Origin of the sequence: Streptomyces sp. NPDC127114, from assembly GCF_042677525.1 — a bacterium.
Taxonomy (GTDB): domain Bacteria; phylum Actinomycetota; class Actinomycetes; order Streptomycetales; family Streptomycetaceae; genus Streptomyces.
In genome coordinates this window covers 282,459-372,002 of record NZ_JBHXTJ010000002.1, presented here as the reverse complement: position 1 = coordinate 372,002, position 89,544 = coordinate 282,459, and the positions used below count along the sequence as shown (strand labels likewise).

The following is an 89,544-nucleotide window of genomic DNA, read 5'->3' as shown; positions in this document are numbered from 1 at the left end:
CGGATGTGGAAGCCCAGTAATGGGTGGAGCTGACCGGTACTAATAGGCCGAGGGCTTGTCCTCAGTTGCTCGCGTCCACTGTGTTAGTTCTGAAGTAACGAACACGCCCCCCTTCGGGGTGCGCGGCGGTTCAACTTCATAGTGTTTCGGTGGTCATAGCGTTAGGGAAACGCCCGGTTACATTCCGAACCCGGAAGCTAAGCCTTTCAGCGCCGATGGTACTGCAGGGGGGACCCTGTGGGAGAGTAGGACGCCGCCGAACAAATTGTGACCTCAACCCCCGGACCTTGTCCGGGGGTTGAGGCATTTCTGCGTTCAGGAGACCCCTGTGCCGCCGGCCGTCGGGGCTGAAGGTAAGGTCATGGGGCCATCGTCAGCTCGTTCCCACAGGAGGCCCCCGGGTGGAGGTCCAGGAGACCCGCGTTCAGACGGACCGGGTACTCACCATCCCCAACATCCTCAGCATGGCTCGCCTCGTCGGCGTACCCCTGTTCCTGTGGTTGATCCTGCGGCCCGTCTTCGGCGGACCCAACAGTGACGGCTGGGCGCTGCTCGTGCTGGCGCTCAGTGGTGTCAGCGACTATCTCGACGGGAAGCTCGCGCGGCGCTGGAACCAGATCAGCAGCCTCGGTCGACTGCTCGATCCGGCCGCGGACCGGCTCTACATCCTTTCCACCCTTCTGGGCCTTACCTGGCGGGAGATCCTTCCGCTCTGGCTGACCCTCGCGCTTTTGGCCCGTGAGCTGATGCTCCTGGTGATGGTGGGCATCCTCCGCCGGCACGGCTATCCGCCGCCGCAGGTGAACTTCCTCGGCAAAGCTGCCACTTTCAACTTGATGTACGCGTTCCCGTTGCTGCTCCTCAGTGACGGAGAGGGATGGCTTGCGTCACTCGCCGAAGTTTTCGGGTGGGCCTTCGCCGGATGGGGTACAACTCTGTATTGGTGGGCAGGGATCCTCTACGTGGTCCAGGTCCGTCGACTCGTGAAGGCGGATACCGCGGCCGATTGAGCCCGTCCGTCCTGTGCCTGGCAACGACGCCGGCCGGATGAAGACGCCCGAGGGCCATTGAGCGGACAGGTGAAGTCGGCAGGACCGTCGTCTCTTCAAGGAGGACGCTTCCGACATGAAGGCCGTCGTGATGGCCGGTGGCGAAGGCACGCGCCTTCGCCCCATGACCTCGAGCATGCCCAAGCCTCTTCTGCCGGTAGTGAACCGGCCGATCATGGAGCACGTCCTGCGACTGCTCAAGAGGCACGGTCTCAACGAGACCGTCGTCACCGTACAGTTCCTCGCCTCTCTCGTCAGGAATTACTTCGGGGACGGCGAAGAGCTCGGAATGGAGCTCACCTATGCCAACGAGGAGAAGCCGCTCGGCACCGCGGGGAGCGTGAAGAATGCCGAGGAGGCGTTGAAGGACGACGCCTTTCTCGTCATCTCGGGGGACGCCCTCACCGACTTCGACCTCACCGATCTGATCCGCTTCCACAAGGAAAAGGGCGCGCTCGTCACGGTCTGCCTGACCCGGGTGCCCAATCCCCTGGAATTCGGCATCACGATCGTCGACGAGGAAGGCAAGGTCGAACGATTCCTGGAGAAGCCGACCTGGGGCCAGGTCTTCTCCGACACGGTGAACACGGGCATCTACGTCATGGAGCCCGAGGTCTTCGACTACGTCGAGGCGGACGTTCCGGTCGACTGGTCGGGTGATGTCTTCCCGCAGCTGATGAAGGAAGGCAAGCCGATCTACGGCTATGTCGCCGAGGGCTACTGGGAGGACGTGGGCACCCACGAGAGCTACGTGAAGGCCCAGGCGGACGTCCTGGAGGGCAAGGTCGACGTCGACATCGACGGCTTCGAGATCTCGCCCGGCGTGTGGGTCGCCGAAGGCGCCGAGGTGCACCCCGACGCCGTGCTGCGCGGACCGCTGTACATCGGCGACTACGCCCAGGTGGAGGCCGGCGCGGAGGTGCGCGAGCACACCGTCATCGGGTCCAACGTCGTCGTCAAGAGCGGCGCCTTCCTGCACAAGGCCGTCATCCACGACAACGTCTACATCGGGCAGCAGAGCAATCTGCGCGGCTGTGTCGTCGGCAAGAACACCGATGTGATGCGGGCCGCCCGGATCGAGGACGGGGCCGTCATCGGGGACGAGTGCCTGATCGGTGAGGAATCGATCGTGCAGGGCAACGTCCGGGTCTACCCGTTCAAGACGATCGAGGCCGGCGCCTTCGTCAACACGTCCGTCATCTGGGAGTCCCGCGGTCAGGCGCACCTCTTCGGGGCCCGCGGTGTGTCCGGCATCATCAACGTGGAGATCACGCCCGAGCTGGCCGTACGGCTCGCCGGCGCGTACGCCACCACGCTGAAGAAGGGCGCGACCGTCACGACCGCGCGCGACCACTCCCGTGGCGCCCGGGCGCTGAAACGGGCGGTGATCTCGGCACTGCAGGCCGCCGCCATCGACGTACGCGACCTGGAGAACGTGCCGCTGCCGGTGGCGCGGCAGCAGACGGCGCGAGGCTCGGCCGGCGGGATCATGGTGCGCACCTCGCCGGGTGCGCCGGACTCCGTGGACATCATGTTCTTCGACGAGCGGGGCGCGGATCTGTCGCAGGCGGGCCAGCGCAAGCTCGACCGGGTGTTCGCGCGCCAGGAGTACCGGCGGGCGTTCCCCGGAGAGATCGGCGACCTGTCGTTCCCGGCCAGCGTGTTCGACTCGTACACCGGCTCGCTGCTGCGGAACGTGGACACCTCCGGCATCGCGGAGGCGGGTCTGAAGGTGGTCGTCGACGCCGCCAACGGAAGCGCGGGTCTCGTGCTGCCGAGCCTCCTCGGCCGGCTCCAGGTGGATTCGCTGACGATCAACCCGGGTCTCGACGAGTCGCGGCCCACGGAGTCGGCGGAGAGCCGGCGGGCCGGACTCGTACGGCTCGGTGAGATCGTGGCCTCGGCGCGTGCCGCGTTCGGGGTGCGCTTCGACCCCGTCGGCGAGCGGCTCTCGCTGGTCGACGAGCGGGGCCGGATCATCGAGGACGACCGGGCGCTCCTGGTGATGCTGGACCTGGTGGCGGCCGAGCGGCGGTCGGGCCGGGTCGCGCTGCCGGTGACGACCACGAGGATCGCCGAGCAGGTCGCCGCGTACCACGGCACACAGGTGGAGTGGACGACGACCTCGCCGGACGACCTTACCCGGGTCGGCCGTGAGGAGTCGACGATCTTCGGCGGTGACGGCCGTGGCGGGTTCATCGTGCCGGAGTTCAGCAGCGTCTTCGACGGTGCGGCGTCGTTCGTACGGCTCATCGGTCTGGTGGCCCGTACGCAGCTCACGCTCAGCCAGATCGACGCCCGCATTCCGCGCGCTCATGTGCTCAAGCGGGACATCGCCACCCCGTGGGCGGTGAAGGGCCTGGTGATGCGCCGGGTGGTGGAGGCGGCCGGTGACCGGTCCGTGGACACCACCGACGGCGTGCGGGTGGTGGAGGCCGACGGGCGCTGGGTGATGGTGCTGCCCGACCCGGCGGAGGCCGTCACCCATCTGTGGGCGGAGGGGCCGGACGACGGCTCCGCGCAGGCGCTGCTGGACGAGTGGTCGGCCGTCGTCGACAGCGCAGGTCACTGAGCCGCGGCGGACGGACGAGGCGTCCGAGCCGGGAGGTACCCGTCGGTACCTCCCGGCTCTTCGGTGGGGCCATTCGGCGGTAGGGCGTGCGACGTGCGACGATGTGCGGCATGTCGCAGCAGCCCCCCGTTCGGAGCACAGGAACGCCACCTCCGCGTCCGGACGCGTCGATGTCGCTGCTGAACAACGTGATCGACCACGCTCTGGACGACGGTTACGCGGAGGCCTCGGCCCGGCGCGCCGCCGAGGGCGGTGGGCTGCCCCGTACGATTCGGGCCAAGCTCGGGCTCGCGGCGGGCCTGGTGCTGGCGGCGGCCGTCGTGACGCTGGGTGCCGCCGAGGCGCGGGTGTCCGCGCCGGTGGTCGCCAAGGAGCGGCAGGAGCTGATCGACCGGATCGAGTCGGAGACCTCGGCGGCGGACGGGCTGGAGCAGGACGTCGAGCGGATCCGCGACGAGGTCGGCGAGCGGCAGCGCAAGGCGCTGGAGCAGCACGGCGGTGACCAGGCGGAGCTGGTGGCGCTGCTGTCCGGGGCGACGCCGGTGCACGGGCCCGGCGTGAAGCTGGTCGTGGACGACGCCAAGGGCACCGACACGGGTGGCGGCGGTCCGCGCGAGAGCAGTGGTTTCTCGGACACCGGGCGGGTGCGCGACCGTGACATGCAGCGGGTCGTGAACGGTCTGTGGGAGTCGGGTGCCGAGGCGGTCGCGATCAACGGTCAGCGGCTGACGGCGCTGTCGGCGATCCGGGCGGCGGGCGACGCCATACTGGTCGACAACAGGCCGCTGGTGCCGCCGTACACGATCCTCGCCGTCGGCGACGGACAGCGGCTGAGCACGGCGTTCCAGGACAGCGCCGACGGCCAGTACCTGCACGCGCTGCAGGAGAACTTCGGGATCCGTACGAGCATCTCGGCGGAGGGCGACGTGCGTCTGCCGGCCGCGTCGAGCCTGATCGTACGCACAGCAGAGCCGAGGGGAGCCGGGTCGGCGAAGGCCACCGGGCAGGCCACGGCCGACACAGGGAAGGGCACATCTTGATCGCCGTACTGGGCCTGATCGTGGGAGTCGTGGTCGGACTGTTGGTCCGGCCCGAGGTTCCGGCGGTGGTCGAGCCCTATCTTCCGATCGCCGTGGTCGCCGCCCTCGACGCGGTCTTCGGCGGACTGCGCGCCATGCTCGACGGGATCTTCGTCGACAAGGTCTTCGTGGTGTCGTTCCTGTCGAACGTGGTGGTGGCGGCGCTGATCGTCTTCCTCGGTGACAAGCTGGGCGTCGGAGCGCAGTTGTCGACCGGTGTGGTCGTCGTGCTGGGCATCCGGATCTTCTCGAACGCCGCCGCCATCCGTCGGCACGTGTTCCGGGCGTGAGGCCGATGAGCGAGAACGAGCACGAGAACGAGAACGCGAACGGGCGGGACGGGCAGCCGGCGCGGGAGCCGGGCGAGGCCGGCGCGCCGCAGCCGCGACCGCAGTCGCAGCCCGGACGCCAGCCGCAGCCGGGTCCGCAGCCGAAGCCGCAGCCGGGCGCGCACCCGCAGCCGCGACCGCAGTCGCAGCCCGGACGCCAGCCGCAGCCGGGTCCGCAGCCCAAGCCGCAGCCGGGCGCTCAGCCACGGCCGCTGCCCGGCGCCCAGCCGCAGCCGGGACCGCAGCCCCGGCCTCGGCCCGTACCCCCGTCCCAGCCTCCGTCCGGGTCCGTCCCCCCGTCCCAGCCCGCACCTCAGCCCCCGGCGGCGCCCGTGCCCCGGTCCGAGCCGTCGATGAGCGGGCGGCAGCGGCTGGCCGCCAGTCTGTGGCCGCCGCGGGTGACGCGGGCCCAACTCGTCGTCGCCCTGCTGTTGTTCGTCCTCGGCCTCGGTCTGGCCATCCAGGTCCGGTCGACGAGCGACAACAGCGCGCTGCGCGGCGCCCGCCAGGAGGACCTGGTGCGGATCCTCGACGAGCTCGACGACCGCACCCAGCGCCTGGAGGACGAGAAGACCCGTCTGGAGAGCCAGCGCAACGAGCTGGAGTCCAGCTCGGACCAGGCCGAGGAGGCCCGCAAGCAGACCCAGGAGAAGGAGCGGCAGCTCGGCATCCTGGCCGGTACGGTCGCCGCCGAGGGCCCCGGGATCACGCTGACGATCACGGACTCCGCCGGTGCCGTCGAGTCGGACATGCTGCTCGACGCCATCCAGGAGCTGCGCGCGGCGGGCGCGGAGGCGATCCAGGTCAACGACGTGCGCGTGGTGGCCGACAGTTACTTCTCGGGCAGCGGACGAGACATGTCGATCGATGGAACGCAGGTGGCCGCTCCGTACGTCTTCAAGGTCATCGGCAAGCCGGAGGATCTCGAGCCCGCGCTCAACATCCCCGGCGGCATCGTCCAGACGTTGGAGAAGGAGCAGGCCACGGCCAGGGTGGAGCGTTCCGGGAAGATCGTCGTCGACGCCTTGCGACCTGCGAAGCGGCCTGACTACGCTCAGTCGTCCTCGCAGTGAGGCGGGGCTCGATGACGGTCGCGCGGCAAGGGCATGACCTTGCGGGGGGTCGCCGCACCACATGGGTGGTGCGTGGTGGAAACTGTCGAGTGGATACGGACGTTGTGAAGATGTCCGGGTCGGCAGGTGTGTTCAGTCAGGGTTCGTCCTGCCCCACGGGCGGGTCTGTTTCGGTCAAGGGGAATCGCCCGTGAAGTTGTTTGCGAAGTTGTTCGGCAAGAGCGGACGCGAGGACGGCGGCGACGCCAGGCATCGCGCGCCGCGTCACGCCCAGAGCGAGGAACAGGGCGCCGAGCGCCCGCTCTTCCGTGACGAGGTCGGTGGCCACGGTGGGAACATTCCGGGCACACAGGGCGCGTCTTCTGTTGACCCTGCCGGTGCCGGGCGCATAGGTTTCGGAGAACCATCAACCTCAAGTACGGGTGGAGGGTTTGCCCCCGATCCGTACGCGACCCAGACCTCCGCGGGGCAGCCGCGGCAGGAGGACGCGTCCATGCCGGTGTGTACGAGGTGCGGTCACCGTAATACGGCGGACAGCCGTTTCTGCTCCCACTGCGGAACGCCGCTGCGTGGCGGAGTCGCGCCGGAGCGTGCTTCCGAGACGACCTCGACGATCTCCATCTCGGGGCTCGAGGCCTACGACTCGGAGGTCACCGGCCAGACCGCGCTCCCGGCGCTCTCGGCCGAGGCGCTGGCGGCGGTGGAGGCCCTGCCGACCGGCTCGGCGCTGTTGATCGTGCGCCGCGGTCCGAACTCCGGCAGCCGCTTCCTGCTCGACGGCGAGCTGACCACGGCCGGCCGTCACCCGCAGAGCGACATCTTCCTGGACGACGTGACCGTGTCGCGCCGTCACGTGGAGTTCCGGCGCCAGCCCGACGGCACCTTCACGGTGTCGGACGTCGGCAGCCTCAACGGCACCTACGTCAACCGCGAGCCGATCGACTCGGTCGTGCTCTCCAACGGTGACGAGGTGCAGATCGGCAAGTACCGGCTCGTGTTCTTCGCGAGCCAGCGGGGCGTGTGACGCCCCGGAGAACCTTCAGGGAAGGTCCATGCTGCGTACACCGACGGGCGGTGCCGGTCTCGGCGCCGCCGCCGCGGGCGAACGACTGGTGAGCATCGGCACGGTGCTGAGCCAGTTGCGCGACGAGTTTCCCGAAGTGACCATCTCCAAGATCCGGTTCCTGGAGGCCGAAGGGCTCGTCGAGCCCCGACGGACGGCCTCCGGGTACCGGAAGTTCAGCCCGCAGGACGTGGAGCGGCTCGCCCAGATCCTGCGGATGCAGCGGGACCACTACCTCCCGCTCAAGGTCATCCGCGAGCACCTGGACGCCCTCGCCCGGGGTGAGCAGGTCAGGCTGCCCTCGCCCGCGGGCCCCTCGCGCGACCTGCTCGACGGGGCCTGGGACGGGGAGGCCGAGCGTCCCACCGCTGCCCGGGTCGGCCGGGCCGAGCTGCTCGCCGCCGCCGAGGTGACCGAGGCCGAGCTGGCCGACTGGGAGTCGTACGGACTGATCGCCCAGGCCGAGGGCGGGGGCTACGACGCCGAGACCGTCACCGTCGCCAAGCTCGTGGCGGATCTGGGGAGATTCGGTCTGGAACCCCGGCACCTGCGGGCCGTGAAGGCCGCCGCCGACCGGGAGGCCGGTCTCGTCGAACAGGTCGTCGCGCCGCTGCGCCGGCACCGCAATCCGCAGACCAGGGCCCATGCGGAGGCCACCGCGAAGGAGCTCGCGGGCCTCTCCGTACGGCTGCACGCGGCACTGGTCCAGACCGCTCTCGGGCTCCGGCTGCAGTGAACCGGGGACGGCCTTCGGGCGGCCCGACTACCCAAACCGGGCGGGCACGTCCTAGGGTTGCTGTGTGAACGAGCTCGACGTTGTGGGTGTCCGGGTGGAAATGCCCTCCAACCAGCCGATCGTGCTCCTGCGTGAAGTGGGAGGCGACCGGTACCTCCCCATCTGGATCGGACCGGGGGAGGCGACCGCGATCGCCTTCGCCCAGCAGGGCATGGCCCCGGCCAGGCCGCTGACGCACGACCTCTTCAAGGACGTGCTCGAGGCCGTGGGGCAGGAGCTCACCGAGGTCCGCATCACGGACCTGCGCGACGGCGTCTTCTACGCCGAGCTGGTCTTCGCCAGCGGTGTCGAGGTGAGTGCCCGGCCGTCCGACGCGATAGCGCTCGCCCTGCGCACCGGGACGCCGATCTACGGCAGCGACGGGGTGCTCGACGACGCGGGGATCGCGATTCCGGACGAGCAGGAGGACGAGGTGGAGAAGTTCCGCGAGTTCCTCGACCAGATCTCGCCCGAGGACTTCGGGACGAGCAACCAGTAGCCCGCCGGACTCGCCCGCGGCCCGTCCGGCCGCGGCCGGGGAGCGGCCCCGAGGCATTCGAGTAGCCTTTCCCCGACACGGGGCACGGGAAACCACTCTTCGGGTGATTATCACTCGGCGTGCCGAGTGTGGCGATCGTTGACGCACCCCGAGTGACTGCCTACCTTCGTGTGGGCAGGTCAAGGACGGAGGGTCGGCGTGATGAGCAGCGGCGACGGTACGGCAGGGGGCTTCCTGGGGCGCGCCCCCGGGGAGAAGGGCCCGTATCCGCTTCACGGCAGTGTGGGCGACCTCGGTACGGACGCCGGCGCGCCCCCGACGGCCCCGGGCGAGGTCCAGGAGACCGTCGGCTACCGCGGTCCCACGGCCTGCGCGGCGGCCGGCATCACCTACCGGCAGCTGGACTACTGGGCGCGCACCGGCCTCGTCGAGCCGAGCGTGCGGCCCGCCTACGGCTCCGGCACCCAGCGGCTCTACAGCTTCCGTGACGTCGTCGTCCTGAAGATCGTCAAGCGATTCCTGGACACGGGGGTCGCGCTGCAGAACATCCGGGCGGCGGTGCAGCACCTGCGGGCCCGCGGATTCCGCGATCTGGAGCGGATGACCCTGATGAGTGACGGCGCGACGGTCTACGAGTGTTCCTCGCCGGACGAGGTGGTCGACCTGCTGCAGGGCGGTCAGGGCGTCTTCGGCATCGCCGTGGGAGTGGTCTGGCGGGACGTGGAGGCGGCGCTGTCGCAGCTCCACGGCGAGCGCGTGGACACCGGCGAGACCCTGATCGGGCACAACCCGGCGGACGAGCTGGCGCGGCGGCGCCGGGACCGGGCCGTCTGACCCGGCGGCTCCGCGCCCGGCGGAACCGGTCCGTACGCGCGTGCGGGCCGGTTGTCAGTGGTGTGGGGCAGCATCGGAACCGTGAGAGCCGCGCCCACCATCCTGCATCTCGACATGGATGCCTTCTTCGCCGCCGCCGAGCAGGCGTCGAAGCCCAGCCTGCGCGGAAAGCCCGTGATCGTGGGCGGGCTCGGGCCGCGTGGTGTGGTCGCGACCGCGTCGTACGAGGCACGGCGCTTCGGCGTGCACTCGGCGATGCCGATGGCGCAGGCGCGGCGGCTCGCGCCGAACGCGGCCTACCTCGTGCCGCGCTTCGCCTTCTACCGGGCGATCAGCGGCCAGGTGATGGAGCTGCTCGGGCGGCTCTCGCCGCTCGTCGAGCCGCTCAGCCTGGACGAGGCCTTCGTCGACCTGGAGGCCGGGGGCGTCGCCGACGACGGCGCGAGCGCCCGGGCGGCGGGGGAGCGGCTGCGGCGGGACATCCTCGTCACCACCGGTCTCACCGGGTCGGTGGGTCTGGCCGGCTCGAAGATGCTGGCGAAGATCGCCTCGGAGGAGGCCAAGCCGGACGGGCTGGTGCTGATCGAGCCGGGTACGGAGCGGGAGCTGCTCGGGCCGCGTTCGGTGCGGATCATCCCGGGCGTCGGGCCGGCGACCGGGGAGCATCTGCGGCGGGCCGGGATCACGACGGTGGCCGAGGTGGTGGAGGCGGGCGAGGACGAGCTCGTACGGCTGCTGGGGAAGGCGCACGGGTCCTCGCTGTACCTGATGGCCCTCGGGTACGACGACCGGCCCGTGGTGGCCGAGCGGGACGCGAAGTCGGTGTCCGTGGAGGACACCTTCGACGTGGACCTGCACGACCGGCTGCGGATCCGGCTTGAGGTGGAGCGGCTCGCGGAGCGGTGTGTGGCGCGGCTGCGGGGATCCGGGCACTCGGGGCGGACGATCGTCCTGAAGGTGCGGCGTTACGACTTCTCGACGCTGACCAGGTCCGAGACGCTGCGCGGGCCGACGGACGACCCGGTGGTGGTGCGGGAGGCGGCGGCGCGGCTGCTGGACCTGGTGGACACGACCGGTGGTGTGCGGCTGCTCGGCGTCGGGGTCAGCGGGCTCGCGGACTACACGCAGGAGGACCTGTTCGCCCAGGCGGAGGCGGAGGCGGAGGTGCGGGCGGAGGCCGGTGCCGCGGAGGGGGCGGGAGACGCGGAGCGGGCCGAGGAGGGCGTGGGCGCCTCCTCGGCCGTGGCGCCCGCGCCTCCGACGGCCACGGAGCGCGTCGAGCGGCGCTGGGCTCCCGGGCTCGACGTGCGGCACGCCGTGCACGGGCCCGGCTGGGTGCAGGGCAGTGGCGTCGGCCGGGTCACCGTCCGCTTCGAGGAGCCGACCTCGGCGCCCGGCCGGGTGCGCACCTTCTCGGTCGACGATCCCGAGCTCGAGCCCTCGGACCCGCTGCCGCTGGTCCCCGGCGGCGCGACGGGTGCGGCGGCGTAGCCCTGGCGGGTCGCGCGGGGCGGGAAGGGCGGTTCAGGACTCCTCCTGGCCCGCCAGACGGCCGAAGTCGCGGGGGTCGGTGTCCTGGGGCGGGGGCGGCAGGGCGAGGCTGTAGTGGCGGTAGAGCTGGAGTTCCTGCTCGGGGGAGAGGTGGCGGCCGACGCCGAAGTCGGGGGCGTCCTTGATGAGCGCGCGCTCGTACGGGATGTGGAGACCGTCGCCCGCCAGTTCGCTCGGCTCCAGGGGGACGAACGCGTCCCGGCTGAACAGGCCGGTGCGGACGGCGGCCCACTCGGGGACGCCCGTCGCGTCGTCCAGGTACACCTCGTCCACGGTGCCGATCTTGTGTCCGTTCCGGTCGAACGCCTTGCGGCCGATCAGGCTGCGCGGATCGATGTCGGTCTGCACGGTCCCTCCAACTGGTCGCAACTGCTCTACAAGCACTACGAAAGTGCACATCTGGGATGTCGGCCACTTGAGCGATGGGAGAAGGAACGGCGCTGGTAGGCTGGCTGTGGCTGTGGACCCCGCGCGGGAGAGTCCTCCGGAGAAGGCTTCCGGAGGCGCCGAAGGAGCAAATCCTCCCCGGAATCTCTCAGGCACCCGTACCGCGCGGACGAGGTCACTCTGGAAAGCAGGGCGGGCGTCGCGGCATCCGCTCTCACCGACGGTGAAAGCCGGCCTGCCCGCAGGGCGCGCCGGTGAAGCTCTCAGGTTGAGATGACAGAGGGGGAGGCCGTCCGGGCACCCGCGCCGAGGTGCCCCTCGCAGGTCGTGACGACCAGGAGGCCCCCGTACATGACCGCCAACCGCATTCCGCTCTCCGAGCTCGAGCAGGGAATCCCCTTCGAGCAGCGGCACATCGGGCCCGACGCCGAGGCGCGGGCCAAGATGCTCGCCCAGGTCGGTTACGGCTCCCTCGACGAGCTCACGGCCGCCGCCGTGCCGGACGTCATCAAGAACGCCGAGGCCCTGGCCCTGCCGGGAGCCCGCACCGAGGCCGAGGTGCTGGCCGAGCTGCGCTCCCTCGCCGACCGCAACCAGGTCCTCGCCCCGATGATCGGTCTGGGCTACTACGGGACCTTCACCCCGCCGGTCATCCTGCGCAACGTCATGGAGAACCCGGCCTGGTACACGGCGTACACGCCGTACCAGCCGGAGATCTCCCAGGGCCGTCTGGAGGCCCTGCTCAACTTCCAGACCGTGGTCGCCGACCTCACCGGTCTGCCCACCTCCGGCGCCTCGCTGCTCGACGAGGGCACCGCCGCCGCCGAGGCGATGGCGCTGTCCCGCCGGGTCGGCAAGGTCAAGAACGGCGTCTTCCTGGTCGACGCGGACGCCCTGCCGCAGACCATCGCCGTCATCGAGACCCGCGCCGAGCCCACCGGCGTCGAGGTCGTCGTCGCCGACCTGTCCGCCGGCATCCCGGCCGAGATCGCGGAGCGCGGTGTCTTCGGCGTCCTGATCCAGTACCCGGGCGCCTCCGGTGCCATCCGCGACATCAAGCCGGTCATCGACCAGGCCCACGAGCTCGGCGCGATCGTCACCGTGGCCGCCGACCTGCTCGCCCTGACGCTGCTGGCCTCGCCCGGCTCGCTCGGCGCGGACATCGCCGTCGGCACCACCCAGCGCTTCGGCGTCCCGATGGGCTTCGGCGGTCCGCACGCCGGCTACATGGCCGTCCAGGACAAGCACGCGCGCTCGCTGCCCGGCCGCCTCGTCGGCGTCTCCGTCGACGCCGACGGCAACAGGGCCTACCGTCTGGCCCTGCAGACCCGCGAGCAGCACATCCGCCGCGAGAAGGCCACCAGCAACATCTGTACGGCGCAGGTCCTGCTCGCCGTGATGGCCGGCATGTACGCCGTCTACCACGGCCCCGAGGGCCTCAAGGGCATCGCCCGGCGCACCCACCGCTACGCCGCGATCCTGGCCGCCGGTCTGCGGGCCGGAGGCGTCGAGCTCACCCAGGGCGCGTTCTTCGACACCCTCACCGCCCGTGTCCCGGGCCGCGCCGACGCCGTCGTCGCCGCCGCCCGCGAGGGCGGCGTGAACCTGTACCGCGTCGACGCCGACCGGGTCTCCGTGTCCTGCGACGAGACCACCACGCGGGCGAACCTCGCCGCCGTCTGGGCCGCCTTCGGCGTCGAGGCCGACATCGAGGCCCTGGACGCCGTCACCGAGGACGCGCTGCCGGTCGACGCGCTGCGCACCGACGCGTACCTGACCCACCCGGTGTTCCACGCCCACCGCTCCGAGACCGCGATGCTGCGCTACCTGCGCAAGCTGGCCGACCGCGACTACGCGCTCGACCGCGGCATGATCCCGCTCGGCTCCTGCACCATGAAGCTGAACGCGACCACCGAGATGGAGCCGGTGACCTGGCCCGAGTTCGGCCAGATCCACCCCTTCGCCCCGGTCGAGCAGGCGCAGGGCTACGTCACCCTCATCACCGAGCTCGAGGAGCGCCTGGCCGAGGCCACCGGCTACGACAAGGTGTCGATCCAGCCGAACGCCGGATCGCAGGGCGAGCTGGCCGGTCTGCTCGCGGTCCGCGCCTACCACCGCGCGAACGGCGACACCCAGCGCACGGTCTGCCTCATCCCGTCCTCCGCGCACGGCACCAACGCCGCCTCCGCGGTGATGGCCGGCATGAAGGTCGTCGTCGTGAAGACCGCCGAGGACGGCGAGGTCGACGTCGAGGACCTGCGCGCCAAGATCGAGCAGCACCGCGACGAGCTCGCCGTGCTGATGATCACCTACCCGTCCACGCACGGTGTGTTCGAGGAGCACGTCTCCGAGATCTGCGGCCTGGTGCACGAGGCCGGCGGCCAGGTGTACGTCGACGGCGCCAACCTCAACGCCCTGGTCGGCCTGGCCAAGCCGGGTCACTTCGGCGGCGACGTCTCGCACCTGAACCTGCACAAGACCTTCTGCATCCCGCACGGCGGCGGCGGCCCGGGCGTCGGTCCGGTCGCGGTGCGCGCGCACCTCGCGCCGTACCTGCCGAACCACCCGCTGCAGCCCACCGCGGGCCCGGAGACCGGCGTCGGCCCGATCTCCGCCGCTCCGTGGGGCTCCGCGGGCATCCTGCCCATCTCCTGGTCGTACGTCCGCCTGATGGGCGGCGAGGGCCTCAAGCGCGCGACCCAGGTCGCGGTGCTCGCGGCGAACTACATCGCCAAGCGCCTGGAGCCGCACTACCCGGTGCTCTACACCGGTCCGGCCGGACTGGTCGCGCACGAGTGCATCATCGACCTCCGCCCGCTGTCGAAGAGCACCGGCGTCAGCGTCGACGACATCGCCAAGCGTCTGATCGACTACGGCTTCCACGCGCCGACCATGTCGTTCCCGGTGGCCGGCACGCTGATGATCGAGCCCACCGAGTCCGAGGACCTCACCGAGATCGACCGCTTCTGCGACACGATGATCGCGATCCGGGCCGAGATCGAGAAGGTCGGCTCCGGCGAGTGGCCGGCCGAGGACAACCCGCTGCGCAACGCCCCGCACACCGCGGCGGCGCTGGGCGGCGAGTGGGACCACGCGTACACCCGCGAGGAGGCGGTGTTCCCGGCCGGCGTCTCGGCCGCGGACAAGTACTGGCCGCCGGTCCGCCGGATCGACGGGGCGTTCGGCGACCGCAACCTGGTCTGCTCCTGCCCGCCGCTGGACGAGTACGACAACTGAGCATGACGAGAGGGCCGGTTCGGAGCGTGTCTCCGGGCCGGCCCTCGGCTTTTCCCGTCCCCGTACGGAGCGGTCGGACGGCCGTCAGGCCGCCGTCGTCACCCCGGACGCCGTCAGCGGGCGGTGCGGGGCGATGATCTGCCCGTCCGGCAGCAGCTCACCGGTGTCCTCGAAGAGGAGGACGCCGTTGCACAGCAGGCTCCAGCCCTGTTCCGGGTGGTGCGCCACAGGGCGGGCGGCCTCCCGGTCGGCGGAGTCGGCGGTGGGACAGGCGGGCTGGTGCTGGCACATGGAGGGATTCTTTCGCTGCGTCGTGGTGGATGTCCTGCGGCTCTTCGTCGGCATGGCCGCCCCCGTCGGTCGGTTCGGTTCCGGTCCCCAGTCTTGCCCTACGGACGGCATTCCGCAGGGATTTCGCGGCAGCTCGTCCTCTCCTGGGAAGACGCATCACCCTCAGGGGCGGTTCAGGTCAACCGCCCCGTCACTTAGGAGGGTTCGGGGTGGTCCCAGTGGGCTAGTCCGAACGGGACCCGTCTCGGACAGCAGTGCGCCCCGGGACCACACGGGTCCCGGGGCGCACTGCTGCCGGTCGGGGCGCGCGGTCAGGCCGTCGCGCTGGCGGCGGAGCCGAGCAGCGGCGGCGGCGTCAGCCGCAGGCCGATCACCGGGAGCAGATCGGCCACCGCGTAGGGGCGGTTGGCGGCGATCCCGGGCGGCGCGGGTGCGAGCGGGACGAGCAGGTCGGCCGGTCCCGGCTCGGTGGTGGAGCCGTCCGCCTCGGTGTCGGCGTGCAGCCACAGCGTCAGCATGTAGAGCTCCGGCACGGAGAGCAGCCGCGGCTGGTACGGGGTGACCAGCGCCTCGGCCTGGATCAGGGCCCGCTCGGTGGCCGCTACGTAGGGACCCTCGAAGAAGTGCGAGAAGGACCAGCCGTCGGGGGTGAGCATGGTGTCGGCGGCGGCGATCGCCCGGTCCCCGTTCCTGATGAGGAAGCGCCAGCCGGCCAGCCGGGTGCGCGGTGGCCGCTGCCCGGCCGTGCCGGCGGCCGCGGGGGCGTCGACCCCACCGGGCGCGCCGAGCACGTGGACGGGCAGGGGCAGTTCGGGGCTCAGCGGTCCCTGTGCGGTCCGCAGGGCCGGTGTACGCGGTTCTCGTACCGCCGAGGGCGAGCCGAGGGCCGCGAGGACACTGCGGAGGGCCGGCGCGGGGGCCGGGGAGGGTCGGAGCATGATGGGTCGCCTCTCACTCAGGAGACACGGTGAAGCGTGGGCAGGTAACGACGGCGCTGTCAGCGACGGGGCCAGAGAGGGGGGCCATGGGTGCATGGCCGTGCGCCAACACTCTGCCTCGTGCGCGGAGTTTATACGACACGTGTTCACACAGTGTTTCCGCTAGGCGCCGCGGATATTCCTGACAAGGCGTCATTCAGACGTATTCCCCGGGCGATTCGGTGGAATGCATGGCTCCGGGGATCCGCTGCCTGCGTTTTCCGTGCCGGGCCGGTCGGCCGAATCATGACCCCCGATGCGCCGGTGCGGTGCGGACAATATGACATTGGTATATGTCGATTGCTCTTTGCCCGCGGAGACTGCCTCCGGAGAAAGCCCGCCAAGAGTAACGGATCACACCTGCGTTCCGCAGGCGTTGTCGATCAGCCGACGGGGCATCATCGTCCGTGACGCTCGCGGCCGTCGCGGCGGCCGCCCACTCGGGAGGGACGCTCGATGGGGGAGAAGGTCGTGGCCGACGGGTTCGGCCCGTCCGACCGGCAGCGCTACCGTCGAAAGCTCCAGCAATGCCTGGCGGCGCTCGCGCGGCTGCTCGCGGAGAAGCGGTTCGACCGGCCCCGCAATCTCATGGGCCTGGAGATCGAACTCAATCTCGCGGGCGAGGACGGGCTGCCCAGGATGCTGAACGCGCCGGTGCTCGACCGGATCGCCAGTCCCGATTTCCAGACCGAACTCGGAATGTTCAACCTGGAAGTGAACATCGCCCCGCACCGGCTCGACGGTCATGTATTCGACCGGCTCGCGGAAGAACTCCGCACCGGACTCGGATACGCCGACCGCAAGGCCAAGGAGCTGGACGCGGGCGTCGTGATGATCGGCATACTCCCGACCCTCACCCAGGAGGACGCGGTCCACGCCAACCTCTCCGCTGCCGACCGCTACGCGCTCCTCAACGACCAGATCCTCGCCGCCAGGGGCGAGGACTTCACGCTCGACATCCAGGGGGTGGAGCGACTGCACTGCACCGCGGCCTCGATCGTGCCCGAGGCCGCCTGCACATCGGTCCAGCTGCACCTCCAGGTGACCCCGCCCCGCTTCGCCGCCCTGTGGAACGCGGCCCAGGCGATCGCCGGAGTGCAGATAGCGGTGGGCGCCAACGCGCCCTTCCTCTTCGGGCACGAGCTGTGGCGGGAGTCCAGGCCGCCGCTGTTCACCCAGGCCACCGACACCCGGCCGCCCGAGCTGCAGGCGCAGGGCGTCCGCCCGCGCACCTGGTTCGGGGAGCGCTGGGTGGACTCGGTCTACGACCTGTTCGAGGAGAACCTGCGGTACTTCCCCGCCCTGCTGCCGATCTGCGAGGACGAGGACCCGCTGCGCGTCCTGGACGAGGGCGGGGTACCCAGGCTCCAGGAGCTGGTCCTGCACAACGGCACCGTCTACCGCTGGAACCGGCCCGTCTACGGCTGGGTCGACGGCGTCCCCCACCTGAGGGTGGAGAACCGGGTGCTCCCGGCCGGGCCGACGGTCACCGACGTCGTCGCCAACGCGGCCTTCTACTACGGACTCGTCCGCTCGCTCGCCGAGGAGTCCCGGCCGGTCTGGAAGCGGATGGACTTCGCCGACGCGGGCCACAACTTCGACACCGCGTGCCGCCACGGCATCGAGGCGGAGCTGCGCTGGCCCCGCCCGGGCCGCGCCGGCGGCGTGTCGACGGTGCCCGCGGTGCGACTGGTCCTCGACGAGCTGCTGCCGCTGGCCGCGGCCGGTCTCGACGCCTGGCACGTGGAGCCGCGTGACCGCGACTTCTACCTCGGCGTGATCGAGGAGCGCTGCCGGCGGCGGGTGAACGGCGCCTCGTGGCAGGCGGACACCTTCCACCGGTTCCTGGAGTCGGGCCTCGACCGTCCGGCGGCCCTCGCGGCCACCACCCGGCGCTACCGCGAGCTGATGCTCACCGGGGAGCCGGTGCACACCTGGCCGGTGGGGGTCGAGGGCGCTTCTCCGGCCCCGTAGGTAGGGTTCCCGTGACCCGGAGAACGATGGGGAATGGGAGAACAGGTGTGGTGTCGGAGCAACGAGTGGTAGCCGCTTCCCTGCCCCCCGACGGGCTGCCGCGCCGGATCCTGCGCTCCGAGACGCTCATCGTGCTCGCGCTGTCGCTCGGCGCGAGCGCGCTCTCCTCGCTCATCAGCTTCATCGGCTCGCTGACCAAGCCCGGCGCGCTCAAGGAGCAGGCCGCGACGCTCAACGGCTCGTACGCGCCCGGGCGGCCCTGGCTCGACCTGGCCTGGCAGCTGTTCGGCATCGCCACCGCGCTCGTCCCGGTCGTCCTCGTGGCCCATCTGCTGCTGCGCGAGGGCGCCGGAGTGCGCGGACTGCGCGCGATCGGCTTCGACCGCACCCGGCCGTGGCCGGACCTCGGCCGAGGGGCGCTCGTCGCGGCCGGCATCGGCAGCGCGGGCCTCGCCTTCTACCTCGCGGCGCGCGCGTCCGGGTTCAACCTGACCGTGGTGCCCGAGTCGCTGCCCGAGGTGTGGTGGAAGTACCCGGTCCTGATCCTCTCGGCGATCCAGAACTCCGTCCTGGAGGAGGTGATCGTCGTCGGCTATCTGCTGCGCAGGCTCGACCAGTTGGGCTGGTCCCCGAAGGCCTCGCTCGCCGCGAGCGCGGTGCTCCGCGGCTCGTACCACCTGTACCAGGGCATCGGCGGCTTCGTCGGCAACATGGTGATGGGCGTGGTCTTCGTGTGGCTGTACCGCCGCTGGGGCCGGGTGGGCCCGCTGGTGGTCGCGCACGCGCTGCTCGACATCGTGGCCTTCGTCGGCTACGGGCTGCTCGCCGGGAAGGTGGGCTGGCTGCCCACGCCGTGAGCCGGCGATGACGGCGGAGGGGCGTACGGCTGGTGCCGTACGCCCCTTCTTCGTGTGCCCGTGTGCCCGTGTGCCCGGTTGCCCGGGGGCTCAGGCGTGGAGCTCGCCGTCGATGACGGTGACCGCGTGGCCGTTGAGGTGGGTGCGCTCGCCGCGCAGGCGGGTGCGGACGAGGCCGGTGCGCGCACCGCCCTGGAAGCCGGTCAGCTCGTCGCGGCCGAAGCGGGCCGACCAGTAGGGCGCGAGCGCCGTGTGGGCGCTGCCGGTGACCGGGTCCTCGTCGATGCCGACGGCCGGGAAGAAGCCGCGCGAGACGAACTGGTACGCGCCCTCGGGCGCGTCGGCCACGGCCGTCGCGATGATCCCGCGGTCGGACAGGGTGCTCAGGAGCGCGAAGTCCGGGGCGAGGGTGCGGACGGTCGTCTCGTCGGCCAGCTCCACGACCAGGTCGCCGATGTGGGCGGCGGTGTCGTGGACGGCGACGGGCTCCGCGCCGAGTGCCTTGGCCAGGCCGTCGGGCGCGGCGACCGGGGTGAGCGAGGAGGTCGGGAAGTCCAGGGTGATCGTGCCGTCCGGCTCGGCCGTGGCGGTCAGCACGCCGCAGCGGGCGGCGAAGCGGACGGTGCCGGTGGCGGTTCCGGTGCTGTGCAGGACGTGGGCGGTGGCCAGGGTGGCGTGACCGCACATGTCCACCTCGGTGGTGGGCGTGAACCAGCGCAGCGCCCAGTCCGCCTCGCCGCCCGGCGGCAGCGGGTGGGCGAAGGCGGTCTCCGAGAGGTTGACCTCGGCGGCCACCTTCTGGAGCCAGGCGTCCTCGGGGAAGGAGTCCAGGAGCAGGACTCCGGCCGGGTTGCCGGAGAAGGGCCGGTCGGTGAAGGCGTCGACGATTCGAATCCGCATGGGACGGGACCGTACAGGAGCGGCAAATCCGCGGACCAAGGCCAATTCGTGACGTCTGGACCGGTCGGAGGCGGTCCGAGGGCGCCCGCCTCCCGCCCGACTCCCTTCCGCCAACCCGACCGGCACCCCGACCGGCCCCCCGCCTGGGACCTCACCCCTCCTGCCGGAGCGTCGGTCGGGTGTTGCCGAACGAACTGTTCCGATATATCGTTGAAGCATCGCGACAGTTCAACGATGAGTCTCGACGGAAGGAGCGTTGCGATGCGTACCTACGGACACGAATTCGGACACGGAAACGGCCCCGGTGCCGGACGCGGGCACTGCGGTCCTGGCCCTCGCGGTGACTTCGAGGGGCGGCGCGCGGCCTTCGGGCAGTTCGGCCCCGGCTTCGGCGGACCCTGGGGCGGAGGCCCCTGGGGCGGTCGGGGCCGCGGCGGCGGTCGCGGCCGGGCGCGGCGCGGCGATGTGCGCGCCTCGATCCTGGCCCTTCTGAAGGACCGCCCGATGCACGGCTACGAGATGATCCAGGAGATCGTCGAGCGCAGTGGCGGGGCCTGGAAGCCCAGCCCCGGCTCGGTCTACCCGACCCTCCAGATGCTGGAGGACGAGGGGCTGATCGCCAGCGAGAGCGAGGGCGGCAAGAAGCTGTTCACGCTCACCGACGCCGGGCGCACCGAGGCCGAGGCGGGGCCGGAGGCCCCGTGGGAGGAGGTCGGGCGCGGCGTCGACTGGGACGCCGTGAACGAGATCCGGCAGGCCGGCTTCGGTCTGATGGAGGCCTTCGGGCAGGTCTGGAAGACGGGTGACGCCCAGCAGCGGCAGAAGGCCGTGGAGGTCATCAACGAGGCCCGCAAGAAGCTGTACCTGATCCTGGCCGACGAGCACTGAGGGCCCGGACGGCGGCGAGGGGCCCCGCGGCGACGTGCCGCGGGGCCCCTTCGCGTACGGAGCGCGCCGGTCAGGCGACCAGGCCGGCGAGCTTGCGCAGCGACTCGGTCAGCGCCGCCGTCGCCGAGTCCTTGAGCTTGCCCGCCATCAGGGACACGGCCGCACCCGTGAACTCCCCGTCGATCCGTACGGTGGTGGCGTCCCCTTCGGCGGTGAGGGAGTAGCGCGTGCCGACGTTGACGCCCATCGGGCCCTTGCCGCGGATCGCGAACACGCGGGCGGTCTCCAGCTCCTCCACCGTCCAGGTCACCTCGGCGGGAAAGCCCATCAGCTTCATGTTCTCGGCGAAGGTCGCGCCGGTCTCCAGGGTGGCCGGGCCGCCGTCCGGGAAGTTCGTGTGGGTGGCGTTCCACTCCCCGTACGAGCCCCAGTCGGTGAGCTGCGCCCACACCTTCTCGGCCGGTGCCTCGATGCGTGCCTCCGCGCTGACTTCGGCCATGGGACCACCCCTTCACGCGTGTCTGCCGGCAGTTCGGTGTCGCGGAACGTAGCCGTCGGGGCGTGAACATTCAATACTGATGAACCGTCAGTTCTGCGGTCTCGCCGCCGGTCCACCACATCTGCGCGGAGTCGAACCAGTCGGACGCGCGGGGCCCGTCGCCCTCGTCGTGGCAGTGGAACGCGGCCCAGAAGAGATCGGCCGGCAGTGCCTCCCGCGGTGCGTAGACGCGGTAGACGTACTGCCGCCCGTCTTGCGCGAGCAGGGCCACCATCCAGAACATGCCTGGAGGACGTTACGGTACGGGCCTGTGGTTGCGCAGAGGGCGCATGGCAAGGCGGCGCGCGCCCCTTGCGGAGAACTCGTCGGATCTCATCCGCAAGGAGGAGGAACCGCTCGCCCGTGCCCGACTCCGGTGGGATGCGCACATGCTCCTCGCCGGGGATGTCCGGGCCCGCGCGGGCTGATGAGGTGGAAGGGTGCATGCTCCTGTCCCTCCGGTCCCGCCCTCGGTCCCTTCCGTATCCTCCTCACGGCCTCCCGCGGCGTCCGCGTGCCGCCGCGCGCCCGCGCCCCGGGCCCCCAGGCCGCTGCCCGCCACCGTTCGCGCCGAAGCCGAGGACGGGCTGACGGCGGAGCTGATGACGGCGGTCACCGGCGCGCGGCGCCGGGCCCTGCGGGACGGTGACCGGCAGATCGACACCGCCCACCTGCTCCACTCCCTCGTCGAGGCCGACCCCGAGACCGCCGCCGCCCTCGGCGAGGGCGACCGGCTCGCCCGGGTCCTCGGCTACCTCGTCCAGCGCTCGATCGGCTACGGGCTGCGCTGGCAGCGCGCCGTCGAGGACACCGGCTCCGCCCTGCCCGTCGTGCGTGGCGGCGAGAACGGCGCCGCCGGCTGGTCGCCGGCCGCCGCCACGGCCCTCGCGGGCGCCTTCGAGCGTGCCGCGCGCCGCGGTGACCGGCGGGTCCGCGGGCTCGACCTGCTCGCCGCCCTCGCCGCCGACCCCGACAGCCGGGCCGCCGAGGTGCTGCGCCGGGCGGGGGTCGACCTCCTCGCCCTGGCCGCCCGGATCGAGGAGCCGTCTCAACAGGTGTAACGGCACTTACGCTGCTGACCGGCTCCTGTCATGATGGCCCGATGCACGCGTCTCAGGGGAGAAGCGCCGGCCTGGGAATCGCCCTGGCCTCGGCCTTCGCATTCGGTGGTTCGGGAGTGGCGGCCAAGCCGCTGATCGAGGCGGGACTCGATCCGCTCCATGTGGTGTGGCTGCGGGTGGCCGGTGCCGCCCTCGTCATGCTGCCCGTGGCCTGGCGCCACCGGGACCTCGTGCGCCGCAAGCCCGCGCTCCTCGCGGGCTTCGGCCTGCTCGCCGTCGCCGGCGTCCAGGCGTTCTACTTCGCGTCGATCTCCCGGATACCCGTCGGCGTCGCCCTGCTCGTCGAGTACCTGGCGCCCGCCCTCGTCCTCGGCTGGGTCCGCTTCGTCCAGCAGCGGCCGGTGACCCGCGCCGCCGCGCTCGGCGTCGTCCTCGCCGTCGGCGGCCTCGCCTGCGTCGTCCAGGTCTGGTCCGGGCTCGGCTTCGACCTCCTCGGACTGCTCCTCGCGCTGGCCGCCGCCTGCTGCCAGGTCGGCTACTTCGTCCTGTCCGACCACGGCGGCGACGGGGCCGACTCCGCCGACCCGCTCGGCGTCATCGCGTACGGGCTGCTCGGCGGCGCCCTCGTGCTCACCGTCGTCGCCCGCCCGTGGGGCATGGACTGGTCGGTCCTCGGCGGCACCGCCGACCTGAACGGCACCGCGACCCCCGCCTGGCTGCTGCTCGGCTGGATCGTGCTGATCGCCACCGTCCTCGCGTACGTCACCGGCGTCGTCTCGGTGCGCAGGCTCTCGCCGCAGGTCGCCGGAGTCGTGGCCTGCCTGGAGGCGGTCGTCGCGACCGTCCTCGCCTGGGTGCTGCTCGGCGAGCACCTGGCGGCGCCGCAGATCGCCGGCGGCGTCCTGGTCCTCGTCGGCGCCTTCATCGCGCAGTCCTCGACGCCCAAGGCGGCCCCGGTCGAGCCGGTGGCCGCCTCGGCGGAGCCGGCCGCCGAAGGCGCCGGGTTGTCGGGCGGGCGGGTCTCCTCGTAAGGTCCTGATCATGCACGCGACCGTTCTTCCGCCTCCCGCCGCCTAGGCCGTTTCTTTCGGATCAGGGCCGGATAGGCCGCGGCGTCTGGTGCATGGGGTCTCCCCAGGCCCGCCAGGGCCGAGGGAAAGCATCGCAAGGCGCCGGAGTGTCGCGAATGGGGTCTCCCCTGCTCGAGCGAAGCCGAGAGCTTGGGGAAGGAGCTATCGGGGCGTTTCGGCAACGCGGCGAGGTGCCGTGCCAGGCGTCGGGGACCCGGCCACGATCCGGATGGGACGGCCTGGCGCGGGCGGCACCTTCCGCTGAACGAAGACCGGGCTCGGGCGCGCCGTACAGGCCCCCGAGCGGTTCGTCGCCGCCCGCCCGCGGAGCCGAGCGACCACCCACCCTGTCTTCCCACGGAGAACGCACGTGTCGAACACCGTCGGTTCCGCCCTGTCCACCGGGCGGAGCCTCACCTATCTGATCGTCGCCGGAATCGCCTGGGGCACGGCGGGAGCCGCCGCCTCACTGGTCTTCCGGGCCGGCGACATGGGCCCCCTGACCCTCTCCTTCTGGCGCTGCGTGGGCGGCCTCGTCCTGCTGCTCGGCGTGCTCGCGCTGCGCCGCGGCCCTCGGGCCGGGGCAGGCACCGCCGCTCCCGAACCGCGTCGGCGCAGGCTCGTCCGGATCCTCGGCACGGGCATCGGACTCACCGTCTTCCAGAGCGCGTACTTCGCCGCCGTGCAGGCCACCGGCCTCGCCGTCGGCACCGTCGTCACCCTCGGTGCCGGGCCCGTGCTCATCGCGGTCGGCGCCCGCGTCCTGATGGGCGAGCGCATCGGGGCCGGCGGCGTCGTCGCCGTCGGCGGGGCTCTCGCCGGGCTCGGCGTCCTCGTCCTCGGCGGCGGCGGAGCCGCGGTCCGGCCGCTCGGCGTCCTCCTCGCCGTCCTTTCCGCCGCCGGTTACGCGGCGATCACCCTGCTCACCCGGTGGCTCGGCCGCACCGGCGCGGGCGGGGACGCGCTGTCCACCACGACCTGGTCCTTCGCCGTCGGCGCCGTCGGGCTGCTGCCGATGGCCGCCGCGGAAGGACTCCTTCCGCACACCGACGCGCCGCTGCGGACGCTCGCCCTGCTGCTGTACGTCGCGGCCGTCCCGACGGCCCTCGCCTACGCCCTGTACTTCGCCGGGGCGGCCGTGGTCCGCGCCGCGACCGTCTCGGTGATCATGCTCCTGGAACCGGTCAGTGCCGCGCTCATCGCCGTCACCCTCCTCGGCGAACAACTGACCGCCGCCACGGTCACGGGCACCCTGCTCCTGCTGCTCGCCGTGACGGGCCTCGCCCTGGCGGAGGCCCGGGCGGCGGTGGCCGCGGCCTGAGAGATCAGGCCGGGTCAGGCCCGTCGTGGCGGCGTGGTGGCGTCGCGGCGGGTCTTGTGGGACAGGGCCGCCGTGTCGCCGGGGGTGCCGCGGTCGGCGAGGAGAGTCGTGACGCGGTCGCGGATCTCCGCCGGCTTGTTGCCGCCGTACTTGAACTTCGCGCGGACCTCGGTCACTTCGAGCCGGAGGACCCTGATGCCGGGCAGCATCCGGCCGAACGGCGCCTCGCCCGGGGCCGCCAGGGCCGTGCCGCCCTCCGGCTGGAAGTGGGCGACCTGGCGGTTCAGCAGGGCCGCCTTCTCCTCCGGGTCGTCCACGACGTGGGCCGTGCAGCGGAGTTGCACCGCCGCGTAGAAGGAGGTGGGCGTGCCGTGCTCGGCGGGCGCGCCCTCCGGCGCGGTCCAGTGGCCGGGCACGTACACGTAGTCGTCGACCACGCTCAGGAGCACGGTGGGGTGGTCCTCCAGGTCGCGCCAGAGCGGGTTGGGTCGGGCGAGGTGGGCGATCACCTGACCGTACGGGCCGGGTTCGGGCTCGTAGCGGAAGTGCATCGGCTGCACCCACGGCGGTTCGCCGGCGGAGCCGTTGACCGCCAGCTGCCCGAAGTCGTGGGCGGCCAGCCAGTCACGCCACTCGCCCTCGTCGTGGGCGGCGTCCCAGGGATGGATCAGCACGGCGGTGCTCCCTACAGCGCGGCGAGGTAGTCGGGCAGCGGCGTGCTCGCGGGCTGGTCCGCGGCCGGGACCGGGGTGCCGTAGCCCCGCCGTACGGGGACCACGCCGGCCCAGTGGGGCAGCGCCGCGTCCTCGGGGTCGTCGTTGGGGCCGCCGGTGCGGACCTTCGCGGAGACCTCGCGCAGGTCGAGGCGGAGCACGGCGGTGGCGGCGAGCTCCTTGGCGTTGGCCGGGCGGGAGTCGTAGGAGCGGCCGGGGACGACGTGGTCGACGAGCGCGTCGAGCGCGGTGCGCAGCTCCTCCGGGTCGGTGACCTGGTGCGCGACGCCGTGCACGACCACCGAGCGGTAGTTGATCGAGTGGTGGAAGGCGGACTTGGCGAGGACCAGGCCGTCCACATGGGTCACGGTCAGGCAGACCGGCAGGCCCGGTGCGCCCTCGCCCTTCCCGGCCGACCGCAGCGGACGGGAGCCGGTCGAGCCGTGGACGTAGAGCGCCTCGCCTATCCGGCCGTAGAGGGTCGGCAGGACGACCGGCGCGCCGTCGCGGACGAATCCCAGGTGGCAGAGGTAGGTCTCGTCGAGGATCGCGTGCACGAGCTCGCGGTCGTACGAGGCGCGCTCGCGGGAGCGGGTGGGGACGGTCCGCTCCGTGGGCTCGTAGGACCCGGGCAGCGCGGAGGCGTCGGCGACCTCGGTGACCTCGGACGAGCGGGAGGCGTCGGAAGGGGAACCCGGCGTCTGCTCCCTCTGCTCCGTCTGCTGGGTCTTCACCGTCATTGCGGACTCCATTGCACTAGTGCATAATCGACTTTGTGCTAGGAGAGTATCGGATCGAAGGTCGTCGCGCATCGGAGATCGCCGCCAGCGTCGAACGCGGGGTCGGCGCCGGGCAGCTCAAGCCGGGACAACTGCTGCCTCCCATGCGGGAGTTGGCCGCCGCGCTCGGAGTGAACCCGAACACCGTGGCCGCCGCCTACCGCACCCTGCGCGAGCGAGGGGTCATCGAGACCGACGGGCGGCGCGGCAGCCGCGTGCGCTCCGCGCCCGCGACGACGGCGCGCGGCTCCCTCCGCGTCGAGGCCCCGGAGGGCGTGCGGGACGTGAGCAACGGCAGTCCCGATCCGGCGCTGCTGCCACCGCTCGACGCCGTGCTCGCGGCGGTCGCAGGTGAATACGCCGAGCGGCCGCCGATGTACGGCGAAGCGCCGGTGGACGAGGAGTTCGCCAGGCTCGCCAGGGCCTCCTTCGACGAGGGCGGAGTGCCGGACGGGCCCGTCGGCGTCGCCTCCGGTTCGCTCGACGCGATCGAGCGGGTGCTCGCCGCGCATCTGCGGCCGGGCGACGCCGTCGCCGTCGAGGACCCCGGCTGGGGCAGCCTGCTCGACCTCGTGCCGGCACTCGGGCTGCGGCCCGTACCGGTCGCCGTCGACGACGAGGGGCCGCTGCCCGGGGCGGTGGCCCGCGCGCTGCGCGGTGGCGCCCGCGCGGTGATCGTCACCGACCGCGCGCAGAACCCGACCGGGGCGAGCGTCACCGCCGAACGGGCCGCCGCGCTGCGGGCGGTCCTCGACGCGCACCCCGACGTGCTGCTCGTCGAGGACGACCACGGGCACGGGATCGTCGCGCAGCCGCTGCACCCGCTCGCGACCGGCGACGGCAGATGGGTGTTCGTGCGCTCGGTGGCCAAGGCGTGGGGGCCGGACCTGCGGATCGCCGCCTTCACCGGCGACGCCGAGACCGTCGACCGGGTGCTCGGCCGCCAGCGGCTCGGACCCGGCTGGGTCAGCCGGCTGCTCCAGCGGGCCGTCGTGCACCTGTGGCGGACGGGAGCGGTCGACCCGGCGGCCGTGGCGGCCTCCTACGGGGCGCGGCGCGACGGTCTCGTCCGCGCGCTCGCCCGGCGTGGCGTGGAGGCGCACGGGCGCAGCGGCATGAACGTCTGGGTACCGGTCGCCGACGAGACCGGCGCCGTCGCCCGGCTCCTCGCGGCGGGCTGGGCGGTCGCGCCCGGCGCCCGCTTCCGCATGGAGGCCGGCCCGGCCGTCCGGCTGACCGTCTCCGGACTCACCCGCACCGACCTGGAGCCGCTCGCCGACGCGGTCGCGTACGCGGCCGGCCCGGCGCCCGCCCGCAGTTACGGCTGAGCGGGGCGCCGGGCTTCCCGTGGCGGTCTACCGGGTGGAGGCCTTCTCGCCGCGGGCCGCCTCCGCCGGGGTCCGGTGCTCGGGCTGCGCTTCCGCCCGGGTCTCCGTCGGCGCCGGGTTCCGGTGCTCGGGCTGTTCCTGTGTCCGGGGCCCCGTCGGTGCCTGTGCCGAGGTCCCGGCCTGAGTCCGCACCGGGGCGGGCGGGGGAGTGCGGCGCGGGCCTCGGGTCTGCGTGAGGGCCGCGCCCGCGAGGACCACGATCGCGCCGACCGGGGTGTTCCAGGTGAGCTGTTCGCCGAGCACGGCGACGCCGGCCGCGGTCGCGATGACCGGGATGAAGTACGTGACCATGGCCGCCGTCGTCGGCCCGACCTCGGCCACCACCCCGTACTGCAGCAGCATCGCCCAGCCCGTGCCCAGCGCGCCCAGCGCGATCACCGAGAGCAGCGGCAGGATCTCGACCGAGTCCGGCAGGCTGGTGAACAGCGGTGTCACGAGCACCAGTTGCACGGTGGCGACGCCGACCTGGCCGGTGGCCAGGGAGAGGTTCGACGCGCCCGTGCCGGAGAGCGTGCGGCGGACGTAGATCCAGCCGACCGCGTAGCTGAACGAGGCGAGCAGCGCCAGCGCCGTGCCCGTGACGTCCAGGCCCGAGAAGCCCTGCCACGCGCCGAGCACCGTCAGGACTCCGACGAAGCCGATGCCGAGCCCCGCCGCCCGCACCCGCGTCGGCCGGTCCTCGGAGAGGGCGACGAGCGACAGGACCATGCCCCACAGCGGGGTCGTCGCGTTGCAGATGCCCGCGAGGGTCGAGGGGATCGTCAGCTCCGCGTAGGAGAAGAGCGAGAACGGCAGGGCGTTGAGCAGGAAGGCCGCGACCGTCAGATGGCCCCAGGTGCGGGCTCCGCGCGGCAGCCGGTCACGCCTGACGACCAGGGCGACGGCCAGCACGGCCGTGCCGAAGAGGAGGCGGCCGAAGGTCACCTGGAACGGGGCGAAGCCCTCCGTGCCGACCTTGATGAACAGGAAGCTGAAGCCCCAGATCAGGGCGAGGACGCCGAAGCGGACCCGCCAGTCGACGGAGCGGGACGCGCGCGACGGGCGCGTGCGGCGGAGCGGGGGCGCGGAGGGCGGGACGGGCGGCGACGAGGCGGCGGGGCTGCTCATGGTGCTCAGGGTGGCCGAGCCCACCTCGTAGTACAAGCGAGAATTCCTGGAGCCGATCTCTTAGAATCGCTTACATGTTGAATCTGGAGCGCCTGCGGACCCTGGACGCCGTCGCGCGGCACGGATCGGTGAGCGGCGCCGCCGACGGGCTGCACGTCACCACCTCCGCCGTCTCGCAGCAGCTCGCCAAGCTGGAGCGCGAGATCGGCCAGCAGCTCCTGGCGAAGAGCGGGCGCGGGATCCGGCTCACCGACGCCGGGCTGCTGCTCGCGGAGCACGCCGCCCGGATCCTCTCCCAGGTACAGCTCGCCCAGGCCGACATCGAGGCGCAGCGCGGCCAGGTGGTCGGCGAGGTGCGCATCGCGGCCTTCCCCACCGCCATGCGCGGACTCTTCCCGGCGGCCATCCGGGCGCTGCGCGCGGCCCACCCCGAGCTGCGGGTGCACACGGCGGAGCTGGAGCCGGACTTCGGCGTGCGCGACGTGCTCCGAGGGGACAGCGACCTCGCCGTGGTCCTGGACTGGAACAACAAGCGGGCGCCGGTCCCGGCGGGTCTCGAGCGGGCGCATCTGCTGGACGACTCCGCAGACGTCGCGCTGCCCGCCGACCATCCGCTGGCGGACCGCGCCACGGTCGACCTGGAGGACTTCGCGGACGAGGAGTGGGTCTCCTGGCCCGCCGGCGAGTTCTGCCACGACTGGCTGATGTTCACCCTCCGCTCCAAGGGCGTCGAGCCCCGGATCGCGCACGTCGCCGGCGACCACCACACCCAGCTCGCCCTGGTCGCCGCGGGCCTCGGCATCTGTGTCGCGCCCCGGCTCGGCCGTCCGGCGACCATGGACGGGGTGGCCTTCGTGCCCGTACGGCAGCCGGTGCGCCGGCACATCTACGCGACCTGGCGCAGTGATGCGGGCCGCAGGCCCTCCATCCGCGCGGTCGTCGAGGCGCTGCGCACGGCGGGCGAGCCGCTGGACTCCTGAACGCCGTCCGCCTCAGAGCGCGGCGAGCTTGCGGAAGTCCCAGGAGGCGACGGCGTCGGGAGTGAGCCGCAGCCAGGCGTGGCGGCCGTCGTGCGGCATGGAGTCGAGGCCGAAGTTCTTGGCGGCGAACAGCCGCTCGGGCACCTCCAGTTCGGGGCAGGGCTCGCCGGTGCGCGGGGCCTCGCCGACGAACTCCACGCTGCCCGAGAGCTCCACGCCGCGCAGCTCCCCGTACTCCTCGCCGTCGTCGATCACGACCGCGATCCTGGGGCGGGACCGCAGCTCGGTCCAGCGCCGGCTGCGTGTGAGGGAGTAGAGCCAGAGCGAGGTGCCGTCCCAGGCGAACCAGAGCGCGCTGACGTGCGGGCGGCCGTCGGCCGACACCGTCGCCACCCGGCAGGTCCGCTGTTCGGTGAGGAAGGCGTCGAGCTCCGCCGGAGTCATCATGATCCGGCGTCCGTGGCGCTGTGCGACGGTCATCGTCCGCACCCTTCTGGATTTCTGATGAGGTGTCAGAAATCATGGGGCCTGTATCCCGGAGGTGCAAGGAGGAGGACACCGTGAGGCGGTCGGACCAGCTCAGGGAACTGCTCGCGCCCGACGGCGCCGCGCTGCTCACCGTCGAGTGCCAGGAGGGCGTCGTCGGACGGGACAGCGCCCTGCCCGAACTCGCCGCCGTGGCCCGGGCGTCCGGAGCCCTGCGCAACGTCGCCCGGCTCGTCGGCGCCGCCCACGAGGCCGACGTCCAGGTCCTGCACGCGGTCGCCGAACGGCGCCCCGACGGGCGCGGCGCCAACCGCAACGCCCGGCTCTTCCGCGCCGCCGCCCGGCTTCCCGTGCAGCAGCACGCCGGCAGCACCGCCGTACGGATCGCCGAGCCCATCGAGGTGGCCGAACAGGACCTGGTGGTACGGCGGTTGCACGGGCTCTCGCCGATCGCCGGCACCGACGTCGACGCCCTGCTGCGCAACCTGGGCTGCCGTACCCTCGTGGTCACCGGCGTCTCCGCGAACGTGGCGATACCCAACGCCGTCTTCGACGCCGTCAACCTCGGCTACACGGTCGTCGTCCCGGGCGACGCCATCGCGGGAGTGCCGGCCGACTACACACCCGCGATGATCCGCCACACCCTCGCCCTGGTCGCCACGGTCGTGACGACCGACGACGTCCTCGGCTGCTGGAAGGCGCCGCGGCGGGTCAGCCGAGCCTGATCGCCTCGCCGACCACCTCGATCGGCGTCGGCTCCAGCGGCTTCGTCGCGGGGCCCTGCTTCACGCTGCCGTCGTTGGCGTCGAAGCGGCTCTGGTGGCAGGGGCAGACGATCACGCCGTCGGCCACGCTGCCCACGTGGCAGCCCTGGTGCGTGCAGCGCGAGGAATAGGCCTTGAACTCGCCCTTCCTGGGCTGGGTGACGACCACGCCCTTGTCGGCGATCACCTTTCCGCCGCCGACCGGGATGTCGGCGGTCATCGCGAGCGGCGCGCTCTCCTCGACGACCTCCGTGCCGCCGTCCGTGCCGCCCGCGCCGTTCTTCCCGCCGCCGCCCTCGCTGCCGCACGCGGCGAGGGCCGCCGTCAGACCCGCACCGCCCGCCGCCGCCACGACCGTCCTGCGTGCCACACCGCTCATACCGCTCCCTTTCGACCCGAGACGGTCACGATCACCGTCGTCCGTACGTGCGCCATCGTGTCGGATCCGACGGCGCGGCGCCACGGTTCGCGGACGGCGGAAGACCGGCTCCCTCAGTGGGCCGTCCGCTCGCGGACCGTCGTCGTCCAGGCCGGCTGGGCCTCGGCCGGCTCGGGCCCGGCCTCCGTGCGGCGGCCGCCGTGGGCGAAGAAGTCGGCGAGCGGGAGGATCGCGGCGCCGATGGTGACGGCCTCCGGGCCCAGGGTGCCCAGGCCGATGGTGACGCGGTCGGCGGGATAGCGCAGGGCGTAGTCCCGCGCGTGGCCGCGGACCAGGTCGAGGAAGCGCTCGCCGAGCTGGAGTCCGGCCCAGCCGCCGACGAGGATCCGCTCCGGCTGGAAGAGGTTGACGAGGTCGGCGAAGCCGGCGCCGAGGTACTCGGCCGTCTCCTCCAGGACGGCGAGCGCCGTGGCGTCGGGCTCGCGTCCGGAGCCCGGCTCCGGGTACGCGGCGGCCAGCAGCGCGGTGAGCGCGGTCTCCTCGTCCGCGCCGGCCGGTGGCCGGCCGCCCGCCTCGCGCCAGCGTTCGAGCAGTGCCTCGGCGCCCGCGTACGCCTCCAGGCAGCCCAGGGCGCCGCAGCGGCAGCGCCGGCCCCGCACCCGTACCGTCAGGTGACCCCATTCCAGCGCGCGGCCGGGGCCCAGCGGGTCGGTGGCGACACAGGCCCCGACGCCGGAGCCGAAGAGGACGAAGACGGCGCTGTGGGCGCCGCGGCCCGCGCCGAACCACAGCTCGGCCTGGCCGAGCGTGCGGGCGCCGTTGTCGATCCGGTACGGGACGGTCGCCGGCAGGTCCACGCTCTCGCGGAGCAGCCGCTCCAGCGGCACGGCGTCCCAGCCGATGGTCTGGCCGTGGACGACGGCGCCCTCGGGGCCGCCGTGGGCGACGATGCCGGGCACGCCCACGCCGACGCCGAGCAGCCGGCCGGGGTCCGTGCCGGCGGTGCGCAGCACCTCGGCGATGCCGTCGCGGATGTGGCCGACGACGAGACCGACCTCGTAACGGTCGTGTCGCTCGTCACCGTCGACGGCCAACGGCCTTTCCGTGCGCGCCAGTTCGGTGAGGGTGAGGTCGAAGAGCTCGATCCTGATCCGGGTCTCGCCGACGTCCACGCCGATCATGCAGCCGCTGCCGGGGCGGACCCGCAGCAGGGTACGGGGCCGCCCGCCCGCCGAGTCGACGCTGCCGGCCTCCTCGACCAGGCCCTCGGCGGCCAGTTCGGCGACCACGTTGCTGACCGAACCGGAGCTGAGTCCGGTCGCGGGACCGAGCGAGAACCGGCTCATCGGACCGTCGAACCAGAGCCGGCGCAGCACCGCGGTGCGGTTCTCCCGTCGCAGGTCGCGCACCGTACGGCCGTTCGTTGCTCGCACCTCAACCCCCGCTTCCTCAAAGCCTGTTCCGCAACATACACCCGGCGCGAAGCCTTGACGCGCCCTTCCCTTGGAGTTTAACTCACGTCCTAAATTAAGCCTCCCTCGAAAGGGTTCCGAGGAGTCATGCGCAGAATCAGAGCCGCGCTCACCGGCGTCGTCGCCCTCTCCCTCGCCCTCACCGCGACCGCCTGCGGCGGCGGCACCGCCGACGGCGCGGGCGGTGCGGACTCGCAGCCGAAGACGCTCACCTACTGGGCCTCCAACCAGGGCCCGAGCATCGAGGCCGACAAGAAGGTGCTCCAGCCGGAACTCGACAAGTTCGAGAAGGAGACCGGCATCAAGGTCAGGCTGGAGGTCGTGCCCTGGTCCGACCTGCTCAACCGGATCCTCACCGCCACCACCTCCGGCCAGGGCCCCGACGTCCTCAACATCGGCAACACCTGGAGCGCCTCGCTCCAGGCGAGCGGCGCGCTGCTGCCCTGGGACGAGAAGAACTTCGCCACGATCGGCGGCAGGGACCGCTTCGTCGAGTCCGCGCTCGGCTCCACCGGCGCGCCCGGCAAGGACCCGGCCGCCGTGCCGCTCTACTCCATGGCCTACGCGCTCTACTACAACAAGAAGATGTTCGCCGACGCCGGCATCACCAAGCCGCCGGCCACCTGGGACGAGCTGAACGAGGCCGGCCGGAAGCTCGCCAAGGACGGCAGGTCCGCCATCGGCGTCGAAGGCGGCAACCTCGCCAACAACATCCACCAGGTCTTCGTGCTCGGCAAGCAGCACGGCGCCGACTTCTTCACACCCGACGGCAAGGCCGACTTCACCTCCGACGGCGCCGTCGCCGCCGTCAAGCAGTACGTCGACCTCATGGCCGCCCAGAAGATCGTCGCGCCCGGCAACGCCGAGTACGCCCAGAACCAGTCCCTGGGCGACTTCGCCAAGAACCGCACCGCCATGGTGCTGTGGCAGACCGCCGCCCAGACCTTCGCCGCCCAGGGCATGAAGCCCGACGAGTGGGGCGTCGCCCCCGCGCCCGTCCCCTCCGGCACTCCCGGGCAGGGCACCCAGGTCAACTCCATGGTCGCCGGCATCAACATCGCCGTCTTCGGCAACACCAGGAACCGCGAAGGCGCCCTGAAGTTCGTGAAGTTCATGACCGGCGACGCCGAGCAGAAGATCCTCAACGCGGCCTACGGCTCCGTCCCGCCGGTCAAGGCCGCCCAGTCCGACCCCGCCTTCTCCGGACCCGCGCTCGCCGTCATCCGCGACACCCTCGCCAAGAGCGCCGCCGCCCTGCCGCAGGTCCCGGAGGAGTCCCAGTTCGAGACCGTCGTCGGCACCGCCGTCAAGGAACTCTTCGCCGACGCCGCCGCGGGCCGCCCGGTCACCACCGAGTCCGTACGCGCCAGGCTCGACAAGGCGCAGCAGCAGATGCCGAAGAAGTAGGCACGACACCCGCCATGACCGCCACCGTCACGCCCCGGGTCGACCCCGGGGCCGCCACCCGCGCCGCCCCCGCCGCCGGCGCCACCCGCAAGCACGGCGCTCTGCTGCCCTACCTGCTGCTCCTGCCCGCCCTGCTGCTCGAACTCCTCGTCCACCTCGTGCCGATGCTCATGGGCGCCGTCATGAGCTTCAAGGAGCTCACCCAGTTCTTCATCCGCGACTGGACCACCGCACCCTGGGCCGGCCTCGACAACTTCGCCGTCGCCGTGGACGTCGACGCGCCCGTCGGCGCGGCCCTGCTCGCGTCCTTCGCCACCACCTGCGTGTTCACGCTGGCCTCGGTCGCACTGTGCTGGCTGCTCGGCACCGCCGCCGCCGTCCTCCTCCAGGACACCTTCCGCGGCCGCGGCCTGCTGCGCACCCTCTTCCTCGTCCCGTACGCCCTGCCCGTCTACGCCGCCGTCATCACCTGGGCGTTCATGTTCCAGCGCGACAACGGCCTGATCAACCACGTCCTCCACGACCAGCTCGGCATCGGCGAGAGCCCCGCCTTCTGGCTCATCGGCGACAACAGCTTCTGGGCGCTGCTCACGGTCTCCGTCTGGAAGGGCTGGCCCTTCGCCTTCCTCACCGTCACCGCCGGCCTGCAGAACATCCCGCGCGACCTCTACGAAGCGGCCGCCCTGGACGGGGCGGGCACCTGGCGGCAGATCCGGCACATCACGATGCCCGCGCTGCGCCCGGTCAACCAGGTCCTCGTCCTCGTGCTGTTCCTGTGGACCTTCAACGACTTCAACACGCCCTTCGTCCTGTTCGGCAAGGCGGCTCCCGAGGCGGCGGACCTGATCTCGCTGCACATCTACCAGTCCTCCTTCCAGACCTGGAACTTCGGCACCGGATCGGCCATGTCCGTGCTCCTGCTGCTCTTCCTGCTCGTCGTCACCGGCCTGTACCTGGCCCTCACCTCGCGCGGAAGGAGGACCGGCCGTGCCTGACCCGACGACCGCGCCGCACCGGGCGGGCCGTCCGTCCCGCTCGTTCCTGTGGACCCGGCGCATCGTCCTCAGCCTGCTCACCGCCTTCGTGCTGCTGCCGGTGTACGTGATGGTGTCCAGCTCCCTCAAACCGCTGGAGGACGTCTCCGGGAAGTTCCGCTGGTGGCCCAGCGGGCTCACCCTGCGCCCCTACGCCGACATCTGGCGGACCGTGCCCCTCGCCGACTACTTCGTGAACTCGCTGATCGTCGCCGGCGCCGCCACCGTGTGCTCGGTGACCGTCGCCGTCTTCGCCGCGTACGCCGTCAGCCGCTACGACTTCCGCGGCCGCCGGGTCTTCACCGTGACCGTCCTGTCCACCCAGATGTTCCCAGGCATCCTCTTCCTCCTGCCGCTCTTCCTCCTCTACGTCAACATCGGCAACGCCACCGGCATCGCCCTCTTCGGGTCGCGCGGCGGACTGGTCCTCACCTATCTGACCTTCTCGCTGCCGTTCTCCGTCTGGATGCTCGTCGGCTACCTCGACTCGATCCCGCGCGAGCTCGACGAGGCCGCCAAGGTCGACGGCTGCGGCCCGGTCGGCGCCCTGTTCCGCGTGATCGTCCCGGCCGCCCTGCCCGGCATCGTCGCGGTCGCCGTCTACGCCTTCATGACCGCCTGGGGCGAGGTCCTCTTCGCCTCCGTCATGACCAACGACACCACCCGCACCCTCGCCGTAGGCCTCCAGGGCTACGCCACCCAGAACGACGTCTACTGGAACCAGGTGATGGCCGCCTCCCTCGTGGTCAGCGTCCCCGTCGTGGCGGGCTTCCTGCTCCTCCAGCGCTACCTCGTCGCCGGACTGACCGCCGGTGCCGTCAAATGACCACCCGGCGAAGCCTTCATACCCCGCATCAGATCTCGCCCACAGAAAGGGACTTCGTGTCCGAGCCCGACAGCGCCACCCTCGACCTCGACGCCTTCCCGGCGGGCTTCGCCTGGGGCACGGCCACCTCCGCCTACCAGATCGAGGGCGCCGTCGCGGAGGACGGCCGGGCCCCCTCCATCTGGGACACCTTCGCCCACACGCCCGGCGCCACCGACAACGGCGACCACGGCGACACGGCCTGCGACCACTACCACCGCTGGCCCGAGGACATCGCCCTCATGAAGGAGCTCGGCACCGACGCCTACCGGCTGTCCGTCGCCTGGCCCCGCGTCCTGCCCGGCGGCGACGGCCCGGTGAACACCGCCGGACTCGACTTCTACGACCGGCTCGTCGACGGCCTGCTCGACGCGGGCGTCACCCCCTCCGTCACGCTCTACCACTGGGACCTGCCGCAAGCCCTCCAGGACCGCACCGAGACCGCCCGCGGCGGCTGGACCGAGCGCGCCACCGCCGAGCGCTTCGCGCACTACGCCTCCGTCGTCGCGGCCCGCCTCGGCGACCGGGTCGGCCAGTGGGCCACCCTCAACGAACCGCTCTGTTCCGCGTGGATCGGCCACCTGGAAGGGCGGATGGCGCCCGGCTGGACCGACCTCACCGCCGCCGTCCGCGCCTCCTACCACCTGCTCCTCGGCCACGGCCTCGCCACCGCGGCCGTCCGCGCCGCCGCGCCCGGCGCCCGGGTCGGGCTCGTCACCAACCACTCCACCGTCGAACCCGCCTCCACCCGGCCCGAGGACGTCGCCGCCGCCGTCCGCGCCGACGGCCACACCAACCGCTGGTGGCTCGACCCGGTCTACGGCCGCGGCTTCCCCGCCGACCTGCGCGAGCTGTACGGGGTCGAGCTGCCCGAGAGGCCGGGCGACGCCGAGACCATCGCCGCGCCCCTCGACTGGCACGGCCTCAACTACTACTTCCCGGTCACCGTCGCCGACGACCCGGCCGGCCCCGTCCCGTACGCCCGGGAGGTACGGCTGCCGGGCGTGCCCCGCACCGGCATGGACTGGCAGATCGACGCCGGCGGCCTGGAGGCCTTCCTGCTGCGGCTCACCGAGGAGTACGGCGTCTCCCGGCTGTACGTCACCGAGAACGGCTCCGCCTTCCCCGACACCGTCGCGCCGGACGGGCGGATCGACGACCCGGAACGCGCCCGCTACCTGGAACAGCACCTCGCGGCCTGCGCCCGCGCCCTGCGCAAGGGCGCCCCGCTGGCCGGCTACTACGCCTGGTCCCTGCTCGACAACTTCGAGTGGGCCTACGGCTACGACAAGCGGTTCGGCCTGGTGCACGTCGACTACGCGACCCAGCGCCGGACGGTCAAGGCGAGCGGCCGGCGGTACGCGGACATCATCCGCGCCCACCGGACGCGGACCGGCTGACCCCACCTTCCACCCGACAAGGAGCCGCCATGTTCCGCCACGCGCCACGCACGGCCCCGCCCCGCTCCCGACCCCGCACTCCCCGCCGCATCCGCCGCATCCGCGCCGGTGCCCTCGCCCTCGTCACCGCCCTGCTCGGCGCCCTGCTCGCGCTCGCCCCGGCCGCCGAGGCGGAGGCCGCGCCCGTCCTGCTGTCGCAGGGCCGGCCCGTCACCGCCTCCAGCCAGGAGAACGCCGGCACCCCCGCCGCGGCCGCCGTCGACGGAGACCCCGGCACCCGCTGGTCCAGTGCCTTCGCCGACCCGCAGTGGATCCGGATCGACCTCGGCGCCCCGGCCGCCCTCAGCCGGATCGACCTGCGCTGGGAGACCGCCTACGGCACGGCGTACCGCATCGAGACCTCCCTCGACGGCACCGACTGGACCACCGCGTACGCCACCACGAACGGCCGGGGCGGCACCGAGTCCCTGCCCGTCTCCGGCACCGCCCGTCACGTCCGCCTCACCGGCCTGACCCGCGCGACGGGCTGGGGCTACTCGCTCTGGGAGTTCCAGGTGTACGGCACCGGCGACGGCGGCACACCCCTGCCGGGCGGCGGCGACCTCGGGCCGAACGTCCACGTCTTCGACCCGTCGACGCCCGGCCTCCAGGCCACCCTCGACGAGGTGTTCCGGCAGCAGGAGTCGGCGCAGTTCGGCACCGGCCGGCACGCCTTCCTCCTCAAGCCCGGCACGTACCACGGACTGAACGCACAGCTCGGCTTCTACACCCAGATCGCCGGGCTCGGACTGCGGCCCGACGACACCACGATCAACGGCGACGTGACCGTCGACGCGGGCTGGTTCAACGGCAACGCCACCCAGAACTTCTGGCGTTCGGCGGAGAACCTGGCCCTCGCCCCGGTCAGCGGCACCGACCGCTGGGCCGTCTCCCAGGCCTCGTCCTTCCGCCGCATGCACGTGAAGGGCGGACTCGACCTGTCACCCACCGGCTACGGCTGGGCGAGCGGCGGGTACATCGCCGACAGCCGGATCGACGGACAGATCGGCAACTACTCGCAGCAGCAGTGGTACACCCGGGACAGCGCCGTCGGCGGCTGGTCCAACTCCGTGTGGAACCAGGTCTTCTCGGGCGTCGAGGGCGCGCCCGCGAACGCCTTCCCCGAGCCGAAGTACACCACCCTCGACACCACGCCCGTCTCCCGGGAGAAGCCCTTCCTCCACTACGAGGGCGGCGAGTTCAAGGTCTTCGCGCCGGCGAAGCGCACCGCCGCCCGCGGCGTCAGCTGGGCCGGCACCCCGCAGGGCGAGTCGATACCGCTGAGCCGCTTCTACGTCGTCAAGCCCGGCACGACCGCCGCCACCATCAACCGGGCCGTCACGCAGGGCCTCCACCTGCTGTTCACCCCGGGCGTCTACCACGTCGACCGCACGGTCGAGATCAACCGGCCCGGCACCATCGTGCTCGGGCTCGGCCTCGCCACGATCGTCCCCGACAACGGCGTCACCGCCCTGCGGGTCGCCGACGTCGACGGCGTCCGGCTCGCCGGCTTCCTGATCGACGCCGGCCCGGTCAACTCGCCCACCCTCCTGGAGATCGGCCCGCAGGGCGCCTCCGCCGACCACGCGGCGAACCCGACCACCGTCCAGGACGTGTACATCCGCATCGGCGGCGCCGGCCCCGGAAAGGCCACCACCAGCATGGTCGTCAACAGCGACGACACCATCGTCGATCACACCTGGGTGTGGCGTGCCGACCACGGCGAAGGCGTCGGCTGGGAGACCAACCGGGCCGACTACGGCGTCCGCGTCAACGGCGACGACGTGCTCGCCACCGGCCTGTTCGTGGAGCACTTCAACAAGTACGACGTCGAGTGGTTCGGCGAGCGGGGGCGCACGATCTTCTTCCAGAACGAGAAGGCCTACGACGCCCCGAACCAGGCCGCCATCCAGAACGGCACGGTCCGGGGCTACGCCGCCTACCGCGTCGACGACTCCGTGACCACCCACGAGGGATGGGGGCTCGGCAGCTACTGCTACTACAACGTCGATCCGACGATCCGTCAGAACCACGGCTTCCGGGCACCGGTGAAGCCCGGCGTGCGCTTCCACAGCCTGCTCGTCGTCTCGCTCGGCGGCAACGGCCAGTACGAACACGTCATCAACGACACCGGGGCGCCGACCTCGGGGACGCAGACCGTCCCGTCGACGGTCGTGTCCTATCCGTGACGCCCGCCTGCCGGTGACTCACTCCGCGGTCAGGCGTCGAAGGCGGCGAACCAGCCCGCCGCCATGTCCTTGTCGCCGTGGCCCTGCTCCACGGCGCGCCGGAAGCGGCGGTGGCCGGCCTCGGTGGCGTCGAGGCGGACGCCGACGCGCTCGGCGGCCTCCAGGACGAGCCTGGCGTCCTTCTCGGAGTTGTCGACGGAGAACTGCGGGGTCCAGTCCCGGTTCAGGATCGCGGCGGACTTGCCCTGGAAGAAGCCGCTGTCCATGGGGCCGCCGGAGACGACGTCCACGAAGTGCTCCGGGGCGACGCCCAGCCGCTCCGCGAGCGCCAGGGCCTCGCCCACGCCGTGAGTGAGGGCGCCGACCCAGACGTTCAGCACCAGCTTGAGCCGGCTCGCCGCGCCGCTCGTGCCGTCCTCGCCGACCCACACCGTGCGGGCGCCGATGGTGTCGAACAGCGGCTGCACGGTGGGCCGCACGCTCTCGGGGGCGGCGGCCAGGACGACGAGGCTGCCCAGCTCGGCCGGCCGGCGCGAGCCCTGGACCGGGGCGTCGACGAAGACCAGACCGGCCTCGTCGGCGAACGCGGCGAGCTCGTCGACGGCCTCGCCCACGGTGGAGACCTGCACCCAGACGGTGCCCCGGGCGAGCTTCGGCGCCGCGGCCCGGACGGCCTCCAGGACACGGGGGCCGTCGTTGAGGACGGTCAGCACCACGTCCGCGCCGTCGACGGCCTCGGCCGGGCTGTCGGCGACGTGGACGCCGTCGGCGGCGAGCGCCTCGGCCTTGGCGCGCGTGCGGTTCCACGCGCGGACCGCGAGTCCGCTCCGTGCGAGGTTGCGGGCGACGGGGGCGCCGATGATGCCGGTGCCGAGGACTGCGATGACCGGCTGTGCGGTGGTCATGTCCGGACTCCTAGAAGGTGGTTCGGCGTACGCGCGGCCCCGCGCGGGAGGCGGCGGCACCGCGAGCGGTTCGAAAATATTCGTACCGGGCTACCTTAGGCAGGCGGGCGACGCGCCCACAACGTTTCGCGGCGCGTCGACACGCATATGTCAAGTCGTCGCAACGAAGAGGTTCCCGATGCCCGTCGAGCTGTTCCATCCAACGCTGGACACCGTCGAACTCGACGCGGTGTACGCGGCGTTGGCCGACCGGCACCGCCGTGGCGTGGTCGTCAGACTGGCCCGCACGCCGGACGCCGAGGTGGCCTGCACGGCCCTCGACCTGCCCGGCGCCAAGTCCACCCGCTCGTACCACTGGAAGGTGCTGCGCGAGGCGGGACTGATCCTCCAGCGCAGCACCGGCACGGGCATGCTGCTGAGGCTCCGGCCGGACTTCGAGCAGCGCTTTCCCGGGCTGCTCGCCAACCTGCTGAGCCTGACGGGCGGCGGTCACGGGGCACCCGCCTCCTGACGCGTCGCGAGAACGCGCTCAGGGCCGCGGCGCGAGGATCTGGTCGACCAGGGCGGTGAGCGTCGCGCGGTCGCCGACCCTGCCGAGCACCCGCAGTCCGTACAGGGAGTTGAGCAGGGAGAGCGAGAGCGCCTGCGGATCCGCGGCCTCCGGCATCGAGCCGTCACGCTGTCCCTGCTCGATACAGACGCGCAGTGCCGTCCGGATGCGGGTGAAGGTCCTGCGGACGTGCTCGGTGATCTCCGGGTCCTGGCCGGCCGGCTCCATCGCGGTGTTCACGACCAGGCAGCCGCGGTGCTCGGGATGCTCCGCGGTCTCCTCGTCGACGACGCTCGTCAGGACCGCACGGATCCGGTCCCGCGCCGGGCCCTCGCCCTCCTCGAGCTGCTGCACCAGCTTTCTGGTGCACTCCTCGTCGTACCGCCGCAGCGCCGCTTCGAACAGGCCGCGCTTGCTGTGGAAGGTGTTGTAGAGGCTGCCGCGGCCCAGACCCGTGCTGTCCACGAGGTCCTGGGCGGACGTGCCGGCGAACCCCTTGTCCCAGAACGTGGCCATCGCCGCGTCCAGTGCGTCGTCGAGGTCGAAGCCTCGGGGGCGAGGTGACATGACGACAGGTTAGCGATTCTGGAACGATTGTTAAAATTCCATAGCCCGGCGTGACTGCCCGCCGGAAGGTGTGCTTACCTCGAGTCGTCGACGCGGCACTGAGTGTCTCGGGCACCACACCGGGCCACTCGTGCACCGCCATCCGGCACGGGATTGCCGACCCTCTCCCCGCAGCCGGTGGCGCCGCGAAGGCCCCCGCACCCGTCCCGCACGACGGCAGCCGGGGAGAGCCCGACCACCGGGCATCAACATCATTCGCATGGGGGAATCACGTGGCACCCGTTCAGTCCGTCGCGCCCGCTTACGGCTTACGTCTGGAAGACGGAGCCTGCCTGCCGGGTCTGCTGGAACAGCAGGCCGTGGCGCGGCCCGAGGCCGTGGCGGTCGTCGCCGACGACCGCCGTCTGACCTACCGCGAGCTCACCGACTCCAGCGGCCGGCTCGCCGCCCACCTCCACGGGCTCGGCGTCTCGGTCGACGACTGTGTCGGCCTGTACACCGAACCGTCGCTGGACCTGATGACAGGAGCCTGGGGAATCCTGTTCGCCGGGGCCGCCTACCTGCCGCTGTCCCCGGAGTACCCGGAGGACCGGCTCCGCTACATGATCGAGAACAGCCGCACCCGGGTGATCGTCACCCAGGAGCACCTGCGCGAGCGGCTGGCCGCGATCGCCCCCGCGGGCACCCGGATCGTCACCCTCACGGACCTCCCGGACGCCCCGCTCGACGAGGTCCCGCACTGCGGGACGGGCCGCGCCGGCGGCCGTACCGGCGCGGGTGGGGCGGGCGGCCCGGCGCCCGGCGAGCCGCCGGCCGCACGGGTGCCGGAACAGCGGGGCGCGCACCCGACCGGACCGCGCCCGGACTCCCTCGCGTACGTCATCTACACCTCGGGCAGCACCGGCAAGCCCAAGGGCGTGATGATCGAGCACCGCAGCATCGTGTCCCAGCTGCGCTGGATGCACTCCTTCGGCCACCTCGGCAGCCACGTCACCGTCCTGCAGAAGACGCCGATGAGCTTCGACGCCGCCCAGTGGGAGATCCTCGCGCCCGCCGTCGGAGCCAGGGTCGTGGTCGGCGCTCCCGGCATCTACCGCGATCCCGAGGCGCTGATCGCCGCCGTCAACCGGCACCGCGTCACCACCCTGCAGGGCGTGCCCACGCTCCTCCAGGCCCTGGCCGACCTGGAGGAGTTCCGCTCCTGCACCACCCTGCGGCGGGTGTTCTCCGGCGGCGAGGCGCTCTCGCAGCGGCTCGCCCGCACGCTCCTGACCGAGCTGCCGTGGATCTCGCTGGTCAACCTGTACGGGCCCACCGAGACGACCATCAACGCCACCGCGTGCCTGGTCGACCCCGACTCGCTGGGCGACGGTGCAGGATCCGTGCCGATCGGCGTGCCCGTCGACAACACCCCGTGCTTCATCCTCGACGAGGAGCTCAGACCCGTCGACATCGGCACCACGGGCGAGCTCTACATCGGCGGCGTCCAGCTGGCCCGCGGCTACCTGCACCGGGACGACCTCACGGCGGAACGATTCATCCCGTCACCCTTCGTCCCCACCGAGCGCCTCTACAAGACCGGTGACCTCGCCTACTGGAACGAGGACGGCACCATCACCTGCGCGGGTCGCGCCGACAACCAGGTGAAGCTGCGCGGCTACCGCGTGGAACTCGACGAGATCTCGCTCGCCATCGAGGAACACGCCTGGGTCCGGCGCGCCGCCGCCGTCGTCACCGACGACCCGCGCACCGGCTTCCAGAACCTGGTGGCCTGCATCGAACTGAACCCGCGCGAGGCGGCCCTGATGGACCAGGGCAACCACGGCAGCCACCACCAGTCCAAGGCCAGCAAGCTCCAGGTCAAGGCGCAGCTCTCCAACGCCGGTCTGCGCGACCCGGAGGAACTGGCCGGCCGCGCGGTCCTCGACCTGCCGGGCCGCGAGGCCTCCGCGCGGCAGCGCCGGGAGGCCTTCGCCCGCAAGACCTACCGCTTCTACGACGGCGGCGAGGTCGCCCGCGAGGACCTGCTGAAGCTCCTCGCGCAGCCTCCCGCCGACGGCCACAGCCGCGGACCCGGCGAACTCTCCCTGCCCGAACTGGGCGAAATCCTCCGCTGGTTCGGCGCCTTCCGTTCCACCGAGCGCCTGCTGCCGAAGTACGCGTACGCCTCGCCGGGCGCCCTCTACGCCACCCAGACGTATCTGGAGCTCAGCGGCGTCGCCGGGATCGAGCCGGGCGTGTACTACCACCACCCCGTCGACCACACCCTGGTGCGGATCGCCGGCACGGACCTGACGGGCCCCGCCCTGCACGTCCACTTCCTCGGCAAGAAGCGGGCCATCGAGCCCGTCTACGCCAACAACATCCAGGAAGTCCTGGAGTTCGAGGCCGGGCACATGGTCGGCGTCTTCGAGGAGGTGCTCCCCGAGTACGGACTCACCGTCCGGCCCGCGGGCTTCTTCCCGGCGGTCAAGGACCGGCTCGACGTCGCCGACGAGGACTACTACCTCGGCACCTTCGAGATCCACCCGAACGACGGCGAACCCCGCCAGGACCCCACCGAGATCTACGTCCAGGCCCACCCGGGCCGCGTCGCCGGCCTGCCGGGCAGCCACTACCGCTTCCGCGACGGCGAGTTCGAGCACGTCTCGGACGAGCTGATCCAGCGCCGCCACGTCATCGCCATCAACCAGTCCGTGTACGACCGGGCCTCCTTCGGCATCACCGCCGTCAGCCGCGCCGAGGAGCCGTGGCTGGAGTACGTCGCGATGGGCGCCAAGCTGCACCGGCTCCAGCGCAACGGGCTCTCCCTCGGCCTCATGTCCTCCGGATACAGCTCCAAGTCCGGCAACCCGCTGCCCGCCGCGCGCCGGATCGACGAGATCCTCGCCTCCGCGGGCATCGACAGCGGTCCCTCGTACTTCTTCCTCGGCGGCCGGGTCAGCGAGGAGCAGATCCGCAGCGAGGGCATGAACGAGGACGCCGTGCACACCAAGGGCCCGGCCGAGATCATCAAGGAGGAACTGGCCGGCTTCCTGCCCGACTACATGATCCCCAACCGGGTGCTGGTCATGAACGACCTGCCGCTGACGGCCAACGGCAAGGTCGACGCCAAGACCCTCGCCGCGAGCGAGCAGGTCCGCGCCGCGGGCAGCGGTGCCCCGTACGTCGCCCCGGCGACGGCGCACGAACGGTGGCTCGCGGAGGCCTGGGGCGAGGCCCTCAGGTACGAGGACGTCTCCATCGAGGACGACTTCTTCGCGGCCGGCGGCAACTCGCTGGTCGCCGTCGCCCTGGTCAACCGGATCAACCGGGAGTTCGGCACCCGACTGCCCCTCCAGGTCGTCTTCGAGGCGCCGAGGCTCGGCGACCTCGCCGCACGCATCGCGGACGGCTCCGGCGGCGCCCCCGTCTCACGCCTCGTCCGGCTGCACGACGACACGCCGAAGGGCGCCGAGGGCGTCACCACGCCGGTGTTCTGCTGGCCCGGCCTCGGCGGCTACCCGATGAACCTGCGGCTGCTCGGCCGCGAGTCCGGCCTCGGCCGGCCGTTCTACGGGGTACAGGCGCACGGCATCAACGAGGGCGAGCGGCCGTACCCGACCGTCCAGGAGATGGCGGCGGCCGACGTCGCCGAGATCCGGCGGATCCAGCCCGAAGGCCCGTACCTCCTGTGGGGCTACTCGTTCGGGGCCCGCGTCGCCTTCGAGGCCGCCTGGCAGCTGGAGCAGGCCGGCGAGAAGGTGGAGCAGCTGCTGTTGCTCTGCCCCGGCAACCCCAAGGTCCGGGCGGCCGATGCCGACCGCCACGGCCGGGAGGCCTCGTACGCCAACCCCGCCTACGTCACCATCCTCCACTCGGTCTTCGCCGGCTCGGTCAGCGGCCCCGAGGTCGAGGAGTGCCTGGCGGCCGCCCACGACGAGGACGCCTTCGTCGCCTTCGTCCACGAGCGGATACCCGCCCTGGACGAGCGGCTGATCCGCAGGATCACCCGCATCGTCGGCGAGACCTACGAATTCGACTACAACTTCCGGGAACTGAACGAACGTCAGCTGGACGCACCGGTCACGATCTTCAAGGCGACCGGCGACGACTACTCCTTCATCGAGAGCAGCTCCGGATACGCAGCCCGTCCGGCCACCGTCGTGGACCTCGCGGGTGACCACTACAGCGTCCTCAAGGAGCACGGCGTCACCGAGCTGGTGACCGCCATCCGAGCCCGGCTCGACGCGTAACGGCCTCCGGCGCCCCAGGGCGCCGGACCTCCGACGCCCTTCGTCCGCCACGCCCCTGGAGCGCCTCGTGCCGCACCTGGACATTTCCTACTACGGCAGGGAATTCACCGACGAGCAGAAGGACCGGCTGGCCAAGGCCCTGTCCGAGGTCGTCGTCGAGCACTTCTCGACCTACGACGGAGCCGTCTCGATCTCCCTGCACCCCGTGGACCGGCAGGACTGGCAGGACCGGGTCTTCGCACCCCGGATCACCGCTCTGGCCGACCGCCTCATCAAGCGACCGGACTACCGCTCCGCCTGAGCCGGCCCCGCCGCGAACCGCCGGTCCGCCGCCCGAACTCACCAGAACCTCTCCGAGAGGCACCCGCCATGACCGACTCCCTCGGCCCCCGACTCAAGGTCGGCGTCGTCGTCCCCTCGACCAACACCTCGGCCCAGCCCGAACTAGAGGCCCTGCGCCCGCACCAGGTCACCAACCACATCGGCCGCATGGTGATCGGCGACGACTCCATGGTCGACGAGCCCGGCTTCGACCACGTGATGCACAGCATCCGCGACTCGACCCACCCGGCCGTCAAGAGCGTCGTCAGCTGCAGCCCCGACACCGTGATCATCGGCGTCTCCCCGGAGAGCTACTGGGACGGACCCGATTCCCACGAGCGCGTCCTCGCCTCCCTGCGCGAGGCCGCCGGCGGTCTGCCCGTCATCATGAGCCCCGACGCCATCAAGGCCGCGCTCACCGCCTACGAAGCCCGCAGGATCGCCGTCATCACGCCGTACCTGCCCGTCGGCGACGACTCCGTCAGCCGCTTCTTCAAGGACAGCGGCTACGACGTCGTGCGCATCCAGGGCCTCGGCATGCCGAGCCCCGCCAGGATCTCGCACGTCTCCGAGACCGAACTGCGCGACGTGATCCAGCAGATCGACGGCCCGGACGTCGACGCGATCGTCCAGGTCGGCACCAACGTGGCCATGGCGCGGGTCGCCGCGGTCGCCGAGTTCTGGACCGGCAAGCCCGTCCTCTCCAACAACGCCGTCCTGTACTGGCACGCGCTGCGGCAGAACGGCATCCAGGACCGGATCCACGGCCACGGCTCCCTGCTCTCGGAGCACTGAGCCGCCGCCGGCCCGCATCTCTCCCGGCCCCCGGCTCCTGGCCCCTGGCCCCCTGCCTCCTGCCCTCCGCCCCCTCTCTTCCTCCGACCGACAGACCGACAGACCGACCGACGGCCGGGGCCCGTCCCCACACGGACGGGCCCCGGCAAACTGGAGAACTCCCGTGACCAGCACTGGCCGTAGCGAAGCGACCGCGACCGCACTGCGCCCCGAGCCGGCGCCCACCGAGGAACGGCTTCCCATCCTGAAACTGCTGGCGTTCACCGCGGCGGGTTTCCTGGCGATCATGACCGAGACGATGCCCGCGGGTCTGCTCCCGCAGATCGGGCACGGGCTCGACGTGTCGGAAGGCCTTGCGGGACAGCTCGTCACCCTCTACGCCATCGGATCCGTGATCGCCGCGATCCCGGTGATCGCCGCGACCCGCAGCGTGCGGCGCAGGCCGCTGCTGCTGAGCGCCGTCGGCGGTCTCTTCGTCTTCAACACCGTGACCGCCCTGTCCACCCACTACGGCATCACGCTCGGCGCGCGCTTCGTCGCCGGCATGGCCTCCGGCGTGATCTGGGGCCTGCTCGCCGGCTATGCCCGCCGCCTGGTGCCCGAGCACCTGCAGGGCCGCGCCCTCGCCGTCGTCGGCGTCGGCCAGCCCATCGCGCTGACCGCCGGCGTGCCGCTCGGCACCTGGCTCGGCTCGGTCTTCACCTGGCAGGGCGTCTTCTGGGTGATGTCCGCCGTCGCGCTCGCCCTGATGATCTGGGTGCGCGTCCTGGTGCCCGACTTCCCCGGCCAGGCCGTCGAACAGCGCAAGCCCATCAGCGAGATCTTCGTGACGCCCGGCATCCGTCCGATCCTCGCGGTGATCTTCCTGTGGATCCTCGCCCACAACATCCTCTACACCTACATCTCGCCCTTCCTGAGCGAGGCGGGCCTCGGCGAGCGCGTCGACGTCATGCTGCTGGTCTTCGGGGCCACCGCCATCGCGGGCATCTGGCTGACCGGCCTGTTCGTCGACCGCAAGCTGCGCCTCCTGACCCTGGTCAGCCTGGCCGGCTTCGCCGCCGCCTCCCTGGTCCTCGGCATCGGCCACTCCTCGCCGGCCGCCGTGATCGTCGGCGTGGTGGCCTGGGGCCTCACCTTCGGCGGTGCGCCCACCCTGCTCCAGACGGCCATCGCGGACGCGGCGGGCGACGGCGCCGACGTGGCCCAGTCCATGCTCGTCACCATCTTCAACCTGGCCGTCGCGGGCGGCGGCGTGGTCGGCGGTCTGCTCCTGGAGTCCTCCGGCCCCGCCTCCTTCCCGTGGGTCCTGCTCGCGCTCGCCGTCCTGGCCTTCGCGGTCGTCGGCTCGGCCAGGGCCGGTTTCAAGCCCGGCACCCGCGGCAGCGCCTGACGGCGACCGCCACGCCGGCACGGCAGAGCCCGGCGCCCCCTGGGGGTGCCGGGCTTGCGGCGTCAGCGGCCCGCGGCCGGGGCGAGTGCGGGGGAGAACCGGGCGGAGATCGCCTCCAGCAGCGGCTTGCGGCGGGTGTTGTGGAAGGCCGCCACCCGCCAGGAGCCGTCGGCGTCGCGGACCAGTGTGTACGTCTGGACCTTGCGGGGCCGCTCCGGACGGCGCCCGCCCTTGTACGTGTCGCCCCGGCCGCCGACCACGGCCACGTCCGGGCCGAGGAAGCGCACGTCGGTGATCTCGTCGGCGAGCCGGGTGCCCTTGAGGAACTTCGCGAACAGCGCGCGGTGGCCCTCCACGATGGCGCGGCGCCCCTGATAGACGGTGCCTATGTACGTGACGTAGCTGGCGTCCTCGGTGAACAGCGCGCCGTACGCCTCGGCGTCGTGCCGGCCCCAGGCCTCGACCAGACCCCCCAGCACGGCCTTCACCTCGGCGACGTCCCGCTCCCGGTCCCACTCCTCGCGCATGGTGGATCACTCCCTCAGTCGTTAGACTCAGGCAGATACTGAGCAAGAGCAGTATCTGCATGCATGCAGATAAATGTAGGAGGCGAGGGCTGCGATGGCAAGCACGGCGGGCGGCACGCACGAACACGAGGTGTTCCGGCAGTACCTGGACGCGGTGGGCCTGCAGGGCCTGGCCGCCGCGGAAGCCGCGGGCCTGCACACCTCCGAGTGGTACGCGCTGAGCCTGATCGCCTTCCACGGCGGTCTGGCGTCCGGAGAGCTCGCCGCCAGAACCGGACTCACCACGGGCGCGACGACCCGGCTCATCGACCGGCTCGAGAAGGCCGGCTTCGCCCGCCGCGCCGCCGATCCCCGCGACCGCAGGCGTGTGATCGTCGAGCCGGTGCCCGACGCGCTGGAGCGCGTCGAGGAGGTCGTGGGGCCGGCCCGCCGCCACCTCGCCGAGGTCCTCTCCCGCTACACGCCCGAGCAACGGGCCCTGCTCTTCGACTACTTCGCCCGCGCCGCGCCGGCCTTCCGCGCCGCCACGGAGGAGATCCGCGCCCACACGGCCGCGGCCCGTACCGCCACGTCCCGTACCGCCACGCCCGAGCGAGGCCGGAGCGGGAAGACCGGGACGCAGGAGGAGTGAGGACGCAGGAGGAATGAGGACGCGCTCTTCACGCCGTGGTGGTACGGAGTGCTGCGCGCCGGCAGGGCGGCGCGACCAGGTGGTGGGGGAGGCCGCGGGCACCGGAGGGCGGGGCATAGCCTGGGCCGATGCTTACCGAAGTGACAGCGACCCGCTATGTCACGCCCTTGCGTGAGGGCGGCTCGCTCCCCGGGATCGTCGAGGCCGACGATCTCGGCACGTACGTCATGAAGTTCACGGGCGCCGGGCAGGGGCGCAAGACCCTCGTCGCCGAGGTCATCTGCGGGCAGCTGGCCCGGCGGCTCGGGATGCGGGTGCCGGAACTCGTCGCCATCGAGCTCGATCCCGTCATCGGACTCTCCGAGCCCGACCAGGAGGTGCAGGAGCTCCTCAAGGCGAGCGGCGGGCTCAACCTCGGCATGGACTTCCTGCCCGGGTCGCTCGGCTTCGACCCGCTCGCCTACGAGGTCGACCCGAAGGAGGCCGGGCGCGTCGTCTGGTTCGACGCGGTGATCAACAACGTCGACCGTTCCTGGCGCAACCCGAACCTCCTGGTCTGGCACGGGGACCTGTGGCTCATCGACCACGGCGCCACGATGATCTGGCACCACAACTGGCCCGGTGCCCAGGCCTCCGCGGCGAAGCCGTACGACGCCTCCGACCACGCCCTCGCGCGCTTCTCGCCCGACGTCGCCGCCGCGGCCGCCGAGCTCGCCCCGCTCGTCACCCGCGAGCTCCTGGAGGAGGTCGCCGCGGACGTGCCCGACGAGTGGCTGGTCGACGAGCCCGGCTTCTCCGGCACCGACGAACTGCGCGCCGCCTACGTCGAGGCGCTGCTGCCGCGCGCCGCGACCATCCACGAGCGCATCACCCTGGGCCCGCGCACCGAGCGGCGCCCGCAGCAGCCCCCGGGCTGGCTCGCCGAACGCCTCGCCCCCCGCCCCGCCCAGAAGGACAGCACCACGTGACCGACCGCGACGTCTTCGAGTACGCGCTGCTGCGCGTGGTGCCGCGCGTCGAGCGCGGCGAGTGCTTCAACGCGGGCGTGGTCGTCTACTGCCGCGCCCGTTCCTTCGTGGCCGCCCGCACCCATCTGGACGAGGCCAAGCTGGCCGCCCTGGACCCGCACGCCGACGTCACCGGCGTACGGGCGGCGCTGCACGCGGTCGAGGGGGTCTGCACGGGCGGCGAGGCCGCCGGCCAGGCCGCCCGGGACGACGCCGGCCGGCGCTTCCGCTGGCTGATCGCCCCGCGCTCGACCGTGGTCCAGCCCGGCCCGGTGCATACCGGCCTGACCGCCGACCCCGAGGCCGAGGTGGAACGCCTGCTCGACCTCCTCGTGCGCTGACCCGTCGCCGGCGACGCGGAGTGATCCTGTGCACCCGGTGGGCCGTTGACACCGGGTGCCAGGGCTTCTAGCGTCTCGTCCTGCGGGCGATACTAAGCGGTCGCTCACCTCTCCGAAGGGCGGTTGCCCGGGGGAGCGGGCGGGCCGCGCGGTAGGGACCGTACTCAGGGACGATCCAAGGGCGAGGAGAACAAGCATGTCCACCACCGAGCAGCGCGTAGCCGTCGTCACCGGTGCGGCGCGGGGCATCGGAGCCGCCACCGCGATCCGGCTCGCGGCCGAGGGCCGCGCCGTGGCCGTACTCGACCTCGACGAGGCGGCCTGCAAGGACACCGTCGAGAAGATCACCGCCGCGGGCGGCACCGCGCTCGCCGTCGGCTGCGACGTCTCCGACAGCGCCCAGGTGGAGGCCGCGATCGCGCGGGTCGCCGCCGAGCTCGGCGCGCCCACCATCCTCGTCAACAACGCCGGTGTGCTCCGCGACAACCTGCTCTTCAAGATGTCCGAGTCCGACTGGGACACCGTGATGAACGTGCACCTCAAGGGCGCGTTCCTGATGGCCAAGGCCTGTCAGAAGCACATGGTGGACGCGGGCTTCGGCCGGATCGTCTCGCTCTCCTCCTCCTCGGCGCTCGGCAACCGCGGCCAGGCCAACTACTCGGCCGTCAAGGCCGGTCTGCAGGGCTTCACCAAGACCCTCGCCAAGGAGCTCGGCAAGTTCGGCATCACCGCCAACGCCGTCGCCCCCGGCTTCATCGTCACCGAGATGACCGCGCAGACCGCCGAGCGCGTCGGCATGGGCTTCGAGGAGTTCCAGGCCGCGGCCGCGTCCATGATCCCGGTGCAGCGCGTCGGCCGCCCCGAGGACGTCGCCAACGCCATCGCCTTCTTCACGGGCGACGACGCCGGCTTCGTCTCCGGCCAGGTCATGTACGTGGCCGGCGGCCCGCTCAACTGACCCGCGACGCGGAGGAGGCACAGTCATGAGCGCGAAGGAACTGCCCGAGCCCTCGGGCAAGGTGGCCCTGGTCACCGGCGGCAGCCGGGGCATCGGCTACGGCGTCGCCGAGGCCCTGGTGGCCCGCGGCGACCGGGTCTGCATCACCGGGCGGGGCGAGGACGCCCTCAAGGAGGCCGTGGAGCGGCTCGGCGCCGACCGGGTCATCGCGGTCCCCGGCAAGGCCCACGACGAGGCCCACCAGGCCGCCGCGGTCGAGGCCACCATGGAGGCCTTCGGCCGGGTCGACTTCCTGGTCAACAACGCGGGCACCAACCCGGTCTTCGGCCCGATCGCCGAGATGGACCTGAACGTCGCCCGCAAGGTCTTCGAGACCAACGTCATCTCGGCCCTCGGCTTCGCCCAGCAGACGTACCGGGCGTGGCAGAAGGATCACGGAGGGGCGATCGTGAACATCGCCTCGGTCGCCGGAATCGCCGCATCGCCGTTCGTCGGCGCATACGGAATCAGCAAGGCGGCCATGATCAATCTCACTCTCCAGCTGGCGCACGAATTCGCGCCGACGGTCCGTGTGAACGCGATCGCGCCGGCCGTGGTGAAGACGAAATTCGCCGCCGCGCTCTACGAGGGCCGGGAGGTCGAGGCGGCCGCCGCCTACCCGCTCGGCCGGCTGGGCGAGCCGCGCGACGTCGGCGGCGCCGCCGCCTTCCTCACCTCGTCCCAGTCGGACTGGATCACCGGTCAGACACTGGTCGTCGACGGCGGCATTTTCCTGAACGCCGGTGTCGGGTGACCGATATCCGGACACCCTGCTGAATTCTTGACCGGTTTGGCCCCGGTTATACGAGAAATGCCTCGAGTGCCCCGCCAGGGCAGCGCATTGACCTGGCGGGGCGCTGCGGTATGGTCGGCCGACCCCAGGCTGAACGAGGAGCGTGCACGTGTTCAACCGGACCAGTCTGCAGGCCGCTGCAGCCCTTGCGTCCATATCCCTGCTGTCCGGATGCGGTGTGTTTTCGGACAGTGAATCCACAGCTGACCAGAGAATCGTCGTGGGGACGACGAGTTCTCCCACGACCCTCGATCCGGCGGCCGCCTGGGACAATTCCTGGGAACTCTTCCGGAATGTCTTCCAGACCCTCGTCGCGTTTCCGACCGGCAGCACCATCCCGAAGCCGGACGCCGCCGACTGCGCCTTCAAGCAGGGCTCCTCGAGCCGGGTCTACGAGTGCCGCATCCACGACGGACTGACCTTCTCCAACGGTCACAAGCTGGACGCCGAGGCCGTCAAGTACTCGATCGAGCGGATCCGCACCATCGACGTCGAGGGCGGCCCCAACGGCATGCTGGGCTCGCTCGACAAGATCGACGTGGTCGACCCCCAGACGGTGGTCTTCCGGCTCAACCAGCCCGACGCGACCTTCCCCTTCGTCCTCGCCACGCCGGCCATGTCCCTCGTCGACCCGGCCGAGTACCCGGCGGACAAGCTCCGTGAGGACGGCAAGCTGGTCGGCTCCGGCCCGTACGTCCTCGACTCGTACACCGAGGGCGAGAAGGCCGAGCTCAGCCGCAACCAGAGCTACAAGGGCTTCGCCGACCGCAAGAACGGCGGCGTGACCATCCGGTACTTCAAGGAGTCCGAGCCGATGGTCGCCGCCCTGAAGAAGAAGGAGATCGACGCGACCTACCGCGGTCTGACCGCGGCCGAGGTCGTCGACCTCCAGGCCGACACGCCGGAGAACCAGGGCCTCCAGCTCGTCGAGTCCACCGGCGCGGACATCCGCTACCTGGTCTTCAACACCAAGGACTCCTCGGTCGCCAAGCTCGCCGTCCGCAAGGCCATCGCCCAGCTCGTCAACCGCGACGAACTGGTCAACAAGGTCTACCAGGGCACCGCCGAGCCGCTGTACTCGATGGTTCCCAAGGGCATCGCCGGTCACACCACCAAGTTCTACGACCGCTTCGGCTCGCCCGACGCCGCCAAGGCCAAGAGCATCCTGCGCTCCGCCGGCATCACCGAGCCCGTGAAGCTGGACTTCTGGTACACCACCGACCGCTACGGTTCCTCCACCGCGCCCGAGTTCGCCGAGCTCAAGCGCCAGCTGGAGGCCTCCGAGCTGTTCGAGGTCACCCTCCACGGCAAGCCGTGGAAGGAGTTCCAGGCGGGCTACCAGAAGGGCGAGTACCCGGTCTTCGGCCGCGGCTGGTTCCCCGACTTCCCCGACCCGGACAACTTCATCGCCCCCTTCGTGGGCAAGAAGAACGTCCTCGGCACGCCCTACGTCAGCCCTGAGATCACCGACGAGCTCCTCCCGAAGTCCCGGCGCGAGAGCGACCGCGCGGCCGTCACGGACGAGTTCACGCAGGCGCAGGAGATCATGGTGCAGGACGTCCGGCTGCTGCCGCTGTGGCAGGGCAAGCTCTACGTCGCGGCCAGCGAGGACATCGCGGGCGGCGAGCGGGCCCTCGACCCGCAGACCGTCATGCAGATGTGGGAGCTGAGCCGCCGTACCAGCTGGTAGCACCCCGCGGGACCCGGGCGGCGGACGGCGTTGTCAGTGGGCACCGGTAGGTTCTCGTTCGGAGTAAACGAACGCCCACCGGAGGATCCTGACGTGACCGACACCGACCTGCTGCCCGAGTCCTGGCGCGGCGTCCTCGGCGAGGAGCTGGAGCAGCCCTATTTCAAGGAGCTCACCGAGTTCGTCGAGGAGGAGCGGGCCAGGGGGCCGGTCTTCCCGCCGCGCGAGGAGGTCTTCGCCGCCCTCGCCGCCACCCCCTTCGACCAGGTGAAGGTCCTCATCCTGGGCCAGGACCCGTACCACGGCGAGGGCCAGGGCCACGGCCTGTGCTTCTCCGTCCGGCCGGGCGTCAAGACCCCGCCCTCGCTGCGCAACATCTACAAGGAGATGCAGGCCGAGCTCGGCCACCCCATCCCGGACAACGGCTATCTGATGCCGTGGGCCCAGCAGGGCGTCCTGCTGCTCAACGCGGTGCTCACGGTCCGCTCCGGCGAGGCCAACTCGCACAAGGGCAAGGGCTGGGAGAAGTTCACCGACGCCGTCATCAGGGCCGTCGCCTCCCGCCCCGACCCGGCCGTCTTCGTGCTGTGGGGCAACTACGCCCAGAAGAAGCTCCCGCTCATCGACGAGGAGCGGCACGTGGTGGTGAAGGGCGCCCACCCCTCGCCGCTGTCGGCGAAGAAGTTCTTCGGCTCCCGGCCCTTCACGCAGATCGACGCGGCCGTCGCCGCCCAGGGGCACGCGCCGATCGACTGGCGCATCCCGGACCTCGGCTGACCTCACCCGGATCCGGCGCGCCGTGTGCGGTCACGGGGCGCCGGATCCGGCAGGCTCGGAGGGGGACCGAACGCGTGGAGGCCGTGATGACCGGGCAGCAGGTGTCGGACGACGCCGTCATGACCAGGATCGGGCAGGCGATGATGCTGCTCCACGGCGGCGACCGGGAGGAGGCCCGGAACCGCTTCGGCGCCATCTGGGACCAGCTGGGGCCGGACGGCGACCCGCTGCACCGCTGCACGCTCGCCCATTACATGGCGGACGCCCAGGACGACCCGGACACCGAGCTCGCCTGGGACCTGCGCGCGCTGACCGCCGCCGAAGGCCTCGACGAGGACCGGCTCGCCCGGCACGACTCGGCGGTGGCGCTGCGGGCGCTGTACCCGTCGCTCCACCTGAACCTCGCCGCCGACTACGTGAAGCTCGACCGCCTCGACGCGGCCCGGGTCCATCTGGACCGGGCCCGTGCCGCCTCCGTGGTGCTGGACGACGACGGCTACGGCAACGGGGTGCGGGCCGCGATCGAGCGGCTCGAGCTACGGCTCCGGGAGCGGCGCTCGTAGGGGCCGCTCCCGGCGTCCCCGGGGTGCCGGCTCAGTGGCCGTGGTGGCCCCGGCACAGCTTCGCCTGCGGGCTGTCCGGGCTCCAGCCTCCGTACGCCTGGCCCAGGGCGCACACCTCGGCCCGGTCGCGCGGAACCCTCGGCACGTCCGGCGGTTCGGCGGCCGGATGCCGTGGCTTCTGCTGCTTCGGTACGGCGGAGGGGCGGGGCTGTTCGCCGCGGCGGGGCCGGTCGGGGGCCTGCCCGCCCTCGACCCGTCGCCGCTCCACGGCCGAGCGCGGCTCCGGCTCCGGAGGATCCGGCATCGCCGCCTCCAGCGCCTCCCGGGCGGGGCCCTGGACGATCTGCGGAGCGACGTCCGGGCCGTCGGCGGAGGCCGGACTGCCGGGGGAGGCGGGCGAGGGGACCGAGGGCGGCGGTTCGACCGCCATACAGCCCGAGAGGGCGGCCATCGCCACCCCCGCGAGCAGCGTCACTGTGGTTCGGGTTCTACGCACCCGCGCCACTCTGCAGCTCGGCGCGTCTCCCGCGCTCCCCTACTCGCGGGGAATGCCCCGCATGAGTGATCATCGCGCGCAGGCTGACCCGGACCCGCCGCGGCCGTGGGAGCCCGGCGTCAGTCGCCGGTGGCACCGTCGACGGCCTCGCGGATGAGGTCCGCGTGGCCGTTGTGGCGGGCGTACTCCTCGATCATGTGGAGGTAGATCCAGCGCAGGTTGAACGTCTCGCCGGAGCGGTGCTTCCCGGCGCCCACGTCGTCGAGTCCGTGCCCGGCGGCGAGGATCCTGGCCCTGGCGATCTCGGCCTGCCAGGTGGCGTGGGCCTCCTCCCAGGTGTCCTCGTCGCTGACGCGGATGTCCCGGTCGAAGTCCTCCTCGGTGCTGTAGATCCAGGGCGCGTCCTCGCCCGCGAGGACCCGGCGGAACCAGCCGCGCTCGACCTCGGCCATGTGCCGGACCAGACCGAGCAGACTGAGGTCCGAGGGCGGGGCGGAGGCCGTGCGCAGCTGGGCGTCGTCGAGCCCGGCGCACTTCATCTCCAGGGTGGCCCGGTGGTAGTCGAGCCACTGTTCGAGGGCCGCGCGCTCACCGGTGAGGGTGCCGGGCTCGACGCGCGGGGTGGTTTCGGTGCGTTCGGCAGTCATGAGCGGCATCCTGGCCGAAGACGCCCGCCGCGGCCAGGGACGTGACGAGGGGTCACCGGCCCAGCATGCCGCGCAGGAGCTCGTCGTAGCCGGTCCGCAGTTCCGCGCGGCTGGGCACGGCGGCGTGGAAGGAGCCGGCCGCGCAGGAGAACATCAGGCCCTCGCTCCACGCGATGAGGGAGAGCGCGTGGCGCTCGGGGGAGGCGGAGCCGGCCGCGCGCATCATCGCGATCAGCGGGCCGTGGAAGACGGCTCCCGCGGAGTCGAAGAAGGAGCGCAGCTCCGGGCGGCGGGTGGCCTCCAGAGCGAGTTCGTAGCGGGAGACGAGCAGCGCCCGGTGGTCCGTCAGATAGCGGTGCAGGGCGAGGGCGAGCGCGTCGGCCAGCCCGTCGGGACCGGCGTCCGCGGCGGGCAGTTCGTGCGGGGCGAGGACGGCCGCCTCGTGCTGGACCTGGCGCCGTACGGCGGTCTCCAGGAGGGCCTGCCGGGTCCGGGCGTGGTTCGAGGTGGAGCCCTGCGGGAGACCGGCCCGCTCGTCGACGGCGCGGTGGGTGAGCCCGCGCATCCCGCGCTCGACGAGCAGGTCGAGGGCGGCGTCGCCGATGCGGTCGGCGCGGCTGAGCGGGGCGTCGGGAGCGGGTGCAGCGGTCATGGGCACCAACCTATGCGACCTGCCGCTGCCACTTCGACTACAGCTGTAGTACGGTGAAGAGGTCACTACACCTGTAGTCCGCGGTGAGTGGTCGTCGTCCTCGTGTCCCGTCGTCCCCGAGGGGGAGTCATGGAACAACACCGTGCGGTCGTCGTCGGAGCAGGCATCGGCGGTCTCACCGCCGCCATCGCCCTGCGCGGACGCGGCTGGGACGTCACCGTCCTCGAACGCGCCGACGGCCTCGCCCCCGTCGGCGCCGGCATCGGCCTCGCCCCCAACGCCCTCCGCGCCCTCGACGTGATCGGCCTCGGCGACCCGATCCGCGAACTGGCCGCCTGGCAGGGCGACGGCGGCATGCGGCGCCCCGACGGCCGCTGGCTCGCCCGCACCGACGCCGGCGCCGCCGCCGCCCGCTTCGGCGGCCCGCTCGTCCTGCTGCACCGCGCCACCCTCGTCGACCTGCTCGTCTCCGCCCTGCCCGCCGGCACCGTCCGGACCGGAACCCCCGCCGCCCTCGCCGACGCCGGCGACCCCCGGCGGCCCGCCCGCGTCACCACCCCCGACGGCGAGATCGAGGCGGACCTCCTGGTCGCCGCGGACGGCATCCGCTCCGCCGCCCGCACCGCCCTCTTCCCCGCGCATCCCGGACCCCGCTACTCCGGCTTCACCACCTGGCGCACCGTCATCCCCGCGCCGGAGCGGCCCTTCGCCCCGCACGAGACCTGGGGCCCGGCCCGCCTCTGGGGCAGCCAGCCGCTCAAGGACGGCCGGGTCTACGCGTACGCCATGGCCGCGGCACCCGCCGGCGCCCACGCGCCCGACGGGGAGAAGGCCGAACTCCTGCGGCTGTTCGGCGACTGGCACCACCCCGTACCCGCGATCCTCGACGCCGCCGAGGAGACCACGGTCCTGCGCCACGACGTCCACCACCTCATCGACCCGCTGCCCGCCTTCCACGCCGGCCGCACCGCCCTCCTCGGCGACGCCGCCCACGCCATGCAGCCGACCCTGGGCCAGGGCGGCAACCAGGCGATCGAGGACGCCGTCGTCCTCGCCCACCACGTCGGCGGCGGCCTGCCCGTACCGGCCGCGCTCGCCGCGTACACCGCCGACCGGCTGCCGCGCACCACCGCCCTAGTGCGCAAGGCCGCCCGCACCGGCCGGCTCGCGCTGCTCTCCGCCCGTCCCGCCGTCGCCCTGCGCGACGCCGCCGTGACCGCCGTCTCCCGCTTCGGGCCCGGCCTCGTCCTCCGCGGCTTCGACGGCATCGCGGACTGGCGGCCGCCGGTCGCCGCCCAGCCGTCCCGCGTAAGCTGACCGGCGCGAACGCCCGCACCGCGAGCACCGGAACGCGCAGGCCCGCACCAGGAACGCCCGCACCGCGACGAACTAGAAGGAGACCCCGTGAAGGTCGGCTGCATCGGACTCGGCGACATCGCGCGGAAGGCCTATCTGCCCGTCCTGGCCACCCTTCCCGGGGTCGAACTCCACCTCCAGACCCGCACGCCCGCCACCCTCGACGCGGTCGGCGACAGCCTCCACCTGCCCGCCGGGCAGCGCCACCTCGACCTCGACTCGCTCATCTCGGCCGGCCTCGACGCCGCCTTCGTGCACGCGCCGACCTCCGTGCACGCCGAGATCGTCACCCGGCTCCTGGAGGCCGACGTGCCCACGTACGTCGACAAGCCGCTCGCCTACGAGTACGCCGAGTCCGAGGCCCTGGTGGAGCTCGCCGAGAAGCGCGGCGTCGGTCTCGCCGTCGGCTTCAACCGCCGGCTCGCGCCCGGCTACGCCCAGTGCCTCGACCACCCGCGCGAACTGATCCTCATGCAGAAGAACCGCATCGGACTGCCCGAGGACCCGCGCACCTTCGTCCTCGACGACTTCATCCACGTCGTCGACACCCTGCGCTTCCTGCTGCCCGGCGAGGTCGAGCACACCGACGTGCGCGCCAGGATGCGCGACGGCCTGCTGCACCACGTCGTGCTCCAGCTCTCCGGGGACGGCTTCACCGCCATCGGCATCATGAACCGGCTGAACGGCTCCACCGAGGAGATCCTGGAGGTCTCGGGCCAGGACACCAAGCGGCAGGTCCTCAACCTCGCCGAGATCATCGACCACAAGGGCCAGCCGAGCGTGCGGCGGCGCGGCGACTGGGTGCCGGTGGCCCGTCAGCGCGGCATCGAGCAGGCCGTGCTCGCCTTCCTCAACGACGTACGGGAGGGACGCCGACTCAGCGCGCGGGACGCGCTGCGGACCCACGAGCTGTGCGAGTACGTGGTGCGCGAGGCGCTGTCCCAGGACCGGTCCCAGAACCCGCCGCAGGACCGCCCCCAGGCCTACTGAGCCGTCACCGCGCCGAGGAATCCGGACCCTGGCCCCGGCCCGGGCGTGCACCCGAGGCCGTGCCCGCGTCCGGGGCCGTGCCCGGAGGCTCGTCCGCGTCCAGGTCCCGCCGGAACCGCCGGAGCCCGCCGCCCCACGGCAGGCTCGCCACGACGACGAGGACGGTCACGGCCACCGCCCCGTACACCGGCCAGTCGCCGAGCCGTTCGTACGGCGTGCCGCCGCGGGCGAGCGGCAGCTCGTAGACGGCGGCGGCACTGCTGCCGGTGCCCAGCACCGGGCCGATCCGCCGCCCGTCCGGCCCGTACGCGGCGCTGACCCCGGACAGCGTCGCGTGCACCACCGGCCGCCCCGTCTCCGCCGCCCGCAGCGCGCCGAGCGAGGCGTGCTGGGCCGGCGCCCAGCTGTCCTGGAACGTCGAGGTCGACGACTGCGCGACGACCACGTCGGCGCCGTCCCGGGCGAGCCGGCGGCTCATGTCGGGGAAGGCGGTCTCGAAGCAGATCAGCGGCCCGATCCGCAGCCCCGCCGGCCCGGTCCCGGCCGTGGCGGGCAGCGTCATCACGACCGGCGCCGTGCCGCGCCGCCGGTCCTCGCCCGCTGCCTTGCCGACCGAGGTGGCCCAGCCGAGCACGGCACGGGCCGGGACGTACTCGCCGAACGGGACGAGCCGCATCTTGTCGTAGCGGTCCCGCGTCGGCCCGTCCGCACCCACCAGGATGGCGCTCTTGAAGATCCCCTGGCGGTCGGAGCGGCGGGCGTCCACGTTCACCAGGAGCGGCGCGTCCACGGCGCGGGAGAGCGCGGTCAGCCGGGCCGCGAAGTCCGGCCGGGAGACCAGGTCCGCGCCGACGCTGCTCTCGCCCCACACCACCAGGTCGAGCCGCTGCCCGGCGAGCGGCCTGGTCAGCTCCTCGCCCCGGTCGAAGCGCTGACCCGGCGGGCCGATCACTCCGGGCTGCACGACCGCGACCCGCACCGTGCCCGCGTCGCGCGGCGGCGCCCCCGCCCACCAGCCGAGGCCGGCCACCAGGGCGCAGCCGGCCAGCCCGGCCACCGCGACCAGCCGCAGCCGCGGCACGGCGACGAGCAGCGCGACGGCCGTGTTCACGGCGACCACCAGGAAGCTCACCAGCCACACGCCGCCGACCGCGGCGAGCCGGAGCTCCGCCGGCACCTGCCACTGGCTCGCCCCGAGCAGCCCCCACGGACCGCCCAGGCCCTGCCACGAGCGGACCAGCTCGACCAGGAGCCAGCCGGAGGGCACCACGAACAGCGCGGCCGCCGCCCGGCGCGGCGACGGCGTGCCCCGCAGCATCACCCGCACCAGCCGGGCCCACGGCAGCCAGAGCAGGCCGAGCAGCGCGGCGATCACCGGCAGGAAGACGTGCAGGCTCGGCAGCAGCCAGTGGTGCATGGCGAGCATGAAGCCGAAGCCGCCGCACCACCCGTCGTACCCGGCCCGGCGCGGGTCCGGAGCGCCGCGGATCAGCAGCAGCCAGGGCACGAGCGCGAGGAACGCCCACCACCACAGCCCGGGCTCGGGAAAGGCGAGCGCGGGCAGAGCCCCGAGCACGAGGGCACCGGCAGACCGCCCGACCCCCCGGCCCCGACGCGGGACGCGCGGGCCACGGCCGCGGCCCGCGCCAGGGCCTGTGCGCTCACTTCCGCCCGCGTCCCCCTCGGTTCCGGCCTCCGTGACAGGGACAGTGACGGGTGCCGCCGTCGTCCCGGCCGCGGCCGGCCGGCGGGCGAACGGAATCCGCATGCCGTGCCTCCAGGTGTCGCCTCCAGTGTGCGCGCGACGAGGCCCGCCGGCGGGCCGACGCCCTCACATCCGGCGCCATTTCTCCTCGACGACCACCGAGCGGAGCCGCCAGTCGCGGTCCACCCGGCGCACGGCGAAGCCGTATCTGCCGCCGCACACGAAGTCCTCGCCGGACTCGAACCGCATGGGGTTCACGTAGTCGGCGCGCACGGTGGCGGTGTCTCCCGGAGAGCCGTCGACGTGATCGATGCGGATCCTGCGGTTGACGATGAGGTGCTGCCGTACGGGGAAGAGCCGCATCGTCCCGGCCAGCCACTCGGCGACCTCGGCGGCGGGCCCCTCGATGCCGCCCGAGCCGCGGTAGTCGGCGCGCCCCTCCGGGGCGAACAGCGCCCGGTACGCGGTCCAGTCGGAGTCGTCCACGGCCACGGCGTAACCGGTGACCAGGTCGTCGATGGCGAGCCGGTCCATCACTGTCGCGAGATCCACGCGCTGCGTCATCGGTTCAGTGTCGGGCAGCGGGCGCGCGGGGCCAAGGGCCGTGCGGGCGGAGCTCGCGAAAACGGCCGACGAGCCGTCGACGGAGACGGACCGGGGCAGCCACGGCCCGGGCGCATCCGCCCGGGCCGCCCGGCCGGAAGCACAGGAGCCGGGGACGGTCCGCGGACCCGGGTGGAACGCAGGAGGAGGACCGAACGGTGATCAGTGTGGAGCGCGTCATCGTGGTGCGCCGTCCGCCGGCCGAACTCGTGGCCTACATGGCGGACTTCGCGCGCACCGAGGAATGGGATCCCGGCACCGTCCGCTGCGTACGGCTCGACGGCGGGGCCGTCCGGCCGGGCGCCCGCTGGCGCAACACCTCACGGTTCCGTGGCCGTGAGACCGAGCTCGACTACGAGCTGGTCCTGCTCGAGCCCGCGCGGCTGGTCTTCGTCGGGGAGAACCGTACGGTGCACGCGACCGACGACCTCCGCTTCGCCGACGAGGGGACGGCCACCCGGCTGACGTACCGGGCGTCGTTGCAGTTCAAGGGCTTCGCCCGGCTGGCCGAGCCCTTCCTGCGCGCGGAGTTCGAGCGGCTGGGCGACGCGGTGGCCGGCCGCCTTCCGCTCGCCGCCGGGCACGGCACTCCTGACTCCTGACACCTGACACCGGTCCGCCGCGCACGCGCGACGGCGGCCTCGGTGGCCCGCTCCTCTCACGCATCGTTTCCGCATCGTCTCGAGCTCGTATGGTGGGTGACATGTCCGATACGGCTCACGGGATCACGACCGGCGCCGTCGCACGGCGGCTGGGCGTTTCCCCCACCACCGTCCGTTCGTGGGACCAGCGGTACGGCATCGGCCCGGCCGTGCGCGCGGACGGACGGCACCGGCGGTGGAGCCCGGAGGACATCGCGATGCTCGACGAGATGTGCCGTCTCACGGCCGCGGGCGTCCCGCCCGCCGAGGCCGCGAGGGCCGCCCGGCAGGCACGGCCCTCGGCGGGGCGGACCGCGGCCGCTGCCGCCCCTTCGGCGCGGTCCGGCATCGCTCGGGACGAAGTCGAGGAGACGCCGGAGACGCTCGCGTCCCCGGCGGGCGTGCCTCCCGGGAGGACCCGCCGCGCGGGACCCGGGAGCGGCCTGCCGCTGGGCGACGTACGGCAGGAAGCCCGCGGGCTGGCCCGCGCCGCCGTCCGCCTCGACGGCCCCGCCATGGAAGGGCTGCTCCAGGAGGTGCTGGCCGCGCACGGCCTGGTCACCGCGTGGCAGGAGATCATGGTCCCGACGCTGCACGCCGTGGGCCGCAAGTGGGAGTCGTCCGGAGACCGTTACGTCGAGGTGGAGCACCTGCTCTCCTGGCACGTCTCCACCGCGCTGCGCCGCGCCGCCGTGACCGGCCCGGCGACGGCTTCCACGGCCGCTCCCGTCGTCCTGGCGTGCGTCCCCGGCGAGCAGCACACCCTGCCCCTGGAGGCACTCGCGGCGGGACTGGCCGAGCGGGGCCTGCCGACCAGGATGTTCGGCGCCGCGGTGCCCGCCGAGGCCCTGGACGCGGCGGTGCGACGGTCGGGACCGGCCGCCGTGGCGCTCTGGTCGCAGGCGAGGTCCACCGCGAACCACGCCCTGGCCCGGCACGTCGCGGGGACGGCCTTCGGCGTGCGGGGAGCGCGCACGGCACCGCTGGTGCTGCTCGCGGGCCCCGGCTGGCTCGGCCGGCCGCCGGCTCCCGGCATGGCGCGTCCCCACGGGCTGCGCGAGGCGCTCGACGTGATCGCCCGGCTGTACGGGGAACCGGCCGCGGGCGCGGAGCGCTGACACCACCGCCTCAGGGGCGAGCCGCCCCCCGCCGCCGGGCCGGGCCGTCGCCGGACCGCTGCGCGTCGGTCCGGCGACGGGGCGGCCGGGGCACGAAGCCGCTGGTGCGCGCCCGGTAGGCCGCGTACCCGGGACGGTCGGCCATGTGGGCCTCCAGGAGCCGCTTGCCGCTGCCCCATACGAGGAGACCGCTCATGACGAGCGGGGAGACCAGGGTCAGCAGGGCGGTCTGCCAGGTGGCGCAGGCCGTCAGGTACAGGCCCCACCAGACGAGGAAGTCGCCGAAGTAGTTGGGGTGGCGGGTCCAGCTCCACAATCCCCGGTCCATGACGCGGCCCCGGTTCGCCGGATCCGCCTTGAACCGGCCGAGCTGGTGGTCCCCCACCGCCTCGAAGGCGAACCCCGCCGCCCACACGCCGAGGCCCAGCCACACGGTCGCCTCCGGCGGGCCGGGCAGCAGGACCGCGACCTGGACGGGGAGGGAGACGAGCCACACCAGGGCGCCCTGGAGGAGGTAGACCTTGCGCAGCGCGTACAGCGTGGGATTGCCGCGGGCCCGCGCGAGCATCCGGGCGTACCGGGGGTCCTCCCCCTGGCCGCGTCCGCGCCGCGCGATGTGGGTCGCGAGCCGCAGTCCCCAGACCACGGTGGCGAGCGCCACGGCGGTCCGGCGCAGGTCGTCGCCCTGGCCGGCCGAGAGGCACCAGGCCACCACGGCGACGGCCGCGAAGGCGGCTCCCCAGGCGACGTCCACGATCCGGTGCAGCCCCTTGACGGTGCCGGTCACGAAGGCCACCAGCATGACGGTGCACGCGGTGACGGCCGAGGCGGCGAGGACGAGGCCGAGGGCCCCGGGGTCGACGGGAGTCACGACGTCTCCTCCGATGTCTCCTCGTACCGGTCGGCGGGGCCGGAGGCCGGGCCGGGTGCGACGGGCCCGTGGTGGTCGTCGGCGGTGAGCAGGAGCTGGCGGACGTCGAGGTGGCGGGCGCGGAACCCGGCCTCGGACCAGGCCAGGTAGAACTCCCACATCCGCCGGAAGACGTGGTCGAAGCCCAGCGCGTCGACGGCGGCCTCCCGGCCGAGGAAGCGGGCGCGCCACTGGCGGAGGGTCTCGGCGTAGTGGTCGCCGTACCCGCTGTCGTGGGCGATGCGCAGGCCGGCGGCGGAGCTCCCGCGCGCGATGGCCTCCGGCGAGGGGATCAGACCGCCAGGGAAGACGTACTTGCTGATCCACGTGTGGGTGCGGGCGGTGGCGAGCATCCGCTCGTGCGGCATGGTGATGGCCTGGAGCGCGACGCGGCCGCCGGGGGCGAGGAGGCGGCGGAGCGCGGCGAAGTAGTCGGGCCAGAACTCGGCGCCCACGGCCTCGATCATCTCGACGCTCACGACGGCGTCGTAACGGCCCCGGACGTCGCGGTAGTCGAGGAGCTCGACCGTGACGCGGTCGGCGACGCCGGCCCGCGCCACGCGCCGGCGCGCCAGGGCGAGCTGTTCCTCGGAGAGGGTGACGGTGCGGACGCGTGCGCCCCTGGCCGCGGCGCGGATGGCGAGTTCGCCCCAGCCGGTGCCGATCTCCAGGAGGGCGGTGCCCGGTCCCGCCCCCGCCAGGTCGAGGAGCCGGTCGATCTTGCGGTGCTGGGCGGCGGTGAACTGCCCGTCGGAAAGCAGGACGGGCTCGGCCGGGAGCGGGTCGAATATCGCGGAGGAGTAGCTGAGGCCCGGGTCGAGGAAGAGGGCGAACAGCTCGTTGGAGAGGTCGTAGTGGCGGTGGATGTTCTCGCGCGCCCCGTCCGGGGTGTTGCGGTCCGCCGGGGGCCTGCGCCGCACCCAGGCGCCCCGGAACCGGTGCAGCGGGGCGGGCACGAGGTCGTCGACGTGGCGGGCGAGGACGGTGAGGAGCTCGACGAGGTCGTCGGCGTCCCATTCGCCGGCCATGTACGACTCGCCGAAGCCGATCAGTCCGTCGGCGCCGATCCGGCGGTGGAACGCGTACGGGTCGTGGAGGGTGAGGGTCGGTACGGTGCGGTCCCCGCCGGGTACGGTGCGGTCCCCGCCGCGCACCGTGCCGTTCCCGCCGGACCGGGAAGGCCCCGGGAGCGCGCCCCCGCCCTCCCCGATCCGCAGGGGCAGCCGGGCGAGGGCACGCTGCACGAGGCGGCGGGCGACGGCGGTGCGCAGGGCGGAGGCGCGCGGCAGCCGGGCGACGTCGGGCCAGCGGTCCGGGTCGGCCGGAACCCGGCCGAAGTGGACGGCGGACGGCGCGTTCGGGGGAGGCGAGAGGGTCACGATGTGCCTTCCTGGGCGGGGGCGGTACGGGGCGGCCGGGGCCGGACGCGCAGTCCCTTGAGGTAGAGGTGGATGCCGTGGCGGCGGATGCCGACGGAGACGGCGGCGGTCGACCAGGGGTGGCGGAGGGCGGCGGCGAGCAGGGCGCCCGGGCCGGCGGGACCGCGGGCGCCGCGCACGGTGGCCGTCAGGGGGCGGGACCCGTCCGGGTGGCGGAGCTGGACGGTCAGGTCGAGACGCTCGCCCGGGAGCGGCAGCCGCATGCGGTAGGTGCCCTCGGCGTCGAGGAACGGCGAGACGTAGAACTCCTTCGGGGTCTCGGCCCGGCCCCGCGCATCGGGGCGCAGCAGGTAGCAGTGGCGTCCCCCGTAGGTGTTGTGGACCTCGGCGACCACGCACACGCACCGCCCGTCGCGGTCGTGGCACCAGTACAGGGTGAGCGGGTTGAAGACGTGACCCAGGACGCGGGCGTGAGCGAGCATCAGCGCCCGCCCGTCCGCGCCCCGGACGCCGTGCGCGGCCAGACAGGCGTCGAGTCCGGCCCGCAGCGAGGGAGCGGTCCCCCCGAAGTGGTCGCGCGGATCGAAGCGGGCGAGGGGGCGCAGCGGCCGGGGCAGCACGGGCAGGTCGTCGACGTCGACGAGCCACAGGTAGGTGCGGTGGCGCAGGGCGTGCCGGACCGGCGTGACGCGGGTGTGGGCGATCTCGGCCGCGTACAGGGCGGGGACGGGCCGCGGGGCCGGGCCGGTCGTCACCACGTCACCCCCAGGTGGCGGGCGGCCTCCACGCCGGAGCGGCAGCCGTCCTCGTGGAAGCCCCAGCCGTGATAGGCGCCGGCGTATGCGGTGACGGGGCTGCGGAGGCGGGGCAGGAGCCGCTGGGCGGCGACCGACTCAGCGGTGTAGACGGGGTGTTCGTACGTCATGCGGGCCAGGACGGTCGACTCGTCGACGCGGTCGCCGGGGTTGAGGGTGACGATGTGGGGCTCGTCGGCGGGGAGCCGCTGGAGCCGGTTCATGTCGTAGCTGACCTGCACGGCTCCCGGACGGGCGGTGCACGACGGCAGCCGGTAGTTCCACGAGGCCCGCGCGTGCGGCGAGCGCGTCAGCAGGCTCGTGTCGCGGTGCAGGACCGTCGGGTTGCGGGAGTACGTGAAGGCGCCGAGGACGCGTCGCTCCGCCTCGGTGGGGTCGGCCAGGAGACGCAGGGCCTGGTCGGGGTGGACCGCGATCACCACGGCGGCGTGCTCGGCGGACTCGCCGTCGTCGGTGACGACGGTCGCCCGGTGGGCGCCTCGCACGACGGCGCGGACGGGGGTCGCGGTCCGTACGGAGGCGAGGCCCTTCGCGAGGCGTTCGACGTAGGTCGCCGAGCCGCCGGCGACGGTCTTCCACCGAGGGGACCCGCTCACCGAGAGGAGTCCGTGGTGGTCGAGGAAGCGGAACAGGTAGGCGGCCGGGTAACGCAGCGCGGTGTCCGGGGCGCAGGACCAGACGGCGGAGACAAGGGGGACGGCGAAATGGCTGACGAAGTGGGCGGGGAAGCGGTGCGCCCGCAGGAAGTCGGCGAAGGTCGCACCGGTGTCGCCGACGGCCAGCAGGCGGCGCGCGGCACGGTGGAAGCGCGGGACGGCGGCGAGCGTCCGCAGGTGGCGGCCCCGGAGGGCGTTGCCGCCGCCGAGGAGGCCGCGCGGCCCGCGCGCTCCGGCGTACTCGAGGCCGCAGCCGTCGCAGCGGACCGACATGCTCATCTCGGAGTCCTGGGTGGCGACGCCGAGTTCGCGGAAGAGCCGCAGGAGGTGGGGGTAGGTGCGCTCGTTGTGGACGATGAAGCCGGTGTCCACGCGGAGCGTCCCGCCGCCCGCGGCCGGCAGTTCGTGGGTGTGCGCGTGACCTCCGAGCCGTCCTTCGGCCTCGTACAGCACCACGTCGTGCGCGCGGCCGAGGACGTGGGCGGCGGTGAGCCCCGCCACCCCGGCCCCCACCACGGCGATGCTCCGTCCGTTCATCTTTCCCACCCGTCGTGTGGCGGCCGCCGCCGGTCGGGGCGGCGGCCTGTCTTCTGCTGTCGGTCGTTTCGCGGCGCACGCGCTGCCGGACGGTCCGGATCACCCGCCGGCCGCGACCGGTCCGAGGCTGTGGCGCATCCGCAGGAGGCCGCGGCGTGCGTGGCTCTTGACCGTGCCGAGCGGCATGCCGGTGCGGTCGGCGATCTGTGACTGGGTCAGGTCGGCGAAGTAGGCGAGTTCCAGGACGTCGCGCTGGACGCGGGGCAGCCTGGCCAGTTCCTCGGTGACGACGAGCCGGTCGATGATCCGCTCGGGGCCGTCGGGGGAGCCGCCGGTGTGCTCCAGGGAGGCGCCGAGGGCCGCGGTGAGCTCGGTGCGCCGGGTGCGGGCGGTCAGCGCGTCGGCGATCTTGCGTCGGGTGATGCCGGTGAGCCACGCCGGCAGCGTTCCCCGGTCGGGACGGAAGTTCCCGCGGCCCCGCCAGGCGGCGACGAACACCTGCTGGGTGACGTCCTCCGCCTCGCGGGGGTCGCCCAGGGCGCGGGCGGCGAGCGTGTGCACCAGGCGCCCCCAGCGGTGGTACGCCGCGTCCAGGCAGCGCTCGTCCCCCTGGACAAGACCTCGGGCGATCCGCTCGTCCTCGGCCGCGGAATCGGGCGGCGCATGATGGGCGCGAGGCTCCGCCGGGCTGGCGAGGTGGCCGGTCATCCGGTGCGCGGTCATGACGGTTCCTCCTCCGGGCGGTGGCGCGGGTGACCACCGGGCCCTTCCGGGGCGTGCGGACCGCCGGTCTCGGAGCGGCGGTCCGGCGGAACCTCCTCGGTTCCGTGTCCTCACGCTCCGGCGAAAGGGCCCCGCCGCTCAACTCGCATCGTTTCCGCATCGAAAACTGCGAGGTGGCGCGCATCGGTTCGCCACCGCGGGCGGAGGTGGCTCGGCCCGGCTCAGGCGGTCTCGCGGGCCCGGCGGAAGCGCGCCAGCCCCTCGGAGAGCTCGATCAGCGGATCCGGGTAGTCGTAGGCGGCCCGGTCCAGGCCGGTGAGGCGCCAGGGCTCGTGGACGGCCGGGCCGTCGAGGCCGGCGAGCTCCGGCACCCAGCGCCGCACGTAGGCGCCGTCCGGGTCGTACCGCCTGCCCTGGAGCACCGGGTTGAGGACGCGGTTGGGCCGGGTGTCCGTCCCCGTGCCCGCCACCCACTGCCAGTTGAGCTGGTTGTTCGCCACGTCGCCGTCCACCAGCAGCCCGAGGAAGTGGCGGGCGCCCTCCCGCCAGTCGATGTACAGCGTCTTGGTGAGGAAGGAGGCGGTGAGCAGCCGGCCGCGGTTGTGCATCCAGCCCTCGTGCGCGAGCTGCCGCATCGCGGCGTCGACGACGGGATAGCCGGTCCGCCCCTCGCGCCACGCGGCCAGGTCCGCCTCGGCCTCGGCGCCCCGGCGCCAGCGGTCGTGACGCGGGCGGTAGTCCGCGCCCGCCGCCCGGGGCCGGGCGGCGAGCACCTGGCGGTGGAAGTCGCGCCAGCACAGCTGTCGCACGAACGCCTCCGCTCCGGCGCCGCCGCGCTTCCTGGCCCGCTGCACGGCCTCCAGGGCGGAGACGGCCCCGAAGTGGAGATACGGCGAGAGGCGCGACGTGGCGTCGCCCGCCAGGTCGTCGTGGCGCTGCCCGTACGCGTCACCGTGCGCCGACAGCCAGGAGGAGAGCCGCCTGCGGCCCTCGCTCTCCCCTCCCGTGGCCAGGCCCGGCGACACGTCCGCGATCGCCGGGCGCCGGGGCATCCGCTCGGACCGTACGCCCGTCGGCACGGGCACCGCCCTGGGGGCGGACAGCGGCGTGCGCAGGGGCTCGCCCGCCCAGCGCCTGTAGTACGGCGTGAAGACGGCGAAGTGGTCCGAGCCCTGTGGGGTGACGTCACCGGGCGGCACGACGTCCACCACGCCGTCGTGCACGTACAGCCGGCAGCCGTCCTCCTCCAGGACCTCGCGCAGCCGCTTCTCCCTCGCCCGGGCGAAGGCCGTCACACCGCCGGCCAGGTGGACCTCGTCGGCCTCGGTCTGCCGCACCACCGCCCGTACCTCGGACACCGTGTCGCCCTGCCGCACCACGAGCCGGCCGCCCCGCTCGCGCAGCGCCCGGTCGAGGTCCACCAGGCAGTCCGCGAGGAAGGCCAGCCGGTTGGGCGCCGCGAAGCCCGCCCGGTCCACGGCTGGATCGCGCACGAACAGCGGCACCACCTCCTGCGCCCCTTCGAGCGCGGCCCTGAGTGGCGGGTGGTCGTGCACCCGGAGGTCGGAGGTGTACAGAACGACGGCGACGGTCATCGCGTCCTCCCTGCTCGGCCGCCGGTCGCGGGTGCGCCGCCGGCGTACTGGTGTCACATGCCTACCTCCGCGGTTCCCCCTTGCCCCGCGTGCCGGATGCGCGCCGGGCGGCCCCCTTCGGCGCGCCGGAGAGCAGCGGTGGCCGGCGCCGCCGGCGGGGGCCGTGCCGGCATGGGCGCGGCGCACGGGGGGTAGGTGAGGCGAGGAGGCGGTTCCCGTGTCCTTGGTGCTGATCGACAGGCTGCGCGCACGGGCCGGGCAGGCGCTGCTGCTGCGGGTCGCGGGACCCACGGCGCGGGAGAAGCGCGCCCGGATCCACGGCACGCCCGGTCCCCGCTGGTTCGCCGCGGACCGGCCGATCCGGGTCGTGCACGCGGACGCCGCGATGTACGTCGGAGGGCTCGCGGCCCTTCTCCTGCAGTCCCTCCACCCGCTCGCCATGGCCGCCGTGTGGGCGCACTCGGGATTCCGCGGCGACCCCTGGGGGCGCCTCCAGCGCACCAGCACCTTCCTGGCGGAGACGACGTTCGGGCCGGCCGAGGACGCCGAGCGGGCGGTCGAGCGGGTGCGCGGGGCGCACGCGCGGGTCACCGGTACGACGTCCGGCGGGGTGCCGTACCGGGCCTCGGATCCGTCGCTGCTCGCCTGGGTGCACATCGCCGAGACCCACTGCTTCCTGAGGGCGTACCAGGAGTACGGCCGGGCCCCGCTGACGGAGGCCCGCCGGGACGCCTACGTCGAGGACATGGCGTCCGTCGCCCGGCGGCTCGGCGTCGTCCGGCCGCCCGTGACCGAGGCCGCCCTCGTCGAGGCGCTGGAGCAGCGACGCCCCGAGCTGGCGGCCACGGAGGAGTCGACGGCCACCGCCCGCTACCTGCTGGCGGCGCCGCCCCTGCCGTGGCCGGTCCGCCTTCCCTACGCCCTCCTCGCGGCCGCGGCCGTGGACCTCCTGCCCTCCTGGACCAGGGAGTTCCTCACCGTCCCGCTGAAGATCCGGCTGCTCCTGCCCTTCGCGCGGCGCGGCGGCCTCGCCGTCACCGCGCTGATCCGCTGGGTGATGCCCCCGCCGCCCGCCCGGGCCGTCACGAGTGCCCCGGGTCAGGGCCGGTGACGGAGCGGCCCCGGCCACCAGACGGCCGCGCCGATGTCCCGGACGAGGGCGGGCACCAGGAGCGAGCGGACCACCAGCGTGTCGAGCAGGACGCCGAAGGCCACGATGAAGGCGATCTGGACCAGGAACGCCAGCGGGATGACCCCCAGCGCGGCGAAGGTGGCGGCGAGGACGACTCCCGCCGAGGTGATGACCCCGCCCGTGGCGACCAGTCCCCGGCGCACGCCCTCGCGCGTCCCGTGCAGCGCCGTCTCCTCGCGGACCCGTGACATGAGGAAGATGTTGTAGTCGACGCCGAGGGCGACCAGGAAGACGAATCCGTACAGGGGTACCGCGGCGTCGGTTCCGGTGAATCCGAAGGCGTGCTCGAAGACGAGGGCGGAGACGCCCAGCGTGGCGACGAAGTTGAGCGCGACCGTCGCCACGAGGAGCACGGGCAGCAGCAGGGACCGCAGCAGACCGGCCAGAATCACCAGGATGATCGCCAGCACGACGGGGACGATGAGCTTCCTGTCGTGCTCGGCGGTGACCTGGGTGTCGTACTGCTGGGCGGTGAAACCGCCGACGAGGGCGTCGGCGCCGGGCACGGCGTGCAGGGCGCCGCGCAGGGCGGCGACGGTGCGCTTGGCGGCGTCGGAGTCGGCGGCGTCCGCGAGGGTGACGTCGATCCGCACGCGCCCGTCGGCGACGAGCGGATGCCGGGTACCGGGGACGCCGAAGAGGGTCGCGGAGTCGACTCCGTCGACGGCCTCGGCCGCGGCCCTGACCTGCTCCGCCGCGTCGGCGTCGGCGATGACCACGGCGGGGTTGCCGGCGCCGCCGGGGAAGTGCTCGCCCAGGCGCGCCTGCGCGGCTACGGAAGGGGCGTCCTTGACGAAGATCTCGTCGAGCGGGACGCCCTTGGAGTCGAGCGTGAAGGAGAAGGCGGCGCAGGCGAGCAGGGCCGCCAGGGAACCGGCCCAGACCTTGCGCGGCGCGCGGTCGACCAGCGCCGCGACCCTGCGCCAGACGGGGTGCGCGTCGTCCCCGGCGGTCGCCTTGGGGCGGGCCGGCCAGTAGGCGGACCGCCCGAGGAGGACCAGGACGGCGGGCAGGAACGTCACCGCGCTGAGGACGGCGCAGCCGATGCCGATGGCGCCGACGGGGCCCAGCGCCCGGTTGTTGGTGAGGTCGCTGAGCAGGAGGGCGAGCAGCCCGAGCGCGACCGTGGCGGCGCTGGCCAGGATCGGGCCGAACGATTGCTTCAGGGCGGCCCGCACGGCCGGCACCCGGTCGCCGTCCCGCGCGCCGAGCTCCTCCCGGAAGCGGGCGGCCAGCAGCAGGGCGTAGTCGGTGGCCGCGCCGATGACCAGGATCGACAGGATGCCCTGCACCTGGCCGTCGACGCGCACGACGTCGTGGTCGGCCAGGACGTAGACGAGGGCGCAGGCCAGACCGAGGGCGAAGACGGCCCCGATGATGATCACCAGAGGGAGCAGCACGCTCCGGTAGACCAGGAGCAGGATCACCAGGACGGTCGCCAGGGCGACGACGAGGAGCAGGCCGTCGATGCCCGCGAACGCGTCCCGCAGGTCCGCCTGGGATGCGGCCGGGCCTCCCAGCCACACCTGGGTACCCGGTACGGCGGAGAGCGCCGCCTCGACCCGGTCCAGGGTGGCGGGCAGTCGGTCGCCGAGGTCGGGGCGCAGCGGGACGACTCCCCGCAGGGCCTCTCCGTCCTCGGAGGGGAGGGCCGGCGAAGGGGCGCCGACCACGCCGGCGGCGCCCTCCAGGGAGGCCAGCGCCCGGGTGGCGTCCGGCCGTGCGGAGGGATCGAGGGCCCCGCCGCTCCCGGAGGTCCAGACGACCAGGAGGGGCAGGATCTCCTCCCGGCGGAACGCCTCCTGGGCCCGGAGGACCTGGGTGGACTCCGCCTTGCGCGGCAGGAAGGCGGCCTGGTCGTTGGTCGCCACCTCGCCCAGCTTGCCCGCGTAGGGACCGAGCCCTCCTCCGACGGCGAGCCAGACGACGAGCACCAGCAACGGCAGCAGTCTGCTCGCCCACCGCAGGGGTGTGGACACGGCAGGACCCCCAAGTCTCTCGAACATCAACTATCTCGATGATGGAAACAAACTGAACCACGACCCGTACCGGGCCTCGTCACCAGGGGGCGTGTCGGCGCCCGCGCCTCATGCCCACGGCCATCCCTTCCGCGCACCGGCGCGGCTCGGATGCACCGTCACAAAGGAGCCCGTCCTCGCGAGAACGTCTTGCCGGGCGGCGTCAGCGGCGCGGAGCGCGCAGCTCGCCCAGCTCCTCGTTCAGCGCGTCCAGGTAGCGCAGCACGACCGCGAGCTCGTCCTCCGTGAACCGGTCGCGCGCGCGGTCCGCCGCCTGCGCGAGCGGCATGAAGTGGGCCCGCGCCACGGCCCTGGCTCCCGGGACGTAGTGGATGCGGACCACACGCCGGTCGTCGTCCGCCCTGCTGCGCCGGATGTGGCCGGCCTTCTCCAGACGGTCGAGGCAGGCGGTCACCGCGCCCGAGGACAGGCCGAGATGCTCCCTCAGCAGTCCCGGAGTGGCGGTGTCGGGGTGATCGAGCACGAACGAGAGCGCGTGGACGTCGGTGGAGTGCAGCCTCTCCGCGGAGGCGAAGCCGTGCACCAGACGGTTCGCCTCGCCGATCGTGCGGCGCAGGGCCACCGCGAAGGCCTGCAGATCGGTCCTGGTCCCGTTCTCCGTCACGCTGCCCCTCACCTGCCCGTCGCTCACGCGGCAAGCCTATGCCGCCCCGGCCGGCCCCCCGGCTCCCCGGCCCCCGGCTCCCCGCCCCCGCGTCAGCGCGGACGAACCGGCCGGCCCGCCGTGTCACGGCCGCCCGGAGCCGTCGCCCGCCGCCGGGCCGGTGGCGGGACGGCCGAGTGACGCCTCCTCGATGCGACCGCCGTGGCCGAGCAGGCCGGTCTGCTCGAAGCGGTGCTCGCCCATGAGACGCGGCAGTTCACGACGTGACAGGAAGTCGACGGCGAAGGGGAAGACCGGGCGTCCGGCCTGCAGCAGCCGGAGCCACGGCGGTGCGTAGACGGAAGGTGAGCGCCGTTCGACCCCGCGGCCGATCCAGGCCGCGACGCGGTCCACCGGGTAGACCCGGCGCGCGGGTGCGGGCATGTGTCCGCGCAGTTCCCGCAGGACCGTGTGGCTGTCGACGTCGCGGACCATGTCGGTGTCCGTCCAGTGCAGATAGGCCACGCCCACGGCGACGCCCACGTGGGCCACCTCCGCGCGCAGGGAACGCGCGAAGGCCTCGGCCCCGGCCTTGGAAGCGCAGTAGGCGCTCATCATGGGGGCCGCGCCGAAGGCGGCGGTCGAGGCGATCTGCAGGAAGTAGCCGCGCGTGGCCCGCAGCCCGGGGAGGAAGGAACGCGCGGTCGCGGCGCTGCCGACAAGGTTGACCTCGACGACCCGGCGCCAGGTGTCCGGATCCGAGGTCTCGAAGGGGCCGCCTTCGGCCACGCCGGCGTTGGCGACGACGACCGACGGGGGGCCGAGGTGCCGGGCCACCTCGTCCGCGGCCCGGCGCAGGCCGGCGTCGTCGGTCACGTCCACCTCGACGACGTGGCTGCGTGCGGGGAGGGTCGTGGCGACCGCCTCCAGGGTGGCCGCCTCCCGGCCGAGCAGGGCCACGTCCATCCCTCCTTCCGCGAGTCGCCGGGCCAGGCCGGCGCCCAGCCCCCGGGCGGCGCCCGTGACGACGGCGGTACGCCCTCGCAGATCCCAGGAACGGCTCATGTCCGAGGCCTCCTCGTGTCGTCGTGTGCGCCGCTGAGGGGCGAGAGGTGCGTTCGCGGCACCCGCTCGCACGCGACGGTGATCACTGCCCGTTCACGGCGAATCCCGCCGCCCGCTCTCCGTCTCGGCGGTCCGGGCGATGTTCCGGGCCATGCCGCCGAAGACCACGGCGTGGAACGGGGAGACGCCCCACCAGTACGCCTGGCCCGCGAGGCCCCTCGGATGGAAGAGGGCCCGCTGCCGGTAGGTCGTCGTGCCCGCCTCGTCCCGTTCGACGGCCATCTCCAGCCACGCGAGGCCGGGCAGGCGCATCTCGGCCCGCAGCCGCAGCAGGCGACCGCGGTCGATCTCCTCCACGCGCCAGAAGTCCAGGGCGTCACCGACCCGCAGACGCGTCGCGTCCCTGCGCCCGCGCCGCAGGCCCACCCCGCCGACCAGCCGGTCGGCCCATCCCCGGACGGCCCACGCCAGCGGGAAGGAGTACCAGCCGTTCTCCCCGCCCACGCCCTCGATGACCCGCCACAACGCGTCCGGGCCGGCGCCGACGGCGCGCGAGCGTTCGTCCGTGTAGAGACTGCCGCCCGCCCAGTCGGGGTCGGTCGGCAGTGGGTCGCTCGGCGCGCCGGGCGGCGAGGCGGACGACCAGCGGGTCGTGACCTGCGCGTCGCGGACCCGGCGGAGGGCGAGACGGAGCGATTCCCCGAACCGGACGGGCCGCCCGGGGCCGTCGGGAACGTACCGGGCGATGTCGTGCTCGCCGCACACCACCTCGTGCCGGAGCGACTCGGTGAGGGGCTTGGCCAGGGAGGCCGGCACCGGTGTGACGAGACCGATCCACTGGCTCGAGAGCCGCGGGGTCAGGACGGGCACGGGCACGATGAGGCGCCTGCGCAGGCCGGCGACCTCGGCGTACCGCTCCATCATCTCCCGGTAGGTGAGCACGTCCGGTCCGCCGATGTCGAAGGTCCGGTTGACGTCGGCGGGCATGGCGGCGCTGCCCACCAGATACCTCAGCACGTCGCGTACGGCGATGGGCTGGACCCTGCTGCCGACCCAGCGGGGCGTGACCATGACGGGCAGCCGTTCGGTCAGGTACCGCAGCATCTCGAAGGACGCCGATCCGGAACCGATGACGACGGCGGCCCGCAGCACGGTGGTGGGCACGCCCGAGTCGAGGAGGATGCGGCCCACCTCGGTGCGGGAGCGCAGGTGCGGCGAGAGCTCGTCGTCCGGCACTCCGCGCGGGGTGAGGCCGCCCAGGTAGACGATCCGCCGCACTCCGGCGGCACGGGCCTCGGCGGCGAAGGTACGGGCCGCCAGGCGGTCCCTGTCCTCGAAGTCCGGCGTCGAACTCATGGAGTGGACGAGGTAGTAGGCGACGTCGACGCCGTCGAGCGCCGGGCGGAGGCTCGCGGCGTCGGTGACGTCTCCGCGCACCGTCTCCGCGCGCCCGGCCCAGGGGAAGTCACGGAGCTTGTCCGGATGCCGGGCGAGGCAGCGGACGCGGTGACCGCTGTCGAGGAGCTCCGGTACCAGGCGTCCTCCGATGTAGCCGCTCGCGCCGGTGACCAGGCAGCGGGCGCCTCCGGCCGGGCTGGAAGTGTTCATGCGCTGATCCGTTTCACCGATCGCGTGGCCGTACGCCTACGCCGGTTCTTCGTCGCGGCGGGACCACACGGATGCACGACGGACGCACGCGGGCCGTGGCCCGCCCGGGGGCCGCACGGGCCCGTCGCCCGCCCCGCGTGCACCCGCCGCTCCCTTCCTCACCGGGGCATGAGCACGGTGTCGATGACGTGGACGGTCGCGTTGGAGGTGCGGATGTCGCCGCACAGGACGGAGGCGGTGCCGTTCACCTGGTACGCGTCCCCGGAACCGGAGGTGGTCAGCGTGCCGCCCTGCAGCGTCTTGAAGGAACCGTCGGCGAGGTCCGCCTTGTGCACGGGCTCGTCGACCACGTGGTAGGTGAGGACCTCGGTCAGGAGGTCCTTGTCGGCGAGGACCTTGTCCAGGTCCGCCTTCGGGATCTTGGCGAAGGCCTCGTTCGTCGGCGCGAAGACCGTGATGTCCTCCGCGTTGTTCAGGGTGTCGACCAGGCCCGCCTTCTTCACGGCGGTCACCAGCGTCGACAGGTCCGGGTTGTGCGACGCGGCGGTCGCCACCGGGTCGCCGGCCATCCCGTCGAACGAGCCGGCCCCCTCCTTCGGCACCGAGGCACAGCCCGGGCCGAACGGGGCGGCGCCGTCGTCGGCCGACGCCTGCGGGGCGAGGGCACCGAACGAGACCGTGAGGGCCGAGGCGGCCAGGGCGACGGAGAGGCGGCGTCGGGTGGACGTGGGGTTCATGACGTGCTCCTCACACCGGCCGACGCCGAGGGGGCCGCGGCCGTGGATCGGTTGTGCTCTCACCCGGTCCTTCGGGGCCTGCCGGCCTCGCGGATGAGGCCGGCGGCACTTTTCCCCGCTCGCCCGGCGGCACCTTCCCCGCTCGCCCGCCGGGCGTGCCGAAAGCGCGTGGTGCCGGCCGGTCGCGGGCACCACGCGCTCCCCGTGTCCCTCCGTCAGCCGGCGGACTCGCCCGCGTGCGGGCTCAGCACACCGGCCGAGACCAGGAGGATCAGCAGGATGCCGAGCAGGATCCGGTAGATCACGAACGGCATGAAGGACTTGGTGGTGATGAACTTCATGAACCAGGCGATCACCGCGTAGCCGACGCCGAAGGCGATGACCGTCGCGAAGATCGTCGGCCCCCAGGAGACGTGACCGCCCTCGGTCGCGTCCTTCAGCTCGAACAGTCCGGAGGCGAGCACCGCCGGGATGGCGAGGAGGAAGGAGTACCGGGCGGCCGCCTCGCGGGTGTATCCCATGAGCAGACCGCCGGAGATCGTGGCGCCGGACCGGGAGACGCCCGGGATCAGGGCCATCGCCTGGCAGGCGCCGAAGATCAGGCCGTCTCGCACGCCCAGCTCCTTGAGCGACTTGCGCTCGCGCACCGCGCGGTGCCTGCCGCCGAGTTCGTCGCGCGCCGCGAGCCGGTCGGCGACGCCCAGCACGACGCCCATGACGATGAGCATGGTGGCGGTCAGCCGCAGATCACGGAACGGGCCCTCGATCTGGTCCTTGAGCGTGACGCCGAGGACGCCGATGGGGATCGAGCCCACGATGACCAGCCAGCCCATCTGGGCGTCGTGGTCGGAGCGCATCGCCTTGTCGAAGAGGGAGCGGAACCAGGCCGAGACGATCCGCGCGATGTCCTTGCGGAAGTAGATGAGGACGGCGGCCTCGGTGCCGATCTGGGTGATGGCCGTGAACGCGGCGCCCGGGTCCTCCCAGCCGGCGAACGCGGCGGTGAGCCGCAGATGCGCGCTGGAGGAGATGGGAAGGAACTCCGTCAGCCCCTGGACGAGTCCGAGGATGAATGCTTCGAACCAACTCATGGAGCCAGGGCCGTCCCGAATGTACGTGTGCGGTCATAAGGTCGGTGCGCAGCGTACCGTCCCCAGATGACACGCCAGTTCGCAGGGCGGACGCCGGGGCCCGGCACCGGCCCGTCCCCGGTCTTCCGCACCGGCCCGTCCCCGGTCTTCCGCGCGGCCCGTCCCCGGTCCCTCCGCGCGGCCCGTGCTCAGTCCTCCACGGGGCCCGTCCTCGTCCAGCCCGGCGCGCGTACGTGTGTCGTGAGGCTCGCGCGGTCGGCCCGCTCGCCGCAGTGGGCGCAGACGACGCGCGGGGCGAGCGTCTCGCCGCAGCTGTGTTCCAGCACGACGGGCCGGTCCTTCTCGTTGAGGTGGCGGTCGCCCCAGGCCATGAGGGTCACGAGGACCGGACCGAGCTCCTCGCCGGCCGGTGTGGCCCGGTACTCGTAGCGGAGGGGCCGCTCGCTGTACGCGACCTTCTCCAGGATCCCGGCCTCGACGAGCCGCTTGAGCCGGGCGGTGAGGATGTCGCGCGGCGCGCCGGTGTTGCGGGCGATCCGGTCGAAGCGGTGGACGCCGAGCGAGACCTCGCGCAGCACGAGGAGCGAGTACTTCTCGCCGACGAGAGCGAGGGTGTCGGCGATGGAGCAGGGGCGGGCGGCGGCCTTCATGAGCCAAGACTAAAGCAGCCGGGGGAGCGCGGGTTTGAAAATCCAACCCACTGGGCTATGTTACCGACAGGTGTTGGTTCGATTTTCCAACTCTCTCGCTTCCTCGCTCTCCAGCTCTTTGATCCGTCCCTGCGGCCTCCAGGAGTCGTCCCATGCGTGACGCCGTCATCGTCGAAGCAGTCCGTACGCCCATAGGGAAGGGAAAGCCCGGCGGAGCGCTCGCCGACGTCCACCCCGTCGCCCTCCTGTCCCACACCCTGCGCGCCCTGATCGAACGGACCGGCATCGATCCCGCCCTCGTCGACGACGTCATCGGCGGCACCGTCGACCAGGTCGGCGAACAGGCCATGAACACCACCCGGTACGCCTGGCTGGGCGCCGGTCTGCCCGAGACCGTGCCCGCCACCACCGTCGACCGGCAGTGCGGGTCCTCGCAGCAGGCCGTGCACTTCGCCGCGCAGGGAGTGCTGTCGGGTGCGTACGACATCGCCGTCGCCTGCGGCGTCGAGTCCATGAGCCGCGTGCCCATGTGGTCCAACGTGCCGCCCGGCGCCGACCCCTTCGGTCCCGGCGTCGCCGCCCGCTACCCCGAGGGCCTGGTCCCGCAGGGCATCAGCGCCGAACTCATCGCCGCGAAGTGGGGCATCGGGCGCGAGGCCATGGACGCGTTCTCGGCCGCCTCGCACGCCAGGGCCGCGCGCAGCTGGGCGGCCGGACTCTTCGACGACGAGGTCGTCCCGTACGGCGACGTGCGCCGCGACGAGTCGGTGCGACCCGCGACCACACCGGAGATCCTGGCCGGGCTGCGGCCCGCCTTCGAGGACCCCGGTTTCGCCGAGCGCTTCCCGCAGATCGACTGGTCGGTCACCGCCGGCAACAGCAGCCCGGTCAACGACGGCGCCTCCGCCGTCCTCGTCATGGCCGCGGACACCGCGCGGGCCCTCGGTCTGCGCCCGCTCGCGCGGCTCCGTTCCTTCGCCGTCACCGGCTCCGACCCGCTGCTCATGCTCACCGGCGTCATCCCGGCCACGGAGAAGGTGCTGCGGCGCGCGGGGCTCAGCCTCGACGACATCGACCTCTTCGAGATCAACGAGGCCTTCGCGAGCGTCGTCCTCGCCTGGCAGCAGGAGACCGGCGCCGACCCGGCGAAGGTCAACGTCCACGGCGGCGCGATCGCCCTCGGCCACCCGCTCGGTGCCAGCGGCACCCGCCTGACCACGACGCTGGTCCACGCCCTGCGCGCACGCGGCGCACGCTACGGACTGCAGGCGATGTGCGAGGCGGGCGGACTGGCGAACGCGATGATCGTGGAGGCGTTGTAGGGCCGGAGATGCGACCGTTCCTGTCAGGGCGCAGGCGCTAGGAGGAGGTACCCGCCCCGGCCGGCTCCCCGGCCTCCGCCCCGGCCCGCTCCCGCTCGCCGACGCCTCCCTCGGGCCCGGGGGAACCGGCCGCCGACGCCACCGCCTCCGCCGCGACCGCCTCCCGGGCCTCCGCCCGTGCCGCGATGCGGTGCCGCTTGCGCCAGCCGACGACCGCCGCGACGGCGGCCGACAGGACGATGAAGCCCATCGAGATCAGGAAGGCGGGAGAGGTCGGCGAGGTGGCCTGGCTGCCGGCGATCACGTACGCCGCCGTGTTCGGTACGGAACCGAGCCCGGTGGCCAGCAGGAACGGCAGGTACCGCATCCGGGAGACGGCGGCCGCGTAGTTGGCCACCGCGAACGGCATGCCGGGAAAGAGCCGGATGGCCAGCATCGAGCGGAAGCCGTGCCGGCTCAGCTGGCCGTCCGCCGCCTCCAGCCAGCGGCCCCGCACGTACGGCCGCAGCGCCTCCTGGCCGAGCGCCCGGCCCAGCGCGAACGAGAGGCCCGCACCCAGGACCGTGCCGCCCAGCGACGCGGCGAAGCCGGCCTGCGCGCCGAACAGCGCGCCCGCCGCCAGGTTGAGGATCGGCCGCGGCACCAGGGCCGCCGTGCACACGCCGTACGCGAGGCCGAAGACGAGCACGGCGCCGGGACCGCTCAGCTGCGGCGGCCAGCCCGCTGAAAGCAGCCGCTGCGGCTCGAAGAGCAGCACCGACGCTCCTGCGGCCAGCAGGATCAGGGCGAGGCAGGCCAGCCGGGCCCGGGGCGGGAGCAGCGCGCGGGAGCGGCGGACGGACACGGGCTCGAACACCCGGGGAGAGTAACCGACACGGACATGTGATCGCCGTTATGTGCGTCGCGGCGCCGCTCGTGGTCGACCGTGAGGTATGCCGTGCCGGCCGCCCGTACAGTGAGGCGATGAGCACACCCGCCGCTCCCGCCGTCGTCCCCGACAGCGCCCTCGCGGACACGGTGCTCGGCCGTCTCACGGAGACCTATCCGGCGGCCGGGGACCCGTTCCGCGCGCAGGAGATGATCGCGTACATGAAGGGCGTCGCGCCCTTCCTCGGCGTGCGCACGCCCGAGCGCCGTGCCCTCTCCCGTACCGTCCTGGCGGGACTGCCCGCGCCCGACGAGGCCGACTGCACGGCCGTCGCCCTGCGCTGCTTCGCGCTCCCCGAGCGCGAGTACCACTACTTCGCGGTCGACTACCTGCGCCGCCACGTGAAGCGCTGCTCCTCGGCCTTCCTGCCGGTGGCCCGCACGCTGGTCACCACCGTCTCCTGGTGGGACACCGTCGACCACCTCGCCGCCCACGTCGTCGGCGGCCTGGTCGCGGCCGACCCGCGGCTCGCGGCGCGCATGGACGAGTGGATCGCCGACGACGACCTGTGGGTCGCCCGCACCGCCCTCCTCCACCAGCTCCGGTTCAAGTCAAGCACCGACGCCGACCGCCTCTTCTCCTACTGTCTGCTCCGCTCCGGCCATCCCGACTTCTTCATCCGCAAGGCCATCGGCTGGAGCCTGCGCGAGTACGCGAAGACGGCTCCGTCCGAGGTCCGCGCCTTCGTCGCGCAGAACTCCTCGCGCCTTTCCCCGCTCTCGGTGCGCGAGGCGCTGAAGAACCTGGAACCCGCGTGACGACACCGGACAGGCCCTAAGGACCGCTCGGGCCGTCCGCCCACCCAGAACGGTCGCGCGAACCGACCGCAGCCGCCCGAAGTGACCACAGCCGCCCGAAGCCGCCGCCACCGCCCGAAGCCGCCCGAAGTGGCCGCCCGCGCCCGGAAATTCGGTCGACTCGACGCGGGTGAGCGGCCATCATCGGAGGCATGTTCCGGCACGCCTTCCCCACAGCGCCCTCCGCAGTCGCGGACGCGCCGAAGGCTGCCCTCGTCACGGCTCCCGCAGTTCTCGCGGCCCTCGCCACGCTCGGCGGCGACCGAAGCTGACTCTCCCCGGACCGTCCGGCGGACCCCACAGGGGGAGGGTCGGTTCGGCCCCGGGGTCCCCACTCACGCTTCGAGCATCGAAACGAGCGATTCAGCCATGCCCAAGCAGGCATACGCACGCACCAAGCCGCACCTCAACATCGGCACCATGGGCCACGTCGACCACGGCAAGACCACCCTCACCGCCGCCATCACCAAGGTCCTCAGCGAGCGCGGCACCGGCGGCCCGACCACCTACGTGCCCTTCGACCGGATCGACCGGGCGCCGGAGGAGGCCCGGCGGGGCATCACCATCAACGCCGCGCACGTGGAGTACGAGACGGACACCCGTCACTACGCCCATGTCGACATGCCCGGACACGCCGACTACATCAAGAACATGGTGACGGGCGCGGCGCAGCTCGACGGGGCGATCCTGGTCGTCTCGGCGCTCGACGGGATCATGCCGCAGACCGCCGAGCACGTGCTGCTCGCCCGTCAGGTCGGCGTCGACCACATCGTCGTCGCCCTCAACAAGGCGGACGGCGCCGACGACGAACTGACCGACCTGGTCGAGCTGGAGGTACGGGAGCTGCTCACCGCCCACGGCTACGGCGGCGACGCCGTGCCCGTCGTCCGGGTCTCCGGGCTGCGCGCCCTGGAGGGCGACCCGCGCTGGACGGCGTCCGTGGAGGCGCTGCTCGACGCGGTCGACACGTACGTGCCCGTGCCGGTGCGGTATGTGGAGGCGCCGTTCCTGATGCCGGTGGAGAGCGTGCTCACCATCACCGGCCGCGGGACGGTCGTCACCGGTGCCGTCGAGCGCGGCACCGTCCGCGTCGGCGACCGCGTGGCGGTGCTCGGCGCGGAGACCGAGACGGTCGTCACGGGCGTCGAGACCTTCGGCAGGCTGATGGAGTCGGCCCAGGCCGGCGACAACGTGGCCCTCCTGCTGCGCGGAGTCCCGCGCGGCGCGGTCCGCCGAGGCCACGTCGTGGCCGCACCGGGCAGCGTCGTGCCGCGCAGCAGGTTCACGGCGCGGGTGTACGTGCTGTCCGCCCGCGAGGGCGGCCGCTCGACGCCCGTCGCCACCGGCTACCGCCCGCAGTTCTACCTCCGCACCGCGGACGTCGTCGGCGCCGTCGACCTCGGCGACACCTCCGTGGCCCGCCCCGGCGACACGGTCACGATGACCGTCGAACTGGGCCGCGCGCTCCCCTTGGAGCCCGGCCTTGGCTTCGCCATCCGCGAGGGCGGCCGCACGGTCGGCGCGGGAACGGTGACGGAGGTCTTCTGACCCGCCGTCACCCGCCGTACCCGCGGGGCCCGGAAGCAAGCCTTCCGGGCCCCGCCACGCACCCTCCCACCCCCGTCCGCCACACTCGGATCATGACCGACACGGCGAGGCGTACGGCACTGGTACTGGGCGCGGGCGGGCTGACCGGCGCGGGGTGGGAAGTCGGGATTCTATGGGGGCTCGCCGAGAGCGGGGTGGATCTGACGGAGGCCGACCTGGTGGTCGGCAGCTCCGCCGGAGCGGTCGTCGGGGCACAGCTCGCCTCCGGGGCCTTCCCGCTCGGCGCGCTCTACGAGAGCCAGTCGACGCCGCCCGACGGCGAGCTCTCCGCCCGGCTCGGACCCGGCCAGATCCTCAGGTACGCCCTCGCCGTCCTGGGCTCCCGTACGCCCGAGGAGTACGGGCGCAGGCTCGGCCGGCTCGCGGGCGCGGCCCGCACCGTCGACCCCGCCGTGCGCCGGGAGGTCGTGGCGGGACGGCTCGGGGACGCCGTCGAGTGGCCCGGGCGGCGGCTGCTGATCACCGCCGTGGACGCCGGAAGCGGTGAACTCACCGCCTTCGACAAGGACGCCGGCGTCCCGCTCCTCGACGCCGTCACCGCCAGCTGCGCCATACCCGGCGCCTGGCCCGTGGTGGACCTCGCGGGGCGCCGGTGGATCGACGGCGGACTGCACTCGACGGCCAACGCCCACCTCGCCGCCGGCTACGAGCGCGTCGTCGTCATCGCGCCCAGCGCCTCCGGCAACAAGGTGCTGCAGTCGCCCGCCCGGCAGGGCGCCGCGCTCGCCGCGGCCGGCGCGCGGGTCGAGGTCATCACGCCCGACGCGGCGTCCAGGAAGGCCTTCGGCCGCAACCCCCTCGACCCGGCCCGCCGTGGCCCCGCCGCCCGCGCCGGGCGGGCCCAGGCCGCGACCCACGCGCGGACCGTCACCGCCCTGTGGGCACAATGAGGACGTGAACGAGCAGATTCCCGTCATCCGCGACGTCGACCAGGGCACCGCCAGGCTCATGCCCGACGTGGACACCGAGCGGGGCTGGCTGCTCACCGTCGACGGTGCCCCGCAGTCGTACGTGGACCTCGACGACCCGGCGCACCTGGAGTTCGAGTACGCCCGGCGCCTCGCGCACCTCGTCGACCTCCTCGCGGACGAAGGCGCCCCGCTCGACGCCGTCCACCTGGGCGGCGGGGCGCTCACCCTGCCCCGGTACGTCGCGGCCACCCGCCCCGGCTCCCGGCAGCAGGTCGCCGAGGCCGACCGCGGCCTGCTAACGCTCGTCGCGGAAAACCTGCCGCTGCCACCGGATTCGGGCATCACCGTGCACGGCGCGGACGCCCGCGCATGGCTGGAGGCCGCGCCGGACGACTCCGCGGACCTGCTGATCGCCGACGTGTTCGGCGGCTCACGGGTGCCCGCGCACCTCACCTCCGTCGAGTACGCCCGGCAGGCGCGGCGGGTGCTGCGCCCGGGCGGCACCTACGCGGCGAACCTCGCCGACGGAGCGCCGTTCGGCTTCCTGCGCTCGCAGCTCGCCACCTTCGCGGCCGTGTTCCCCGAGCTCGCGCTGATCGCCGAACCGGCCGTGCTGCGCGGGCGCCGCTTCGGCAACGCCGTCCTGGTCGCCTCCGACCGGGAGATCGACACCGCGGGCCTCGCCCGCCGTACCGCCGCGGACCCGTTCCCGGCGCGGGTGGAGTGGGGCGAGGCCGTGGTCCGGTTCACCGGTGACGCGCGCCCCGTGCGGGACGCGGACGCCGTCCCGTCACCGGTGCCGCCGGACGGGGCCTTCGGCATCGGCTGAGACGACGACCGCGGCACCACCGCCCGCCGCGTGGCCGGGCGCCGGGCCGGCGGCACCGGCCGCGTCCGGGACAGTCGCGCCGGCCGCACCACCGGCCGGTTCCGCCGCGCCACCGCCCGCCGGACCACCGCCCGCCGTGCCGGCCGCCGGCACCGCTCCCGACACCGGTTTCGTACGGCGCGTGAGGTTCCGTACGTCCGGCACGAGCAGCACCAGCGCCGTGACCACCACGATCAGCGCCGCCGAGCCCCACAGCGCGTTGCTCCGGCCGAACACGCTCTCCGCCGGGCCGGCCAGCGCCGTGGACAGCGGCAGCATCGCCGTCGAGCCGAACCAGTCGTACGCCGAGACCCGCGAGAGCTTCTCCTCGGGGATCTCCTGGTGCAGCGTCGTCATCCACGACACGCCGAAGACCTCGATCGCGACGCCGCTCACGAACATCGCCGTCGAGAGCCCCACCACGTCGAGCGGCACCGCGAGCGCCGCCGAGGGCAGCGCGATGGGGAAGACGCACAGCGTGCCCACGAGCAGCATCCGGCGCGGCTTCCAGCGTGCCATCAGCACCGCGCCGCACAGCGTGCCCACCCCGAACGCGGCGAGCGCGAGGCCCCACGGCCGGGCGCCGCCCAGTTCGTCCCGGGCGACCAGCGGCCCGTACACCGACTCGGCCGCGCCCACCAGCGCCACCACGACGGCGAACTGGGCGACGATCGACCAGAGCCAGGGCCGGCCGACGAACTCGTCCCAGCCCTCCCGCAGATCGGCCAGCAGGCCGCCGCCCGGCGCCCGTTCGGGTACGTGCCGGACGTCGAGGAAGGCGCGCAGCGCGCCCGCCACCGCGAAGGCCGCGGCGTCGATCGCGAGGACCCAGCCCGGGCCGAAGGCGGCGATCAGCGCGCCGCCGAGCGCGGCGCCGCCGATGCCCGCGCCGTTCATCGCCATGCGGAAGAGGGCGAAGGCGCGGCCGGCCTGTTCGCCGTCCACGCTGGACATCAGCATGCCCTCGGCGGCCGGGCTGAAGAACGCCTGTCCGGTGCCGCACAGCGCGGTCAGCAGCATCATGTGCCACAGCCGGGCCTCGCCGGTGAGGACGAGCGCCGCGAACACGGCCTGCGAGGCGCAGTTGAGGGCGTTGGCGGCGACCATCACCCGGTGCCGGGGCACCCGGTCGGCGATCGCGCCGCCGACGAGCAGGAAGAGCACGAGCGGCAGCGTGCGGGCCATCGCCACGAGGCCCACGTCGCCGCCGTCGCCGCCGGACTGGATGACGGCGAACGCCGCCGCGATCAGGGCACCGTGGGTGCCCAGGTTGGTGACGATCGCGGCGGCGGTCAGCAGCAGGTAGTTCCGGCCCACCCAGCCGGGAGTGCGAGGGCGGATCACGACCCCGAGGACTCGGGAGCGAGGCGCACGGTGGAGACGATCTTCTTGATGGTCTCGTCCGACAGCTCGTCCTTCACTCCGTCGGCCGCGTACAGCACGAAGGAGGAGAAGTCGCCCTTGGCGTTCTTGAAGGAGAAGGCGACGGACTTGCCGTCCGACTCGCACTTGTTGCGCTTCTTGATGCCGGGGGCGACGGCGGTCGCCATGCTGCCCTGCAGGCCGGACGTGGTGGTGTACGGCACGGCCTTGGTGATCTTGATGGTGCCCTTGGGCATGTGCTGGGCGTAGCCCGCCCACACCCAGTTGCCGGCCTCGTTGTACGCCGCCTCCGCGGTGTCCTTGGCGCCCTGGCCGCCCTTCGTGCCGGCGGTGCTGAGGCCCCAGGTCTCCTCGGTGCCGTTCTTGTCCGTGTCCAGCGCGCACCAGTTGCTCTTGAGGTGCGCGGGCGCGGACATGGTGACGACGGGGGAGCCGTCGCCCTTCTTCTCGTCCTCGAAGTAGGTGACGACTCCGGGCTTGGAGAGCTCCCAGTCCGGCGGTACGTCGAAGAGGGTGCCGTACTTCGGGTTGAAGACGACCTTCCAGCCGGGGATCGTCGGCTGCTGGGCGGCGCCGTCGCGCGGGTTGTCGAGCGGCGGGGCCGACGAGGTCCCCGGGTTCACGCTCGCCGACTGCGTCGGCTTCGGGTCGTCGGCCCGGTCCTTCTTGTCGTCGTCCTTGCCGAGGACGAGGTAGCCGGTCACGCCGGCCGCCGCGAGCACGGCGACGGCGGCGACGATCGCCACCACGGTCGTCTGCTTCTTCCTGCCGCCGTCACCGCCGCCCGGCTGCACCGGGCCCGGCACCGCGTACTGCGGCACGGTCGGCTGCTGGTACGGGTTCGGCTGCCCGTAACCGGGCTGGGCGCCCGGCTGCTGCTGGTACGGGTTGGGCTGTCCGTACGCGGGCTGCGGCACGGTCGGCTGCTGGTACGGGTTCGGCTGTCCGTAGCCCGGCTGCGCACCGGGCTGCGCGCCGGGCTGCGGTCCCGGCTGCGCGTACGGGTTCTGACTCTGGTCCTGCGGGTTCTGCTCGCCCCCGGGCGGCTGCTGTCCTGGCCACATGGGCCGTAACGATAGAGGTGCGGCCGGTGCGGGGCTACGGCCGCCCCCGTGCGGGGATGGCGAAGACTGCTACTGGTGGGTAACATCACGGGCCATGAGCGCAGACCAGATGACCGTCGGCGAGATGCTCGCCGCCACGGTGCCCATGGCCAGGACCCTCAAGCTGGAGTTCCTGGAGACCACCGCCGAGCGCGCCGTCGTGCGCCTGCCGGACCAGGCCGAGTACCACAACCACGTGGGCGGCCCGCACGCCGGCGCCATGTTCACCCTCGCCGAGTCCGCGAGCGGCGCGATCGTCCTGGCCGCCTTCGGCGACCAGCTGAGCCGCGCGGTGCCGCTCGCCGTCAACGCCGAGATCGGCTACAAGAAGCTGGCGATGGGCGTCGTCACCGCCACCGCGACGCTGGGCCGCCCGGCCGCCGAGGTCGTCGCCGAGCTCGACGCGGGGCAGCGCCCCGAGTTCCCGGTCCACATCGCCATCACCCGCGAGGACGGCGCCGTGACCGGCGAGATGACCGTGGTCTGGACCCTGCGCCCGAACTCCTGACGCGGACCGCCGGCCCGGGGACCCCGGGCCGGCCGCCCGGCACGGCGACGCGGAATCGGACGAACCGTCACGCATAGTGCGTTCACCGCACGGTCGACGGAATCGTGCCGGCCCGAAGGAGCGCCGCCGTGCCCCACGCATCCCACCCGGAACGACCGGACGCGGCCGAGCCCCGGCCGACTCCGCAACCGCCTGCGGCGCCGGTTCCGGGCTCGTTCGCCGCGTCGGCTCCCAAGTCGGCCGCGGCGCTGGCCTCTGGGTCGCTCGCCGTGTCGGCCGTGGCGCCGGTTCCCGGCTCGGCCGACGCGCCGGCTCCTGGGTCGGCTGAAGCACCGGCTCCTGGCTCGCTCGCCGTGTCGGCTCCCGTGTCGGCTGTGGCGCCGGCCTCAAGCTCGTTCGCCGTGCCGGCTCTCGGCCGGGCCGCGGTGTCGGCTCCCGGTCCCGCCGCTCCTCGCCCGTTCGGCGCGCCCGCCCCCGCCCCCGCCCCCGCCGGCGAGCCCGGGGCCGGCCGTCGGCCTTCCCGGCGGCGGCTGTTGTTCGCCCTCGCCGGGGTCGCCGCCCTCACGGTCGCGCCGGCCGGCGGGACACGGGCCGCCGCTGCCACGCCCGTTCCGCGCGGCCCGGAGGCCCCCGACGCCGCCTCGCGCGTCGACGCGCTCCTCGCGCGGCTCACGCTCGACGAGAAGACCGCCCTGCTGCACGGCGGCGCCGACCCCGACGGGCTCGGTCAGGCCGGGCATGTGCCCGGAGTGCCGCGGCTGGGGGTCCCCGCGCTGCGTCTCGCCGACGGTCCCGCCGGGGTGCGGGTGCGGAAGGCCGCCACCGCGCTGCCCGCGCCCGTGATGCTCGCCGCCGCCTTCGACCCCGGACTCGCCCGCGCCTACGGCCGGGTGATCGGCCGGGAGGGCCGGG

Annotated in this window: 86 protein-coding genes, 1 rRNA gene and 1 riboswitch (1 of these 88 cut by a window edge); of the genes, 51 read left to right on the top strand and 36 right to left on the bottom strand. The window is 73.0% G+C overall.

What is annotated here, in order from left to right; translation table 11 throughout:
• The first annotated feature begins 145 nt into the window (after positions 1-145).
• From rrf to ACFVGS_RS03750, 11 genes are all read left to right on the top strand, one after another.
• A 5S ribosomal RNA gene (rrf, locus tag ACFVGS_RS03800) occupies positions 146-262 on the top strand.
• A gap of 139 nt (positions 263-401) precedes the next feature.
• Positions 402-1,010, top strand: a complete 609-nt coding sequence (locus tag ACFVGS_RS03795) for a CDP-alcohol phosphatidyltransferase family protein (RefSeq protein ID WP_384423157.1) — start codon at positions 402-404, stop codon at positions 1,008-1,010.
• A gap of 115 nt (positions 1,011-1,125) precedes the next feature.
• Positions 1,126-3,621 carry a sugar phosphate nucleotidyltransferase gene (locus ACFVGS_RS03790; protein ID WP_384423155.1) on the top strand — a complete coding sequence of 832 codons (2,496 nt, stop codon included), beginning with the start codon at positions 1,126-1,128 and terminating at the stop codon, positions 3,619-3,621.
• A gap of 110 nt (positions 3,622-3,731) precedes the next feature.
• The gene (locus ACFVGS_RS03785; protein ID WP_384423153.1) at positions 3,732-4,661 is read left to right on the top strand and encodes a DUF881 domain-containing protein; all 930 of its coding nucleotides are present in this window, start codon (positions 3,732-3,734) and stop codon (positions 4,659-4,661) included.
• On the top strand, positions 4,658-4,990 hold the full coding sequence (locus tag ACFVGS_RS03780; RefSeq protein ID WP_015032176.1) for a small basic family protein: 333 nt from the start codon (positions 4,658-4,660) through the stop codon (positions 4,988-4,990). Before ACFVGS_RS03785 ends, ACFVGS_RS03780 begins: the two co-directional genes overlap by 4 nt.
• Before the next feature lie 251 nt (positions 4,991-5,241).
• Complete coding sequence (locus ACFVGS_RS03775; protein WP_385690044.1) at positions 5,242-6,102, top strand: DUF881 domain-containing protein; 861 nt, start codon at positions 5,242-5,244, stop codon at positions 6,100-6,102.
• 61 nt (positions 6,103-6,163) lie between these two features.
• Positions 6,164-7,126, top strand: a complete 963-nt coding sequence (locus ACFVGS_RS03770; RefSeq protein WP_384423151.1) for an FHA domain-containing protein — start codon at positions 6,164-6,166, stop codon at positions 7,124-7,126.
• A 28-nt stretch (positions 7,127-7,154) separates the two neighbouring features.
• Positions 7,155-7,901 (top strand): MerR family transcriptional regulator, encoded by a 747-nt coding sequence (locus ACFVGS_RS03765; RefSeq protein WP_384423149.1) that lies wholly within the window; start codon positions 7,155-7,157, stop codon positions 7,899-7,901.
• A 64-nt stretch (positions 7,902-7,965) separates the two neighbouring features.
• Positions 7,966-8,439, top strand: coding sequence for a bifunctional nuclease family protein (locus ACFVGS_RS03760; RefSeq protein ID WP_128976543.1), 474 nt, complete (start codon positions 7,966-7,968; stop codon positions 8,437-8,439).
• Positions 8,440-8,640: 201 nt separating this feature from the next.
• A complete protein-coding gene (locus ACFVGS_RS03755) occupies positions 8,641-9,273 on the top strand; it encodes a MerR family transcriptional regulator (RefSeq protein ID WP_384423147.1) in 633 nt (210 codons plus the stop codon).
• Positions 9,274-9,354: 81 nt separating this feature from the next.
• Positions 9,355-10,764 (top strand): DNA polymerase IV, encoded by a 1,410-nt coding sequence (locus ACFVGS_RS03750; RefSeq protein WP_384423145.1) that lies wholly within the window; start codon positions 9,355-9,357, stop codon positions 10,762-10,764.
• A 33-nt stretch (positions 10,765-10,797) separates the two neighbouring features.
• Here the strand turns inward: ACFVGS_RS03750 and ACFVGS_RS03745 are convergent, their stop codons facing one another.
• Entirely contained in the window at positions 10,798-11,223 is a 426-nt protein-coding gene (locus ACFVGS_RS03745) for a PRC-barrel domain-containing protein (protein WP_384423143.1), read from the bottom strand.
• Positions 11,224-11,286: 63 nt separating this feature from the next.
• Positions 11,287-11,385: riboswitch (glycine riboswitch) on the top strand.
• Positions 11,386-11,562: 177 nt separating this feature from the next.
• Between ACFVGS_RS03745 and gcvP the strand changes: the two genes are divergently transcribed.
• The gene (gene gcvP, locus ACFVGS_RS03740) at positions 11,563-14,448 is read left to right on the top strand and encodes an aminomethyl-transferring glycine dehydrogenase (protein WP_384423141.1); all 2,886 of its coding nucleotides are present in this window, start codon (positions 11,563-11,565) and stop codon (positions 14,446-14,448) included.
• An 84-nt stretch (positions 14,449-14,532) separates the two neighbouring features.
• Here gcvP and ACFVGS_RS03735 read toward each other — a convergent pair whose 3' ends face one another.
• Both ACFVGS_RS03735 and ACFVGS_RS03730 read right to left on the bottom strand, forming a co-directional pair.
• Positions 14,533-14,739, bottom strand: a complete 207-nt coding sequence (locus ACFVGS_RS03735) for a DUF5999 family protein (protein ID WP_384423139.1) — start codon at positions 14,737-14,739, stop codon at positions 14,533-14,535.
• A 311-nt stretch (positions 14,740-15,050) separates the two neighbouring features.
• A complete protein-coding gene (locus ACFVGS_RS03730; RefSeq protein ID WP_384416164.1) occupies positions 15,051-15,677 on the bottom strand; it encodes a hypothetical protein in 627 nt (208 codons plus the stop codon).
• Between the two features lie 495 nt (positions 15,678-16,172).
• Between ACFVGS_RS03730 and ACFVGS_RS03725 the strand changes: the two genes are divergently transcribed.
• Both ACFVGS_RS03725 and ACFVGS_RS03720 read left to right on the top strand, forming a co-directional pair.
• Positions 16,173-17,690 (top strand): glutamate--cysteine ligase, encoded by a 1,518-nt coding sequence (locus ACFVGS_RS03725; protein WP_384416161.1) that lies wholly within the window; start codon positions 16,173-16,175, stop codon positions 17,688-17,690.
• Between the two features lie 65 nt (positions 17,691-17,755).
• Positions 17,756-18,547, top strand: coding sequence for a CPBP family intramembrane glutamic endopeptidase (locus ACFVGS_RS03720; RefSeq protein ID WP_384416158.1), 792 nt, complete (start codon positions 17,756-17,758; stop codon positions 18,545-18,547).
• Between the two features lie 90 nt (positions 18,548-18,637).
• Here the strand turns inward: ACFVGS_RS03720 and ACFVGS_RS03715 are convergent, their stop codons facing one another.
• Positions 18,638-19,447 carry a PhzF family phenazine biosynthesis protein gene (locus ACFVGS_RS03715; protein WP_384416155.1) on the bottom strand — a complete coding sequence of 270 codons (810 nt, stop codon included), beginning with the start codon at positions 19,445-19,447 and terminating at the stop codon, positions 18,638-18,640.
• Between the two features lie 261 nt (positions 19,448-19,708).
• Between ACFVGS_RS03715 and ACFVGS_RS03710 the strand changes: the two genes are divergently transcribed.
• On the top strand, positions 19,709-20,335 hold the full coding sequence (locus ACFVGS_RS03710) for a PadR family transcriptional regulator (RefSeq protein ID WP_384416152.1): 627 nt from the start codon (positions 19,709-19,711) through the stop codon (positions 20,333-20,335).
• 70 nt (positions 20,336-20,405) lie between these two features.
• On the opposite strand, the gene ACFVGS_RS03705 is transcribed toward ACFVGS_RS03710, so the two are convergent.
• A complete protein-coding gene (locus ACFVGS_RS03705) occupies positions 20,406-20,834 on the bottom strand; it encodes an SRPBCC family protein (protein ID WP_384416149.1) in 429 nt (142 codons plus the stop codon).
• A 70-nt stretch (positions 20,835-20,904) separates the two neighbouring features.
• A complete protein-coding gene (locus ACFVGS_RS03700; RefSeq protein WP_384416146.1) occupies positions 20,905-21,117 on the bottom strand; it encodes a hypothetical protein in 213 nt (70 codons plus the stop codon).
• Positions 21,118-21,424: 307 nt separating this feature from the next.
• Between ACFVGS_RS03700 and ACFVGS_RS03695 the strand changes: the two genes are divergently transcribed.
• The 3 genes from ACFVGS_RS03695 to ACFVGS_RS03685 all read left to right on the top strand — a co-directional run bounded on the left by ACFVGS_RS03695 (position 21,425) and on the right by ACFVGS_RS03685 (position 24,325).
• A complete protein-coding gene (locus tag ACFVGS_RS03695) occupies positions 21,425-21,934 on the top strand; it encodes a Clp protease N-terminal domain-containing protein (RefSeq protein WP_384416179.1) in 510 nt (169 codons plus the stop codon).
• 41 nt (positions 21,935-21,975) lie between these two features.
• On the top strand, positions 21,976-22,965 hold the full coding sequence (locus tag ACFVGS_RS03690; protein WP_384416144.1) for a DMT family transporter: 990 nt from the start codon (positions 21,976-21,978) through the stop codon (positions 22,963-22,965).
• 409 nt (positions 22,966-23,374) lie between these two features.
• A complete protein-coding gene (locus ACFVGS_RS03685) occupies positions 23,375-24,325 on the top strand; it encodes a DMT family transporter (RefSeq protein ID WP_385690005.1) in 951 nt (316 codons plus the stop codon).
• A 14-nt stretch (positions 24,326-24,339) separates the two neighbouring features.
• Here the strand turns inward: ACFVGS_RS03685 and ACFVGS_RS03680 are convergent, their stop codons facing one another.
• Both ACFVGS_RS03680 and ACFVGS_RS03675 read right to left on the bottom strand, forming a co-directional pair.
• Positions 24,340-24,999 carry an FMN-binding negative transcriptional regulator gene (locus ACFVGS_RS03680; protein ID WP_384416139.1) on the bottom strand — a complete coding sequence of 220 codons (660 nt, stop codon included), beginning with the start codon at positions 24,997-24,999 and terminating at the stop codon, positions 24,340-24,342.
• An 11-nt stretch (positions 25,000-25,010) separates the two neighbouring features.
• Positions 25,011-25,778, bottom strand: a complete 768-nt coding sequence (locus ACFVGS_RS03675; RefSeq protein WP_384416136.1) for a pyridoxamine 5'-phosphate oxidase family protein — start codon at positions 25,776-25,778, stop codon at positions 25,011-25,013.
• A gap of 35 nt (positions 25,779-25,813) precedes the next feature.
• Here ACFVGS_RS03675 and ACFVGS_RS03670 point away from each other — a divergent pair, with 35 nt between their 5' ends.
• Positions 25,814-27,145, top strand: coding sequence for an aminotransferase class I/II-fold pyridoxal phosphate-dependent enzyme (locus ACFVGS_RS03670; RefSeq protein WP_384416133.1), 1,332 nt, complete (start codon positions 25,814-25,816; stop codon positions 27,143-27,145).
• A 27-nt stretch (positions 27,146-27,172) separates the two neighbouring features.
• On the opposite strand, the gene ACFVGS_RS03665 is transcribed toward ACFVGS_RS03670, so the two are convergent.
• Positions 27,173-28,312 carry a DMT family transporter gene (locus tag ACFVGS_RS03665; protein WP_385690001.1) on the bottom strand — a complete coding sequence of 380 codons (1,140 nt, stop codon included), beginning with the start codon at positions 28,310-28,312 and terminating at the stop codon, positions 27,173-27,175.
• Between the two features lie 74 nt (positions 28,313-28,386).
• On the opposite strand from ACFVGS_RS03665, the gene ACFVGS_RS03660 reads away from it, so the two are divergent.
• On the top strand, positions 28,387-29,292 hold the full coding sequence (locus ACFVGS_RS03660) for a LysR family transcriptional regulator (RefSeq protein ID WP_385689998.1): 906 nt from the start codon (positions 28,387-28,389) through the stop codon (positions 29,290-29,292).
• Between the two features lie 12 nt (positions 29,293-29,304).
• On the opposite strand, the gene ACFVGS_RS03655 is transcribed toward ACFVGS_RS03660, so the two are convergent.
• Positions 29,305-29,772: a pyridoxamine 5'-phosphate oxidase family protein gene (locus tag ACFVGS_RS03655; RefSeq protein WP_384416126.1), complete on the bottom strand. Its 468-nt coding sequence runs from the start codon at positions 29,770-29,772 to the stop codon at positions 29,305-29,307.
• A 41-nt stretch (positions 29,773-29,813) separates the two neighbouring features.
• On the opposite strand from ACFVGS_RS03655, the gene ACFVGS_RS03650 reads away from it, so the two are divergent.
• Positions 29,814-30,503, top strand: a complete 690-nt coding sequence (locus ACFVGS_RS03650; RefSeq protein WP_384416124.1) for a cysteine hydrolase — start codon at positions 29,814-29,816, stop codon at positions 30,501-30,503.
• Here ACFVGS_RS03650 and ACFVGS_RS03645 read toward each other — a convergent pair.
• Both ACFVGS_RS03645 and ACFVGS_RS03640 read right to left on the bottom strand, forming a co-directional pair.
• On the bottom strand, positions 30,490-30,921 hold the full coding sequence (locus ACFVGS_RS03645; RefSeq protein ID WP_384416121.1) for a Rieske (2Fe-2S) protein: 432 nt from the start codon (positions 30,919-30,921) through the stop codon (positions 30,490-30,492). The two genes, ACFVGS_RS03650 and ACFVGS_RS03645, sit on opposite strands and share 14 nt — an antisense overlap.
• 113 nt (positions 30,922-31,034) lie before the next feature.
• The gene (locus ACFVGS_RS03640; protein ID WP_384416118.1) at positions 31,035-32,354 is read right to left on the bottom strand and encodes an ROK family protein; all 1,320 of its coding nucleotides are present in this window, start codon (positions 32,352-32,354) and stop codon (positions 31,035-31,037) included.
• 126 nt (positions 32,355-32,480) lie between these two features.
• On the opposite strand from ACFVGS_RS03640, the gene ACFVGS_RS03635 reads away from it, so the two are divergent.
• Genes ACFVGS_RS03635 through ACFVGS_RS03615 form a run of 5 tightly spaced genes read left to right on the top strand, consistent with a single transcriptional unit; the run spans position 32,481 to position 39,327 of the window.
• Positions 32,481-33,800 (top strand): ABC transporter substrate-binding protein, encoded by a 1,320-nt coding sequence (locus tag ACFVGS_RS03635; protein ID WP_384416115.1) that lies wholly within the window; start codon positions 32,481-32,483, stop codon positions 33,798-33,800.
• Positions 33,801-33,814: 14 nt separating this feature from the next.
• Entirely contained in the window at positions 33,815-34,795 is a 981-nt protein-coding gene (locus ACFVGS_RS03630; protein WP_385689993.1) for a carbohydrate ABC transporter permease, read from the top strand.
• Positions 34,788-35,660, top strand: coding sequence for a carbohydrate ABC transporter permease (locus ACFVGS_RS03625; protein ID WP_385689991.1), 873 nt, complete (start codon positions 34,788-34,790; stop codon positions 35,658-35,660). Before ACFVGS_RS03630 ends, ACFVGS_RS03625 begins: the two co-directional genes overlap by 8 nt.
• Positions 35,657-37,099 (top strand): GH1 family beta-glucosidase, encoded by a 1,443-nt coding sequence (locus tag ACFVGS_RS03620; protein WP_385689988.1) that lies wholly within the window; start codon positions 35,657-35,659, stop codon positions 37,097-37,099. Before ACFVGS_RS03625 ends, ACFVGS_RS03620 begins: the two co-directional genes overlap by 4 nt.
• Before the next feature lie 29 nt (positions 37,100-37,128).
• Complete coding sequence (locus ACFVGS_RS03615; protein WP_385689985.1) at positions 37,129-39,327, top strand: discoidin domain-containing protein; 2,199 nt, start codon at positions 37,129-37,131, stop codon at positions 39,325-39,327.
• Positions 39,328-39,356: 29 nt separating this feature from the next.
• Here the strand turns inward: ACFVGS_RS03615 and ACFVGS_RS03610 are convergent, their stop codons facing one another.
• Positions 39,357-40,232, bottom strand: coding sequence for an NAD(P)-dependent oxidoreductase (locus ACFVGS_RS03610; protein WP_385689982.1), 876 nt, complete (start codon positions 40,230-40,232; stop codon positions 39,357-39,359).
• A gap of 178 nt (positions 40,233-40,410) precedes the next feature.
• On the opposite strand from ACFVGS_RS03610, the gene ACFVGS_RS03605 reads away from it, so the two are divergent.
• Complete coding sequence (locus ACFVGS_RS03605) at positions 40,411-40,743, top strand: ArsR/SmtB family transcription factor (protein ID WP_384416097.1); 333 nt, start codon at positions 40,411-40,413, stop codon at positions 40,741-40,743.
• Positions 40,744-40,761: 18 nt separating this feature from the next.
• Here the strand turns inward: ACFVGS_RS03605 and ACFVGS_RS03600 are convergent, their stop codons facing one another.
• Positions 40,762-41,349 (bottom strand): TetR/AcrR family transcriptional regulator, encoded by a 588-nt coding sequence (locus ACFVGS_RS03600; protein ID WP_385689979.1) that lies wholly within the window; start codon positions 41,347-41,349, stop codon positions 40,762-40,764.
• A 272-nt stretch (positions 41,350-41,621) separates the two neighbouring features.
• Here ACFVGS_RS03600 and ACFVGS_RS03595 point away from each other — a divergent pair, with 272 nt between their 5' ends.
• From ACFVGS_RS03595 to ACFVGS_RS03580, 4 genes are all read left to right on the top strand, one after another.
• Positions 41,622-45,584, top strand: a complete 3,963-nt coding sequence (locus tag ACFVGS_RS03595; RefSeq protein WP_385689976.1) for an amino acid adenylation domain-containing protein — start codon at positions 41,622-41,624, stop codon at positions 45,582-45,584.
• Between the two features lie 67 nt (positions 45,585-45,651).
• A complete protein-coding gene (locus tag ACFVGS_RS03590; protein ID WP_385689973.1) occupies positions 45,652-45,885 on the top strand; it encodes a tautomerase family protein in 234 nt (77 codons plus the stop codon).
• A gap of 68 nt (positions 45,886-45,953) precedes the next feature.
• A complete protein-coding gene (locus tag ACFVGS_RS03585) occupies positions 45,954-46,700 on the top strand; it encodes an arylmalonate decarboxylase (protein WP_385689971.1) in 747 nt (248 codons plus the stop codon).
• Positions 46,701-46,863: 163 nt separating this feature from the next.
• The gene (locus ACFVGS_RS03580; protein ID WP_385689968.1) at positions 46,864-48,090 is read left to right on the top strand and encodes an MFS transporter; all 1,227 of its coding nucleotides are present in this window, start codon (positions 46,864-46,866) and stop codon (positions 48,088-48,090) included.
• A gap of 62 nt (positions 48,091-48,152) precedes the next feature.
• Here ACFVGS_RS03580 and ACFVGS_RS03575 read toward each other — a convergent pair whose 3' ends face one another.
• A complete protein-coding gene (locus ACFVGS_RS03575; protein ID WP_385689966.1) occupies positions 48,153-48,617 on the bottom strand; it encodes an SgcJ/EcaC family oxidoreductase in 465 nt (154 codons plus the stop codon).
• Between the two features lie 94 nt (positions 48,618-48,711).
• On the opposite strand from ACFVGS_RS03575, the gene ACFVGS_RS03570 reads away from it, so the two are divergent.
• The 8 genes from ACFVGS_RS03570 to ACFVGS_RS03535 all read left to right on the top strand — a co-directional run bounded on the left by ACFVGS_RS03570 (position 48,712) and on the right by ACFVGS_RS03535 (position 55,416).
• Positions 48,712-49,248, top strand: coding sequence for a MarR family winged helix-turn-helix transcriptional regulator (locus ACFVGS_RS03570; RefSeq protein WP_385689963.1), 537 nt, complete (start codon positions 48,712-48,714; stop codon positions 49,246-49,248).
• A gap of 128 nt (positions 49,249-49,376) precedes the next feature.
• Positions 49,377-50,216, top strand: coding sequence for a HipA family kinase (locus ACFVGS_RS03565; protein ID WP_384416076.1), 840 nt, complete (start codon positions 49,377-49,379; stop codon positions 50,214-50,216).
• Positions 50,213-50,596, top strand: coding sequence for a DUF3037 domain-containing protein (locus ACFVGS_RS03560; protein WP_384416074.1), 384 nt, complete (start codon positions 50,213-50,215; stop codon positions 50,594-50,596). Before ACFVGS_RS03565 ends, ACFVGS_RS03560 begins: the two co-directional genes overlap by 4 nt.
• 196 nt (positions 50,597-50,792) lie before the next feature.
• Positions 50,793-51,554: a 3-oxoacyl-ACP reductase FabG gene (fabG, locus tag ACFVGS_RS03555; RefSeq protein ID WP_384416071.1), complete on the top strand. Its 762-nt coding sequence runs from the start codon at positions 50,793-50,795 to the stop codon at positions 51,552-51,554.
• 25 nt (positions 51,555-51,579) lie between these two features.
• Positions 51,580-52,347: an SDR family oxidoreductase gene (locus tag ACFVGS_RS03550; RefSeq protein WP_384416068.1), complete on the top strand. Its 768-nt coding sequence runs from the start codon at positions 51,580-51,582 to the stop codon at positions 52,345-52,347.
• Between the two features lie 148 nt (positions 52,348-52,495).
• Positions 52,496-54,076: an ABC transporter substrate-binding protein gene (locus ACFVGS_RS03545; protein WP_384416065.1), complete on the top strand. Its 1,581-nt coding sequence runs from the start codon at positions 52,496-52,498 to the stop codon at positions 54,074-54,076.
• Positions 54,077-54,169: 93 nt separating this feature from the next.
• A complete protein-coding gene (gene ung, locus ACFVGS_RS03540; RefSeq protein ID WP_384416062.1) occupies positions 54,170-54,853 on the top strand; it encodes a uracil-DNA glycosylase in 684 nt (227 codons plus the stop codon).
• Positions 54,854-54,939: 86 nt separating this feature from the next.
• Positions 54,940-55,416 (top strand): hypothetical protein, encoded by a 477-nt coding sequence (locus tag ACFVGS_RS03535; RefSeq protein ID WP_385689957.1) that lies wholly within the window; start codon positions 54,940-54,942, stop codon positions 55,414-55,416.
• Positions 55,417-55,447: 31 nt separating this feature from the next.
• Here ACFVGS_RS03535 and ACFVGS_RS03530 read toward each other — a convergent pair whose 3' ends face one another.
• From ACFVGS_RS03530 to ACFVGS_RS03520, 3 genes are all read right to left on the bottom strand, one after another.
• Positions 55,448-55,912 carry a hypothetical protein gene (locus tag ACFVGS_RS03530; RefSeq protein ID WP_384416057.1) on the bottom strand — a complete coding sequence of 155 codons (465 nt, stop codon included), beginning with the start codon at positions 55,910-55,912 and terminating at the stop codon, positions 55,448-55,450.
• A gap of 119 nt (positions 55,913-56,031) precedes the next feature.
• On the bottom strand, positions 56,032-56,568 hold the full coding sequence (locus tag ACFVGS_RS03525) for a DinB family protein (RefSeq protein ID WP_385689954.1): 537 nt from the start codon (positions 56,566-56,568) through the stop codon (positions 56,032-56,034).
• 43 nt (positions 56,569-56,611) lie between these two features.
• On the bottom strand, positions 56,612-57,211 hold the full coding sequence (locus ACFVGS_RS03520) for a TetR/AcrR family transcriptional regulator (protein ID WP_385689951.1): 600 nt from the start codon (positions 57,209-57,211) through the stop codon (positions 56,612-56,614).
• 129 nt (positions 57,212-57,340) lie between these two features.
• Between ACFVGS_RS03520 and ACFVGS_RS03515 the strand changes: the two genes are divergently transcribed.
• Together ACFVGS_RS03515 and ACFVGS_RS03510 are read left to right on the top strand one after the other, a co-directional pair.
• Positions 57,341-58,528 carry an FAD-dependent monooxygenase gene (locus ACFVGS_RS03515; RefSeq protein ID WP_385689948.1) on the top strand — a complete coding sequence of 396 codons (1,188 nt, stop codon included), beginning with the start codon at positions 57,341-57,343 and terminating at the stop codon, positions 58,526-58,528.
• 87 nt (positions 58,529-58,615) lie between these two features.
• Entirely contained in the window at positions 58,616-59,557 is a 942-nt protein-coding gene (locus tag ACFVGS_RS03510) for a Gfo/Idh/MocA family protein (protein ID WP_384416045.1), read from the top strand.
• A 4-nt stretch (positions 59,558-59,561) separates the two neighbouring features.
• Here the strand turns inward: ACFVGS_RS03510 and lnt are convergent, their stop codons facing one another.
• Both lnt and ACFVGS_RS03500 read right to left on the bottom strand, forming a co-directional pair.
• Complete coding sequence (gene lnt, locus ACFVGS_RS03505) at positions 59,562-61,325, bottom strand: apolipoprotein N-acyltransferase (RefSeq protein WP_385689945.1); 1,764 nt, start codon at positions 61,323-61,325, stop codon at positions 59,562-59,564.
• A 63-nt stretch (positions 61,326-61,388) separates the two neighbouring features.
• The gene (locus tag ACFVGS_RS03500) at positions 61,389-61,826 is read right to left on the bottom strand and encodes a nuclear transport factor 2 family protein (RefSeq protein WP_384416039.1); all 438 of its coding nucleotides are present in this window, start codon (positions 61,824-61,826) and stop codon (positions 61,389-61,391) included.
• A 197-nt stretch (positions 61,827-62,023) separates the two neighbouring features.
• On the opposite strand from ACFVGS_RS03500, the gene ACFVGS_RS03495 reads away from it, so the two are divergent.
• Positions 62,024-62,467: an SRPBCC family protein gene (locus ACFVGS_RS03495; protein WP_384416036.1), complete on the top strand. Its 444-nt coding sequence runs from the start codon at positions 62,024-62,026 to the stop codon at positions 62,465-62,467.
• A gap of 101 nt (positions 62,468-62,568) precedes the next feature.
• Positions 62,569-63,624: a MerR family transcriptional regulator gene (locus ACFVGS_RS03490; protein WP_384416034.1), complete on the top strand. Its 1,056-nt coding sequence runs from the start codon at positions 62,569-62,571 to the stop codon at positions 63,622-63,624.
• Between the two features lie 10 nt (positions 63,625-63,634).
• Here the strand turns inward: ACFVGS_RS03490 and ACFVGS_RS03485 are convergent, their stop codons facing one another.
• The 6 genes from ACFVGS_RS03485 to ACFVGS_RS03460 all read right to left on the bottom strand — a co-directional run bounded on the left by ACFVGS_RS03485 (position 63,635) and on the right by ACFVGS_RS03460 (position 70,239).
• On the bottom strand, positions 63,635-64,426 hold the full coding sequence (locus tag ACFVGS_RS03485; RefSeq protein WP_384416176.1) for a DUF1295 domain-containing protein: 792 nt from the start codon (positions 64,424-64,426) through the stop codon (positions 63,635-63,637).
• Between the two features lie 65 nt (positions 64,427-64,491).
• Positions 64,492-65,913, bottom strand: a complete 1,422-nt coding sequence (locus ACFVGS_RS03480; protein WP_385689940.1) for a class I SAM-dependent methyltransferase — start codon at positions 65,911-65,913, stop codon at positions 64,492-64,494.
• On the bottom strand, positions 65,910-66,668 hold the full coding sequence (locus tag ACFVGS_RS03475) for a DUF1365 domain-containing protein (protein ID WP_384416031.1): 759 nt from the start codon (positions 66,666-66,668) through the stop codon (positions 65,910-65,912). The genes ACFVGS_RS03480 and ACFVGS_RS03475 overlap by 4 nt, the downstream gene beginning before the upstream one ends.
• On the bottom strand, positions 66,665-67,921 hold the full coding sequence (locus ACFVGS_RS03470; protein ID WP_385689937.1) for an NAD(P)/FAD-dependent oxidoreductase: 1,257 nt from the start codon (positions 67,919-67,921) through the stop codon (positions 66,665-66,667). Before ACFVGS_RS03470 ends, ACFVGS_RS03475 begins: the two co-directional genes overlap by 4 nt.
• A gap of 99 nt (positions 67,922-68,020) precedes the next feature.
• Positions 68,021-68,644 (bottom strand): sigma-70 family RNA polymerase sigma factor, encoded by a 624-nt coding sequence (locus ACFVGS_RS03465; protein WP_385689934.1) that lies wholly within the window; start codon positions 68,642-68,644, stop codon positions 68,021-68,023.
• Between the two features lie 221 nt (positions 68,645-68,865).
• Positions 68,866-70,239, bottom strand: a complete 1,374-nt coding sequence (locus ACFVGS_RS03460) for a cryptochrome/photolyase family protein (RefSeq protein WP_384416022.1) — start codon at positions 70,237-70,239, stop codon at positions 68,866-68,868.
• Between the two features lie 217 nt (positions 70,240-70,456).
• Here ACFVGS_RS03460 and ACFVGS_RS03455 point away from each other — a divergent pair, with 217 nt between their 5' ends.
• Positions 70,457-71,350 carry an oxygenase MpaB family protein gene (locus tag ACFVGS_RS03455; RefSeq protein ID WP_385689931.1) on the top strand — a complete coding sequence of 298 codons (894 nt, stop codon included), beginning with the start codon at positions 70,457-70,459 and terminating at the stop codon, positions 71,348-71,350.
• Here the strand turns inward: ACFVGS_RS03455 and ACFVGS_RS03450 are convergent.
• The 7 genes from ACFVGS_RS03450 to ACFVGS_RS03420 all read right to left on the bottom strand — a co-directional run bounded on the left by ACFVGS_RS03450 (position 71,338) and on the right by ACFVGS_RS03420 (position 79,204).
• Complete coding sequence (locus ACFVGS_RS03450; protein ID WP_385689929.1) at positions 71,338-73,410, bottom strand: MMPL family transporter; 2,073 nt, start codon at positions 73,408-73,410, stop codon at positions 71,338-71,340. The genes ACFVGS_RS03455 and ACFVGS_RS03450 overlap by 13 nt on opposite strands.
• A gap of 202 nt (positions 73,411-73,612) precedes the next feature.
• A complete protein-coding gene (locus tag ACFVGS_RS03445) occupies positions 73,613-74,101 on the bottom strand; it encodes a MarR family winged helix-turn-helix transcriptional regulator (RefSeq protein ID WP_384416014.1) in 489 nt (162 codons plus the stop codon).
• Positions 74,102-74,197: 96 nt separating this feature from the next.
• Positions 74,198-75,118 carry an SDR family oxidoreductase gene (locus ACFVGS_RS03440; RefSeq protein ID WP_385689926.1) on the bottom strand — a complete coding sequence of 307 codons (921 nt, stop codon included), beginning with the start codon at positions 75,116-75,118 and terminating at the stop codon, positions 74,198-74,200.
• A gap of 93 nt (positions 75,119-75,211) precedes the next feature.
• On the bottom strand, positions 75,212-76,726 hold the full coding sequence (locus ACFVGS_RS03435; protein ID WP_384416008.1) for an SDR family oxidoreductase: 1,515 nt from the start codon (positions 76,724-76,726) through the stop codon (positions 75,212-75,214).
• Between the two features lie 158 nt (positions 76,727-76,884).
• On the bottom strand, positions 76,885-77,463 hold the full coding sequence (locus ACFVGS_RS03430; protein WP_384416005.1) for a fasciclin domain-containing protein: 579 nt from the start codon (positions 77,461-77,463) through the stop codon (positions 76,885-76,887).
• Between the two features lie 215 nt (positions 77,464-77,678).
• A complete protein-coding gene (locus tag ACFVGS_RS03425; protein ID WP_384416002.1) occupies positions 77,679-78,554 on the bottom strand; it encodes an undecaprenyl-diphosphate phosphatase in 876 nt (291 codons plus the stop codon).
• A gap of 188 nt (positions 78,555-78,742) precedes the next feature.
• Positions 78,743-79,204: a winged helix-turn-helix transcriptional regulator gene (locus tag ACFVGS_RS03420; RefSeq protein ID WP_384415999.1), complete on the bottom strand. Its 462-nt coding sequence runs from the start codon at positions 79,202-79,204 to the stop codon at positions 78,743-78,745.
• Positions 79,205-79,356: 152 nt separating this feature from the next.
• On the opposite strand from ACFVGS_RS03420, the gene ACFVGS_RS03415 reads away from it, so the two are divergent.
• Positions 79,357-80,526, top strand: coding sequence for a thiolase family protein (locus ACFVGS_RS03415; RefSeq protein WP_385689921.1), 1,170 nt, complete (start codon positions 79,357-79,359; stop codon positions 80,524-80,526).
• A 37-nt stretch (positions 80,527-80,563) separates the two neighbouring features.
• On the opposite strand, the gene ACFVGS_RS03410 is transcribed toward ACFVGS_RS03415, so the two are convergent.
• Complete coding sequence (locus tag ACFVGS_RS03410) at positions 80,564-81,382, bottom strand: TVP38/TMEM64 family protein (protein ID WP_384415995.1); 819 nt, start codon at positions 81,380-81,382, stop codon at positions 80,564-80,566.
• Positions 81,383-81,489: 107 nt separating this feature from the next.
• Between ACFVGS_RS03410 and ACFVGS_RS03405 the strand changes: the two genes are divergently transcribed.
• The 4 genes from ACFVGS_RS03405 (at position 81,490) to ACFVGS_RS03390 (ending at position 85,599) form a co-directional block, all read left to right on the top strand.
• A complete protein-coding gene (locus ACFVGS_RS03405; protein ID WP_384415992.1) occupies positions 81,490-82,212 on the top strand; it encodes a DNA alkylation repair protein in 723 nt (240 codons plus the stop codon).
• A gap of 408 nt (positions 82,213-82,620) precedes the next feature.
• On the top strand, positions 82,621-83,799 hold the full coding sequence (gene tuf, locus ACFVGS_RS03400; protein WP_384415990.1) for an elongation factor Tu: 1,179 nt from the start codon (positions 82,621-82,623) through the stop codon (positions 83,797-83,799).
• A gap of 92 nt (positions 83,800-83,891) precedes the next feature.
• Positions 83,892-84,749: a patatin-like phospholipase family protein gene (locus tag ACFVGS_RS03395; RefSeq protein WP_384415987.1), complete on the top strand. Its 858-nt coding sequence runs from the start codon at positions 83,892-83,894 to the stop codon at positions 84,747-84,749.
• A gap of 4 nt (positions 84,750-84,753) precedes the next feature.
• On the top strand, positions 84,754-85,599 hold the full coding sequence (locus ACFVGS_RS03390) for a spermidine synthase (protein ID WP_384415984.1): 846 nt from the start codon (positions 84,754-84,756) through the stop codon (positions 85,597-85,599).
• Here ACFVGS_RS03390 and ACFVGS_RS03385 read toward each other — a convergent pair.
• On the bottom strand, positions 85,561-86,982 hold the full coding sequence (locus ACFVGS_RS03385) for an MFS transporter (RefSeq protein ID WP_385689916.1): 1,422 nt from the start codon (positions 86,980-86,982) through the stop codon (positions 85,561-85,563). The two genes, ACFVGS_RS03390 and ACFVGS_RS03385, sit on opposite strands and share 39 nt — an antisense overlap.
• Positions 86,979-88,085, bottom strand: a complete 1,107-nt coding sequence (locus ACFVGS_RS03380) for a hypothetical protein (RefSeq protein ID WP_385689913.1) — start codon at positions 88,083-88,085, stop codon at positions 86,979-86,981. The genes ACFVGS_RS03385 and ACFVGS_RS03380 overlap by 4 nt, the downstream gene beginning before the upstream one ends.
• A 94-nt stretch (positions 88,086-88,179) precedes the next feature.
• Here ACFVGS_RS03380 and ACFVGS_RS03375 point away from each other — a divergent pair, with 94 nt between their 5' ends.
• Together ACFVGS_RS03375 and ACFVGS_RS03370 are read left to right on the top strand one after the other, a co-directional pair.
• Positions 88,180-88,632 (top strand): DUF4442 domain-containing protein, encoded by a 453-nt coding sequence (locus tag ACFVGS_RS03375; RefSeq protein WP_384415975.1) that lies wholly within the window; start codon positions 88,180-88,182, stop codon positions 88,630-88,632.
• A gap of 401 nt (positions 88,633-89,033) precedes the next feature.
• On the top strand, positions 89,034-89,544 hold the 5' end (the start) of the coding sequence (locus ACFVGS_RS03370; protein WP_385689909.1) for a beta-glucosidase. Its footprint extends 2,093 nt past the window's final position; 511 of the gene's 2,604 nt are visible here — the first part of the coding sequence; it begins with the start codon at positions 89,034-89,036; its stop codon lies beyond the right edge, outside the window.

What these genes read in the sequence shown, in the direction of transcription:
- ACFVGS_RS03770 (WP_384423151.1), top strand. Translation starts at nt 6,164, where the DNA reads ATGGGTGGTGCGTGGTGGAAACTGTCGAGTGGATACGGACGTTGTGAA.
- ACFVGS_RS03415 (WP_385689921.1), top strand. Translation starts at nt 79,357, where the DNA reads ATGCGTGACGCCGTCATCGTCGAAGCAGTCCGTACGCCCATAGGGAAG.
- ACFVGS_RS03605 (WP_384416097.1), top strand. Translation starts at nt 40,411, where the DNA reads ATGCCCGTCGAGCTGTTCCATCCAACGCTGGACACCGTCGAACTCGAC.
- ACFVGS_RS03630 (WP_385689993.1), top strand. Translation starts at nt 33,815, where the DNA reads ATGACCGCCACCGTCACGCCCCGGGTCGACCCCGGGGCCGCCACCCGC.
- ACFVGS_RS03575 (WP_385689966.1), bottom strand. Translation starts at nt 48,617, where the DNA reads ATGCGCGAGGAGTGGGACCGGGAGCGGGACGTCGCCGAGGTGAAGGCC.
- tuf (WP_384415990.1), top strand. Translation starts at nt 82,621, where the DNA reads ATGCCCAAGCAGGCATACGCACGCACCAAGCCGCACCTCAACATCGGC.
- ACFVGS_RS03700 (WP_384416146.1), bottom strand. Translation starts at nt 21,117, where the DNA reads ATGTTCTGGATGGTGGCCCTGCTCGCGCAAGACGGGCGGCAGTACGTC.
- ACFVGS_RS03375 (WP_384415975.1), top strand. Translation starts at nt 88,180, where the DNA reads ATGAGCGCAGACCAGATGACCGTCGGCGAGATGCTCGCCGCCACGGTG.
- ACFVGS_RS03395 (WP_384415987.1), top strand. Translation starts at nt 83,892, where the DNA reads ATGACCGACACGGCGAGGCGTACGGCACTGGTACTGGGCGCGGGCGGG.
- ACFVGS_RS03645 (WP_384416121.1), bottom strand. Translation starts at nt 30,921, where the DNA reads ATGAGCGGTGTGGCACGCAGGACGGTCGTGGCGGCGGCGGGCGGTGCG.
- ACFVGS_RS03570 (WP_385689963.1), top strand. Translation starts at nt 48,712, where the DNA reads ATGGCAAGCACGGCGGGCGGCACGCACGAACACGAGGTGTTCCGGCAG.
- ACFVGS_RS03705 (WP_384416149.1), bottom strand. Translation starts at nt 20,834, where the DNA reads ATGGCCGAAGTCAGCGCGGAGGCACGCATCGAGGCACCGGCCGAGAAG.
- ACFVGS_RS03425 (WP_384416002.1), bottom strand. Translation starts at nt 78,554, where the DNA reads ATGAGTTGGTTCGAAGCATTCATCCTCGGACTCGTCCAGGGGCTGACG.
- ACFVGS_RS03735 (WP_384423139.1), bottom strand. Translation starts at nt 14,739, where the DNA reads ATGTGCCAGCACCAGCCCGCCTGTCCCACCGCCGACTCCGCCGACCGG.
- ACFVGS_RS03675 (WP_384416136.1), bottom strand. Translation starts at nt 25,778, where the DNA reads ATGACGGTGAAGACCCAGCAGACGGAGCAGAGGGAGCAGACGCCGGGT.
- ACFVGS_RS03520 (WP_385689951.1), bottom strand. Translation starts at nt 57,211, where the DNA reads ATGACCGCTGCACCCGCTCCCGACGCCCCGCTCAGCCGCGCCGACCGC.
- ACFVGS_RS03655 (WP_384416126.1), bottom strand. Translation starts at nt 29,772, where the DNA reads ATGACCGTCGCACAGCGCCACGGACGCCGGATCATGATGACTCCGGCG.
- ACFVGS_RS03650 (WP_384416124.1), top strand. Translation starts at nt 29,814, where the DNA reads ATGGGGCCTGTATCCCGGAGGTGCAAGGAGGAGGACACCGTGAGGCGG.
- ACFVGS_RS03610 (WP_385689982.1), bottom strand. Translation starts at nt 40,232, where the DNA reads ATGACCACCGCACAGCCGGTCATCGCAGTCCTCGGCACCGGCATCATC.
- ACFVGS_RS03565 (WP_384416076.1), top strand. Translation starts at nt 49,377, where the DNA reads ATGCTTACCGAAGTGACAGCGACCCGCTATGTCACGCCCTTGCGTGAG.
- ACFVGS_RS03500 (WP_384416039.1), bottom strand. Translation starts at nt 61,826, where the DNA reads ATGACGCAGCGCGTGGATCTCGCGACAGTGATGGACCGGCTCGCCATC.
- ACFVGS_RS03620 (WP_385689988.1), top strand. Translation starts at nt 35,657, where the DNA reads ATGACCACCCGGCGAAGCCTTCATACCCCGCATCAGATCTCGCCCACA.
- ACFVGS_RS03550 (WP_384416068.1), top strand. Translation starts at nt 51,580, where the DNA reads ATGAGCGCGAAGGAACTGCCCGAGCCCTCGGGCAAGGTGGCCCTGGTC.
- fabG (WP_384416071.1), top strand. Translation starts at nt 50,793, where the DNA reads ATGTCCACCACCGAGCAGCGCGTAGCCGTCGTCACCGGTGCGGCGCGG.
- lnt (WP_385689945.1), bottom strand. Translation starts at nt 61,325, where the DNA reads ATGCGGATTCCGTTCGCCCGCCGGCCGGCCGCGGCCGGGACGACGGCG.
- ACFVGS_RS03460 (WP_384416022.1), bottom strand. Translation starts at nt 70,239, where the DNA reads ATGACCGTCGCCGTCGTTCTGTACACCTCCGACCTCCGGGTGCACGAC.
- ACFVGS_RS03690 (WP_384416144.1), top strand. Translation starts at nt 21,976, where the DNA reads ATGCACGCGTCTCAGGGGAGAAGCGCCGGCCTGGGAATCGCCCTGGCC.
- ACFVGS_RS03745 (WP_384423143.1), bottom strand. Translation starts at nt 11,223, where the DNA reads ATGTGCACTTTCGTAGTGCTTGTAGAGCAGTTGCGACCAGTTGGAGGG.
- ACFVGS_RS03725 (WP_384416161.1), top strand. Translation starts at nt 16,173, where the DNA reads ATGGGGGAGAAGGTCGTGGCCGACGGGTTCGGCCCGTCCGACCGGCAG.
- ACFVGS_RS03490 (WP_384416034.1), top strand. Translation starts at nt 62,569, where the DNA reads ATGTCCGATACGGCTCACGGGATCACGACCGGCGCCGTCGCACGGCGG.
- ACFVGS_RS03665 (WP_385690001.1), bottom strand. Translation starts at nt 28,312, where the DNA reads ATGAGCAGCCCCGCCGCCTCGTCGCCGCCCGTCCCGCCCTCCGCGCCC.
- ACFVGS_RS03525 (WP_385689954.1), bottom strand. Translation starts at nt 56,568, where the DNA reads ATGCCGCTCATGACTGCCGAACGCACCGAAACCACCCCGCGCGTCGAG.
- ACFVGS_RS03440 (WP_385689926.1), bottom strand. Translation starts at nt 75,118, where the DNA reads ATGAGCCGTTCCTGGGATCTGCGAGGGCGTACCGCCGTCGTCACGGGC.
- ACFVGS_RS03765 (WP_384423149.1), top strand. Translation starts at nt 7,155, where the DNA reads ATGCTGCGTACACCGACGGGCGGTGCCGGTCTCGGCGCCGCCGCCGCG.
- ACFVGS_RS03790 (WP_384423155.1), top strand. Translation starts at nt 1,126, where the DNA reads ATGAAGGCCGTCGTGATGGCCGGTGGCGAAGGCACGCGCCTTCGCCCC.
- ACFVGS_RS03465 (WP_385689934.1), bottom strand. Translation starts at nt 68,644, where the DNA reads ATGACCGCGCACCGGATGACCGGCCACCTCGCCAGCCCGGCGGAGCCT.
- ACFVGS_RS03710 (WP_384416152.1), top strand. Translation starts at nt 19,709, where the DNA reads ATGCGTACCTACGGACACGAATTCGGACACGGAAACGGCCCCGGTGCC.
- ACFVGS_RS03405 (WP_384415992.1), top strand. Translation starts at nt 81,490, where the DNA reads ATGAGCACACCCGCCGCTCCCGCCGTCGTCCCCGACAGCGCCCTCGCG.
- ACFVGS_RS03600 (WP_385689979.1), bottom strand. Translation starts at nt 41,349, where the DNA reads ATGTCACCTCGCCCCCGAGGCTTCGACCTCGACGACGCACTGGACGCG.
- ACFVGS_RS03380 (WP_385689913.1), bottom strand. Translation starts at nt 88,085, where the DNA reads ATGTGGCCAGGACAGCAGCCGCCCGGGGGCGAGCAGAACCCGCAGGAC.
- ACFVGS_RS03660 (WP_385689998.1), top strand. Translation starts at nt 28,387, where the DNA reads ATGTTGAATCTGGAGCGCCTGCGGACCCTGGACGCCGTCGCGCGGCAC.
- ACFVGS_RS03585 (WP_385689971.1), top strand. Translation starts at nt 45,954, where the DNA reads ATGACCGACTCCCTCGGCCCCCGACTCAAGGTCGGCGTCGTCGTCCCC.
- ACFVGS_RS03785 (WP_384423153.1), top strand. Translation starts at nt 3,732, where the DNA reads ATGTCGCAGCAGCCCCCCGTTCGGAGCACAGGAACGCCACCTCCGCGT.
- ACFVGS_RS03535 (WP_385689957.1), top strand. Translation starts at nt 54,940, where the DNA reads ATGACCGGGCAGCAGGTGTCGGACGACGCCGTCATGACCAGGATCGGG.
- ACFVGS_RS03470 (WP_385689937.1), bottom strand. Translation starts at nt 67,921, where the DNA reads ATGAACGGACGGAGCATCGCCGTGGTGGGGGCCGGGGTGGCGGGGCTC.
- ACFVGS_RS03635 (WP_384416115.1), top strand. Translation starts at nt 32,481, where the DNA reads ATGCGCAGAATCAGAGCCGCGCTCACCGGCGTCGTCGCCCTCTCCCTC.
- ACFVGS_RS03715 (WP_384416155.1), bottom strand. Translation starts at nt 19,447, where the DNA reads ATGCGGATTCGAATCGTCGACGCCTTCACCGACCGGCCCTTCTCCGGC.
- ACFVGS_RS03485 (WP_384416176.1), bottom strand. Translation starts at nt 64,426, where the DNA reads ATGCTGGTGGCCTTCGTGACCGGCACCGTCAAGGGGCTGCACCGGATC.
- ACFVGS_RS03430 (WP_384416005.1), bottom strand. Translation starts at nt 77,463, where the DNA reads ATGAACCCCACGTCCACCCGACGCCGCCTCTCCGTCGCCCTGGCCGCC.
- ACFVGS_RS03730 (WP_384416164.1), bottom strand. Translation starts at nt 15,677, where the DNA reads ATGCTCCGACCCTCCCCGGCCCCCGCGCCGGCCCTCCGCAGTGTCCTC.
- ACFVGS_RS03615 (WP_385689985.1), top strand. Translation starts at nt 37,129, where the DNA reads ATGTTCCGCCACGCGCCACGCACGGCCCCGCCCCGCTCCCGACCCCGC.
- ACFVGS_RS03420 (WP_384415999.1), bottom strand. Translation starts at nt 79,204, where the DNA reads ATGAAGGCCGCCGCCCGCCCCTGCTCCATCGCCGACACCCTCGCTCTC.
- ACFVGS_RS03755 (WP_384423147.1), top strand. Translation starts at nt 8,641, where the DNA reads ATGAGCAGCGGCGACGGTACGGCAGGGGGCTTCCTGGGGCGCGCCCCC.
- ACFVGS_RS03515 (WP_385689948.1), top strand. Translation starts at nt 57,341, where the DNA reads ATGGAACAACACCGTGCGGTCGTCGTCGGAGCAGGCATCGGCGGTCTC.
- gcvP (WP_384423141.1), top strand. Translation starts at nt 11,563, where the DNA reads ATGACCGCCAACCGCATTCCGCTCTCCGAGCTCGAGCAGGGAATCCCC.
- ACFVGS_RS03435 (WP_384416008.1), bottom strand. Translation starts at nt 76,726, where the DNA reads ATGAACACTTCCAGCCCGGCCGGAGGCGCCCGCTGCCTGGTCACCGGC.